We start from the raw sequence: 112,981 nt of genomic DNA, 5'->3' as shown, positions 1-112,981 counted from the left end.
TGACCCACCGCGCGGCAGCCGACGCCCCGACGCCGGCCGGGTGGACCCGGGCCGGCGGTCAGTAGGTCGCGAACGAGCGCAGCGGCATCTTCGGGCCGTGCCGGGGCGCGTGCACGCCCCCGGCGGCCAGCAGCAGGCAGACCCGCCCCCGGTGCCCCCGGAACGGCTCCAGCAGCGCCAGCATCCGGGCGTCGTCACCACGCGCCTCGCCGGCCAGCGCCCAGCTCACCGTGTTCGGGACGTGGTAGTCGCCGACGCTGACCGCGTCCGGGTCGCCGTACGCGATCCGGACCACCTCGGCGACGCTCCACGGACCGATGCCGGGGATCGCGGTCAACCGTCGGGTCGCCTCGCCGGCGTCCGCGCACGCCTCCAGCCGGTCGGCGAGCGCCGCGACCCGACGCAGCGTCTCGGCCCGCCGCTGTTCCACCCCGAACGGGTGGAACAGCCAGTACGGCGCGGCGGCCACCGCCGCCGGGTCGGGCGGCAGCAGCAGCGGGAACGGACCCGGCGCGGGTTCGGCGAAGTGCCGCACCGTCGCCGCGTAGGCCCGGTACGCCTCCTTGCCGGTGACCTTCTGCTCGAGGACCGTGCGCAGCACCTGCCGGAAGACCCGGCCGGTGGCCGGCATCCGCAGCCCACGGTGCCGGGCGGCCAGCCGGGACACCACCGGGTGCCGGGCGGCCAGGTCGGCGAAGCCGGTCAGGTCGTCGCGCAGGCCGGCGATCGCCCCGGCGTGCGCCAGCACCCAGTCGGCGCCCGGCCCGTACCCCTCGGCGAGCAGGTCGCCGTCGTGGCGGCGCAGGCACAGCGTGGCCGGCCCCTCCGGCGTGCGGGTCGCCCACCAGAACGCCCCGGCGGCGATCCGGGCGCACGGGTCGTACGGGCTGAAGGTCAGCGCCCGTACCGTCTCGGCGATCCGGTGCTCCGGCGGCGGGCGCAGGATCCGGGTGGCGGTCACCGGGACACTCTGCCACGGCCGGCGCCGGCCCCGGCTGCCAGCGGGCGGCCGGACGTCGGCACCGGCCCCGGGGAGCTGGCGCACGGCCCGCTGCGCGGCACCGCCCCGACGCCGGTCGAGGTCACCGGCGGACGGAGAAGAGTCCGGGCGGGGGTGGCGTGGACGGGGTCGCCCCGGCGTCCCGGACCACCGTCGCGCCGCCGACGAAGCGGTCCAGCTCCGCCCCGGCGACCACCCGTCCGGGGAACCAGTCCCCGGCGGCCCGCCGGGTCAGCGCCGCGACCGGCGGCTCGTCCCGACCGGCGACCAGCACCAGGTTGCCGTACCGCCGGCCGCGCAGTACCGCCGCGTCGGCGACCACGCAGGCCCGGGGCAGCACCGTCCGGACCGTCGCCACCTGGGCGCGGGCGTACCGCAGCGGCGGGCCGTCGGCCAGGTTGACCAGGTACCAGCCGCCCGGACGCAGCACCCGGGCCACCTCGGCGGCGTACTCCACCGAGGTCAGGTGGGCCGGGGTGCGGGCACCGGCGAAGACGTCGGCGACGACCACGTCGTACGCGGCGTCGGGGGTGGTGGCCACCACCTCGCGGGCGTCGGCGACCCGGACCCGGATCCGGGCCTGCGCCGGCCAGGGCAGGACCCGGCGGACCAGCTCCACCAGCGCGCCGTCCACCTCGACCACCCGCGAGGCCGAACCGGGCCGGGTGGCCGCCAGGTAGCGCGGCAGGGTCAGCGCGCCCCCGCCGAGGTGCAGCACCCGCAGCGGTACGCCGTCCGGGGCGAGAAGGTCCAGCGCGGCGGCGAGCCGGCGCACGTACTCGAACTCCAGGTGGGTCGGGTCGGTCAGGTCGACGTGCGACTGCGGTGCCCCGTCGAGCAGCAGGGTCCACGACCCGGGGCGGTCGGCGTCCGGCAGCAGCTCGGCCTCGCCGGTGTCGACCCGTTCGACCATCCGGTCCCCGCCCCGCCTGCGCCCCATGGGGCCCAGTATCCCGGTCGGCCGCGCACCGACGGTCAGCGGCGGCGGCGCGCGGCGGCGGAGAGCGCCCGGTGCAGCAGGCGGGCGTCACCGAGCAGGGCGCGCAACCGGCGTTCCAGGCCGGCGATCGGGACCAGGTTCTGCGGGGCGCGCGGATCCTTGTACGGGGTGGAGGCGAAGCGCGGCAGCGTGACCAGGGAGAGGTCGGCGAGCGCGATCGCGTCGGCCGGATCGAGGTCGGGGGAGCACTCCACCCGCACGATGCCGGCCCACGGCGCACCCCGCGCCACCGGCAGCCGCAGATACCACGACCAGCCGCCCCAGCCGGTGCCCACCCGGAGCCGGAACACCGGACACCGCTGCCCCGGCGCCAGCCCGGTCACCACCGCCGTCAGCCGGGCGTCGAGGTACTGGCTGTGCTGCGTCTTGACGTACCCGAGGGTGCGCGGCAGCTGCCGTCGGGCGCGCAGCGGACCGTCCACCACCAGCAGGTCACCGTCGGTCCGGGCGGCGTCGGAGACCGCCACCTCCAGCGCGGTCAGCGGACCCTGTACGGCGGCCGGCAGCTTGCTCAGCTCACCACTGCCACCGACCCGGTGCACCGGGTACCGCACCGAACCGGCGACCATCTCCTGCGCCGACGGGCTGGCCGTGAACAGCCCCCGGGCCACCCGGGCACCGGCCATCTCCGCCACGCCCCGCCCCAGGTCGCAGCGGACCACGCCGGCCGCGTACGACGCCGCCACACCCGGGTAGGAGACCCCGTCCGACTCGGCCGTCCAGACGCTGGCGTCGATCCGGCGCACCCCGTCGACCAGGAGCACCACCTCGGGGGCCCGCACCCCCGGCCGGAGACCGAGCGCCCGCCAGTCCGCCGCCGGCAGCTCCACGTCCGGGTCGACCTGGGCGCTGCTCGGTGCGGCCGGGCCGCCGGGGGACGCCTCGAACGACGCCCCGTACGCCGGATCCCACGCGTCCACGAAGAAGGTGCTCAAAGGCCGCTCCGCTCGACGCGGGCGCTGCGGGCGTCCTTGCGGACCTCGAAGCGCACCGGGATTCGCTCGGCGAGCGCCGGCACGTGGGTGACCACCCCGACCATCCGGTCGCCCCGGGCGGCCAGGCTCTCCAGCGTGGCGGCCACCGTGTCCAGGGTGGCCGCGTCGAGGGTGCCGAAGCCTTCGTCCAGCACGATCGACTCCAGGCTCGCCGCCGTGGTGGAGAGGCCGGCCAACTGCTCGGACAACGCCAGCGCCAGCGCCAGCGATGCCTGGAACGTCTCCCCACCCGAGAGCGTGCGCACCCCGCGTCGCAGGCCGGCGTCGTGGTGGTCGACCACGAAGAACTCACCCTTGTCGTGGACCAGGTCGTACTGCCCGCCGGAGAGTTCCCGCAGGATCCGGGAGGCTCCGTCGACCAGCACGTCCAGCGCCTCCGCGAGCAGCCACCGCTCGAAGTTGTTGGCCCGGAGGTGACCGGCGAGCGCGCGGGCCACCCGGGACTCCCGCTCGTGTCCGGCCCGCTGCTCCCGTAACCCGGCGGCCTGTTCGCGGCGTTCCAGCAGCCGCCGGTGGGCCGCCTCGGCGCGTTCGACCGCGACGGTGGCCGCCCGGACCGGGTCGTCGTCGGGGGGCAACCCGGCGGTCGCGAAGATGCCGGCGATCCGTTCCTCCACCGCGTCGACGACGGACTCCGCCGCCGTCACCGCCTCGACCAGGCCCGCCCGGTCCGCGCGCCGGCTGGCCGCCTCCCCGCCGGCCCAGCCGGCCAGACCGGCCCAGGCGGCGGCGACGTCGTCCCGGTCGGCGGCCGGCGGACCGAACCGGGCCAGCCCGTCCCGTACCCGGTCGAACTCCCGCCACGCGGCCCGCAGCCCCTCCTCCGCCGCCCCGACCGCCCCCCGGGCGTGCCGGGCGGCGTCCCGCCCCGCGCGCACCGCGCCCGCCGCCTCGTCGAGCGCCGTGCGCAGCCGGGCGTGCTCGGCCAGGTCGTGCCGCAGCGCCTCGGCGGTGGCGGCCCCGGCGAGCTGCTCGTCGACCTCGGCCAGCCGGCCCCGCAGCTGGTCGTGCTGGGCGCGGGCGCGCAGCAGCTCCCGCTCCCGGTCCCGGGCGGTGGTGTCGCACTCCTGCACCCGCTGCCTGGCCGTCTCGCTGGCGGCCCGCGCGGCCTTCCCGGCGGCGACCGCCCGCGCCACCGCCGAGCCGGCCGGGACCGCCGGCACCCGGGGCACCACCTGCTCGCACACCGGGCAGCACGCCCCGTCGGTGAGCTGCGTCCGCAGCGACACCGCCTGGTCGGTGGCCTTCGCGTCCTCGTGCGCCCGGAACGCCGCCTCCAGCTCGGTCCCGGCCCGTTCGGCCGCCGCCCGCGCCTCGGCGAGGGCGGCCACCGCCGCCTCGTGCTCCGCCTCGGCCCCGGCCACCGTGGCGGCCACCGCCGTCGCCTCACCGGTGAGCCGGTCCCGGTCGGCGTGCGCCTTCAGCAGCAGCCGCAGGGCGCTCTCGTCACCCGCCCCGGCCAGCTCGCCACGGAGCTTCTCCTCCCGCTCCTCGGCCAGCGCCACCGCCTTGGCCGCCTGGTCGACGCCGGCCCGCGCGCCCGCCACCGCCCGGGCCACCTCGGCCACCCCGCCCGGCGGGCGCACCGCGTCGAGCACCGCCAGTTCGGTGTCGAGGGCGGCCAGCGCCGCATGCGCCTCCCGCGCCGCCGTCCGGGCCCGGTCCCGCTCCGGTACGGCTTCCGCGACCGCGCCGGCCAGCTCGTGTGCCCGGGTCACGGCGGACTCCGCCTCGGCCAGCGCCGCGTCGTCGACGTCGGTCAGGCCGCCGAGCATCCGGGCGACCTCCTCCAGCCGCGCCTCGGCCTTCCCGGCCCGCTCGGTGGCGTGCTTCTGCACCTTCTCGTACACGCCGAGGCCGAGCAGGTTGACCAGGATCTGCTGCCGGGTGGCCGGCTTGGCGTGCAGGAAGTCCGCGAACTGCCCCTGGGGCAGCACCACGCAGCTGGTGAACTGCTCGTACGGCAGGCCGACCGCGTCCAGGACCGCCTGCTCCATCTCGGCCGGGGTGCCGGCCAGCACCTCGCCGAGATCCTCCGGGCTGAGCCCGGTGTCCAGCTTGGTGACGTCGAAGCCGGGTGGCATGAGCTGCAACCCGGCGTTGGTGGTCTTGACCGTGCCCCGGCCGTCCCGGCGGACCACCCGGGTGGCGACGTAGCGGTCCCCGGCGGACTCGAACACCAGCCGGACCCGGGCCTCGACGGCGGACGGGGCGAGGGCGTTGGCCAGTCCCCGCGTGCCGCCCCAGCGGGGGACCGTGCCGTAGAGGGCGAAGCAGATCGCGTCCAGCACCGTCGACTTGCCCGAGCCGGTCGGCCCGACCAACGCGAAGAAGTCGGCGTCGGTGAAGTCGACGCACGTCTCCTCGCGGAAGACCGTGAAGCCCGCCATGTCCAGCCGCATCGGGCGCATCAGCGGTCGACCTCCTCGAAGAGTTCGTCGAAGAGCTCCCGCACCCCGTCGTCGTCGTGCCCGCGCCCGGCCAGGTAGTCGGCGAAGAGCTGCTGCGGGGAGCGGCCGGCGCGCTGGGCCGCGCGGGCGCCACCGCCGGGAGCGGGCAGCAGCTCCGGGTCGATCCGGATCTCCAGCGCGCGGGGGAGCAGCTCCTGCACCTCCTCGCGCAGCCCGGCCCGGGGCTGCTCCCGGACGAAGACCCGCAGCCACCCCTCGGGCGGCTCCGACTCGGCGAGCTGGGCCAGCGTGCCCCGGACGGTGCGCAGCGGCACCGCGGCGGAGACCGGCACCTCGCGGACCTGTGCCGCCGTGCGCGCGGTCACCTCGACCAGCGTCACCGAGCAGACGTTCTCCTGCTCGCCGAAGTCGATCGCGATCGGGCTGCCGCTGTACCGCACCGGGCAGGGACCGTCGACCCGCTGGGCCCGGTGCAGGTGTCCGAGTGCGACGTAGTGGGCGGTGCCCGGGAAGACGGTGGCGGGGACGGCGTACCCCATGACGGTGTGTGCGTCCCGTTCGCCGCCGCCGGTGCTCGCGCCGACCACGGTCAGGTGCGCGGTGACCAGGTGCACCCGGTCGGGCTCGTCGAAGCCCTCGGTGAGCCGGGCGAGCACCCGCCCCAGGTGGTCGGCGTACGTCTGGGTGGCCTCGGCGGCGGTCAGCTCGTACATCTCCACCGCGCGGACGGCGTACCGGTGGGAGAGGAAGGGCAGCGCGGCGATCCGCCAGCGCTCGCCACCGGCGGTCGTGCCGTCGACGACCAGGTCGGCGGGGCTGGTGTCCCGGACGCTGCCGCGCAGCACGATGCCGGCGGCCTCGGCCCAGGGGCGCAGCGCGTCCAGGGCCGGGCCGTTGTCGTGGTTGCCCCCGATGACGACCACGTCCGCGCCGGTACGCCGCAGCGCGGTCAGCGCCCGGGTGACCAGCCGGGTGGCCTCCGGGGCGGGGGAGCCGGTGTCGTAGAGGTCACCGGCGACCACGACCAGGTCGGGCCGCTCCTGCCGGGCGATCTCGATGACCTGGGCGAGGACCTGCTTGTGCTCCTCGGCGCGGGACTGGCCCTTGAGGACCTTGCCGACGTGCCAGTCGGAGGTGTGCAGGATCTTCACGGGTGGTCCCCCTCAGAACGGGATGTCGTCGTCGGTGCCGCCCGAGCCGACCACGGCGAACGGGTCGGCGGCCTGGGTGATGGACCGGAGCGTCTCCGACGGGGCGTGACCGGCCTCGGAGACCCGGGTGGCCCAGGCCGGGAAGGGGAACTCCAGGCAGAGCGGCACCGGGATGTCCGGCTGGTTGACGAACATGGTGCCCGGCTTGGCCAGCAGCGCCCGCTGCCGCTGGGCCGGCGGGAGGAAGCCGTACTCCGGGCGGGACGCCTCGGCCGGGTCGAGCCGGCCGACCACCCGGATCGCCGAGTTGGTGACGATCCGCCGCTCCACCTCGCTGGCGGTCTGCTGCGCGCCGACCAGGATCACCCCGAGCGAGCGGCCCCGCTCGGCGATGTCGAGCAGCACCTCCTTGATCGGTGAGGAGCCCTCCCGGGGGGCGTACTTGTTCAGCTCGTCGAGGACGACGAAGAGCAGCGGCCGGGCGGTGCCGGCCTTCTCCTTGCGCTCGAACTCGCCGCGCAGCGTCACCCCGACCACGAACCGTTGCGCCCGGTCCGGCAGGTTGTGCAGGTCGACCACGGTGACCTGGGCGCTCTCCGCGGTGTTGATGGAGTGCGGTCGGCGGGTGGCGAGGTCGCCCCGGATCAGCCGGCCGAGGTCCTTCTTGCTGCCGATCAACCGCCGGGCGAAGGCGTTCACGGTGCCGATGCCGACCGCGCTGCCCGTCCAGTCGCTGCGCGTCTCGTCGTCGTTGAGCTGCTCGACGATGTGGTCGACCAAGTCGCCGTAGGAGCCCAGCCGGGTGCCGTCGATGCTCACCCCGCCGTCGGCGGGCTGGGCGTACCGGGCCAGGTGGGCGGTGACCGCGTGCACCACCATCGTGTACTGCTGGCGTTCGTCGTCGGCGTCGGCGAAGACGTACGGCAGGAGCCGGTCGGCGCAGAACTCGCTCAGCGTCCAGTAGAAGCTGTCCACGCCGGTGAGCCGGCTGCTGACGTCCGGCGTGCCGGCGGAGTCGCCGACCCGGGGCGGGGCGTGCACGCGCACGTCGGGGAAGGCTCCGGCGGCCAGCCCGAGCTTCGCGTACGCCGCCCGGGTGGGATCGTCGAGCCGGGTGTTCGGATGGTCGAGGAAGAGCAGGTCCTCGCCCTTGACGTTGAAGATCAGCGCCTTGGCGTTGACCGCGTCGCCGCCGAGCACGCCGGAGCGGAACACCGAGTAGAGCAGGAAGGTGGCGAAGCTGGTCTTGGTGGCCACCCCGGAGATGCCGGAGATCGAGACGTGGGCGCCCCGGCTGCCGTCGAGGAAGTCGGCGTTCAGGTAGACCGGCACCCCGTCGCGCCCCGTCCCCATCGGGATGCGCCGTTCCATCCGGTCGAAGTGCAGGGCCCGCGCCCGGGCGTCGCCCTCGGCGCGGCGGACCACCGCGCCCGGGGTGGGTGGGACGTACAGCTCCGGGTCGACCCGGGTGGTGGTGATCTCGGCGGCCTCCTGCACCTGGGCGGGGAGGGTGCCGTCGGCGATGGCGAAGACGTCCGAGTCGAACTGGGCGCCCTCGTGCCGGGCGCGGACCTGGGTGACCACCCCGGCGATCGTCACCGGCTCGCGGTCGGGCAGCTCGCGCCGGGTCACCACCACGTCGTCGAGCTGGAGGTAACTGCCGTCGGCGACCGCCGTCCAGAACTGGAGCGGGGTGGCGTCGGCGGTGCCGAGGACCCGGCCCACCGCCTCGCCGGAGACGTCGAACGCGTCGTCGGCCGTCACCGGGCTGTCGTCGGTCATCGCCGGGCTCCGCTGGTCAGTCGCATTCGCTCAGGGCACACGTGCTGCATCCTGCCCCAGCGGTACGACAGGTTGCCAGTTACGACCGGTCAGTCCCGGGCGTGGCGCAGCATCAGCACGCCGTCGTCGGTGGCGAGGACGTGCCGCAGCGGCAGGTCGCGGGCCGGGCCGCCGGGCCCGGCGGTGATCCGGCCGGCTCCCGGTCCGGCGAGCAGCGGCGCGACCGTCAGGCAGACCTCGTCGACCAGGTCGGCGGCGGTGAGCGCGCCGAACAGCTGCGGTCCGCCCTCGCAGAGCAGGTGGTCGAGACCGCGTCGGCGCAGTTCGGCCAGACCGGCACCGAGGTCGACCCGGTCGGTCCCGCAGCGCACCAGGTCGGCCACCTCGGTCAGTCCGGCGGGGGCGGTGGCGCCGTCGGTGGTCAGCACGACCGGCCGGACCGGGGCGTCGGCGAAGGCGGCCTGCGCCGGGTCGAGGCGGAGCGAGCCGGAGACCACCACCAGCGTCGGGTACGCGGCCAGTCCGTGCGCCCGCCGCCAGGCCCGTCGGGTCCCGTCGAGGCGTACCGCCCGGTAGCCCTCGTGCCGTAGCGTGCCGGCGGCCACCACGAGCGCGTCGCAGAGCATCCGGAGCAGTCCGAACACCCGCTTGTCCGGCTCGCCGGAGAGGCCGGCGGAGTAGTCGTCCAGGGCGACCGCGCCGTCGATGCTGGTCACGAAGTTGACCCGGAGCCGGGGGCGGTCGCCGCGACCGTAGAGGGCGGTCAGCGCCGCGTCGTCCAGCGGCCCGGTGACCGGTCCCGGCCAGGCCCGGTGGATCGGGATCCCGACGCTCATTCGCTCGCCGGACCGGTGACCGGAGGGGTCGGCGCGGGGGTACGGTGCTGACAGTCGCACCAGTTCCGGCCCGGGCAGTCACCGTGCCGCTTCGCCCGGCACGCTCGGCAGATCATGCTGGCAGCCTATGCCGAGGGAGGATGGACAGCATGCCGCGTCAGGTCTTCCAGTTGCGGGTCTCCCTGAACGGGGTCCGTCCGCCGGTCTGGCGGCGGGTGCTGGTGCCCGGCGGCTACACCCTGGACCGGCTGCACCGCGTGGTGCAGCACGCCATGGGGTGGCGCGACTGTCACCTGCACAGTTTCGAGATCGACGGGGTGCAGTACGGCGCTCCCGACCCGGACGACGGGCTGGCGGTGCGCGACGAGCTGGACACCCGGCTGGACACGGTGGTGGGCAAGGGGGGCCGGTTCCACTACACCTACGACTTCGGGGACTGGTGGGAGCACGAGCTGGTCGTGGAGGACATGCTGATCGCCGATCCGGACGGGTGGTACCCGGCCTGTCTGGACGGGGAGCGGGCCTGCCCGCCGGAGAACGTCGGCGGACCGGCGGGCTACCGGCTCCTGCTCGACGCGCTGGCCGACCCGGCGCATCCCGAGCACGACGCGATGCGCGACTGGCTGGGTGGGACCTTCGACCCGTCGGCCTTCGACGCCGGCCGGACCGGCACCCTGCTGCGCCGGTTCTGCTGACCGCCGCCGCCCGCGCCCGTTCCGCCGACCGGTGGGGCGGGCGCCGGTGCGTGCGAGGACCGTCGGCCGCCGGCCCGCCCCGATAACGGGTCGCATCTGACCATTCCTCCGCCCACGGGTCAATCGCCCCGTGGTGAAACGCTTTCGCGGTAACGATATGGGAACGCTCCCACGATCTATTGACACGCCCGTTACCCGCCGGCAATCTCATGGGAGCGCTCCCGTGGCGCCCCCACCACACTCGAATGCCTCACCACCGAAAGAGGGGTCAGGATGAGCCTCACCTTCCGCCGCCGGCGGTTCGCGGCCATCGCGCTCGCGTCCGTCGCGGCGATCGCCAGCGTCGCGGCCTGTGGCAGCGACGACTCGGACACCGGCAGCTCCGGCGAGAAGATCACCCTGGTGGTCGACGTCTTCGGCGACCAGGGGTTCGGCTACGACGAGCTCTACAAGCAGTACGAAGCCGCGAACCCGAACGTGAAGATCCAGGAGCGGGGCAAGGGGCTCGGCCTGGGTGACTACAACACCCGACTGACCCAGCAGGTCACCGCCGGGTCGGGTGCCGGCGACGTGGTCGCCCTCGAGGAGGGCACCATCGTCCAGTTCTACGCCCAGGCCGACAAGTTCGTGAACCTGGCCGACCACGGCGCCAACGACCTGAAGGGCAACTTCCTGCCCTGGAAGTGGGAGCAGGGCACCACCCCCGACGGCAAGGTGCTCGGCCTCGGCACCGACGTCGGCTCGATGGCGCTGTGCTACCGCAGCGACCTCTTCAAGGCCGCCAACCTGCCCACCGACCGGGAGCAGGTCGCGCAGCTCTGGCCGACCTGGGACGCCTTCATCGAGACCGGCAAGAAGTTCGCCGCCGCCGACCCCAAGCACAAGTTCGTCGACTCGGCGACCAACTTCTTCAACGTGGTGCTGATGCAGGTCGCCGGCGCCGGCACCGGCTACACCTACTACGACAAGAGCAACAAGCTGGTCATCGGCGAGAACCCGGACGTCCGGACGGCGTACGACCTCACCACCAAGATGATCGACGCCAAGCTGTCGAACAACCTCCAGTCGTTCTCGAACGAGTGGAACGCCGGGTTCAAGAACGGCACCTTCGCCACCATCGCCTGCCCGGCCTGGATGACCGGTGTGATCAAGGGGCAGGCCGGCGACGCGGCGGCCGGCAAGTGGGACATCGCCAAGGCCCCGGGCAGCGGCGGGAACTGGGGCGGTGCCTTCCTCGCCGTGCCGAAGTCCAGCAAGAACGCTGCCGAGGCGGCCAAGCTGGTCAAGTTCCTGACCGACGCGAAGGGGCACGTCGAGGCCTTCAAGAAGGTCGGCAACCTGCCGTCGTCCCCGCAGGGTCTGGCCGACCCGGCGGTCGCCGACTCCACCAACGCGTACTTCAGCAACGCCCCGGTCGGCAAGATCTTCGCCGCCGGCGCCGCCGAGCTGAAGCCGGTGTACCTCGGCCCGAAGAACAACGCGGTCCGGACCGCCGTGGAGAACACCCTGCGCGCGGTCGAGCAGGGCAAGCCCGCTGGTGAGCAGTGGCAGGCAGCGCTGAAGAACGGCGCGGCTGCCGGCAAGTGACCCTGGCCGAGCAGCACACGGGTGGCGTCGACGGCGGCAAACGCCCCGGCGCCACCCGCGGTGCGGCCCGACGCCGCCCGCCACCGGGCGGCGTCGCCTGACGTGAAGGACCGCTGATGAGTCTCGACCTGCACGCCGAAGCTCCCCCCGACGCCCGCCCGCCCCGCCCCGCCCCGCCCGAACGGGGCCGCTTCGCCGCCCTCACCCGGCTGGACCTGAAGTACTCGCCCTACCTCTACGTCCTGCCGTTCTTCGCCATCTTCGCCGTGTTCAGCGCGTACCCGATCGGCTACACCGTCTGGATCGCGCTGACCGACCGCTCCCCGCTGAACGCCACGATCAGCTTCGTCGGGCTGGACAACTTCGTCGAGCTGTTCACGAACGACCCGCAGTTCTGGAACGCGGTCTACAACACCTTCGGGATGTTCCTCCTCTCCACGGTGCCGCAGCTGCTGATCGCCCTGATGCTGGCGAACGCGCTCAACCGGCGGCTGCCGGCGCAGACGTTCTTCCGGATGGCCATCGCCATGCCGATCATCACCTCGACCGCCGTGGTCGCGCTCATCTTCTCGATGCTCTACGCGCGCGAGTTCGGCCTGGTCAACTGGGCGCTCGACCTGGTGGGCATCGAGCCGATCGACTGGCGGGCCAACCGGTACGCCTCCTGGTTCGCCATCTCCACGATGGTCGACTGGCGGTGGATCGGGTACAACGCCCTGATCTACCTCGCCGCGATGCAGTCGATCAGCAAGGACATGTACGAGGCGGCGTCGCTCGACGGCGCGTCCCGGCGGCGGCAGTTCTGGTCGATCACCGTCCCGCAGCTCCGCCCGACGATCATCTTCACGCTGATCATCTCGACCATCGGCGGGTTGCAGCTCTTCACCGAGCCGCTGCTGTTCACCAGCGGCTCCGGCGGCATCTCGGGTGGCTCGGAGGGCCAGTTCCAGACCATCACCATGTACCTGCTCGACGTGATGAACACCCGCTTCCGCTGGGGGTACGCCGGCGCGGTCGCGCTCGTGCTCTTCCTGCTGATCGCGCTCATGTCGGTCGTGAACTACCTGCTGGCCCGTCGGATCAGCTCGGACAAGTGAGGGTTGCGCAGATGACGACCACGACGCTCCGTCCCCCCGTACGTCAGCCCTCGCCCCGCCCGGCGCGCAGCGGGCACCGGGCCGCGCAGCTCTGGAAGGCCAGCCCGCTCACCTGGGTCGGCCTGGTCCTCGGGGTGATCCTCTCCCTCTTCCCCTTCTACTGGATGATCGTCATCGCGTCCCGCACCAACGACGCGGCGAACTCCTGGCCGCCGCCGTTCCTGCCCGGCGGGAAGCTCGGCGAGAACATCGAGCGGGTGCTCGCCAACGGTGACGCCAACGTGCTCAAGGGCCTGATGAACTCGTTCCTGGTCTCCGGGACGATCACCGTCGCCACGGTCTTCTTCGGCTCGCTCGCCGGCTTCGCCTTCGCCAAGCTGAAGTTCCGGGGCAAGAACGCGTTGCTGCTGGTCATCCTCGCCTCGATGATGGTGCCCATCCAGCTCGGTGTGCTGCCGCTCTACATCCTGATGGCGAAGCTGGAGTGGCTGAACACGATGCCGTCGGTGACGGTGCCGTTCCTGATCGGCGGCTTCGGCATCTTCATGATGCGGCAGTACGCCGAGCAGGCCGTGCCGAACGAACTGATCGAGGCGGCCCGGGTGGACGGCTGCTCCACCTGGCGGATCTACTGGCACGTGGTCGCCCCGGCGCTGCGCCCGGCCGCCGCGGTGCTCGGGCTGCTCACCTTCATGGAGCAGTGGAACCAGTTCTTCTGGCCGTTCGTGGTCCTCGCCGACCCGTCGAACCCGACCGTGCAGATCTCGCTGCGGAGCCTGAACACGGCATACTTCGCCGACAACTCGCAGATCTTCGCGGGAACGTTGATCGCCACCCTGCCGTTGTTCGTCATGTTCATCCTGTTCGGCCGCCAGATCATCGGCGGGATCATGGAAGGTGCGGTCAAGTCGTGAGCAACCCCGCCACCCCGCCCGGCGTCGACCTCCTGGACCAGGGGCCGGAGCTGGTCTTCCCGCCCGGCTTCCTCTGGGGCGCGGCCACCGCCGCGTACCAGATCGAGGGGGCCGCCACCGAGGGCGGTCGGACCGCCTCGATCTGGGACACGTTCAGCCACACCGAGGGGCGCACCGTCGCCGGGCACACCGGCGACGTGGCCTGCGACCACTACCACCGGATGCCCGCCGACGTGAAGCTGATGGCGGAGCTGGGGCTGCGGTCGTACCGGTTCTCGGTCTCCTGGCCCCGGGTGCAGCCGGGCGGTTCCGGTCCGGCCAACGCGGAGGGTCTCGACTTCTACCGCCGGCTGGTCGACGAACTGCGCGCCCACGACATCGAGCCCTGGGTGACCCTCTACCACTGGGACCTGCCGCAGGAACTGGAGGACGCCGGGGGCTGGCCGGCCCGGGACACCGCCGGCCGGTTCGCCGACTACGCCGCGCTCGTGCACGACGCGCTCGGCGACCGGGTGCGGTACTGGACGACGCTCAACGAGCCCTGGTGCTCGGCGTTCCTCGGGTACGGCTCCGGGGCGCACGCCCCGGGCCGCTCCGCCGGCCTCGAGGCGGTCCGGGCCGGGCACCACCTGATGCTCGGACACGGCCTGGCCACGCAGGCGCTGCGTGCCGGTCGGCACGCCGCCGAGGTGGGGGTGACCCTCAACCTCTACCCGGTCACCCCGGCCAGTGACGCACCCGGCGACGCGGACGCCGCCCGGCGGATCGACGGGATCGCCAACCGGTTCTTCCTCGACCCGATCCTGCGCGGGCGGTACCCGGCCGACCTGATCGCCGACCTGCGCCCGGTCAGCGACTTCGGGCACGTCCGCACCGAGGACCTGGAGATCATCTCCAGCCCGCTGGACCTGGTCGGCGTCAACTACTACAGCCGGCACGTGGTCGCCGCGCCGGTCGAGGGCGCGGCCCCGGAGAAGTACTGGCGGGCACCGTCCTGCTGGCCGGGCAGCGAGTCGGTGCGCTTCGTCACCCGGGGGGTCCCGGTCACCGACATGGACTGGGAGATCGACGCCCCCGGTCTGGTCGAGACGCTGCGTCGGGTGCACGAGGAGTACACCGACCTGCCGTTGTACGTCACCGAGAACGGGTCGGCCTTCGTCGACACCGTGCACGACGGGCGGGTCGACGACGCCGACCGGCTGGCGTACTTCGACGCCCACCTGCGGGCCGCGCACGAGGCGATCGACGCCGGGGTGCCGCTGCGCGGGTACTTCGCCTGGTCGCTGATGGATAATTTCGAGTGGGCGTGGGGCTACACCAAACGCTTCGGCATGGTGTATGTCGACTACGACAGCCAGCTCCGCATCCCGAAGTCCAGCGCCAGGTGGTACGCCGAGGTGATCCGACGCAACGGTCTGGCCGCACAATAGGCCGCAGGGCCAGCCAGTAACGGGCGGCTCCGGCGGGTTCCCGATCCCGGGTTCCCGCCGGTCCGCCCGACGTCGGAGGAGCAGAACCATGACAACCCAGCGCACCCGGTCCCTCGGGCGCCCGACCCTCGACGCGGTGGCGGCCCGCGCCGGCGTCGGCCGCGGTACGGTCTCCCGCGTGGTCAACGGCTCGCCGCAGGTGAGCCCGGAGGCACGGGCCGCGGTGCAGCAGGCCATCGCCGAGTTGGGCTACGTGCCGAACCGGGCCGCCCGCGCCCTGGTCACCCAGCGTACCGACTCGGTGGCCCTGGTGGTCTCCGAGTCCGGTGAGCGGGTCTTCACCGAGCCGTTCTTCGCCGGCATCGTCCGGGGGATCAGCTCCGGGTTGCTGGAGACCCCGATGCAGCTCTGGCTCGCCATGGCCCAGTCGCCGGTCGAGCGGGAGCGGGTCGAGCACCACCTGACCAACCAGCACGTCGACGGCGTCCTGCTGCTCTCCCTGCACGACGCGGACCCGTTGCCCACGCTGTTGGAGGAACGCGGCCTACCCACCGTCCTCGGCGGGCGTCCGGCGCGGATGCTGCGCCCCGGGGCCCAGCCCGCCTACTTCGTGGACGTGGACAACGTCGGCGGCGCCCGGCAGGCGGTGGAGTACCTCACGACCAAGGGCCGGCGGCGCATCGCCACCATCGCCGGCCCGCAGGACATGGGCGCCGGCCTGGCCCGGTTGACCGGTTACCGGGAGGCCGTCGCCGCGACCGGGAGCCAGGTCAACCCGGCGATGATCGCCTACGGCGACTTCAGCGAGGGCAGCGGGACGGCCTGCATGCGCCGGCTGCTGGAGTCCTGCCCGGACCTGGACGCCGTCTTCGCGGCCAGCGACCTGATGGCGTACGGCGCGCTGCGCGCGTTGCGCGAGGCGGGCCGCCGGGTGCCCGACGACGTGGCGGTCGTCGGCTACGAGGACTCGCCCCTGGCCCGGCAGGCGGACCCGCCGCTGACCACGGTCTTCCAGCCGGTGGAGGAGATGGGTCGGCAGATGGCCCACCTGCTGGTCTCCCGCATCCGTGGCGATGAGCTCCCGGCCCCCTACGTCCTGCTCGACACGCACATGGTGCCGCGCGCCTCCGCCTAGCGCGGAGGTCGGTAGGCGTCACGTCTCTGTTCACGCCGCGACTGCCGGCCGCGGCGTCGGGGGCGGGGAGGAGAACGGCTCAGGGGGTGGAGTAGCGGCGCAGTTCGCGGCGGGCGAGGGAGGCGCGGTGGACCTCGTCCGGACCGTCGGCGAGGCGGAGGGTGCGGGCCTGCGCCCAGAGCGCGGCCAGCGGGGTGTCCTGGCTGACCCCGGCTCCGCCGTGCGCCTGGACGGCCCGGTCGATCACCCACTCCGCCATCGCCGGTGCCGCGATCTTGATGGCCTGGATCTCGGTGTGCGCGCCCTTGTTGCCGACGGTGTCCATCAGCCAGGCGGTCTTGAGCACCAGCAGGCGGGCCTGCTCGATCCGGACCCGGGACTCGGCGATCCACTCCTGGACCACGCCCTGCTCGGCCAGCGGCCGGCCGAACGCCACCCGGTCGACCACCCGCCGGCACATCAGCTCCAGGGCCCGCTCGGCCATCCCCACCAGCCGCATGCAGTGGTGGATACGGCCCGGTCCGAGCCGGGCCTGGGCCATGCCGAAGCCGCCCCCCTCCACGCCGACCAGGTTCGCCGCCGGCACCCGGACGTCGGTGAAGTCGATCTCGGCGTGCCCGCCGTGCGCCGCGTCGGTGTACCCGAACACGGTCATGCCCCGGCGGACCGTCACGCCCGGGGTGTCCCGGGGCACCAGGATCATGCTCTGCTGCCGGTACCGTTCACCGTCCGGGTCGGTCTTGCCCATCACGATCAGCAGTTCGCAGCGCGGGTCCATCGCCCCGGACGACCACCACTTGCGTCCGTTGACGACGTACTCGTCGCCGTCGCGGACGATCCGGGTGGCGATGTTGGTGGCGTCCGACGAGGCGACCGCCGGTTCGGTCATGCAGAACGCGGACCGGATCTCCCCGGCCAGCAGCGGACGCAGCCAGCGGTCCTGCTGGTCCCCGGTGCCGAACGCGGCGAGCAGCTCCATGTTGCCGGTGTCCGGCGCGGCGCAGTTGAGCGCTTCGGGAGCCAGGTGCGGGCTGCGGCCGGTCAGCTCGGCCAGCGGGGCGTACTGGAGGTTGGTGAGGCCGGCCCCGTGCCGCGGGTCGGGGAGGAAGAGGTTCCACAGGCCACGGGCCCGCGCCTCGGCCTTCAGGTCGGCCAGCACCGGTGGGCGCGCCCACGGGTCACCGGCCGCCGCGACCTGCTCCGCGTGCACCGCCTCGGCCGGATAGACCTTCTCCTCCAGGAAGCGCAGCAGCGTCTCGCGCAGCTCGGTGGTGCGGGCGTCGAAGCCGAAGTCCATGTGTCCCTCCCCGGGCGACGGGTGGCCGCCCTCCGTGTCGATCCGCCGCCGCTGCGCCGGCTCGGACGGCACCGGCCGCCCGGAGGTCACCGGCGGTCATCGGACGGCACCGGCCGCCCCCGCGCCCCGGCCCGGCCGTGCCCCGGAGGCCATCCGCGGTCAGCCGCGACCGCCGGTGGCGGCCAGTCCGTGCGCGACCAGCGGCGCCACCAGGGCCCCGATCTGGTCGAATCCCTCGCCGAGGGTCTGCCCCAGGGTATGCCGGTAGTGGATCCCCTCGCAGATCACGGCGAGCTTGAAACAGCCCAGGGCCACGTGCCAGTGCAGTGGGCCGACGTCCACGTCGGCCCGGCCGGCGTACCGCTCGATCAGCTCGGTGCCGGTGGGGAAGCCGGCGCGGGGACCCAGCCCGTCGGCCACCGGGTTGCCGGCGGCGAGGTCGGAGTCACCGAGCACGTCCCAGTAGGTCAGCAGCAGGCCCAGGTCGGCCAGCGGGTCACCGACGGTGGCCATCTCCCAGTCGAGCACCGCGCGGACGCCGACCGGTTCGACGGTGGCGAGGAGGTTGTCCAGCCGGTAGTCGCCGTGCACGATCCGGCCGTCGTTCGCCCCCTCCGGCGCGGTCGCGGCGAGCCGGTCGCGCAGCTCGTCGATGCCGGGCAGCGGCCGGCTGCGGGACTTGTCGAGCTGACCGGACCAGCGGCGTACCTGGCGGGCCAGGTAGCCCTCCGGACGGCCGAAGTCGGCGAGCCCCACCTCGGCCGGCGGCACCGAGTGCAGGGTGGCGAGGGTGTCCATCATCGCGATGGCCAGTTCCCGCCGCTGCCCGGCGGTGAGCCGGTCGGTCTGGACCCGGCTGCGGTAGACCACCCCGTCGACCCGCTCCATCAGGTAGAACGGCGCGCCGATCACCGCCGGGTCGGTGCAGAGCAGCAGCGGGGTCGGCACCGGCACGCCGGTCGGGGCGAGCGCGCTGATCACCCGGTGCTCCCGGGCCATGTCGTGCGCGGTGGCCAGCACATGCCCCAGCGGGGGCCGGCGGAGCACCACCTGCCGGTCGCCGCTGGTCAGCAGGTAGGTCAGGTTGGACTTCCCGCCGGCGATCAGCCGGGCGTGCCACGGGCCGTCGGCCAGGTCGGGCCGGTGGGTGGCCAGGTGAGCGGCGAGCCGGTCCAGGTCGAGCCCGCGCGGGGTCGCCCCGGTGGGGGAGGCCGAGTCGGCCCCCGGCCGGCGGGCGTCGACGGCCGGATCGGTCATCCGAATAGTTGATGGCACCTCGGCTCTTCGTGTCAAGACGTGTTTTTCGCCGGAGACACCGCGCGGCAACAGGGGCGAAACGCCCGTCGCGCACGCTGGGGACCAGCCTGCCGGACGTGTACCGGCCCGCCCGCCGGGACCGCGTTCCGGCCGCCGCGCGATGGGGGACAGAGATGCTGTTGAGAGTTCGCGTGACCCTGCCGGACCGGCCCGGCACGCTCGGCCAGGTGGCCCGCACCCTGGGGGTCTCCGGCGCGGACATCGTTCAGGTGGTGGTCCTGGAACGGCTCGGCGGCCGGGCGGTCGACGACTTCACCGTCGTCTGGCCGGGCCTCGGTCGGTTGGAGCGGCTGATGGCCGGTCTGGCCGCCATCCCCGGCGTCCAGGTGGACGGGGTGTGGCGGGCGATCGGCGCGCCGACCGCCACCGGGCAGGACGCCGAACTGCTCGCCCAGGTGGCCGCGAACCCGGCCGACGGGTTGGCCACCCTGGTCGACGCGGTGCCCGGCCTGCTCGCGGCGGACTGGGCGGTGGCCGCGGTGGTCCCCGTCGACTGGGCCTCCTCCGGCGGCGGCGCGGCCACCGTCGGGTACGCGAGCTGGCGTACCCCGAGCGGGCCGCCCCTGCCGGAGGTGACCCCGCTGCGCTCCCGCGCGCTGACCACACCCGACGGTGACCACCACGCGGTCGCGCCGTTCGGCCGGGCCGGGCTGGTGCTCGTGGTGACCCGGGGCGCGGCGGACACGTTCTCGCCGGCCGCCTTCCACCGCACCGAGGTGGACCGGCTCGCCCAGCTCGTCCGGGCCAGCGCGGTGATCCTCGGCGACCGGCTCGACCTGGTGGGCGCCCCGGCCGCCCCGACATCCGGGGGGCGGCCGTGACCCTCTGGCGGATCCGGGCCACGGTGGACGACCGGCCCGGTTACCTGTCGGTGCTCACCGCCAGTCTCGCGCTGCGCGGGGTGAACATCCTCGCCGTGCAGGTGCACACCACCGAGGCCGGCGCGGTGGACGACTTCCTCGTCGACGCGCCGGAGACCCTCGGCGAGGCCGACCTGCTGGCCGCCGTCGAGAAGGGGCGGGGCCGCGACTGCTGGGTGGCCCGCAGCGAGGCGCGCGGCCTGGTCGACCCGCCCACCCGGGTGCTCGGGCTGGCCAACCGGCTGGTCCGGGACCCGGACGCGACCGGCGAGGCGCTGCGCGCCCTGCTCGGCGCGGAGACGGTGACCTGGCGACCGGTGCCCGTCGGGACCGGCCCGGCCGGTGCCGACGGTACGGCGGCAGTCGGCGTCGACGGCACCCGGATGCGCCTCGGCGACGGCGCCGGCGGCTCCTTCGACCTGGCCCGGGTCGCGCCGGACTTCACCCCGGCCGAGTACGCGCGGGCCCAGGCGCTGGTCGAGGTGGCCACCACCGTCGCCCACCGCGCCGCCGAGCAGGTCACCCTGGTGCTGCCCGACGGTTCCGAGGTGGGGGTCCGCCCCGCCGGTCCGGACGACCTCGCCGCCGTCCTGGCGTTGCACGAGCGGTGCTCGACGCGGAGCCTGCACCGCCGTTACCTGGGCGGGGGCCGGCCGTCGCCGGAGCGGTTGCGCCGGCTGCTCGACCCGGCGCGGGGGACGACCCTGGTCGCCACCGAGACCGACCCTTCGGGTGCCACCGGGCCGGTGGTGGCGATGGCGAACCTGCTCGGCGAGGGGGACCAGGCCGAGGCGGCGCTGCTGGTGGCCGACGACCGGCAGCGCCGTGGCCTCGGGGGAGCGCTGCTGCGCCGGCTGGTCGCCCGCGCCGACCGGGCCGGGTACGCGGCGCTGGAACTGCACGTGCACACCGGCAACACGCCGATGCTGCGGACCCTGTACCGGCTCGGCCGGCCGATGCGCCTGGACCGGGACGGCCCCGTGGTGACGGTCACCCTGCCGCTCGACCCCCGACCCAGCCCGGCCCGCACCTGAGCGCACCGGGCGCGGTACGGCCAGCGCCCCGACGGTCTCCACCGCCGGTGGGGCCCGGCCGACGCGCGGCCGGGCCCCACCGCTCGACGGTCAGGTCGCCGGGTAGCTGTTGTAGTCGGGGAAGTTGCCGTAGAGGCGGCCGTCGCCGCCGACCGTGACCGCCTGGACCAGCAGGTCGCCGCCGACGAACGCGCCCTTCCAGGAGGCGCCCCGGCCGCCGAACGCCTCGTCCCGGTCGCCCCGGGAGCGCGGCTTGTTGATGCCGACCTTGAACGCCTGGAGGTCCACCGCCAGCTTCGTCGCCTCCTCCTCGTCGTCGCAGGCGAGGCTGGCCACCAGCGCGCCGTTGGAGGCGTTCATCGCGGCGAGCAGTTCGTCGGTGGTGTCCACCACCACGATCGTGTCGACCGGGCCGAACGGCTCGGCGTGCATCAGCCGGGACCGGCCGGGCGGGGCGAGCAGCACCGACGGGGCCACGTACGCCGAGGTGTCCTGTCCGGCCAGGAACGGTGCGCCGTCGAGCCTGCCCCGGTAGAGCGGGACGGCGCCGCCGCGGACCGCCTCGTCGACCTTGCGGCGCAACTCGTCGGCCTTGGTGGCGCTGATCAGCGGGCCGAAGTCCAGCTCGGGCAGGGGATCACCGGCGGACCAGTCGTCGCCGACGGCGAGCGGGTGGCCGAACCGCACCGAGCGGACCACCGGCAGGTACATGTCCAGGAACTCGTCGACCAGGTCGCGCTGTACGACGAAGCGGGGGTACGCGGTGCAGCGCTGCTTGCCGTACTCGAAGCCCTTCTTCAGGTGCGCGGCGAGCATGTCCCACTGGGAGAAGTTCCAGATGCCCCAGGCGTTGAGCCCCTCCTGCTCGATGAAGTGGCGCTTGTCCGAGTCGAGCAGCGCGGCGGCGACCTTCCCGCCGTTGGAGCGCCCGCCGACGAAGGCCACCGCGCCGATCTCCGGCGCGCGGACGAGCACCTCCGAGAGTTCCTCGCCGCCCCCGGAGACGAGGGTGGTGGGCAGGCCGGCGCGGCGCATCAGCGCGTGGGCGACGGTCAGGCAGACCGCGCCGCCCTGCGAGGGCGTCTTGGCGATGACCGCGTTACCGGCGAGCAGCTGGACCAGCTCCGCGTGGACGAGCACGCTCATCGGGTAGTTCCAGCTGGCGATGTTGCTGACCGGGCCGGGCAGCGGCTCCCGCCCGTCGGCGAGCATCCGGTCGATCTCCTCGACGTACCACTGCACGCCGTCCAGCGCCCGGTCCACGTCGGCGCAGGCCAGCCGCCAGGGCTTGCCGATCTCCCAGACCAGCAGGAGGGCGAGCAGGTCCCGGTGGGCGCGCAGCGCGTCGAGCGCCTCGTTCACCCGGGCCTTCCGCTCGGCGAGCGGGGTCTGCGCCCAGTCGCGGTGCGCGGCGGCGGCGGAGACCACGGCGGCGTGGGCCGTGGCGGCGTCCAGTCGGGGCAGGTTGACCAGGACGGTGTTGTCGATCGGGGTGCGCACCGGGCTGGGCGTGCCGGCCGAGGCCCAGTCGCCCTCGATCAGGTTGCGCAGGGTGGTGGTGCCGTCGGGGCCGGTGGGGTCGAACGCCTCGGGGGCGGCCTGGACGGCACGGGCCAGCGTTTCGGTCCAGGCGGTGCCGTCGGCGAGTCGTAGAGCCATCGCGATCTCCTCAGGGTCTTCCAGTGGAGCGGCGGCATCGACGGCACCGCTTGGCGGTACTGTCCCGTGCCCGGATCGTCGGCGGCAACAGTACGTTCGTATGCCAGGACGCCAGTCCACTGTGGCGAGCCGGGAAAACCGGCTCCGTGTTCCGCACGTTCCCTTGCTGAGCTGCTGTGATGGAGACACTACATCGTGACGTGTCGATGGTGTGATTCACTCCGGCTTGACGGGAAAGGGCTTTCCTGGCAGCGCGGGCCGGAGTCCGCCCGCCGCGTCGCGGGTTCGGGCTGGTGGTCGGGGTGTCGGGCGCACGCCGCGCGGTCGCCGGTGCGGCGCTCTTCACAAACAGGTGAGACGACCGTTACATTGTCGCGTATCCATGGGAGCGCTTCCATGCATGTTCGGACGGGCCGCTCCCGCACCCCGCTCACCCACCACCACCGCCCGGCGACGTCGCGCCACCACCCCCGTTCCGCCGACGTCGCCGGGCGCCCTACCGGACAGGAGCACCGGTATGCGTCTCCGCACCACCCGCGGTCGGTCCCGACCGCCCTGGTACCGGCGTCTCGTCGCGGCCGGTGCCGCGCTGACCACCGGACTCGCCGTCGCCGTCACCGGCACCGCGCCGACCCCCGCCACGGCGGCACCCGCCTTCAACTACGCCGAGGCCCTCCAGAAGTCGCTCTTCTTCTACGAGGCCCAGCAGTCCGGCCAGCTGCCCGACTGGAACCGGGTTTCCTGGCGCGGCGACTCGGCGCTGCGCGACGGCGCGGACGTCGGCGTCGACCTGACCGGCGGCTGGTACGACGCCGGCGACCACGTGAAGTTCGGCTTCCCGATGGCGTTCAGCACGACCATGCTCGCCTGGGGCGCGGTCGAGTACCGCAACGGCTACGCCGCCTCCGGTCAGCTGCCGCACCTGCTCAACAACCTGCGCTTCGTCAACGACTACTTCATCAAGGCGCACCCCGCCCCGAACGTCCTCTACGGACAGGTCGGCAAGGGCGACGACGACCACAAGTGGTGGGGTCCGGCCGAGGTGATGCCGATGGCGCGGCCGGCGTACAAGATCGACGCGAGCTGTGGTGGCGCGGACCTCGCCGGGGAGACGGCGGCGGCGATGGCCGCCTCGTCGATGGTGTTCCGCCCCACCGACCCGGCCTACGCCAACACCCTGCTCACCCACGCCCGGCAGCTCTACACCTTCGCCGACACGGTGCGGAAGAACTATCACGAGTGCATCACCGACGCGACCAGCTTCTACCGCTCCTGGAGCGGGTACCAGGACGAACTGGTCTGGGGCGCGATCTGGCTGCACCGGGCCACCGGCGAGGCGAGCTACCTGGCCAAGGCGGAGGCCGAGTACGACAAGCTCGGCAACGAGAACCAGTCGACCACCAAGTCCTACAAGTGGACGATCGCCTGGGACAACAAGCAGTTCGGCGCGTACGTGCTGCTCGCCGCGCTGACCGGCAAGCAGAAGTACCTCGACGACGCCAACCGGTGGCTCGACTACTGGACCGTCGGCGTCAACGGCCAGCGGGTGCCCTACTCGCCCGGCGGGATGGCGGTGCTCGACTCCTGGGGCGCGCTGCGCTACGCCGCGAACACCGCGTTCGTCGCGCTGCTGCACAGTGACAAGATCACCGACACGGCCCGCAAGGCCCGCTACCACGACTTCGGGGTCCGGCAGATCAACTACGCGCTCGGCGACAACCCGCGCAACTCCAGCTACCAGATCGGCTTCGGGGCGAACTCGCCGCGCAACCCGCACCACCGCACCGCGCACGGTTCCTGGTGGGACAGCCAGACCGTACCCACCGAGACCCGGCACGTGCTGCACGGCGCGTTGGTCGGCGGCCCGTCCGCGGCCAACGACGCCTACACCGACAGCCGGTCGGACTACGTGATGAACGAGGTCGCCACCGACTACAACGCCGGGTTCAGCTCCGCGCTGGCCGCCCTGACCGCGAAGTACGGCGGCACGCCGCTGGCCGGCTTCCCCGGTGTCGAGCAGCCGGACCTGGCCGAGCTGAGCGTGGAGACCACGGTCATGCAGAACGAGCCCCGCTCGGTGGGGCTGAAGGTCATGGTCTACAACAAGTCCGCCTTCCCGGCCCGCGCGCTGACCGACGGCAAGTTCCGGTACTACTTCCGGACCGAGGGCAGCAGCCCGGCGCAGGTCACCCCCGGCTACACCCAGGGCTGCCCGGCGCCGTCCACCGCCCGTCAGGTCGCGGGCGACCTCTGGTACGTCGAGGTCGACTGCACCGGACACACCATCGCCCCGGCCGGGCAGTCCCAGCACCGGATGGAGGTGCAGTTCAAGATCGGCGTACCGGAGGGCGGCACCTGGGATCCGACCAACGACCCGTCCTGGCAGGCCACCGCCGGCCCGAACCCGAAGGTGCCGCTCTACTCCGGCGGCAAGCGGGTCTGGGGTGAGGAACCCTCCGGTACGGCCCCGGACACCACCCCGCCCACCGTGCCCGGCACCCCGGTCGCGTCCGGGCTCACCGCCACCGGGGTCACCCTGACCTGGCCCGCCTCCACCGACGCCGGCAGCGGCGTGGCCGGCTACGAGATCACCCAGGAGACGGTCGGCAGCGACGCGCTGGTCCTGCACCGGGCCAGCACCAACACGCTGACCCTCACCTCGCTCGCCCCGGCCCGCACCTACCGGTTCTGGGTGCGGGCCCGGGACAACGCGGGCAACACGTCGGCGTCCTCCCCGGTGGTGGCGGTGACCACCCCGGCCGGCGGCGGCCCGGACACCAGCGCGCCGACCCCGCCCGGCACCCCGACCGCCTCGGCGATCGGCCCGACCGGGCTCACCCTGGCCTGGGGGCCGTCCACCGACGACGTCGGGGTCACCGGCTACCGGGTCTACCGCAAGACCTGGCCGGTGGACACCCTGGTGGCGACCGTCCCCGGCACCACGTACCCGGTGACCGGGCTGACCCCGGCGACCGAGTACGCGTTCTACCTGGTCGCGGTGGACGCCGCCGGCAACCCGTCGGCCCCGTCGCCCACCCTGACGGTGACCACCGCGCCGGCCACGCCGACGGCGTCCTGCGCGGTCGGCTACACCACCAGTGACTGGAGCACCGGGTTCACCGCCACGGTGACCATCACCAACACCGGCACCGGCACGCTGACCGGGTGGAGCCTCGGCTTCAGCTTCCCGGCCGGCCAGCAGCTCGGCCAGGCGTGGTCGGCGAACGCCACCCAGTCCGGGGCGGCGGTGACCGCGACGAACCTCGCGTACAACGGCACCCTCGCGCCGGGGGCGTCGACCAGCTTCGGTTTCAACGGCACCCACCCGGGCAGCAACCCGAAGCCCACCGCGTTCACCCTCAACGGCTCACCCTGCACGGTGGCCTGACGCACGCACGGAGATCGTGGACAGGTGCCGTCGTATCCAAGCGGCACCTGTCCACGATCCGCCGCAGCGGTCAACCCCGAGGCGCCGCCGGCGCGACGGGGCGCCAGCCGGCGGCGGTCAGGGCCCGGCGGAGATCGGCGGCGACCTCCGCCGGGCGGGCCCGGACCAGCCAGGCGGGAAAGCGCAGGATCCGGTCACCCGCCGTCCAGACGTCGTTCTGCCGTCGCATGTCCGCCGCCCACTGGCGTACGTCCATGTGGTGCGCGCCGTCGATCTCCACGTGCAACTGGTACGCCTGCCAGTAGGCGTCCAGCCATCGGGCCCGGCCCGCCGCGTCGGTGCGCCGTCGCTGGAGATCCGGCCGGGGCAGCCCGTACCGCCGGCAGAGCCGGACGAAGTCGATCTCCGACAGGGCCTCCGCGCCGCCCGCGATGTCCTCGACGGTCTGCACGATCAGCCGTCGACGTGGCACCCGGGCCAGGGCGGCCAGCACGTCCCGCAGTTCCCCGGGCAGCACCCGGCGCTGCTGGCACCCGGCGGCCAGCACCGCCTGTGCCTGCGCCTCGTTCGGTGCCCAGCCGGCCGCGTCCACCAGGGCGCGGGCGGTGGTGGTGCGGGACGGCCGGCCGAGCTGGAGGTGCTCCGCCGGCAGCACCGACGAGCGGTGCACGTGTACCGGTGCCATGTCGATCGGCAACCGCCGCAGCACCGCCCGGGCGGCCCGGCGCTCGGCGGGGACCAGCACGTGCAGGGGCTCCCGGGGCAGGCCGCGGACGCCCGCCTCGCTGGCCGCCGTGGTCCCGGCCAGCACGGCTCCCGCCCCGGCCGCCAGCACCGCGACCCACAACTGCTGGTCCCGGGTCAGCCGGCCGTTGCCGGTGAGCAGGACGCCCCGACAGATCGACCGCCAACGTCCGGTCCGGATCCGGCTGCGGACCAGCCCCTCGGTCAGCAGACCGGTCGCCTGTGCGGTGGTGAGGATTCCGGACTGCTCGAACGCCAGCCAGTCCAGTGCCGTGGCACCGTCGCGGGGAACATCGAAGAACATCCTGACGAGTCTTGCCGGTTCCCGCCGACCACGCCGCCAGATCTTGGACACCTACCGTCCTGACACAACGGCAACTGTCCAAGATCCTCGGTGACCGACCGACGGTGGGGGTGGGTGGCGGTGCGGTGCGGGGTGGGGGTGCGGGGTGCGGGGTGCGGGGTGGGGTCGCGGTGCGGGGTGCGGGGTGGGGTCGCGGTGCGGGGTGCGGGGTGGGGTCGCGGTGCGGGGTGCGGGGTGGGGGTCGCGGTGCGGGGTGGGGGTGGGGGTGGCGGTGGTGGGGGTGCGGGGTGGGGGTGGTCAGGGCTGTCGTGCGTCAGGGCTGGAGCGCGCCGTGTTCGACGCAGGTCGCGCGCCAGCCGGTCGGCAACACCTGCACCTTCATCCGGCGCCGGCAGGACGGGCAGTACCGGGGTGGTTCGAGCGTCCGGGCGGCCCGGCACGTCTCGTGCGCCCCCGCCCCGACCGGCTCACCGCACCGGTCGCACCACACCCCGCCCGCTCCGCCGTCCGCCGGGCTGCCGTTCTCCGCGCCCCGCGCGCTGTTGGCTGTCACAGCGTGTCGGAGAGCGCCTTGACCGGCATCTTGAGGTCCTCGAGCAGCTTGAGGTCGTCGGTCGCCGGCCGTCCCAGGGTGGTCAGGTAGTTGCCGACGATGACCGCGTTGATGCCGCCGAGCAGACCGTCCCGGGTGCCGAGGTCGCCGAGGGTCAGCTCGCGTCCGCCCGCGTACCGGAGGATGGTGCGCGGCATGGCCAGCCGGAAGGCGGCGATGGCCCGCAGCGCGTCCTTCCCCTCGACCACCGCCCGGTCGCCCAGCGGCGTGCCGGGGCGGGGGTTGAGGAAGTTCAGCGGGACCTCGTGCGGGTCCAGTTCAGCGAGCTGCGCGGCGAACTCGGCCCGCTGCTCGACCGTCTCGCCGAGGCCGAGGATACCGCCGCAGCAGACCTCCATGCCGGACTCGCGGACCATCCGCAGGGTCTCCCAACGCTCCTCCCAGGAGTGCGTGGTGACCACGTTCGGGAAGTACGAGCGGCAGGTCTCCAGGTTGTGGTTGTACCGGTGCACGCCCATGTCGACCAGCTCGTCGACCTGGTCCTGGGTGAGCATGCCCAGCGAGGCGGCGACCTGGATGTCGACCGCGGCGCGGATCGCGGCCACACCCTCGCGCATCTGCTTCATCAGCTTCGCGTCCGGGCCCCGGACGGCGGCCACGATGCAGAACTCGGTCGCCCCGGTCGCCGCGGTCTGCTTCGCCGCCTCGACCAGCGACGGGATGTCCAGCCAGACCGAGCGGACCGGGGAGGCGAAGAGACCGGATTGGGAGCAGAAGTGGCAGTCCTCCGGGCAGCCCCCGGTCTTGAGCGAGACGATGCCCTCCACCTCGACCTCCGGGCCGCACCAGCGCATCCGCACCTCGTGGGCGAGCTGGAGTGCTGCGGTCAGGTGCTCGTCGGGCAGGTTCAGCACGGCGAGGACGCCGGCCTCGTCGAGGCCGACGCCGTTTTCCAGCACCTGGGTCCGGGCCTGGTCGAGGATCTCTGGCATGGCTCGTACCCTACAAGGCCACCGGAGCGGGGCGTATCCCTGCTTCTCCCCGGTCCAGCCGCCCCCCAGCCGCCCGCGACGGCAGGGCCGGGAGCGCTCCGGCGGGCCGGGCCGCGCCACGCCGGTGGCTCCGGTACGGATGGTAACTTCGCCCGGCGGAACGGTCGCCGGGCGCGGCGGCGAGGTCGGGCGGCGAGCAGGGGAGTGACGGTGGCGGATTGGCTGGCGGCGCTCGAACGCCGTGCCGAGCTGCGGGCGAGGGCGGGCCTGACCCGGCGGCTACGGCCCCGGGGCGCGGACGACGCGATGGTCGACCTGGCCGGCAACGACTACCTCGGGCTCGCCACCCACCCCGAGGTCACCGCCGCCGCGGCGACCGCCCTGCGGGCGTACGGGCTGGGTGCGACCGGCTCCCGGCTGGTGCGCGGCTCCACCGACGTGCATCACGAGCTGGAGGACGCCCTCGCGGACTGGCTCGGCGCGGAACGGGCTCTGGTCTTCTCCTCCGGCTACCTGGCCAACCTGGGCGCGCTGCGGGCCCTCGTGCAGCCACGTACCCTGCTCGTCTCGGACGCGCACAACCATGCCTCCCTGATCGACGGCTGCCGCATCTCCGGCGCGGAGACCGTGGTCACGCCGCACGCCGACGTGGCCGCCGTGCAGGCCGCCCTCGCCGCTGCTCCCGGGCGGCCGGCGGTGGTGGTCACCGAGTCGGTCTTCTCCGTCGACGGGGACCTCGCCCCGCTCGCCCGGCTGCACGAGGTGGCCCGCCGGTTCGGCGCGGTGCTGCTCGTCGACGACGCGCACGCGCTCGGCGTGACCGGCCCGGCCGGTGCCGGCGCGGTGGTCGCCGCCGGGCTCGCGGGAGCGCCGGACGTGGTGGTCACCGCGACCCTGTCGAAGTCGCTCGGCGGCGTGGGCGGGGTGGCGGCCGGTCCCGCCCCGTTCGTCCGGCACCTGGTGGAGACCGGGCGGACGTTCATCTTCGACACGGCCCTCCCGCCGGCGGTGGCCGCCGGGGTGCGGGTCGCCGTCGACCTCGCCCGTTCCCGGGACGACCTGCGCGCCGAACTGGTCGACCGGGGGGCCCTGACGGTTCGCCGGCTGCGCGCCGCCGGCCTGACCGTCTCGACGCCCGCCGCCGGGGTGGTGTCGGTGACCGCCCCCGGTGCGGAGGCCGCGACCAGGTGGGCGGAGGAGTGCCGGCAGCGGGGCGTGGCGGTCGGCTGCTTCCGTCCGCCCTCCACCCCCGATCCGCGGTCCCGGCTCCGGCTGACCCTGAACGCGGGGGTGGCCCGGGTCGACTTCGCGCGGGCCCTGGACGTCATCGTGGAGTGCGCCCTGGAGGGGGCGTGGGGGCAGCGGGGCGGGGTGGACGCGTGACCGCCCCGTGGCAGGGTGCGGTGCTGGTCACCGGCACCGACACCGGGGTCGGCAAGACGGTGGTGACCGCCGCCGTGACCGCCGCCGCGCAGGCTGCCGGGCTGCGGGTCGCGGTGGTCAAGCCCGGTCAGACCGGTACGGCCACCGGCGAGCCCTCCGACGTCGACAGCGTGACCCGGCTGGCCGCCCCCCTGACCGGCCGGACGCTGGCCAGCTTCCCCGATCCGCTCGCCCCGCTGACCGCCGCCCGGGTGGCGGAGCTGGAGCCGCTGGAGCTGTACACCGTCGTCGACGCGATCCGCGAGGAGACGGACAAGCACGACCTGGTGCTCGTCGAGGGCGCCGGCGGGCTGCTCGTGCCGATGGGGTTGCGTCCCTCCGGCGAGGCGTGGACGGTCGCCGACCTGGCGGTGGCGCTCGGGGCGCCGGCGGTGGTGGTGGCCCGGGCCGGGTTGGGCACCCTGAACCACACCGCGCTCACCCTGGAGGCGCTGGAGCGCCGGGCGGTGCCGGCCGGGGTGGTGATCGGTGCCTGGCCGACCGAGCCGGAGCTGGTCCACTGGGCGAACCTCGGCGAGCTGGTGCCGAAGCTGCTCGGCGCGCTGCCGACCGGGGCCGGGGCGATGGACCCGGGGGTGTTCCGTCGGTCCGCCCCGGGCTGGCTCACCCCGGCCCTGTACGGCGTGCTCGACGACTGGCGGGCGTGGGCCGAGGAGATCTGAGCTACCCACTTTCGGCAGTGCCGACCGGCCCCGCCGGTGGGTAGCCTCCGAGAGCGTGCGGGTACTCGGACGGCGGATCGACGGTGGCCGGCGGCGGCTGGGGGACGGGCTGCTCGGCGTGCTCCTCGCCGCGCCGATCACGTACCCCCGGTTGACCCCGCCGTACTCCGGTCGGAGCGCGTTGCTGCTGGTCGGCGGGGTGCTGCTGCTCGCAACGGCGGTGGTGCTGGCCTGGCGGCGACCCCTGGCGGCGCTGGTGCTGGTGGTGCTCGGGTCGGCCGTCGACGGGAACTTCGTCTTCGCCCTGCCGGTGTTCAGCTACCTGGTCGGCCGGCGCGAGGCTCGGGCCGCGCCCGCCGCGGTGGTCTTCGCGGTGCTCGCGGTCGGGGGCACCCTGCTCAACGTGGGGCTGCTCGGTACCCGACCGCGCACCTGGTTCCTGCTCGTCACCGTGCTGATCTTCGCCGGGGTGTTCCCGTGGCTGGTCGGCCGCTACCTCCGTCAGCAGCACGCGCTGCTGCTGGCCGGTTGGGAACACGCCGAGTCGGTACGCCGGGAGCAGCGCGGCGCGGCCGAGCGGGTCCGACTGCGGGAGCGGGCCCGGATCGCCCGGGACATGCACGACTCGCTCGGCCACGACCTGAGCCTGATCGCCCTGCGGGCCGGTGCCCTGGAACTGGCGGACGACCTCGACTCCCGGCACCGGGCGGCCGTGGGCGAGCTGCGGGCCAGCGTGGCCGCCGCCACCGCGCGGCTCGGCGAGATCGTCGGGGTGCTCCGCACGGACGCGGGGCCGGCCCCGCTGGACCCCGTCGACGACGTGGCCGCGCTGGTGGCCGGGGCGCGGGCCGCGGGGATGGTGGTCGCGTTACGCGGCGACCCGACCGACGGTGACCTGCCCGCGCTGACCGGGGTGGCGCTGCGCGGCCTGGTCCGGGAGGCGCTCACCAACGCCGCCCGGTACGCTCCCGGCTCCCCGGTCACCGTGGCGGTGCACCGCGACGGCGACGACGTCGAGGTGTCGGTGCGCAACGCCCCGCCGCCGGTGCCGCCGCCGGCCTCGGTGTCGGCCGGCACCGGGCTGCTGGCGCTGCGCGAACGGGTCCGGCTCGCCGGGGGGATCCTCGACGCCGGCCCCCGCGACGACGGCTTCGCGGTGACGGCCCGCCTTCCCGGCACCGCGTCGGCCGCCGTGGCGTCGTCAGCGGAGACGGCCACCGCCCTCCCAGACGGGGTCGTCGCGTCGTCGACGTCGTCCAGCGTGCCGTCGGAGGCGGGCACGCTGCCCGGTGTCCCGGCGTCCGGGTCGGTCGGCGCTGCGGGCGGGGGAGCCGTGCTGCCGGGGCGGCTCGGCGACGCCCGGCGGCGGGTGCGGCGCAGCCTGCTCGTCGCGGTCGGGGTGCCGGTCGCCCTGGCCGGGCTGCTCGCGCTGGTCTACCACCCGTTCGTCACCGCCGACGCGGTGCTCGAGCCGGGGGCGTACGAGCGGATGCGACCCGGTCAGCTCCGCACCGAGTTGACCGGACTGCCCCGCCGGCAGGTGGAGGCCCCGACGGACGCGCCGACCGGCTGCGAGTACTACACCGACGGGAACTTCCCGCTGGCCCAACCGGCCTACCGGCTCTGCTTCCGGCAGGGCCGGCTGGTCGAGAAGGAACGGATGCCGTGACCATCTCCGTGCTGCTCGCCGACGACGAGGGAATGATCCGGGCCGGGGTCCGGGCGATCCTCACCACCGACCCGGAGATCGAGGTGGTCGCCGAGGCCGCCGACGGCCGGACCGCGGTGGAACTGGCCCGCGCCCACCGCCCCCGGGTGGCGCTGCTGGACATCCGGATGCCCCGGCTGGACGGGCTGGCCGCCGCCGCCGAGATCCACCGGCTGCTGCCCGACACCGCGGTGGCCGTGCTGACCACGTTCGGCGACGACGACCACGTCGCCCGCGCGCTCGGTGACGGTGCCACCGGTTTCCTGCTCAAGGCGGGCGACCCCCGGGAACTGCTGGCCGGTGTCCGGGCGGTGGCCGACGGCGGGGCGTACCTGTCGCCCCGGGTGGCCCGCCGGGTGATCGAGCTGAGCGGGGCGCGGATGGCCCGCCGGCCGGCGGCCCGGGACCGTGCGGCGCTGCTCACCGACCGGGAACGCGACGTGCTCGCCCTGGTCGGGGCGGGGCTGTCCAACGCCGAGATCGCCCGCCGGCTGCACCTGGTGGAGGGGACGGTCAAGGGCTACCTGTCCAGCGTGTTCATCCGGCTCGGGGTGCGCAACCGGGTGCAGGCGGCGATCCTCGCGTACGAGGCGGGCCTGGTCGGGGCGGAGGACTGAGCCGGCTCCCGCCGGGCGGTGCGCCCGCCCGGCGGGAGCCGGTCTCACCGGAAGGTCACCTCGGGGTAGGCGGGGTCGGGGCCGTCGAGCAGCGGTGCGGGGCGGGCCCGCAGGTGCCGGTCGACGAAGGCCGCCACGTACTCCCGGGTGATCAGCATCTGCCGCTGCGCCGGGATCGCCCCCGGATCCTGACCGAGCTGCGCGCCGAGCACCGGCCGGTCGGTGAAGGACATGTGGCCGCTGCCGGTCACCGTCAGCCACCGCTTCCAGCCGCCCAGGTCGGGCCAGTCCCGCACCCAGCTGTGGTCCGCCGGCCGCTCGGCGCCGACCAGCATGACCGGCCGTACGGTGGGGCCGACCGGGGTGAACAACGTGCCGTCCAGGTCGACGGCGGCGTCCACCCGCACGTCGGTGACCAGGGTCCGGACCGCCGACGCACCCCCGATGGAGTGGCCGACCATGGCGACGCGCCGCCGGTCGACGAAACCGCGCCAGACCGGTCGCGGCGCGGTGAGCCGGTCCAGCAGGAACGACACGTCGGCGGTCCGTCCGGCGATCACCTTCTGCGCCGTACCGTCGCCCCACTCGTCGCAGGCCAGGCAGCCGACGACCCGGCCGTCGGGGAACTCGACGCCGTACGCCTCGTAGGGGTGGTCGATGCCGGCGACCACGTACCCCCGGCTGGCCAGGTCCTCGGCGAGCCCGGTGAGCGACTCCCGGCTGAGCGAGAAGCCGGGGGAGAGCAGCACCAGTGGCCAGCCGTGCCGGTTCGGCCGCACCGGGACCTCCCGTCGGGCGTGGGTGCGGACCGTGGTGAGCACGTCCGGCGGGAGCGGCAGTCCGGTGCCGGCGACGACGCGCGCGGAGACCGCCGCCGTGGTGTAGGGCGCGGGCCTGCCGACCGGTGCCACCGCCGGGTACCACATCGACACCATCAGCTCGCGGGGCTGCTCCGGCCGCCACGGGTCGGGCCGGGCGTGGTCGGTCAGGTGCAGCCAGGTGGTGCCGACCGGGTGCGGACCGGTCGGCGCGGGCAGGGTCAGCGCGGGCGGGGACGGCGCGGGCGGGGACGGTGTTCCGGCGGCGACCGCGCCGCCGGGCGCGGACACCGCCGCCAGGGCCAGGAGTACGGCGACCGCCCGGCCGCCGTGACGTAGGGTCATCATGCCCGGACGCTAACGGCGGCGGACCGGCCCCCTCCACTGTCGAGGGACCGGGTCGACCACTGATCTTCGTCAGGGTGCCGGTCGGTGTGCGTCAGGGGTGCCGGTCGGCTCGGCGCACCAGGAAGGCGTCCGGCATCCGGAAGGTGAGGTTGTCCGGGCACCACGGCGGGCGGACCACCGCCACCCCGGCGAGCAGTTCCGCCGCACCGGCCACCACCACGGCCGCCTCCATCCGGGCCAGCTGCGCCCCGACGCAGCGGTGTGCCCCCGCGCCGAACGCCAGGTGGCGGCGGGAGCCGCGTTGACCGGGGCGGAAGTCTCCCGGCTCGGCCACCACGGCCGGGTCCCGACCGGCCCGAGCCAGCCAGAGCACCACGCTCGTGCCCCGCCGTACCGACGTCCCGCCCAGCGTGGTGTCCGCCGCGGCGACCCGCCGCCAGGTGACGATCGGTGGCTCCAGCCGCAGTCCCTCCTCCACCACGTCGGCGACCGGCACCGTGCCGGCGCGCAGCCCGGCCAGCACCGCCGGTTCGCCGGTGAGCCGGTGCAGCAGCAGGGTGAGGAACTGGGAGGTGGTCTCCTGCCCCGCCACCAGCAGGAAGAACAGCGCGCCGACCACCACGTCCGGCGGGTGTCCGGCGGCCCGCAGCCGGGCGGCCAGCCCACCGCCGGTGGCGGCGAACTCCCGCAGCACCCGGTGGAAGCGGCCCACCTCGACGGCGAGGGCGTGCTGGCGGTCGGCGTCGAGCGGGGCCCAGAAGAGTTCCAGCGCGGTGCGGGCGAACTCCTTGACCGCGCCGACCGGGGCGTCCGGCAGCTCGACCAGGCGGGCCAGCACCAGCAGCGGCAGGTCGGCGGCGAGCCCGGCGTGCAGGTCCACGGTCGTCCCGGCGGCCAGCTCGGTGGCGAGCCGGGCGACCCGCCGGTCGACCAGCCCGGCCAGCCAGGACTGCTGGGCGGCGACCCGTCGCGGGTGCAGCGCCTCGGCGACCAGGGCCCGGATCCCGGGGTGGCTCGGGCCGGAGTTGTTGGCCAGGGTGGGCGGCAGCCGGAACCGGTGCCCGGCGAGGACCCGCAACGCGGCCACCGGGATCGGGGTGACCGCGTCCAACGCGTTGTCGGGTCGCCAGGTCACCGGGTCGGCGAGCACCTGCCGGACCAGCGCGTGCCGGGTGACCAGCAGGTGTGCGCCGCCGAGGTGGTCGGCGACGGTCACCGTGTCGGGCGCGTCGGCGTCCAGGGCCGGGCCCCAGCCACGGAACAGCACGTCGGGCCGGTCACCCGTCGGCACGGGGCCGACCGGGCTTCAGTTCCCACACTCTGGTGTGCCGGACCCGGACGCTCTCCAGGGCCGGGGGCACCGGCACGTCGTAGCCGGCGAGTTCGGTGAAGCGTTCCCGGGGGAGGAAGGCGCGCTCCGGGTCGCCGACCAGCACCCGTGCCCCGGCCCGGGTGGCGCGGAGCAGGAAGCGCAGCATCCGGTTGGCCATCGCCGCGCTGTAGAAGACGTCCCCGGCGAGGACGACCTCGGCCGGCCCGGCGTCGGGGGCGTCGAGCAGGTCGCCGAGTTCCGCGTCGACGCGTACCCCGTTGGCCTCGGCGTTGAGCGCGACGGCGGCGACGGCCCGCTCGTCGATCTCCACCGCGCGGACGGCGGCGGCCCCGGCGCGGGCGGCGGCGACCGCGACCAGGCCGGAGCCGGAGGCGAGGTCGAGCACCCGCCGCCCGGCGACGGTCTCCGGGTGGTCCAGCACGTACCGGGCCAGGGCCTGACCACCGGCCCAGGCGAAGGCCCAGAACGGCGGTGGCTGCGCGCTGCGGAACTCGCCCTCGGTCAGCTCCCAGAGCCCGATCGGCTCGTCGGCCTGGTGCAGCCGGACCTCGGGGACGAAGGCGACGGGGGCGAGCCGGGCGTGCAGTCGGACGAAGGCCGCGGAGATCTCGGACACCCGGTGATTCTGCCCCGGCGCTGCCGTCGGGCGTCGTCGCGGGTCGCCGATCGTTAGATCGATGGTTGACAAAATTTATCCTCTTGTAAAGCGACGTGTCCCCTGTCACAGTCGGGGTTAGTCGCTGATCGGAGGTTGGCATGGCCGACGACGTCGATCCGACCCCGTCGCCCGTCGCCTGGCGGGACTCGCGCCGCCCGTTCTGGCCGCTGGCCCTGCTCGTGCCGGGGCTGCCCTTCCTGAGCTGGCTGGTGTGGGACGCCACCGGCGGCTGGTGGGCCTGGTGGCTCGCCCCGCTGCTGGTCTTCGGCGCCATCCCGGTGGTCGACGTGCTCGTCGGGGACGACCGCGACAACCCGCCGGAGGAGGCGGTGCCCCGGCTGGCCGGCGAGCGCTACTACCGCTGGCTGACCTACCTCTACCTGCCCGCGCAGTACGCCGGCCTGGTGCTCGGCTGCGCGGTCTGGGTCCACGACGACCCCGGCCCGGCGGTCGGGGCAGGGCTCGCCGTCACCCTCGGCATCGTCAACGGCATCGCCATCAACACCGCACACGAGCTGGGCCACAAGCGGGAGCGGACGGAACGCTGGCTGGCCAAGATCGCTCTGGCCCCGACCGGGTACGGGCACTTCCAGGTGGAGCACAACCGGGGACACCACGTCCGGGTGGCCACCCCGGAGGACCCGGCCAGCGCCCGGCTGGGGGAGAGCTTCTGGGCGTTCTGGCCGCGTACCGTGGTCGGCGGCCTGCGCTCCGCCTGGCGGCTGGAGACCAGCCGGTTCCGGCTGCGCGGGCGCACCCCGTGGACGTGGCGCAACGAGGTGCTGCACGCCTGGGCCATGACGGTGCTCCTGGTGGCCGTCCTGGTGGCCCTCCTCGGCCCGGCCGTGCTCCTCCTGCTGCCGGCGCAGGCGGTGGTCGGCTTCTCGCTCCTGGAGGCGGTCAACTACCTGGAGCACTACGGACTGGCCCGGCAGCGCACCCCCGCCGGCCGCTACGAGAGGGTGGACCCGCGGCACAGCTGGAACAGCGACCGGACGGTCACCAACGTCTTCCTCTTCCAGCTCCAGCGGCACAGCGACCACCACGCCAACCCGCTGCGCCGCTACCAGACGCTGCGCAGCTTCGACTCCTCGCCGCAGCTGCCCGCCGGGTACGCCACCATGATCCTCGCCGCCCTGGTACCGCCGCTCTGGCGACGGGTGATGGACCACCGGGTGCTCGCCCACTACGGCGGCGAGCTGTCGCTGGCCAACGTGCATCCGCCGGCCCGCCGCCGACTCGCCGGACCCCCGCCGGGAAGCGGCACGCCGCAGCGGTCGCCCGGCTGAGACACGGGCGGTCACCCACCGTCGGCCCGGCGGGCGGCCCGCACCGGTCACCCACGTCGGGCGGCCAGCCCGCACCGGTCACCCACGTCGGGGCCGCCAGCCCGCACCGGTCGGCCCCGGTCGCTCGGCCCGCACCGCTCGGCCCCGGTCGCGGTGGGTCAGCCTTCCGGTGTCCAGGCCGGATCGCGCCCGAACAGGGCGAGCAACCGGTCCTGCTCGTCCGCGTCGGCGGGCACGTCCACGCCGGGGCGGACCAGGTTGCCCGCCTGGTAGTCGGCGACGCGGCCGGTGAACCACCGGGCGCAGGAACGGACGGCGTCCGGGTCCAGCCGGGGGTCCGCGCCGATCGAGGCGGCCAGGTCCCACCCGTGGACCAGGTTCTCGGCGACGAGCTGGTGGAGGTACTCGTCGGCCGGCGTCGGGCCGACCGAGAGCTGGACCGTCCGCTCCGTCGCCCCCGGTGCGGCGGCGGCCCGTTCGGCCCGACGGGCCGCGTCCCGGGCCGCCTCGACCGGGTCGTCGCCGAGCTGGTCGCCGCTGAACCGGTCACCGACCGACGCGACGGTGGCCCCGCCCAGCAGGGGTACCGCCCACCGGTTCTCGGTGACCACGTGCGCGACCAGGGCGCGGACGTCCCACTCCGGGCAGGGCGTCGACGCGGACCACTGCCCCGGGCCGACCCGGCCGACCCGGTCGGTGAACTCCGCCAGACTGCGCCGGTACGTCTCCAGCAGCTCCATGCCGCGATTGTCCCGTTCCACCGTCCCGGTGGGGCGGTTTCCGCCCCGGCCCGGTGCCGAGGCGGCGGCGGACGCCGGCGGATCAGTCCAGATCGGCCGGGTCCAGACCCAGCTCCCGCGCGGTGACCAGGCGGATCCAGTCGGCGAACTGACGTCGGGTGATCACCCGGTGGTGCACCGCGAGTTGCACCGCGAGTCCGTCCATCACCGCGTTGATCCGCCAGGCCGCGCCGGCCGGGTCGGCGCACTCGAAGGTGCCGTCCTCGACGCCGGCCGCGATGACCGCGGCGAGATCCTGACGCCAGCGCAGGTCGAGCCGGCGGCAGACCTTTTCCAGTTCGGGGGTGCGCAGCGACTCGGACCAACCGTCGATCCAGAGCGACCAGGAGGTGGAACGCCCGGACGGCGTGTAGAGCCGCAGGATCTTCTTGAGCTTGGCCAGCGGGGTGGCGGAGGAGCGGACCACCACGTCCAGGCGGGCCAGGTCCTGCTCGACCGCGTACGCGAACGCCTGCTCCAGGAGGCGGTCCTTGGTGGCGAAGTGGTAGAAGACCAGCGCCTGGCTGACCCCGGCCGCCTGCGCCACGTCGGCGGTGCGGGTGTTGGCCAGGCCACGTTCCACCATCACGTCACACGCCGTGCGCAGCAGGGCATCCAGGCGGATCTCAGCGGCACGTCTCGTCACGCGGCTACCGTAGCCCATCCGCCCGCTCACGAGGAGTTACCGCTCCGGTCCGCCGTCGATGAGCTGTGGGCGGGTGCGGAACCGTGGTGGTCGCCCCCGGTACGACCGCCGGTGGCGGAGGATCCGTGCGGCCCGGCGGGCCGCAGGCCGTCCGGGACCATCCGGGCCAGGCTCCTAGGAAGCCTACGGACGATGGCCCCCGACTCTTGCTGCTGCCACTCTCGGAACCCTGCCGACCTGCGCCGGAACGTCAGGAGAAGCGGACGGAACGCGCCGGATGTCCCCCCGATTTGGCAAGCGTTCCCGGCCTCGGCTAAAGTTCTCATCCGTCACCGGAAAACGCCGGGGGCGTGCGGACGTAGCGCAGCTGGTAGCGCATCACCTTGCCAAGGTGAGGGTCGCGGGTTCGAATCCCGTCGTCCGCTCGGAGAGATGCCACCACGACATGCGGGGGCAAACCTCGGTGGAGTGGCCGAGAGGCGAGGCAACGGCCTGCAAAGCCGTCTACACGGGTTCAAATCCCGTCTCCACCTCGGCATCAGACGAGGGCGATTGGCGCAGTGGGAGCGCGCTTCCTTGACACGGAAGAGGTCACTGGTTCAAACCCAGTATCGCCCACCATGTGAACGAGTACGTTCGACCCGCTACCGGATCACCGGCAGCGGGTCGACTGCTGTCCGGGCCCCGACGGCGTGCCCCGGGTCAGCGGGTCACCTGGCCGGAACCGCCGCACGTCTCGCACATCGTCGGCGGGTGTTCGACGTCCGCGAAACCCTCGCCGGTGAAGGTGAGCGTCCGCTCCCGCCGCTCGATCCAGCCCTTTCCCTGACAGGCGATGCAGGCGAGGACCACCTCCTCCGGCACCACCGCGCGGCGCGGCTCGCCGGGCCGGCGCAGCCAGGTGGCGTACCGGAGCCGCCACCGCTCCGGCACCGACGGGCTGTCCCGTCCCGGGCGCGGACCCCGTTTCGCGCTCGTGGACGGTTCCGGGTTCCGCCGTCGCCGCCAGCGGGAGAACAGGTTCGCGACCGTGATCGCCGCCAGCAGCAGCAGAACGGCCACGACGGCGTTGACCACGATGGCTCCTCGGGGCGGGTACGGAGACTGGCACCACTCTAGGGCCGACACGGACCGGTAGCGGACGGTGGTCTTCTCGATTCGGCAGCTCCCTGGTTAACTGCGAATTCGATCGTGGATCGTGCCACTGTGGAAGGCGGCTCCCTGCCCCATGACCGAGATCGCGCACCGAGACAACCCGCTGCCCCGGCTCGCCGTGCCCGGTGAGCGGTTCGGCTGGATCTACCAGGATCCGAGCCTCTACCGGCGACGGTTCCCGGAGCCGCCGCCGGTGCCCGGGGTCGTCCCGCCGGAGCTGGTCACCCGGGCCGCCACCGCCGGAGAGCGGGCGATGCGCCGGATGGGCGTGTCGCTGGGGGTCGGTTTCGGGCTGGCGCTGCTGCTCGGCTGCTGCGGGCGGTTCGCCAACGCCCTCAACGAGGGCCTCGGGGCGCTGGTGATGTTCCTGGTGATCCTCTCCGCGTTCGGCGGCGTCGGCGGGGCGGTGGTCGTCTGGCTGCTCAAGCGGCAGGCCCAGCGGGACCTGGCCACCGCGCAGGAGCAGGTCCGCAGCACGTACGAGCAGGCGCGGGCGGGGTGGGAGGCGCGCAGTGCGGCCTTCGAGCAGCAGCAGCGGCAGGCGCTGGAGCAGATGTACGAGTGGGGGGCGGCGACCCCGTCCCCGGGTACCCGCCGGATCGACGTGGTGGGCGGCACCAGCTACGGCTGGGAGGCCCTGCTGACCGTCTTCGGGGGCTCGTTGCTGAGCACCCGGGGGCCGATGACGCTGGTGGACTTCACCGGTGAGGCGCTCTGCGGCGAGCTGATGACCCTGGCCGAGCAGACCGGTCGGTCGGTGCGGGTCACCGGGTTCCCGTCCGGCCTGCGCGATCTGGACCTGCTCGCCGGCCTCTCCGCCCGGGAACTGGTCGACCTGTTGGTCGAGTCGATGTACGGCGAGGGCACCGGGGGGGACCGTGCCGACCGGCACCGGGACACCATGCTGCTCGGCGAGCTCTGCGAGGTGCTCGGCGAGGACGTGACCATCGCGCGGCTGGTCGCCGGCCTGCGGGTGCTGACCGACCGGCCGGGTCAGCCGGCGCTGAGCGAGATCGAGTGCGCGCTGGTGGCGGGGCTGATGCCGGAGGAGGCCCGACGCCAGGCCCACCAGCACGTACGTCGGCTGGAGAGCTTCCTGCGTCCGCTGACCGGGTTGGGGCAGGCGTCCGGCGGGCCGCTGACCGCCGAGCTGTCCTGCCTGGTCGCCGACCGGGACGGCCGCAGCGCCCCGCACGACCTGCTCAAGGACCTGCTGGTGCAGTGGCTGATCCGGCGGGTGAGCCGGGAGGCGATCAGCGGCGGGTCGATCGTGCTGGTCGGCGCGGACGACCTGCACCACCGGCAGATCGAGCGGTTGGGCACGCTCTGCGAGCGGCGCGGCATCCGCCTGGTGCTCTTCTTCGCGCACCTGCGGGAGCAGTCGTTGCACGCGCTCGGTGGCGGCGAGGTGGCGTTCATGCGGTTGGGCAACCACCGGGAGGCGCAGCAGGCCGCGGAGTTCATCGGCCGGCAGCACCGGTTCGTGCTCAGCGGCCTGACCCGCACGCTGGGCGGGGACCAGACGCACACCCTGGCCAACTCCGAGGGCGGGTCGGAGACCGAGGGGGGCAGCGAGGGGTCCCGGGGCGAGGGCAAGTCGCTGATCAAGCAGCGGAGCCGCAACTGGAGCCGGAGCCGCAACTGGAGTCAGACGCAGTCGGTGGCGAGCGGGACGAACTGGACGGACGCCGCCGCCGCGCAGCGGGTGTACGAGTACGCCGTCGAACCCCGGGTGTTGCAGGACCTGCCCGACTACGCCCTGCTCCTGGTGAAGGGGGAGGGGCGCGGCTCGGTGGTGCAGGCGGTGGAGTGCAACCCGGAGATCGTCACCCTGCCCCGGATGACGATGGATCCGCTGCCGGCGGTGCCGCTGCCCTCCGCGAAGGAGGCCGCGCACCCGGTGTCCGGAGTGCCGGGGCAGGTCACGCTCTCCCAGCCGGCGCCGATCGTCGCGCAGCCGACGTCGCCGGAGCAGGCTGCCGCGGGTGTCCTGCCGGGCTGGGGTGCGGGTAGCCCGGTCCCGCACCAGCAGCCGGTGCCGCAGCCCGGGTCGCAGCCGGGGCGTGTCGGGCCGCAGCCGCCGGTCCCGCCGCAGCCGCCCCGACAGCGGCAGCAGCCGGAGCCACCGTCGGGACCGGGGTGGGGCCAGGAGTGAGGCCGGGCGGGGGGATACCCGGTGTCGGACTGATCTTGTGTTCGGGTAGAGTTCAGCCCGTCACCGGGACACACCGGGACGTGCGGACGTAGCGCAGCTGGTAGCGCATCACCTTGCCAAGGTGAGGGTCGCGGGTTCGAATCCCGTCGTCCGCTCGCGGCCCGCCTGTAGGGCAGGGGCGATTGGCGCAGTGGGAGCGCGCTTCCTTGACACGGAAGAGGTCACTGGTTCAAACCCAGTATCGCCCACCAGTAATTCTGCGGAAGCAAATATCGGCTCGTCACCTAATTCACGGTGACGGGCCGTTTTTGTTTCCGGAATTGAAGTTCAGCGATCTACATCAATGGCGTACGCCACTTTGGTCCAGCCGTTCTCGAGGTCTTTCCGGTTGACTGCCGGAAGCGTCGACGCTGTCGCCCGGGATTCTTCCGTCCCGGCCGGCGAGGGCGCGAGGAGAACGACCCACGGGGAACCACGCGAATTCACCACCGGCGCAGCGTCGACGTCCTTTCCGGACGTCTTTCCGCCGGCGGGACGGCGCGACGTCGTGTCCCTCCGGGTCGACCCACCGGTGAAGGAGAGTGGAAGTGGACAGACGACGCATGCTCACCCTGGGCGGGCTCGCGGCCGGCGGCGTGGCGGTCCTGTCGTCCGCGGTGTCGGTCAACGCCGCCTTCGGCGGGAAGGACCGGACCGCCGCCCGCCACGCGCAGGGCGACGCGCACGGCGAGCCGCACGGCGACCGTGCGGATGCCCCGAAGGTCGCGGCGGCCCCGCCGGTCGCGCCGTTCAGCGTGGCCATGCCGGTTCCGCCGGTGCTGCGACCCACCCACGTGGGCGCCACCTCGGACCTCTACCAGCTGCCGGTCCGGGCGGCCACCGTCGAGATCCTGCCCGGACTCGCCACCCCGATCGTGGGCTACCACGGCCAGTTCGTCGGCCCGACGATCCGGGCCCGCAAGGGCCGGGCGGTGGCGCTCCAGGTGACCAACCAGCTCACCAACCCGACCAACGTGCACCTGCACGGCGGCTTCACCCCGGCCGTCCACGACGGGCACCCGATGGACTTCATCGCGCCGGGCGCCACCCGCAGCTACGCCTACCCGAACCTCCAGCACGCCGCGACCCTCTGGTACCACGACCACAGCCACCACGCCGAGGCCGAGCACATCTACCGGGGACTGCACGGCTTCTACCTCATCGAGGACGACGCGGAGAAGGCGCTGGGCCTGCCGTCGGGCCAGTACGACATCCCGATCCTGCTGCGGGACGCGCTCATCGGCGTGGACGGTTCGCTCGTCTTCGACCCGGCCGACGGCGGCAACCGGCCGCACATCCTGGCCAACGGCAAGCCCCAGCCCTACCTGCGGGTGACCGCCCGTCGGTATCGGTTCCGGCTGCTCAACGGCTCGCTGCACCGTATCTTCCGGCTGCGGCTCGACCGGGGACAGCTGATCCAGATCGGCAGCGACGGCGGGCTGCTGCCGGCCCCGGTGGCGGTCTCCGAGATCAAGCTGACCCCGGGGGAGCGGGTCGAGGTGGTCGTCGACTTCGCCGGCCAGCCGGCCGGCACGCGGGTGGTGCTGGAGGACACCTCCGGGCCGGTGGTCGGCTTCGACGTCACCGGCCCGGCCACGGACCCCAGCCGGGTGCCGGACCGGCTGATCCCGCTGCCGGCGCTGCCCGCCGCGACGGTCACCCGGGACATCGCGCTCAGCTTCGACCCGAGCAAGCTCGCCTTCACCGTCAACGGCAAGACGTACGACGCGACGCGGGTCGACGCGCAGGTGGTCAACGGCACCACGGAGATCTGGCGGGTCACCAACCGGGACACCGCCTTCGGCATCGACCACAACTTCCACCTGCACCTGGTGCAGTTCCGCCTGCTGGACCGCGACGGCGTGCCGCCGGCACCCGGCGAGGCGGGCTGGAAGGACACCGTGCACGTCCCGCCGGGCTCGACCGTACGGGTGCAGGCCACCTTCTCCGGATTCACCGGGAAGTACGCGTTCCACTGCCATTTCCCGGAGCATTCCTCACTCGGGATGATGGCGCAGTTCGAGGTTGTGAACAGAACCGCCTGATGGACCTCAGACACTGGCTCGTCCGCGCGGTCGACGCGGTCGACGGGTGGGCGGCGGAATTCGGTTCCGTCGCCCCGCACCCGTCCCAGACCATCGACGATTCCGCGTTCGGGACGGCCTTCGACGAGTTCACCCGCCGGCTGCGGGACAACTATCCGTTCTTCCACCCCCGGTACGCCGGCCAGATGGTCCGGCCGCCGCACCCGGCGGCGGTGGTCGGCTACCTGTCGGCGATGCTGCTCAACCCGAACAACCACGCCCGGGAGGGCGGGCCGGCCACCACCGACATGGAGCGGGAGGTGGTCACCCAGCTCGCCGGGATGTTCGGCCTGCCGGACGCGCTGGGACACCTCACCACCAGCGGCACGATCGCCAACCTGGAGGCGCTCTGGGTGGCCCGGCAGGCCCGACCCGGCCGGGGCGTCGCGTTCAGCGTCGACAGCCACTTCACCCACGCCCGGATGTGCCGGCTGCTCGGTGTCGAGGCGTACCCGGTGCGGGTCGACGGTCACGGCCGGATCGACCTGGACGCGCTGGAGGACCTGCTGCGCACCGGGCGGGTCGGCACCGTCGTGCTCACCGCCGGGACCACCGGCACCGGCACCGTCGACCCGATCGACCAGGTGGTACGCCTCAAGGAGCGGTACGACGTCCGACTGCACGTCGACGCGGCGTACGGGGGGTTCTTCACCCTGCTCGCCGGCGGCGGGGCGGTGCGGCCGGAGCCCTGGGCGGCGATCCGGCACTGCGACTCGGTGGTGGTCGACCCGCACAAGCACGGGTTGCAGCCGTACGGGTGCGGGGCGGTGCTCTTCGCCGACCCGGCGGTCGCCCGGTACTACCTGCACGACTCCCCGTACACCTACTTCACCCCGAGTGACCTGCACCTGGGGGAGATCAGCCTGGAGTGTTCCCGGGCCGGCGCGGCGGCAGCGGCGCTGTGGCTGACGTTCCGGCTGCTGCCGCCCACCCCGGAGGGGCTCGGGCGGGTCCTGGAGGTGCCCCGGCGGACCGCCCTGCGCTGGGCGCGGCTGCTGGCCGACTCGCCGCACCTGGACCTCTACCAGGAGCCGGACCTGGACATCGTCACCTACCACCCGCGCCGGCCGACGCTCTCCGGCGTGGACGAGGCGACCCGACGGGTGCTGCACGAGGGGATGCACGATCCGGTGGACCCGGTCTACCTGAGCACGCTGCGGGTCGACGCGGAGGCGTTCGGTCGGCGGCACCCGGACCTGGACCGGGACGCCGCGCACGCCCGGGTGCTGCGCAGCGTGGTGATGAAGCCGGAGGCGGAGGACCACCTGGACACGTTGCACCACCGGATCGAGGAACTCGCCGCGAAGGGGGACCACGGGTGGACACCGTGAACACCGCCACCGCCGGCCTCGCCACCGGAGCGGGGGTCGTCCGGCGGGGCACCGCAGCCGACACCGGGCCGTTGGTGTCGCTGCTCGCCACGGCGTTCCGGGACGACCCGATCGCGGTGTGGATCTTCCCGGACGCGCGGCGGCGCCGGGCCGCGCTGCCCGGCTTCTTCCGGGCCCTCTACGACCTGAGCCTCGGCGGCGACGGGGTCTGGACCACCGCGGACCTCGGGGCCGTGCTGCTCACCACCGGCCCCGACACCCCGGAGCCGGTCGGTTTCGCCGAGCGGCTGGACGCCGTGGCGGGCGAGGATGGCGCGGCCCTGCGTACCGTGCTGGGACTGCTCGACGCGCACCGGCCGGCGGACCCGCACCACCACGTCTCGTTCGCCGGGGTGGCTCCGGAGCGGCAACGGTCCGGGTGGGGCGCGCGGCTGCTGGAGGACTTCCTGTGGCACTGCGACGACCAGGGGCTGCCGGTGCACGCCGAGGCCAGCTCCGCCGGTGGTCGGGCGCTGGGCCGCCGGTACGGGTTCCACCCCCGGGGTCCGGAGATCCGGCTGCCGGACGGGCCGACCCTGCAACCGATGTGGCGGGTACCCCGTGGCCGACCCTGATCCGCTGCCACGGCTGTGGTCGGCCACCGAGCTGCGGAACGACCCGACCGCCGGCACGCTGCGCACGGTGCTCGACTGGTGTGTCCGCTACCTCGTCGCGCCCCACCCGGAGCTGGGGCGCAGCGGCGCGGTCTGCCCGTACACCGCCCCGGCGCTGCGCCGGGACCTGCTGTACCTGGCGGAGCTGCCCGGCGTGACCGACGTGCCGCGGATCAGCGCGGCGGTCGACGCGCTGCGGGACCGCTACCAGCGGGCCGTCGCGACGATGCCGGACGACGAGGCCGAGCTGCTGACCTACCTGCTCGTCCTGCCGGACGTCGACCGGACCGATCCCGGGCCGCTGGACGCCCTCCAGGCCCGGGTGAAGGACGAGTTCGTCACCGAGGGGCTGATGGTCGGGCAGTTCCATCCGTACTGCCCCAACCCGGGGTTGTGGAACGAGGACTTCCGGCCGCTGCGCTCGCCGGTGCCGCTGCTGGCCGTCCGCCGGATGCTCGTGTTCGACCTGCCCTTCCTGACCGGGTCGGCGCGGCACTTCGACGCCTGGGTGTCCCGGTTCGCCGGGCACCTGCCGGCCCGGGTGCGCAGTCAGTTGAGTCACCGGGTGGTCGCCGGCTGACCGGGGCACGGCCGACCGGGTCGCGGGTCAGAGCTGCGCCACCGGCAGGTCGAGCACGTCGTCGACGGCCCGCCGGGCGGTGGGCCGGCCCGGCTGCCCGTAGCCGACCCGCAGCACCATCTGCGGGGTACCGAACCGGCCCAGGGACAGGCGCAGCTGTTCGCGGGCGCCGGGCACCTCGATCGGCTGGGAGAGCAGCGACACGGCCAGGCCCGCGTCGGTGGCGGTCAGCAGCACCCGTTGCAGGGCCTGCCCGGCGACGATCTGGTCGGTGGCGGTGTTGCCGGCCGCGATGAGCACGGCCACCAGGGGCTCCGGCTCGAAGTCCCGACCGGGTGCCCGATGGCGGAGGCCGAAGCCGCGCTGCGGGAGCAGGTCCTGCGGTTCGCTCTGCGGGCCGCCGGCCGTGGCCGGCACGCCGTCGGGCGCCGGTTCGGCGCGGGTCCACTCGACCCGTTCGGCCCGGTAGGCCGGATCCCGGTCGAGCACCCGGTGCGCGCTGTGGGCCAGCTCGCCGAAGGCGTTCACCGCGCTGGTGCCGATCACCAGCTCCAGCCAGCACTGCTCGATCCGGGCCGCCTCGCCGAGCCGCCACCGGACGTCGGCCGGCACCGGGTCGGGCCGGAACGGCCGGCGGTTGCTGAACCGGTGCGGGACGGCGGCGTACAGACTCTGCTCGGTCGGCGTGGGACGACGGGGCAGGTCCGGCACCAACCGGGCCACCACATCCGGATCGCCCGGGTACGGCCGCAGCCGCACCGACGCCGGGGCGCCGGCCACGGCCAGGGCGAGGCGCAGGTTGTACAGGGCCGCCCCGCAGGCGATCCGGCTCCCCCAGCCGCTGGGGTCGGTGACGGGCAGCCGGCGGGCCGGGTCGACGACGACCTCGATGCCCCCGTCGTGCAGCCGGAACCGCCACGGCTGGGTGTTGTGCAGCGACGGTGCCCGGACGGCGTCCGCCGCCGCGGCGCGCAGCTGCTCGACGGTGTAGCCGACGTCCATGGTGTCGTTCCCTCCGGGCGGTGGTGCGGGGCTCCTCCAGGTGTCTCCACGGTGCGCCGTCGACGCGGCACCGGGCAGGGCCGGACGTCCCCACCCGCCGGGACCAGCTGCCCGCCACCGGGCTCGCGGGGTCGGGACCTTCGGCCCGTGTGCGTGTCCCGCCGGACGGGGTACAAACGAGGGATGATCCGGGTCTTTCTGCTCGACGACCATGAGGTCGTCCGTCGTGGCCTCGCCGACCTGCTCACCAACAGCGGTGACATCGAGGTGGTCGGCGAGTCCGGCTCCGCGCAGGAGGCGGCCCGCCGGATTCCCGCGCTCCGGCCGGACGTGGCGATCCTCGACGCCCGGCTGCCCGACGGCAACGGCATCGACGTCTGCCGGGACGTCAGGGCCGTCGACTCGTCGATCAAGGGCCTGATCCTCACCTCGTACGAGGACGACGAGGCGCTCTTCGCGGCGATCATGGCGGGGGCCTCCGGCTACGTGCTCAAGCAGATCCGGGGCACCGACCTGGTGGACGCGGTCCGTCGGGTTGCGGCCGGTCAGTCCCTGCTCGACCCGGCGATCACCACCCGGGTGCTGGACCGCATCCGCAGCGGGGTGGAACAGCCCCGCGAACTCCAGTCGCTCACCGAGCAGGAGCGTCGGATCCTGGAGTACGTCGCCGAGGGGCTGACCAACCGGGAGATCGCCGGGCGGATGTTCCTCGCCGAGAAGACCGTCAAGAACTACGTCTCCAGCGTGCTGGCCAAGCTCGGCCTGGAGCGGCGTACCCAGGCGGCGGTGCTGGCCACCCGCCTGCTCGGTCCACGGCACTGAACGACCCCGGGCAGCGCACGGCGCCGCCGCGTACCGCCCGGGGTTGACCGCGACGGCACCGATCGCCACGGCGGCGGCCCGGTGCCCGCCGGGCACGGCGGGCGGATGGAAGAAGCGGGTGGGGGCGGGGCGGGCGGGGAGAACCGGCAGGAGCGCGGCGGGGCGGGGTCAGTCGCCGAGCGGGACACTCCAGCACAGCTCGATGCCGTGCGGGTCGACCGGACGGAACGCGAACTCGCCGCCGAGCCGTTCGGCCCGCTCGCGGAGGTTGACCAGCCCGCTGCGGGCGGCGGCCGGGTCCGCGCCCACGCCGTCGTCGGTGACGGTCAGCGTCACGCGGCCCGCGTCGACGTGCACCCGTACGGTGACCCGACCGGCCCGCGCATGGCGTACCGCGTTGGAAAGGCCCTCGCGCAGGACGGCCAGCAGGTCCGGCCGGATCGAGTCGGGCACCGCGCTGTCGATCGGCCCGGCCAGGTCCAGCCCGGGGCGGAACCCGAGGGACTCGGCGGCCGCGTCGACCGCCTCGCGGATGTCGGTGCGCAGCGCCGCGCTCATCGGCGTCCGCAGCTCGAAGATGGTGCGCCGGATGTCCCGGATGGTGGCGTCGAGGTCGTCCACGGCGGCGTTGATCCGCTTGGTGACCTCGGGGCGGGAGGACATCGGGGCGGCGCTCTGCAACTGCAACCCGGTGGCGAACAACCGCTGGATCACCACGTCGTGCAGGTCGCGGGCGATCCGCTCGCGGTCCTCCAGGACCACCAGCAGCTCCCGTTCCTCCTGCCCCCGGGCACGTTCCATGGCCAGCGCGGCCTGACCCGCGAAGCTGCGCAGCAGGGCCACGTCGTCGTCGGTGGTGCCGTCCCGGTCCGGCAGGCGCGCCGTGACCAGCACACCGTGCAGGGTGTCCCCGGCGGCCAGCGGGGAGACCACCGCCGGTCCGGCGGTCACCGGCGCGGGCCAGGGCGCGGCCCTGGCGAGATCCTCCACCACCTCGTGCCGGTGCTCGGTGACCGAGCCGCGGAACGTGGTCTCCCGGGCCGGGAGGACCGCCCCGAGCAGCTCCCGCACCCGGTCCCCGGTGCCGTCCACCACCTCGACGGTGAACTGGTCGGCCTCGTCGTCGTAGAGGAGCACCAGCGCCAGCTCGGCCTCGGCGACCTCCCGGGCCCGGCGGGCCACCAGGGCCAGCGCGTCGGTCCGGCGTACCTCGCCGAGGAGCACCGACGTGATCTCGGCGGTCGCGGCGAGCCAGCGTTCCCGGCGGTGGGCCAGCGCGTAGAGGCGGGCGTTCTCGATCGCCACGCCGGCCGCCGCGGCGAGGGCCACCACGATCTCCTCGTCGTCCTCGGTGAACTCCACCCCGCCCTGCTTCTCGGCCAGGTAGAGGTTGCCGAAGACCTGGTCGCGGATGCGGACCGGGACGCCGAGGAAGGTGTGCATCGGCGGGTGGTCGGCCGGGAAGCCGTACGACCTCGGGTGCTCGGTGATGTCGGGCATCCGCAGCGGGCGCGGGTCGTCGATGAGCAGCCCCAGCACGCCCCGGCCGTGGGGCAGGTCGCCGATGCGCGCGTGCAGTTCCGGGGAGATGCCGTGCACGATGAAGTCGTGCAGCGTCCGGTCCGGTCCGATCACGCCGAGCGCGCCGTAACGGGCGCCGACCAGCTCACACGCCGACCGGACGATCCGTTCCAGGGTGCTGTGCAGGTCGAGGTCGGTGCTGATGCCGACGACCGCGTCGAGCAGCGCGCGGAGCCGTTCCCGGCTGGTGACCACGTCGCCGACCCGGTCGAGCATCTCCTGGAGCAGCTCGTCGAGGCGGACCCGGGAGAGCGGGCTCAGCCCCAGCGACGGGATGCCCTGGTGCGGCTCGGACAGGTTCGGGTCGGGTGCGGCCATCCGGGGGATGCTACCGCCCGGTGACCGGCGTGGACGATTCCGTGCGCGCCCCGTGACCGCTCCCACGACGCGGTGCCCGGCTCCGGGGCACGACCTGTGCGGTCAGGGCTGCCCCTGGACCGCGGAGGTGTCCACCACCTGCGCGGCGGGCAGGCGGGGGGTGTGCGGCGGGCCGGCGTGCGCCGGGTCGGCGATGCCCAGCCGCAGGACCAGGTACGGGAAGCCCATTCCGGCCAGCAGGTGCCGCAGGGTCTGCCGGGTGCCGGCCACCTCCACCACACCGCTCAACGGCACCACGGACACCCCGAGCCGGGTGGCGGTCAGCCACGCGGCGGAGAGTGCCTCGCCGGCGCGCAGCCAGCTGTCCGGCTCGTCCTCGTCCCCGTGCAGCAGGGCGTACACCGCGGTCCGGTCGTGCCCGGGGCCGATGGGCAGGGTGCCGGCCCGGCCGAAGTCCCGGCCCGGGACGGTGGTCTGCGGGGCCTGCTCGGGCAGCACCTCCGGCGGCAGGCCCAGACCACTGTCCGCGAGACCGGTCCAGTACGTCAGCTCCTCGCGTACCTGCGGGTCCTCCGCCTCGACCGCGTCGGCGTGCGACGCGGCGGCGGCCAGCTCCAGCACCTGGTCGCGGTCGAGGATCTGGAGCCGGCTGCCCGCCAGGCGGACCGCCTGGGTGATCTCGCCGATGGCGACGGTGGGCACCTGCTCCTCGCTGACCGGACGCCGGTCGGTGTGCCGGATCTGCATGCACTGCACCAGGCGCATCGCCTCCGGGTCCGGCTCCGCCCGGCGGTCGCCGGTGAGCCGGGCCAGCAGCTCCGGGTCGGCCGGGTCGGGCAGCCGCTCCACCGCCGGAGTCCAGCCCTCGGCGGTGAGCGCCACCCGGGCGTGGTGCAGGGCCGCGCCGCAGCTCAGGGCGAGCAGCCGCCCCTCCGGGTCGGTCGCGGTGAGCCGCCGCTCCGGGGCCACCCGCAGTTCCAGCGCGTCGGGCAGCACCCGCCAGCTCCAGGGTTGGGTGTTGTGCACCGAGGGGGCGTAGCCGGCGGTGGCGGCGGCCTCCGCGTACGCGGTGGTCAGCGAGCGTGCCGGCGTCTCGTGGCTCATGTAACGACCTTTCGTCTCCACCCCATCGTGCCGCACCCGGGCGGTGCTCCGGGCGGGCTTGCGGCTCCATCCTGCGCCACCGGGACCGGCACCGCACGGTGCCACCGGTCCCCGGGCCGGGGGCCCAACGGCCCGGAAACCGGTGCGGATCCCCGGCCGGCCGATCCGACCGGCGGTCGCCGGTCAGCGCTGGCGGATCACCGCCACCGGGCAGTGCGCGTGCTGGAGCACCTGCTGGCTGACCGACCCGAGCAGCGCCCCGCGCAGCCCGCCGCGACCCCGGGTGCCGACCACCACGAGCTGCGCGTCCCGGCTCGCCTCCACCAGCGCGGAGGCGGCGTTGCCGGGCAGCACCTCGGTGGTGACCGGGACGTCCGGGAAGCTCTCCCGCCACTGTCGCAGGGACTCCGTCAGGCTGGCCTGCTCGGTCGCGTCGGCCTCGTCCGGGTCGAAGCCCTGGGCCCGCCACTGCGCCGGGGCCCAGGCCCGTACCAGGTGCAGCGGGACGTCGCGCCCGGCGGCCCGTTCCAGCGCGAACCCGAGCGCGACCAGCGACATCTCCGAGCCGTCCACCCCGACCACGATCCGTCTCCCGGTGGCGGTCGGGGTGTCCCGGCGGACCACCACGACCGGGCAGTGCGCGTGGGCGGTCACCGACACGGCGGTCGAGCCGGTCAGCAGGCCGGTGAAGCCGCCGTGGCCCCGGCTGCCCAGCACCAGCAGGGCCGCCCCGGCGGAGCGTTCCTGGAGTACCAGCGCGGGCGGACCGTCGAACACCTCGCCGTGCACCGTCAGCCCCGGGTTCGCCCCGGTGGCGTCCGTGACGGCCTGCTGCACGAGCTGCTCCACCTGCTGCCGGGCGGCGGCGTCCGGCCAGGCGCCGGGGGCGATCCCGGGGGCGATCCAGCCCCCCACGGTCAGCCACTCGAACACGTACGCCAGCCGCACCGGCTGTCCGGTGCGCCCGGCCTCGTCCAGCGCCCAGGCCAGGGCGACGGCGGCGTCCGGGGAACCGTCGTAGCCGACCAGGATCTCCTCGTCGCTCATGATGTCTGCCTCTCGTTCCCGGTCGCTACCGGTTCGTCGGGTCGGTCTCGCGGATCCAGCGCCACTCCGCCACCAGGGGGGCGTCCTCGCCGGTGCGCCGGGTGTGGTCGCGGCACTCCTGCCGGGCGTCGACCATCTCCTGACGCAGGTGCGCGGCGCGGGCGGCCAGCCCCGGCACCCGGTCGATCACGTCGATGACCAGGTGGAAGCGGTCCAGGTCGTTGAGCATCACCATGTCGAAGGGCGTGGTGGTGGTGCCCTCCTCCTTGTAGCCGCGTACGTGCAGGTTGCCGTGGTTGGCCCGGCGGTAGGTGAGTCGGTGGATCAGCCACGGGTAGCCGTGGTAGGCGAAGATGATCGGCCGGTCCCGGGTGAAGATGGTGTCGAACTCGTTGTCCGGCAGCCCGTGCGGGTGTTCCGACGTCGGCTGGAGCCGCATCAGGTCCACCACGTTCACCACCCGTACCCGCAGGTCGGGAAGGTGGTGGCGGAGCAGGTCGGCGGCGGCGAGGGCCTCCAGGGTCGGCACGTCCCCGGCGCAGGCGAGCACCACGTCCGGCTCGCTGCCCTGGTCGGTGCTGGCCCAGTCCCAGATGCCCAGGCCGCGCCGGCAGTGCTGGACGGCCTCGTCCATGGTCAGCCAGTTCGGCGCGGGCTGCTTGCCGGCGACCACCACGTTGATGTAGTGCCGGCTGCGGAGGCAGTGGTCCATGGTGGAGAGCAGGGTGTTCGCGTCCGGCGGGAGGTAGACCCGGACCACCTCGGCCTTCTTGTTGGCGACGTGGTCGATGAAGCCCGGGTCCTGGTGCGAGAAGCCGTTGTGGTCCTGCCGCCACACGTGGCTGGAGAGCAGGTAGTTCAGCGACGCGACCGGCTGTCGCCAGGGGATGCCCCGGGTCACCTTCAGCCACTTGGCGTGCTGGTTGACCATCGAGTCGACGATGTGGATGAACGCCTCGTAGCTGGTGAAGATGCCGTGCCGTCCGGTGAGCAGGTAGCCCTCCAGCCAGCCCTGGCACAGGTGCTCGGAGAGGACCTCCATCACCCGGCCGTCGGCGGAGAGGTGGTCGTCGTCGGGCCCGGTCCGGGCGACGAACGCCCGGTCGGTCACCTCGAACACCGCGCCGAGCCGGTTCGACGCGACCTCGTCCGGACCGAACAGGCGGAACGTCTGCGGGTTGGCGGTGATGACGTCGCGCACCCAGGGCCCGAGGGCACCGGTCGCGCCGCCCCCCGGCGCGCCCGGTTCGGGCACGTCGACCGCGTACCTGCGGAAGTCCGGCAGGATCAGGTCGCGCAGCACCTGCCCACCGTTGGTCACCGGGTTGGCGCTCATCCGCCGGTCCCCGGTCGGTGGCAGCGCGGCCAGCTCGGCCACCGGCGCGCCGGTGGCGTCGAAGAGCTCCTCCGGCCGGTACGACCGCAGCCAGCGCTCCAGCGCGGCCAGGTGCTCCGGGTTGTCCCGGATGCCCGACAGCGGCACCTGGTGGGCCCGGTACGTCCCCTCGACCTGCTTGCCGTCGACCACGCCGGGGCCGGTCCAGCCCTTCGGCGTACGCAGGACGATCATCGGCCAGCGGGGTCGGCCGACCGCCTCCCCGGACCGGGCCCGGCGCTGGATCGCGGTGATCTCGTCGACCGCCCGGTCCAGGGTGGCGGCGAGCAGCTGGTGCACCCGCATCGGCTCGTCGCCCTCGACCACGTACGGCTCGTGACCGAAGCCGCGCAGCATGGCGAGCAGGTCGTCGGTGGGGATGCGGTCCAGCACCGCCGGGTTGGCGATCTTGTAGCCGTTGAGGTGCAGGATGGGCAGGACCGCGCCGTCCCGGGCCGGGTTGAGGAACACGGTGGACAGCCAGCTGCCCGCCAGCGGGCCGGTCTCCGCCTCGCCGTCGCCGATCACGCAGGCGACCAGCAGGTCGGGGTTGTCGAAGGCGGCACCGTAGGCGTGGCTGAGGGCGTACCCCAGCTCGCCGCCCTCGTGGATGGAGCCCGGCACCTCCGGGGCCACGTGACTGGGGATGCCGCCGGGGAAGGAGAACTGCCGGAACAGCGTCGCCATGCCGGCCCCGTCCCGCCCGACCGAGTGGTACCGGTCGCTGTAGGTGCCCTCCAGCCAGGTGTTCGCCACCAGGGCCGGGCCGCCGTGACCGGGGCCGGTGACGAAGACGGCGCTCAGGTCGCGGCCGACGATCAACCGGTTGAGGTGGGCGTAGAGCAGGTTCAGGCCGGGGCTGGTGCCCCAGTGGCCGAGCAGTCGGGGCTTGACGTGCTCGACGCGTAGCGGCTCCCGCAGCAGGGGATTGTCCAGCAGGTAGATCTGGCCGACCGTCAGGTAGTTGGCCGCCCGCCAGTAGGCGTCCAGCCGGCGAAGCTCGTCGTCGGTCAGCGGGGCGGGCAGATCCCGAGCGGTGTCCATCTGCGCAAGCCTCTCGCGGGTCGGGGAATCCTGCATCCGGAACGGCGGATTCGTCCGGCGGCTCCAGCCTCACCCACCCGCTGCGCGGGACGCAGGGCCGTTGGTCCCGGAACCGCCGGGCGGGACGACCCGTTCCTCAGGGGCGCTCCGGGGGAGCGTCGGTGACGCGACGGACGAACATCACCGGGGCGGGCGCGTGGTACAGCAGCGACTGGCTGACCGCGCCGAGCAGGCCACGCCACGGCTGGTCGCCCCGGGTGCCGACCACCACCAGCCGGGCCGTCCGGGACTCGTCGATCAGCACCTGGCCGGGGTCGCCGCGCACCACCTCCGCTTCGGCGGCGACCGTCGGGTGCTGTCCGCCCCGTTCGGCGAGCAGGTCGGCGACGTCCTGCCCGGGTCGTGTGCCGTCGTCGTCCGGGTCGATCACCCGGACCGCCCGGAGCCGGCCGCCGTGCCGGGCGGCGCAGTCGAGGGCGAAGTCCAGCGCGGACCGGGAGGTGGGCGAGCCGTCCAAGCCGACCAGGACCGGTCCCACCGGAGGCGGTCCGAGCCGGGCCACCAGGGTCGGGCAGCCGGCGCGCGACGCCACCTGCACGGCCGCCGCGTCGGGCGGGACGCAGTCCCGGGTGGCCATGCCGCCGTCGCCGACGACGACCAGGAGGGCCGACTCGGACCGGCGCAGCAGCGCCCCGACCGCCGTCCCCTCCACGACCCGGGCGTCCACCGGCAGGCCGGGGGCCACCTCGTTGGCCACCTCGACGGCCCGGTCGATCGCCCGTTCCGCCTCCGCTCGGGCACCGGCGACGCTCGGCGCGGCCAGCGCCGCCTCCCAGTTGAAGGCGTGCAGGACGTGCAGCGGGCGGCCGTGCTCGGCCGCCTCCCGGGCGGCCAGCCGGACCACCGGCAGGCTCTGCTCCGTGCCGCTCACCCCGACCACGACGGGCGCGTCGGCAGCTGCGCTCATCGTCGCGTCACCTCCCGGCCGTCACCGTGTCATGGCCGACAGTAGTGGCGTGGCCGGCGCCGCAGGGCGAGTCGGCGGAACCGGCGCCGCCGGGAGGACGAGTCGGCGGAACCGGTACCGCCGCCCGGGGGTGTGCCGGGGTCCCCTGCGCCGCGGGAAGCGGTACCGGGGACCCCTCCCACCACCCGGGCGGGTCAGCCGAGGGTGCAGGGCAGGCCGTCGAGGGAGAACGCGGACGGGCGGTCGTTCGCCGTGGACCAGCTGCCGAGGAAGCCGACCTCGACCGTCCCGCCGCCGGGCAGGGTCCCGTTCCACGAGGCGGGGGAGACCGTCACGTCGGCACCGGACTGCTGGTGGGTGCCGTTCCAGAGCTGCGTGATCCGCTGTCCGTCCGGGAAGCTCCAGCGCACCGTCCAGCCGGTGCGGGCCCGCGTCCCGGTGTTGGCCACCCGGACGGTCGCCTGGAAGCCACCCGACCACTGGTTGGTGACGGCGTAGGTGACCCGGCAGGAGTCCACCCCGCCGGTGGGGTCCGGGGTGGGCGTGCCGGTGGGGGTGGGGCTGACCGTGGGCGACGGGGTCGGCGTGATCCGGGTCGGGTCGACGATGCCCCAGTAGGCCGGCTTGGCCTGGAGCTCGGTGTCGAAGAGCAGCGGCGCGTCCTTGCGGGCCACCGGGAAGGTGTCCAGCCAGGTGTCGTCGTCGGCCAGCCCCCAGAGGGTCACCGAGGTCAGTTCGTCGGCGTACCGGCGGTAGAGGGCGAACAGGTCCCGGTACCGGTACGCCTGGGTGAGCAGCCGGTCGGCGGGCGGGGTGGGGAAGGACTCGTCGGTGTTGGTGTAGATGCTGACGTCCATCTCGGTGACCTGCTGCTCCACCCCGAGCGGGACGAACGCCTGGAGCATCGCCTCGGTCTCGGCGACCGACGGCCACTGGATGTTGACGTGCATCTGGTGCCCGACCCCGTCGACCGGCACCCCCTCGGCGCGCAGCTGGGCGACCAGGTTCCGCAGTTTGTCCCGCTTGGCCGGCACGTTGGTGTTGTAGTCGTTGACGTAGAGCTTCGCGGTCGGCGCGACCTGGCGGGCCACCCGGAACGCGGTGCGCAGGTAGTCCAGGCCGCTGATCTCGTACCAGCGGCTGCGGCGCAGGCCGTCGGCCTGGTTCTCGTCGATCACCTCGTTGGCGACGTCCCAGACCCCGATCGTGTCGCCGTACCGGCCGACGACCGCGCGGATGTGGTCCTCCAGCCGCTCCAGCAGCAGGGCCTTGTCGGCCGGGTCCTTGGTCAGCGGGGTGCCGTCGGTGTCGGTGAACACCCAGGCCGGCGTCTGCTGGTGCCAGACCAGGGTGTGTCCGCGTACGGCCAGCCCGTTGGCGGTGGCGAAGCCGACCTGCGCGTCGGCGTCGGCCCAGCGGAAGGTGCCCTCGGTGGGTTGGGTGGCGTCCCACTTGAGCGCGTTGCCCGGGGTCACCGTGTCGAAGTGGCGTCGCAGCAGGGTGGCCTGGTCGCCGATGATCTGCCGGTTGCTGATCGCCGCCCCGATCGGGAAGTCGTCGGCGAGCACCTCGCGCAGCGCGGGGATGTCGGTCTGCACCGGCTTGCTGGGCAGGTACGACAGGGTGAAGTCGTCGATGTGCAGGTCGGCGGTGCCGCTGGCGGTTTCCACGTACGCCGACAGGCCGTCGACGTCGTGGGCGAGCACGTAGCTGCCGCGCAGCCGTACCCAGCCGTCGGCGGTGACCGCCGTGTTGCCGACCACCTGGTCGTACGCGGAGGTGCCGCCGGAGTCGCGTTGGACGCTGAGCCGGACCTGGTCGGGGGGTGCTCCGGCGGCGAGCCGGACCTGGACCGACAGTTCGTAGCGGGTTCCCTTGACCATCTCGTCGAGCAGGTCCCGGGCGGGGCCCTGCCAGCTCGCGGTCCGGCCGGAGGCGAGCAGGCTGTGGGTGCCGCCGTGGGCGGTGGCGGTACTGACCGCGACGGTTTCGTCGCCCCGGGCCCGGAAGCCCTGGGTGGTGCCGTCCTCGAAGGTGGCGTCGAGCACCACGACGGGGTCGGCGGCGTGGGCGGGCGGGGTGGTCAGCGGCACGGCGGCGATGGCGGCGGTGGCGAGGGCGGCGAGGGCCAGCAGGCCCGGCAACGCCCGACGGTGGCGCGTCCTGGCAGCGCGCATGGGTCGTCCTTCCGGTGGTTCGGCTGGGTGCGCGCGGGAGCGTCGGTGCGAGGAGAACGCGGGGGACGCGGGGGACCGCACGCCGGTCGACCGGCATGAGCCCGCATGCCGGTGGGGGTGGTCCCGCTCCGCAGGCGGCATCCGTGCCGGGATGCCGCTGACGCGCCTCGATGGTACGGATCACCGCCCGGCCGCACCAGAGCTGTCAACCGAGGTTGACAATCGGGTGGTGTCAACGTAGATTGACGACATGAGTCACGCAACGGAACTCGCGGCCGCGGCCGGCAGCGCCGACCCCCGGGTCGGGCTGCGGGCCGTGCTCGCCCTGCGCCGGCTGCTGGAGCGGTTGGAGGTGGTCCAGGTGGACAACGCCCGACGGGCGGGCTGGTCCTGGCAGGAGATCGCCGACGCGCTCGAGGTGAGTCGGCAGGCGGTCCACAAGAAGCACGCCGGGCGTCCGGCGGTCGAGCACTCCTGGGAGGCGTGATGTTCGAACGGTTCACCAACCGGGCCCGCGAGGTGGTCCGGCGGGCCCGGGACGAGGCCGGCCCCGACCGGGTGGGCAGCCGGCACCTGCTCCTGGCCCTCCTCGCCGACCCCGACGCGCTGGCGACCCGGGTGCTCGCGACGGCCGGCGTCCCCGCCGACGACCTGCGCGCCCGGGTCGCCCGGCACGTCCACCAGGGCGCCGTCCTCGGTGAGGCCGACGCCGCCGCGTTACGTCAGATCGGCATCGACCTCGCCACCATCGAGGCCCGGATCGACGAGTCGTTCGGGCCGGGGGCGCTGCGCCGGCCGGTGTCGCCGCCCCGCCGGGGCTGGTGGCGGCGGCACGCCGCCGGCCCGTTCACCCCCCGCGCCAAGAAGGTGCTCGAACTCTCCCTGCGGGAGGCGCTGCACCTGCGCCACCGGCACGTCGGCACCGAGCACATCCTGCTCGGCCTGCTACGGGAGGGCGACGGGACGGCCGCGCAGGTCCTCCACGAGGCCGGCGTCGACCTGTCCGACCTGCGTCGCCGGGTCGAGGCGGCGGTCCGGGCGGTGGCCTGAGGCGGTCCGGCGGTCGCCTGAGGCGGCCTGAGGCGGCCCGGCGGTGGCAGCTCGGGGCTGCCACCGCCGGACCGGTTCCTGTTCGCTCAGGGAATGTCGATCACGGCGTTGCTGGTCGTGTTGTACTGGACGCCGTTCATTTCCGCGTAGTGGGTGCAGGTGACCGTGATCCGGCGGTAGCCCCCGACGCCGTAGACGGGGTTCGACTCGAATTTCACGTCGACGAGCGCACCGCCGTTCTCGGAGTCGTACTTGGTCGTGTTGCCGCCGAGTGGGTCGTAGGCGTAACACCGCACGTTGATGTAGTCGGCGTCGACCCGATCATTGCTCGGATCGGCGAATCGCGAGTATCCACGGATCTTCACCCGTTTGCCGGGCCCGTTGGACTCGTACTCGTACCCCTCGTTCTGGATGACGCCCTGCAGCGTGTACGTGATCGGGTCACCGCCGCCACCTCCGCCGCCGCCCTCGCCGCTGCAGCCCTCGATCGGGCAGATCACGTCGAAAGCGTGTGCCGGCGCGGCCGTCAGCCACATTCCCGTAATGGCCATGACAAATGCGGCAAATATTGCCGCGGCGCGTTTCAACACGTTTTCTCCCGCCGAGATTCGCCGATGCTCACGCTTCGGCATGCGAATAGGGCAACAGGTTATCCCCGTGGCCCATCCGGCGCAATGTCGATCACCGATCCCCGACATTTCCGTCCGATGTCCGACCAACCGGCGTTGCCGGAATTATCTGTGTTGGTCAACCGGTGGTCACCCCGCGCCCGGTGCTCCCGCCGTTTTGGCGATATCGGGCTCTTTCCTGTCACCGACACCCCGATTTCGCCGACACGGTGATGCGCGCCCCGGACGGCGGCGTGGTCCGGGTGCCGTCCACCCCGGTGACGCCCCGGTACCGCAGGCGTCGCGTCCCCGGACCACCCGAGGCCCGCCGAAACCTTTTTGTGGTGTGCTCGACGATGGACCCGGTCGGGTCGCTGCCGCCGTCACATTGCTGCACACTGGCGCCGTGGATGCTGGAGAGGGCGGACGACGCGGGTTGCGCTCCGCCGTGGTGGTCAACCCGGTCAAGGTCGACGATCTCGACGAACTGCGGCGCGTCGTCGACGAGACGCTGACCGCCGCGGGCTGGCCCGAGCCGCTCTGGTACGAGACCACCGTCGAGGACCCGGGTCGCGGCCAGACCGAGAAGGCCGTCGCCGCCGGCGTGGACGTCGTCTTCGCCTGCGGTGGCGACGGCACGGTGATGTCCTGCGTGAGCGGGCTGGTCGGCACCGACGTGGCGCTGGCCGTGCTGCCACAGGGCACGGGCAACCTGCTCGCGGCGAACCTCGGTCTCTCCAACGACCTCGCCGCCGGGCTGGAGGTCGCCGTCGAGCAGGGTCGCCGCCGTCTCGACGTGGGCGCCGTCGACGAACACCACTTCGTGGTGATGGCCGGCATGGGCTTCGACGCCCAGATGCTCGCCGACACCTCCGAGACCACCAAGGCGCGCATCGGCTGGCCGGCGTACGTGGTGGGCGCCGTCCGCCACCTGCGGGACCGGCCGATGAAGGTCCGCATCCGCATCGACGACCGCCCCCCGCTGCGCCGCCGCGCCCGGTCGGTGCTGGTCGCCAACGTGGGACGGCTCCAGGGCGGGGTGACCCTGCTGACCGAGGCGGAGCCGGACGACGGCTACTTCGACGTGGCCGTGCTCACCCCCAACACCCTGCGGCACTGGCTGGAACTCGGGTGGGCGGTGATCCGCCGACGCGGCCGGGTGCCCCGGATGGAGGTCCTCCGGGGCCGCCGCGTCGAGATCACCAGCAACCGGGCACAGCCCCGGGAACTCGACGGCGACCTCATCGAGCCCGGCCGGTCGCTGCTGGTGCAGATCCGCCCCGGGGCGCTGTGGCTCTGCGTACCGCGCCCGGCGCAGGCACCCGACCTCGCCGATGACGCCGACGCGGTGGCGGAGCGGGGTGAACGCCGAGTCGAGGAGGCACGCGGTGAGTAGTACCCGGATCGTCCCCGAGACCCGGTGCATGCCGGACGAGGAACTCTCCGCCGACGACGCCTGGCACACCCTGCGCCGCAAGGGCGGCTGGTCCCTGCTGCGGGACGCCTTCGTCCGGTTCCGCTACGGCGACGGCTTCAGCCACTCCCGCGCCTTCGCCCTGCAACTCTGCCTCGCCGTGGTGCCGTTCATGATCGCGCTGACCGGCCTGATCAGCGAACTCGGCGTGGAGGAGGGCGGTGAGGTCGTCGCGGACACCGTGCTGGCGCTCAGCCCCGGCGCGAGCGACGACATGGTCAAGGAACTGCTCAGCGACCGGGAACGCACCGAGCGGGTCGGCGAGCTGGCACTGACCCTGGGCCTGTTGACCGGCCTGGTCGCGCTGACCTCCACCATGGCCCAGATCGAACGGGGCGCGAACCGGATCTACGGCGTCGAGCGGGACCGCCCGGCCATCTGGAAGTACCTGCGGGCCGCCGTGCTCGCCGTCGCCGCCGGCCTGCCGGCGCTGATCGGCTTCCTCATCCTCGTCGGCGGCGGCGCGATCGGTGACTCGGTACGCCGGCACTACGCCTGGGGCGACGCCGTGCACGACGTGTGGAGCGTGCTGCGCTGGCCGCTCAGCCTCGGGCTGACCATCCTCGCCGTCTCCGTGCTGTTCCGGCACGCCCCGCGCCGTAAACAGCCCGGCCTGTCCTGGCTGTTCTTCGGGGCGGCCATCGCCACCGTGCTCTGGTGGCTGGCCAGCCTGCTGCTCGCCGCGTACGTCGCCTTCGGCGACAACTTCGGGCAGACGTACGGCCCGCTGACCGGGATGATGGCGCTGCTGCTCTGGGCCAACCTCACCGGCATGGCGCTCTTCGGTGGGCTGTCCTTCGCCGCCCAGTTGGAGGCGTTGCGCCTCGGCGTGCAGGAGCCCGCCCAGCCGGACCTCTGGGAGCCGGAGAACCACCGGGAGCAGATCCACGACACCGGGGAGATGACCGCGCTCTGACCCCTGCCCGCCCTGACCGCGTGTACCGAACAGGTCGTCCGGGTACTTCGGCTCGCCAGAGGCGAAAAGGGAGGCTGGGCGTGACTGCGGTCAGAGATGTTCTGCGTCGACCCCTGGGACACTTCACCGAACGGAGCCTCGCCGGACTGGCGCTGGTGCTCGGTGCCGGGGTCGCCTTCGGGGTGCTGCTCGTCGGAGTCCGCAGCCGGTGGACCCCCCTCTACGACGTCGACCACGGCATCGCCGCCTGGCTCAACGAGCAGGTCGCACCGCACGGCCCGCTGGTCACCGTGCTAAACGCGGTCACCGACCTCGGTGGGCTGGCGGTGATCCTCTGGCTGGTGTCGGTCGCCGTGGTCGGCCTGCTGATCCGCCGGCAGGGGCGGCTCGCCGTCTACCTCCTGGTCACCGGGGCCGGGGCGCTCATCCTCGACCCGACGCTCAAGGCCCTGGTCGGCCGGCTGCGGCCCGAGGTCGAGGTGCCCATCGGCACCTACTCCGGGGAGAGCTTCCCCAGTGGGCACGCCCTCGGCTCGATGGTCGCGTACGGGGCGCTGCTGCTGGTCTTCCTGCCCGCCATGTCGCGCCGGTGGCGCAAGCCCGCCATCGCGCTCACCGCCCTGGTGGTGGTGCTGATCGGCCTCACCCGGATCGCGCTCGGCGTCCACTTCGTCTCCGACGTGCTCGGGGCCTGGCTGCTCGGCGCGGTCTGGCTCGCGGTCACCGCGTACGCCTTCCGGCTGTGGCGGTTGGAGCGCGGCCGTCCCGCCGTACCGCTGGAGGAGGGCTTGGAACCGGAGGCCGCGCACGACGTCGCCCCCGCGCCCGACGAGAAGCGGCTGCTGCCGCACCCCCGGGCCGGCGTGGCCGAGCTGATCATCGGCTGGGTGCTGGTGCTCGGCGTGCTCTACGGGTTCGGCACCTTCGTCAGCTACCACGCCGGCGGCACCTTCTTCGCCACCCTGGACACCGCCGTGCCGGAGTGGTTCGACGCGCAGCGCAACCCGGGTCGGGACGACCTCAGCTACTGGTGGAGCAAGGTCGGCGACACGCACGCCATCCTGTTGATCTCGCTGGTCTTCTGCCCGCTGGTGCTGGCCGTCTGGCGGCGCTGGCGGCCGGTGCTCTTCGTGGCGCTGACCATGGTCGGTGAGCTGACCCTCTTCCTGGCCAGCGCGGCGGCGGTGGACCGGCCGCGCCCGCCGATCGAGAACCTGGACGGGCCGATGCCCACCTCGTCCTTCCCGTCCGGGCACATCGCCGCGACCCTCTGCGTCTGGGTGGCCATCGCGGTCGTCGTGTTCCCGCGCACCGACCGCTGGTGGCGCTGGGTGTTCGTCGGGCTCGCCGTGGTCATGCCGCTCGGGGTGGCGATCTCCCGGATGTACCGGGGCATGCACCACCCGACCGACTTCATGGGCGCGATGCTGCTCACCGCCTGCTGGGTGGGGCTCCTCTACTGGGTGATCCGCCCCAACGCCGACGTCTACGAGGGCAACCGGCCGGCGATCGAGTCGGAGGACGTGGACACCCTCGACGACGAGCTGGTCAAGGCCGGCCGGGTCGACTGAGCCGCCGTCGTGCTGCGGGTGATGACCTGGAACGTCCGGACCGGCGGCCGGGACCGTACCGGCCCGGACCGTCGCGACCGGTTGGTCCGGGTCGTCACCGACCAGTGGCCGGACGTGCTGGCCCTCCAGGAGTTACGCGGCTTCGACGCGCGGAATGTGGCGGAGCGCTTCGGCGAGGCGGTGGGGATGCGGGCGTACCTGGCCCGGAGCTGGTTCGGTCAGCCGGTGGCGGTGCTGGTCCGCCCGCCCTGGCGGGTGCTCTCCGCCGGCCCGGTGCGCCGACCGTTCCACCACGCCGCCGCACGGGTCACCCTGGCCACCGCCGTCGGGCCGCTCACCGTGCTCAGCGCCCACCTGGACCCGTACTGCGGGTGGCGACGACTGCTGGAGGCGGGCTGGCTGGCCACCGCGCTGCGCCGGGCACCGGGGGAGTCGGCGCTGCTCGCCGGGGACCTGAACACCCTCGAACCGGGCGTCGACCACACCGCGCGGATCGCCCGGCTGCCCGCCGCGTACCGCCGGCGCCACCTGCGCTCCGACGGCCGGACGGTGGAGACCCGGGCGGTCGCCCGACTGCACCGGGCCGGACTGGTCGACCTGTTCACCCGCGCCGGCACGGGGGAGCCGGAAACCGCCCCGACCCGGTACGGCGGAGGCGCGGAGTTCTCCGGGATGCGCCTGGACTACCTGTTCGGGACGCCCGCGCTGGCCGCGCTGGCCCGCGACTGCCGGGTGGTGCGGGGCGGCGAGACGGAGTACGCCTCCGACCACTACCCGGTGGTCGTGGACCTCGACCTCACGCCGCCCTGACCGGACGCACCCGCGAGGGCCCCTTCCTGACTGGAAGGAGCCCTCATTCCCGCGTCGCCGGCCCGTCAGGTGACCCGGTCAGGCCGATGGTGGTGGCGAGGCGGGTGACGTCGGCGGGGGTGGGGCCGGCGCGGAGTACGGCGGTGAGCGCGGTGTGGGCGGCGGGTCGGAGACGTACTTCGGCGGGGGCGATCCGGTGCGCGGTGAGCAGGGCGCGGCCGGCGGCGTGGTGGTCGCCGAGGTCGAGGTGGGCTCGGGTGATGTCGATGAGGTGGGCGGCGCGGTGTTCGGCGGGCAGCCGGTGCCAGGCGTCGCCGCTGGTGGCGTGGTGGTGGAGGGTGACGGCGAGGTGGTTGTCCCCCAGGTGGGCGGCGGCCAGGGCGCGGGCCAGCTCGACCACGATCGGCCCGAAGCTGTGATCGTGCTGCTGGTGTGCGGTGTGGGTGGCGGCGAGGTGGGCGGCGCGGTCGGTGAGGTCGTCCACGGCGGCAGGGTTGCCGCAGGTGGCGGCGGCGAGGGCGGCTTCGGTGAGCAGCGTCCCGGCCAGGGCGAGATCGTCGGGCGGGAGTTCGCGGTGCGGGGCCAGGTCGAGCGGGCGCACGGCGGCGGTGGCAGCGGTCAGCGCCAGTCGGCTGCGGTGGAGCGCGCGAAGTGCCTGGGCCAGCGGAACGGCGGCGAGGGCGGTACGGCGGGGGTCACCGGCGGCGGTGACCATCGCCCGGTCGGTGGCGAGCCAGGCGAGGTACGGCTCACCGAGCTTGACCAGCGTCTGGGCGGTGAGCCGGTAGACGCGTACGAGGTGGAGGGCGGTCGTCGGGTCGCTGGCCGGGTGGTGGGTGTGGCGGGCGGCGGCGAGCAGACCGGGCAGCATGCGCAGCACCTGGTGGTGGTGGCCGTGGCGATACGCGGTGTGGGCGTATCCGATCTGGTGGTCGACGTCCGCGACCGGCGGTCCGACGTGGCTGGTGGGGGTGTGGTGGCTGGCGAGGGCTTCGCGGACGTGTTCGATGGCGGTGGTGGCGTCGGTGGTCCGTGCCTGTTGGGTCCTGCGGCCGAGGAGGACGCCGGGGGTGACGCCGAGGGCGGCGGCGACGGTTTCGATCATGGGGAGCCGGTCGAGGGTACGGACGCCGCGTTCGACCTTGTCGACCCAGCTCTTCGAGCGGCCGATCCGGTCGGCGAAGACCTGCTGGCTCATGCCCCGGCGAGCGCGTAGCTGGGCGACGCGCCGGCCGATCGGCAGTTCCCGGCGGTCGGGCTGGCGAGGCGCCTTCATCGGCGGTCCGTCGGGTGGACGGGCTCGGTGTACTCGCCGCAGCGCGGACACCAGCGGGACTTGAGCCGGAAGGCGAGCAGGCCGAGCAGGAACCCCGGCATCAGCCCGCCGAACAGGACCGACAGGATCTGGGACGTCACGGACACTCTCACTTTCCGCCGTCGGCGGACAGCACCGCCTGTTCACACTCTGCGGTGGATCGGCTACGTTCCGAAGGGGGCGCGGTGTCCCAACGGCGGGCGTGCTCTCCGGTCGACCTCGTGTGTCGCGGCGGTGACGGCAGGTGGGGCAGTGGTGGTGGAGGTGTGATGACGAACGGTCGACTGTCGACCCTGGAGTTCCTCGGTGCAGAGCTGCGGCGGGCGCGCAAGGAGGCCGGGCTCAGCCGGGAGGACCTGGCCCAGCAGATCAACTACTCGCCCTCGTTGGTGGGGATGGTGGAGATCGGGCACCGTACGCCGTCGCAGGACTTCATCGCCCGGGTGGACGCGGAGCTGCGGGCCGGTGGCCTGTTCGAGCGGCTGCTCACCCTGGTCCGCGCCGACGCCGCGCCACCCTGGCTGCGCGAGTGGATCAGCGTGGAGAAGGAGGCCACTCTGATCCGCTGGTTCGAGCCGTCCCTCGTCCCCGGCCTACTCCAGACCGAGGCGTACGCCCGCGCGGTCCTGGCGTGGGGCGGGCTGCTCCGCCAGTCCGAGATCGAGCAACGGGTCACGTCTCGCCTGTCGCGGCAAACGATCCTTTCGGCCGACACGCCGCCGCAGTTCGTGGCCCTATTGGATGAGGCGGTGCTGCACCGCGCCGTCGGTGAGCCGGCGCTCATGGTCGAACAGTTCGACTACTTGGCGCAGGTTTCCGAGTGGCCGCATGTTCATCTGCACGTGATGCCGTTCGGAGCAGGTGCTCACGCTGGCCTCGCCGGGCCGTTCATCCTCGCCAAGACGCCGGATGGCAGTGAAGTCGTGCATCTCGACAACCAACTCCGAGCGCACATCACCGACGGATCGGAAGACGTTGATACTCTTCAGCGCAAGTGGGAGGCCATGCGTGGGGAGGCGCTGCCGCGCAGGGCTTCCCGGGAGCTGATCCAGAAGGCGGCGAAGTCATGGGTCTGACCGGGGCGGTGTGGCGGAAGTCCAGCCGGAGCGGTAACGGCGGTTCCACCTGTGTCGAGGTGGCGACCAACCTGCCCGACGTGGTGGGCGTACGCGACAGCAAGGACCGTCAGGGGCCGGTGCTGTCCTTTTCGCCGGAAGCGTGGGAGGCATTTGCGCGGGCGACTGTGGCTGGCGCGCTGATGCGGCGCGACTGACGGGCAGGCCGCGCTGTTGGGCGATAGCCTGGCCTTTGTTTACACCGAGAACTTCGACGGGCGCTGCCCGATCTGCGGACCGACAGGGCAGCCGGTTGTCAGCGCCGATGACCCCGACCTGCCCGCAGTCCGTCGTCCGGCGGTGACTCCGCCTCCCGCCGGGCGACGAAAGGATCAGAGGTAGACCACCCGGCTGCGGCGTTCTTCGGTGACCGCGTCCAGGCCGGGCGCGTCGAGGTCCACGTAGAGCTGGAGCAGTTGCACCACCGGGTCGAGGTTCACCCCCGCCGGGAGCGGAAGGTTGATGGTGTCGTTGTTCGGCCGACTCTGCGAGCCGGAGGCGTCCCACACCGCGCGGACCACGTTGCCGTCCGGGCCGGTCGCCTCGACCTGGGCCCGCAGCGTCTTCGGGGTGCCGGTGGCCTCGATGACCGCGGTGAACGACCCGGTCGCCGGGTCCTTGGTGACCGAGAGCTTGACGCCACCGACCACCTGCACCACCGCCCCGATGGTCAGACCGCGCACCGCGAAGCTCAGCGTGCGGGCGAGGCCCCCGGTCGACGCGGTGGAGGCCGGGTTGGGGGCCACGAAGACCTGGCCGTCGGTGAAGGCCTGGAGGTCGGTCTCGCACTTGTACGCGCCGCCTTTCGGCAGCGGCTGGTACACGCTGGTGTTCGTGGCCGGTTCCGACTGGGTCAACGTGTAGGAGAGTCCCACGTCGTCACCGGAGACGTTGTGCGCGTAGAGGGCCGGGTCGCCGTCGATGTCGATCACCTCGAACTGCACGCCACCGGTCTGGTACGGGTCGGACGTCTGCCCCCGCTGCGCCAGCACCAGCATCGGCAGGACGTTCGCCGCCACGCTCGCCACCTGCACCAGGGAGCCCAGCCAGTCGTCGAGCCCGGCCACCCCGGCCCGGGTCGGCTTCACCGGTGCGGGGTCGGGGGCCGCCGTCGCGGCACCCGGTGCGACCAGCCCGACTGTCGCGGCGGCGCCGCCGAGCACGGCCGCGCCCCGCATCACGTCCCGACGGCTCACCGACCGACGACGGTGCTGTTCATCCTGCATCTCCGACCTCCGCATCCGGCTGCGGTGTGCCGTGAGGTCGGTGTCGCACCCGTCGCCACACCCGTGGGTGCGGCTCACATTACTCGGCGTAAATATCGAAAACCATCCCTGCTTGAGGGGAGGGTTGGACGCTCAGAGCACCGTGTTCACCAGGACGGTCAGCACGATCGAGGCGAGGACCGAGAAGAGGATCATCAGCAGGCAGCCCAGGCCGCCGCCGAGCGGCTGGATCTCCGTGTTACCGATGCGCATGGGTGTCCACCTGTCCGTCGGGGAGGTCGGTTCGGGTGAGGAAGGCGCGGACCGCGTCGGCCACCCGCGCCGGTGCCGTGGTGGCGACGTTGTGCGCGGCCCCGGGCACGGTCACCAGGGTCGCCGTGGGGACCAGCCGGGCGACGACCTCCCGCCAGCGGGGCGGCGCGATCGGGTCCCGCGCGCCGGTGAGCACCAGGGTGGGCGCGGTGATCCGGGGCAGGTCCGTCTCCACCGGGTTGCGCACGGAATGCGTCAGGGTGGCGTACACCCGGTGTGGTCCGGCGTCGCGGACGTCGCGGAGCAGGACCGGAGCCTGGAGCTTCGCCTCCCGGGTGGTGTCCACCAGGAACCGCCGGACCTGGCCCCACCGGGACCGGGCGGCCGGGTCGCTGGTCGGTCCGGCCAGCACCAGCGCCCGCACCGTTCCCGGATGCCGGGCGGCGAGCGCGGCGGCCACCTCCGCGCCGAACGAGTGCCCGAGCACGCAGACCGGCCCCAGGCCGTACGCCGTCAGCCAGTCGGCCAGGTGGGCCGCGTGCCGGGCCGCGTCGTACGGCCGTGCGGGCGGGCCGCTCAACCCGAAGCCGGGCAGGTCCGGGACGTAGACCGGGTGGGTGGCGGCGAGGGCGACGGCGAGCGGGGTGAGGTACCGGTGCGAGACGGCGAGGCCGTGCACCAGCAGTACCGGCAGGTTGCCGTGGTCCGGGCCGGCGGAGCGCCGGCAGTGGGTGCGGATCCCGTCCACCAGCCGCCACTCGCTGACCAGTCCGGCGGCCGGGCGGGGCGCGGCCAGCGCGAGCCGCAGGTGTGCCCACCCGAACCGCTCCGGCGCCCGACCGGTGGGCCGGGTCCGCCCGACGCCCCTCGGCGCCGGGATCGCCGGGACGCTCACAGGGCGCGCAGGCGGGGCAGCAGCTCCTCGCGCGCCCAGTCCAGGAACATCGGCTGGCTCTCCCCGCCCACCTGCACGATGGCCACGTGGCTGAAACCGGCGTCGACGAACCTCTTGAACGCCTCGACGTGCCGGTCGACATCCGGGCCGCAGGAGATGCCCTCGGCGACGTCCTCCTCCCGGACGTACTGGCTGGCCGACTCGAACGATTCCGGGCCCGGCAGTTCGGCGTTGACCTTCCAGCCCAGACCGAACCAGCGGAACTGGTCGTGCACGATCTTGCGGCACTCGGCCTCGTCGGGGCCGTAGCAGATCGCCACCTGCCCGTAGCGGGGCTGGCCCGCGCCACCGGCGTCGTCGTACATCTGGATGATGTGCCGGTCCGGCTCGGTGGCGACGATGCCGTTGCCGTACTCGGCGGCCAGCGTCGCCGACTGCCGGCCGGAGGCGGCGATCGCCATCGGTACCGGCCGCTCGGGCCGGTCCCACACGTAGGCGTCCGGCACGTCGTAGTGGTTGCCGGAGAAGGTCAGCGTCTCGCCGTTGAGCAGCGGACGGATGATCTGCAACGCCTCCTCGAACATCTCGTGCCGCTGCTGCACGTGCGGCCAGCCGCCCACCACGTGCTCGTTGAGGTTCTCCCCGGCCCCGAGGCCGAGGGTGAACCGCCCGTCGGAGAGGACGCCGACGGTGCTGGCCTTCTGCGCCACCACCGCCGGGTGGTAGCGCCGGATCGGGCAGGTCACGAAGGACATCAGCTCGGCCCGGCTGGTGGCGTGCGCGACCGCGCCCAGCACCGACCAGGCGTACGGCGAGTGGCCCTGCGAGTCGAGCCACGGGTAGTAGTGGTCGGAGATGACGAGCTGGTCGAAGCCGGCCGCCTCCGCCCGCACCGCGTGGTCCACCAGTTGCTTGGGACCGGTCTGCTCGCACATCAGGGTGTAGCCGACATTGACCATCACACGCTCCTCTCGCCGCACCGCTGCCATCCGGGTTACCCCCGGCCCCGCTGCTCAACCCTCCGCTGTTCAGGACCGGATCGGCCCCGGATGGGCGGTTTTCTTAACCGGTTCAGGTTGCCTCCGGGGACGCATCGGCCTACGCTGATCCCGCGCCGTGGAGTCGGGCGCGGCTGTCGGGCTGCAGCCGCCCCTCGTCACACCCTCCACCCCCGTCGGGCCGGGGGTCATCCCTGAGGAAGGTCATGAAGACACGACTCTCCGTCGTCGCCGCCACCCTGCTCGCGTTCGTCGTGGGTCTGGTGGCGTTCGGTGGGCAGCCGGCGCACGCCGCCACCGGGTTCACCGTCGCCAACGGCAAGCTGTATGACGCCAACGGTGCCGAATTCGTCATGCGCGGCGTCAACCACGCCCACACCTGGTACGCCCAGCAGACCAGCTCGTTCGCCAACATCAAGGCACTCGGCGCGAACAGCGTCCGGGTGGTGCTCGCCAGCGGCCAGCGCTGGGCGAAGAACGACACCGCCGACGTCGCCAACGTCATCTCGCTCTGCAAGCAGAACCGCCTGATCTGTGTGCTGGAGGTGCACGACACCACCGGCTACGGCGAGCAGAGCGGCGCGGCCACCCTGGCCCAGGCGGTCGACTACTGGATCAGCGTCCAGTCGGCCCTGACCGGCCAGGAGAAGTACGTCATCGTCAACATCGGCAACGAGCCCTACGGCAACCAGAACTACAGCGGCTGGGCGACCGACACCGCCAACGCGATCAAGCGGCTGCGCACCGCCGGGTTCGCGCACACCATCATGGTGGACGGCCCGAACTGGGGCCAGGACTGGACGTACACCATGCGGGACAACGCCGCCTCGGTCTTCGCCGCCGACCCGGCGAAGAACACCGTCTTCTCCATCCACATGTACGGCGTGTTCAACACCGCGGCGAAGATCAGCGACTACCTGGGTCGGTTCCGGACCGCCGGGCTGCCCATCGTGGTCGGCGAGTTCGGCCACAACCACTCCGACGGCGACCCGGACGAGGACGCCATCCTCTCCTACAGCCAGGCCAACGGCATCGGCTACCTGGGCTGGTCGTGGAGCGGTAACGGTGGTGGCGTCGAGTACCTCGACATGGCCGTCAACTTCGACCCGGCCAACCTGAGCAGCTGGGGTCAGCGGATCTTCAACGGCGTCAACGGCATCAAGCAGACCTCCCGGGAGGCGACCGTCTTCGGCGGCACCCCGCCGCCGACCACGCCGCCGCCCACGACTCCGCCGCCGACCACCCCGCCGCCCACGACTCCTCCGCCCACCACCCCGCCGCCGCCGGGCGGCTGCACCGCGACGTACTCGGTGGTCGGCTCGTGGCAGGGCGGCTTCCAGGGTGAGGTCCGGGTGACCGCCGGCGCCACCGCCATCCGGGGCTGGACGGTGACCTGGACCTACGCCAGCGGCCAGAGCATCACCCAGTCCTGGAACGCCACGGTGACCAGCAGCGGCTCGTCCGTCACCGCCAGGAACGTCGCCTACAACGGCAACCTCGGGGCCGGGGCCAGCACCACCTTCGGCTTCATCGGCTCGACGTCGGGCGGCCACACCGCGCCGACGCCCACCTGCACCGTCGCCTGACCTGACCCTCTGCCCGAAGCGGGCGATCCCGGTCGGGAGAACATCCACGGCGCCGGTCGGCCTCCAGCCGGCCGGCGCCGTGTCGTCCACTGGCACGGACGCGCCATCATCCTTGTGGGGGAATCACTATCCACATGGGAGTGACATGTCGGATCTCTTCAGCGGCGTACGCCGGGCCCAGATCGACAATCGGGACCTCGCGCGGGTCGCGGTCGTCGCCCAGTGCCTGGACAACCAGTGGATCACGCAGGACCTGCTCACCGAGATCATCAGGCGACGGCGGTCGTACCGCGACGTGGAGCGGCAACGCGAACGCGACGCGCGTGCCGAGTACCTCCGGTCGATCCTGAACGCGGAGCAGGTGGTCGTCAATCGCGCGTACTTCTTCAACAACCCGGTCGTCCACCGGGACTTCGTCTCCGCCGGTCCGCAGCGGGAGGCGTTCCGGGCCCTGCTGGACGAGGGCGTGATCGTGCCCTTCCTGCTGCGGGAGCGCAATCCCAGCGACGAACCGCAGTTCGGCGTCGACTCGGCCGGCTGGCCGGCCTGGCTGCGGGTCCTCGACGAGGTGGACTCCGTCCGCTGTCTGCGGCTGTCGTGGGACGACGAGGAGAACGAGGAACTCACCCAGCGCTGCATGTACGCCGAGTTCCGTCGGTTCCTGGTCCACATGGTCACCTTCGATCTGCCCCAACTGGAGCGGGACCTGGGCCTGCGCGACGAGGACCGGCCGGTGCTCAAGCGCCGGTTGCGGGCGATCAACGACTGGGCGGCCGACGTCGAACAGGTCACCCGGAATGGCTTCTACCAGGAGTTCCTGGTGGAGCCGGGCACCAACCCGGCGGAGGGGATCTTCCGCGCCGATCCGCTGGTCGCCGAACTCAAGCAACTCGTCGACCTGCGGTACAACACCACTCTCCCGGACGCCGTCGACGGGTACGCGTTGACCCCGGCGGATTCGCTCCGCCGTACCGCGATGCAGGAGTACCGCCGGCCGGCGGTGTCGGAGCACGGGCTCGACGACCTGCTGGAGGTGGTCCGCGCGCTCCGGCCACAGGTCTTCGACCTGGCCCAGCTTCCGCTGCGGCTCGATCTGACCGGGCTGGAGTTGCACCACGTGCGGCAGGCCCGGCAGACCGACGAGTGGCGCGACTACGTCACCGCACTCCAGGCGCTGCTCGACGAGCCGCTCGACTTCGTCGACCGGTCCCAGCGGTTGTACGACCGGTACGTCGCACTCGCCGGGCGGCTGGCCGACCTGGTGGGCGAGCGCCGACAGGACCGGATGAACGTCTGGGATCCGGCGATCCGGGTCACCGTCGAGGTGTCCGGCGCGGTCCTCTCGGTCGTCTTCGACGGACATCCGAGGCTCGAACTGGTCGGGGAGGTGCCGACGGAGGTGGTCGCGCGGGCCGCCACCGCCGTGCTCCGCTTCGCCGTGGTCGGCCGGGACGAGCGACGCGCCGCCCGGGAACTGAGCACCGGCATCGACGTGATGCGGGTGCGTCTGCAACGGGCCGGGGAGGATTGGCGGGAACTCGTCCGCCGGCTCCAGGAGCTGGGCTTCCCGGTCACCGACGGGGACGCGGCACGCGACGACGAGCCGAACATCGACCGAGCACAGGGAGAAGACGGTGACCAGTAGCTGGGAGCAGTACGTCGAGCTGCGTGAGCGGCAGCCCCGTCACTTCGCGAACCCGCCGGACGCCGTGGTGCACATCCTCCACGAACCCGACGAGGTGGGAGCGGCGGAGCGGGCCAAGGCCGAGGCGCTCCGGAAGCGGGGCCTGCCGACGGAGTGGAGCCGGGTCGGCGTGGCGTACCGGGACGAGTACGTGACCCTGGTCCGTGACCCGGTCCGCTTCTCCGACGGGTCACTGGGGACGTACATCCGATCGATGCCGGGCAGCGACGCGGACGGGGTGGTGCTGCTGCCGGTGCTCGACGGCTCGGTGGTGCTGGTCGAGCACTTCCGGCACGCCATCCGGAGCTGGCAGCTGGAAGCCCCGCGCGGGTTCGGTGAGGCCGGCGTGCCGCCGTTGGAGCAGGCTGCCCGGGAACTGTGGGAGGAACTGGGGACGGTACCCACGCGGGTGGTCGACCTCGGGCTGCTGCACCCGGACACCGGCACCGCCACCGATCAGGTCCACCTCTACCTCGTGGAGATAGCGCAGGTCGGCCAGCTGGACACCCTGGAGGGCATCCGGGCCGTCCGGACGTACCCGCCGGAGAAGGTGGGCGAGCTGATCCGGGACGGGGTCGTCACCGACTCGTTCACCATCGCGGCCTGGACCCGGGCCTGGCTGCGGGGGCTGCTCACGACCCCACCGGCCGGGCCGGCGGGTCCGGTGTGACCGGAAGTGTCCTCCCAGGTAGTTCCCAGAGGGGGCGGTTAGGGTGCGGGAAGTGGCATCCGGCTCCATGTGGAGAGCCGGTGCGGTTTCCCGGGAGTTTGCGACATGGTCTTCAAGAAGATGTTGAGCGCGTTCGGCGTAGGCGGGCCGACTGTGGACACCGTCCTCGCCAACCCGAACACCCGCCCCGGCCTGTTCCTGGACGGCCAGGTCAACCTGGTCGGCGGGGACGCCCCGGCGAACATCGAGCAGATCGCCGTCGGGCTGGTCACCCGGGTCGAGGTCGAGACCGGTGACGGCGAGTACGCGGGCGTCATGGAGTTTCACCGGATGGGGGTCAGCGGCCCGCTCCAGCTCGCCCCGAAGCAGCAGTTGTCGATCCCCTTCCAGCTGCCCGTGCCGTGGGAGACCCCGATCACCGACGTGTACGGCCAGCGCCTGCACGGGATGACCATGGGGCTGCGCACCGAGGTGGCGATCGCCCGCGCGGTCGACAAGAGCGACCTGGACCAGGTCTCCGTGCACCCGCTGCCGGTGCACGAGCGGATCCTGGAGGCGTTCCAGCGGCTCGGGTTCCGGTTCAAGAACGCGGACCTGGAGCGGGGGCACATCTACGGCGTGCAGCAGACGCTCCCCTTCTACCAGGAGATCGAGTACTTCGCCGCGCCGCAGTACGCGCAGGCCATCAGCCAGGTCGAGCTGACCTTCGTGACCAACCAGCAGGGCGTCGACGTGATCCTGGAGTGCGACAAACGCGGCGGGCTCTTCACCCCCGGACAGGACACCTTCGGCCGCTACACGGTCTCCCACGCGGACGCCGACCGGGTCGACTGGACCCAGGTGGTCGACGGGTGGCTCCAGGAGACCGTCAACCGGTACGGCAGCATGCGTCCGCACGGCTTCGCCCCTCAGGGGCACGGTCACGGCTACGGCCCCGGGCACGGTCACGGCCGGGGGGTGGGCATGGGCGGCGTGGTGGCCGGCGCGGCCCTCGGCGTGGCCGGCGGCATGATCGCCGGCGAGATGCTCGACGACGCCTTCGAGGGCGACGACGGGGGCGACTTCGAGGAGTGACCCGCGGGTCGGACGACGTCCGTGGCGAACCGTACGACGACGGTGGCCCCCCGGGGAATCCCCGGGGGGCCACCGTCGCGGTGACGCCGGTCCGTGGACCGTGCGTACCGTCCGCGCCGGTCAGTGCCGGGCGGTGCGCTCCGCGCCGCTGCGGAAGGCGCTACCGGCCTTGGCCAGACCACGGCTACCCAGGTAACCGATGGTCAGCAGCGTGATCATGAACCAGGCGTTGTCGGCCCGGAAGATGTCCACGCCGGTCGAGTTCCGGCCGACCAGCTGTGAGGCGGCCAGGACGCCGATCACGGCGGCGACGTAGACCCAGAACTCGGTGGTGCGGAAGGCGTTCTTCGTCTCCGTGCCCGGTGCCTGCATCGCCTCGCGCCGACCGTCGTGCATGGCCGCCATCGGACGGGTCGGTGCCTCCGCGACCGCGCGGTTGGGCATGTCCTGTCCCGTCCGGTTCTGCATGTCCTGCGCCGGACGGTTCATCGGCCTGGTGCTTGCAGCCTGCGTGCTCATCTTGTCCTCCTCAGGATGCGATGAGTCCTTGCACCCACACCCCCACTCCGCGATCCGGTCACGGGGCGGTACTCGGCGGGGCACCGCCTGGCTACCCGGTGCCGACGGGGCAGTAACGCCGGTCATCCGATCCGATCCCGTCCCCGACCCCGGCGTTTAGCCGGGACGCCCCCGGGCAGGCAACGGATCACCGACAAGTCTGTGAGGTGATCCAGGTGTCCGACAGCATGCGCGACTCCGCCCGCCGGACCGAGGAGCGGCTCCTCGCCGGGACCTACGGCGAGGACGCCCTGAACGAGATCAACTCGCCCCCGAGCGACGTGCAGCAGCAGCTCCAGCGGGAAGATCCGGGGGACCCGGCGGACGTACCGATCGACCCGGAGGTGCTGCGCGACGGCGGCCCGACCCGGGGCCAGGGAGCGGTCACCACCACCGGCGGCACCGCCGGACCGGCGAGCGTGCGGCGCATCGCCCGGCAGCCCGAACGGCACCCCGGCACGGTCGCCCCGACCACCACCGGGGACGCCACCACCGGCGGCCTGAGCACCCCGGCCGGCAGTTCCACCAGTGACCAGTCCGCCGCCGCCAGTCAGGTCGGCGGCTTCACCGACGACTGATCCACCCGCTCCCGGTCAGGGGGTGAGGAGGGTGGTCAGGCGTTGGGTGGCGCGGGTGAGGGCGACGTACAGGTCGCTCTCCCCGCGCGGCGACTCGGCGACGATCGAGGCCGGGTCGACCAGCAGGACGGAGTCGAACTCCAGGCCCTTCGCCTGCGCGACGGTCAGCACCACGACCTGGCTCTCCAGCTCCGGGTGCTCGCCCACCGCCGCCTCCGGCAGCGCGCCGGTCACCGCCGCGCCCAGCTCGTCGACGCGTCCGGCCGGCACGATCACGCCGAGCCGGCCGTCAGCGAGGTCGGCCACCTCCCGCCGGGCCACGTCGACCACCTCGGTGGCGAGCCGGTCCGGTGCGACCGTACGCTCCACGGGCTCGACGCCGGTGCTGCGCACCGAGCGGGGCGGGCGGAGTTCCGGGTCGATCCGGGCGAGCACGTCGGCGGCGACCGCCATGATCTCGGCCGGGGTGCGGTAGCTGACGGTCAGCTCCGCCAACCGCCACCGGTCGGCCACGTACGGCGCCAACGCCTCCCGCCACGACGGGGTACCGGCGAGCGCGCCGGTCTGCGCGACGTCCCCGACGATGGTCATCGACCGGCTCGGGCACCGGCGCATCAGCAGCCGCCAGGCCATCGGCGACAGCTCCTGCGCCTCGTCCACGATGACGTGCCCGAACGCCCAGTTCCGGTCGGCGGCGGCCCGTTCGGCGGTGGTCAGCGCGTCGCCGGTCTCCTGCCGTTCCAGCAGCCGGTCGGCGTCGAGCAGGTCGGTGACACCGAGGATCTCACCCCCGTCCGCCTCGTCCTCGACGTCGATGGAGCGGGAGCCCCGCCAGATCTCCAGCACGCCCTCGGCGTACTCCCGCGCCAGCGCCCGGATCCGTTCCCGGCGGGCCGCCGCCGACCGGTCGTCCTCGCCGAGCAGTTCGGCGGCCTCGTCGAGCAGGGGCGCGTCGGAGGGGGCCCACCCGCCCGGTGCGCGGTGCAGCAGGGCGCGTTCGTCCGCGTCGAGCATGGGCGCGGCGGCGGCGATCCGGTCCGGGTCGGCGAACAGGTCGGCGAGCAGGCGCTGCGGGGTGAGCACCGGCCAGAGCTGGTCCAGCACCGCCCGCACCCCGCTCTCCTCGCGCAGTTCCCGGCGGATCTCGGCGATGTCGGCCTCGTCGAGCAGGTTCTCCCCGCCGAGCGGGTCCGCGCCGATGCGGTCGGCCTCCTGGTCGGCGAGGGCGTGGATGATCTCGATGTCGAACAGGGCGCGGGCCAGGTTGTGCGGCCGACCGGAGCGGCGGGCCCGTTCGCGCGCCTCCCGGCAGGTCTGCGGGGTCAGCGTCAGCACGTCCCGCTGCTCCAGTTCGATCTCCAGCGGCTGGTCCGGCACCTGTTGCCGGTCCCGGACGGCGCCCGCGAGCACCTCGGCCATCACCAGCCGGCCCTTCAGCGCCGCCGTCCGGGCGGACTCGGCGCGCCGCGCGGTCACCCCGGGGAAGAGGTCGCCCGGCGTGCGCAGCAGCACGCCGGTCTCGGCCAGCGTCGGCAGCACCTGCGAGATGTAGCGCAGGAAGGTCGCGTTCGGCCCGACCAGCAGGACACCACGGCTGGAGAGTTCCCGACGGTGGGTGTAGAGCAGGTACGCGGCACGGTGCAGCGCGACCGCGGTCTTGCCGGTGCCCGGCCCGCCCTGGACGACGAGCACCCCGCCCAGCTCGGCCCGGATCACCCGGTCCTGCTCGGCCTGGATGGTCTCGACGATGTCCCGCATCCGGCCGGTCCGGCCGGCGTTCAGCGCCGCCAGCAGGGACGCCTCCCCGGTCAGTTCCTCGTGCGCGGTGGGGGAGGCGCTGGCCAGGTCGAGGGTCTCGTCGTGCAACCCGACCACCTTGCGGTCCCGGGTCCGCAGGTGCCGACGGCGGCGTACGCCCTGCGGGTTGGCCGCCGTGGCCAGGTAGAACGACCGGGCGGCCGGGGCGCGCCAGTCGATCAGCAGTGGCTCGTAGTCGTCACCGGCGTCGAAGATGCCGATCCGGCCGATGTAGTGGCGCGAGCCGTCGTCGGAGTCCAGCCGGCCGAAGCAGAGCCCCTGCTCCACGGCGGAGAACTGCTCCACCTGTTCGGCGTACATCCGCACGGCGGTGTCCCGCTGGGAGCGGGCCTGTTGGGTGCCACCGTTGCTGCGCAACTCCTCGGCCAGTCGGCGGGCGGCCAGGTCGCGCAGCCCGTCCAGCCGGCGGTAGAGCAGCGAGACGTACTCCTGCTCGTGGCCGATCTCGTCGGTGTGCTGCTGCTCGTCGGACTGCGTTGACAAGCCCTCTCCCAATACGATAAAATAGCGTCGAGCGGCCATTTTTAATGGTCGTTCTTTTTTGTGTCTGAACTGAGAAAGATAGCCTGCCCCGGCGGTGCCGACCAAGTCCGGGGAAAGAATTCGCGTCACCGGAACGAGTTCCGGTGACGCGAATCGTGGGTGTTCCGAGAGGTCAGCCGCGGGCGACCTCGTAGAGCCGCTCCGGCGTGACCAGGCCGGCGAGCACCCGCCCGTCGTCGGTGAGCAGCACGCTGAAGATCGTGCCGGAGAAGAGCCGGCCGCTGCCCCAGGAACCGCTGACCTTGGGCAGCTGGTTGAGCAGGTCCAGCCCGGCGGCGTCCGACTTCTCCGGCTGGCTGGCCGGGGCGTCCTTCGGCCGCTCGGCGGGCGACCCGGTGCCGGTCCGGGCGACCAGTACGGCGGCCCAGCCCTCACCCACCACGGTGGTGTCCGGCTCGGCCACCTCACCCGGCTTGCCCGGGGCGGCGCTCCGCTCCGGCTTCTCTGGACGCGGCCCGCTCGACTTCTCCTCGTTCACCTTCACGCCGGGCGGCGGGTTGAAGGTGAACTGGTCGGCGTCCGGACGGCTGAAGTCGACCTGGGTGAAGGCCACCTCGATCGCCGGCGCGTCCCCCTCGTCGGCGAAGAGCTCGAAGCGCAGCGGCACGTGCTCCTTCGCGTCCAGCGCGATCCGTACCTGGTCGACCAGGGACGCGGTGTCCCGCGGCTTGAGCACCAGCTCGTACGCGTCCCGCCCGGCCACCGTCGCGGAGCGGCCGACGCTGACCTCGGTGCTCGGGTCGATCGCGGCCAGTGCCCGGTCGGCGGCCTCGGCCGGGGTCACCGGCAGCTCCCCGGCGTCCGGCCGCTGCCCGGCGTCGGCCGGCAGCGACCGGTGCGACGCCTCGTTCCGCTTGCTGTCCCAGATCCACAGGTCCTTGCCGTTGCGGATCACGTCCCGCTCGCCCATGGTGTCCTTGAAGGCGATCCGGGCCTTGTCCGGCCCGGAATACCAGACCCGCATGGTGTGCGTGCCGGCGACCAGGGCGGTCAGGTCCTCGCGGCGCTCCGCGACCTTGGCGACCAGCGGGGGCAGGCCGAGGTCGGCGCGCTGCACCACGGTCCCGGAAAGTCCTTCCAGCCGGGACGTCTGCAAATCGACCAGGAGCTGGGCCGCGCTCCTCGGCGGCAGGCTCGGCTCGGCCTCGGCGGCGAACTGGCCGACCGCGACGCCACCCCCGAGCAGGACGACCGTCGCGGCCGTCGGCACGATCCAGCGCAGCGCCGGACGGCTTGTCAACACAGACATGTGCACCTCCTGACGCCATCCTGCCCGACCGATGCTGTGAGAGGGCTGAGGAGAACGGATCGGCCGACCGCCCGACGGTGGCACCCTTGACCCGTGCGACTGCTGGTGGTGGAGGACGAGACCCGACTGGCCGGGACCCTGCAACGGGGCCTCCAGGCGGAGGGCTTCGCGGTGGACGTGGCGAGCACCGGTCCGGCCGGGCTGGACGCCGCGCGGCACGGTGGCTACGACGCCATGATCCTCGACGTGATGCTCCCCGGGCTCTCCGGCTACGAGCTGGTGCGCCGGCTCCGCGCCGAGGAGCACTGGCTGCCGGTGCTGATGCTCTCCGCCAAGGACGGCGAGTACGACCAGGCCGACGGGCTGGACTGCGGGGCCGACGACTACCTCACCAAACCCTTCTCGTACGTGGTGCTGCTGGCCCGACTGCGGGCCCTGCTGCGCCGGGGCGCACCGCAACGCCCCACCGTGCTGACCGTCGGTGACCTCACCCTCGACCCGGCGGGCCGCCGGGTGAGCCGGGGCGACGCCGAGATTCCGCTGACCGCCCGGGAGTTCGCCCTGCTGGACTACCTGATGCGCCGCCCCGGCCAGGTGGTCTCCAAGACCGAACTGCTCGACCACGTCTGGGACGCCAGCCTGGAGACCGCGCCGAACGCGGTGGAGGTGTACGTCGGCTACCTCCGCCGCAAGATCGGCCGGCACCACCTGGAGACCGTCCGGGGCGCCGGCTACCGCCTCACCCCGTGACCCGGTCGACCCCGCCCCGCGACCCGGCGGCCCGCCGCGAACCGCGCCGGCCGCCGCCCCTCGGGCTGCGCGGCCGGTTGACCCTGGTCAGCGTCCTGGGGCTGACCGTCGGCCTGGCGGTGGGCGGGCTGGCGCTGCTCAGCGCGCTCGGCCACGTCCTGCAACGCAGCGTCGACGCCGAGGCGTTCCAGACCGCCGACGCGGTGGCGCTGCTCGCCGCCGAGGACGCCCTGCCCGATCCGCTGCCGGTCGCCGCCGGGCAGGTACGCGTCCAGGTGGTCGACGGGCAGGGGCGGGTCCGCGCCGCCTCGATCGACGCCGACCGGCTGGTGCCGATGCTGCCGGTGGACCGGATCGACCACTCCGCCCGGCAGCGGGCCTTCGTCCGGGGCGAACGGCTGGGCCTGCCCGGTCCGGTCCGGGTGGTGAGCGTTCCCGCCGGTACGCCGGCCGACCCGCTGACCGTGCTGGTGGGCAAGTCGATGGCGGACGTGAACCAGAGCGCCAGGGTGGTCCGGTTCGTCCTGCTGGTGGGTGTGCCGTTGCTGGTCGTGATCCTCGCCGGGGTGACCTGGCGGGTGGTCGGCGCCACCCTGCGCCCGGTGGAGGCGCTGCGCAGCGGGGCCGAGGAGATCACCGGCCGGGCCGGCGGTGGGCGGCTGCCGGTGCCGGCCTCCCAGGACGAGATTCACCGGCTGGCGGTCACCCTCAACGACATGCTGGCCCGGCTGGAGGCGGCCCGCGCCCGGCAACGGGCGTTCCTCGCCGACGCCGCGCACGAGCTGCGCAGTCCGCTGACGAACATGCGTACCGAACTGGAGGTGGCCGGGCGGCTGGGGGAGCGGACCGACTGGCCGGCGGTGGCCCGGGACCTGCTCGCCGACACCGAGCGGCTCAGCCGTCTCGTCGACGACCTGCTGCTCCTGGCCCGCCTGGACGAGGCCGGCGGCACCGCCACCGGGAACACGGGCGCGGGCACCGCCGTCGGGAAGGCGGGCGCGGGCACCGTCGTCGGGGCCGGTGCCCCGGGACGCGCCGGGCGCGGCCGACGGGCCACCGGGCCGGTCGAGCTGACCGAGCTGGTCCGGGCCGTCGCCGCCCGGTTCCCGTCCCCTCCGGTCCGCGTGCTGTCCGTGTCCGGGCCGCGGTGGACGGTCGGGGACCCGGACGAGCTGCACCGCGTCCTGACGAACCTCATCGACAACGCGGTCCGCCACTGCCGGGGCACGGTGCTGCTCGAGGTGACCTCCGACCCGGATCGCGCGGACGGGCGTCCGCCGGAGCCGGGCCGCTCCGGTGCCGGTGCAGGTGCCCCGGGCCGTACGGTCACCGGCGACGCCGGGGCCGGCGCGCACCTGGTCACGGTGACCGACGACGGGCCGGGCATCCCGCCCGGCGACCGGGAACGGGTCTTCGACCGGTTCACCCGCCTCGACGACGCCCGGGACCGGGACGCTGGGGGCACCGGCCTGGGCCTGGCCATCGTCCGGGAACTCGTCCGGCTGCACGGCGGCACGGTGCGGCTCTCCGACGCCGGACCGGGGCTGCGGGTCTCGTTGAGCCTGCCGGCCCTGCCCGAACCGGAAGCCTGACCGCTGGTCAGCCCCGTTCGGTGCAGACCGGCTTCGTCCGGGCGACGGTGTCCGCCGAGTGGACGACCGCCACCGTGAAGCAGTAGTCGGTGCCCCGGTCCAGCCCGTAGACGATGTAGTTGGTCGCCCCGGCCGGTAGTTCCTGGAAGGCTCGCGTGGCCTGCCCCACCCGGCCGCCGGAGACCACCACCGGGCCCTCCGCCCCCGCCGGGTACGTCCAGCTCAGCGTGACGGTGTCCCGGTTGTCGCGCAGCGTCACCCCGGTGGGCGGGGCCCCGGGTGCCGCGCTGGCCGGCTTTCCGGTGCCGCCGGGCGTCGCGTCCGGGCTCGCCGAGGTGCCGGGGGCGGGTGGCGGCGGCCCGTCCGGATCGTCGACCCGGGCCACCCCGGCGATCACCGCTCCCGTGCCGAGCAGCATGACGACCACCCCGGCGACGACCAGCGGCGCGAGCCGCCGGGACGGATCGGCCGGCGGCCGGGGAACGTGCACCGGCAGTCGTGAGCCGACCCGTACCGGGAGGTTGGCCACCCGATGCACGCCCGGGGACTCCTCCGGCTGCTGCCCGCCGGTGAGGCCGACCACGGACGGCGGTACGGCGGGCGCCGGACCACGGGGGCCGGTCTGCTCGCCGGGGCGGTCCACCTCTCCCTCCGGGGGCCACCAGGCGTCGCCGTCCGGGGCGTCGGCGTACCGCCCGGTGCCGCCGTACCGCCGGTCGTGGGGGTACGGGTGGTCGTGGGCGGTGTAGCCGGGAGCGCCCGGCCACCCGCCGGCTCGTCCGGTGCCCCCGCCGACGTCGCGGGTGCGGGGATCGGCGTACCCGGCGTCGTCGGCGTACCCGGTGTCGTCGGTGTACCCGGCGTACCCGCTGTCGTCGGTGTACCCGGGGTACCCGGTGTCGTCGGTGTACCCGCCCCGGTTGTCGGGGTGTCCGCCGCCGTCTCGGGTGCGCGGGTCGGCGTACCCGGCCTCGTCGCCGTGGCCGGTGCCGTGCCGCTGCCCACCGTCGGCCGTCCGGTCCTGCGGGTGGTGGCCGGGGTACGTCCCGGACCGGTCGGGCCCCGCCGGGTACCCGTCGCCGGTCGCGCCGGAACGGTCGACCGGCTCCTCCGGCAGGCGCGGACGCGGGACGGTGCCCGGACCGGCCGCCCCCGTCCCGTGACCCGCCCCGGTCCGGTATCCCGGGTGCGGGCCGTAGCCGGCCTCCGTCCCGTAGGTGTCCTCGTGGTCGGCGTCCGCGTGGTGGCCCGGCGGCGTCCGGTAGCCGGTGCCGGGGCCCCGGTCCTGGCCGCCGTCCCAGGGCTCCGGCGCGGGGGCGTCGGGGCGGTCGGCCACCTCCGGGGGCCAGGGCGCGCCACCCCCGCCCTCGTCGGCCGTCGGGTTCCGCGCGGCGGGCACCGCCGGCGGCTCGGCGTCCCCGACGTGGTCACAGGCGTGGTCCGGGTTGGCGGCGGCGCGGGCCAGGCCGGCGACCTGGGCGGCGAGCGGGTCGTCCGGAGCCAGGTGCTGCCGGCACAGTTCCCGGGCCAGGGCCAGGTTGTCGTGCGCGTCGGCGAAGCGGCCGCAGTCGCGTTGCATCGCCCCGAGTCGGGCGAGCATCTTGATCCCGCTGACGTGTCCGTCGCCGTAGACCTCGCGGTGCAGCTCCCAGGCGTCCTGGAGGCGTTCCCGGGCGACCGTGCACTCGCCCTGGGCGTACTCGACGGTGGCCAGGTCGGCGTGCGCGGCGAGCACCCGCAGCGACTCGGGACCGTCGAGCGCGGTCAGCTCGATGATCACCTCCTGGTACAGCCGGGCGGCGCGGGCGTAGCTGCCGACCCGGTGCAGGACGGCGGCGAGGGTCGCGGCGGCGGCCACGGTCCGTTGGTCGGACGGGCCGTACAGCCGGGTCATCGCGGCGTACGCGAACGCCGCCCAGCCCCGGGCGGAGTGCGGCTCGCCGAGGGTGACCAGCACCCGGGCCTGGAGACCTGCGGCCTCGGCCAGCTCGGGTGCGGCGTTCGCCGGGCGCGGGTCCGCGTCGGCCAGGGCGTCGGCGAGCAGCTCCTGGGCACCGGAGAGGTCGCCGGCGGCCACGAGTTGGTGCGCCTGGCCGGTCAGTTCACCGAAGGGGGAGGACACGCCTCATCGTGCGCATTCCGCGACGGTATGTACAAGACCCGTCAGGTGGCAGTTTGGTCAGGATAGTGGTCGGTCGACGCCCAGATGGTCCACGAGGGACTCACTGATCCGGCGCAACTGGTCGACCTGGGCCGGGCTGAGCGCGTCGAACAGGTGTCGGCGTACCCCCTCGACGTGACCGGGCGCGGCGGCGGCGAGCGCGGCGAAACCGGCGTCGGTGAGGACCGCGAGCTGGCCCCGCCGGTCGGTCGGGCAGTCCCGGCGGCGTACCCAGCCGGCGGTCTCCAACCGGGCCACCGCGTGCGACAGCCGGCTGCGCGAGGACCCGGTGACCAGGGCCAGGTCGGTCATCCGCAGCTCGCGCCCGGGAGCCTCGGAGAGCCGGACCAGGATCTCGTAGTACGCGTGCGGCATGCCGGCGTCGCGTTGCAGTTCACGGTCGAGCGTCTCGGTCAGCGCCCGGGAGGCGGTCAGGAACGCCCGCCAGGTGCGCTGCTCGTCGGGGTCCAACCACCGGGTCATGAGGTCCATCATACGGCAGATAGTTGAATGCTCAACAAAATCGCGGTACCGTGGTGGACATGGGAATCCACCGCCTCAACCACGCCGTCCTCCACGTCCGCGAGGTCGAGCGCAGCGTCGCCTTCTACTGCGACGTGCTCGGCTTCCGGCGGGTGCCGATGACCCCCGACGGGTTCACCGGCGCCGCCTTCCTCCAGGCGCCCGGTTCGACCAACGACCACGACCTCGGTCTCTTCGAGGTCGGTGCGGCCGCCGGCCCGTCCGAGGCGGGCCGCCGCACGGTCGGCCTCTACCACCTGGCCTGGGAGGTCGACACCCTCGACGAACTGGCCGTCACCGCCGAGCGGCTCACCGCTGCCGGCGCGCTGGTCGGCAGCTCCGACCACGGCACCACCAAGAGCCTCTACGGCCGCGACCCGGACGGCCTGGAGTTCGAGATCGTCTGGCTGGTCCCCGCCGACCGGCTCGACGCCGCGGCGCTCGCCGCGCGTACCCGGATCGGCCGCCTCGACCTGGCCCGGGAGCGACAGCGCTACGGCGGGCAGACCCGGGGCGGGGTCGGCGTCTCCGTCCCGGCCTGACCGGCGGGGTCTCCTCCCCGGTCCGCCCCGGGGCGTCCGTCCCGACCGGCGGGTCTCCTCCCCGGTCCGACCCGAGGCGTCCGTCCCGACCGGCGGACCGCGTGCCGGTCGCCGTGCCGCCCGCGTCGGGCGCCCCGGTGGTCTGGTAGAACGGCAGGATGCCCGCCGACCCCGCCGATCCCCTCCTGGGCCGGCTGCTCGTCCGCCAGCTCGACACCTGGCTCACCGGGGCGCTGCCCCGCTCCCGCCGGATCACCCTCGCCCTGGCCTACGCCGGGGCGGCGGGCGACAGCGCCGAGACGGTCCTGCGGGCCGTGGCCGGTGCCGCCGACCGGATACGCGGTCACCGGCTCACCGTCGTGGTGCTCGCCGACGACCCCGCACTGCAGACCCGACTCGGTGGGTTGGTGGCCGGACTGCCCGCCGCGGTGACCGTGCACCCCGTACCCGGCGCACCCGGCCGGCTGCCGGTCGTGCTCAAGGCGGCCGGCGCGGCCGGCGCACCGCTGTTCACCGCTCTCGCCGACCCGGCCGGTGACCTGCTCACCGGTGCTGCCGGCCGGGAGCTGCTCGGCGCCGCCACCGGCGGTCGCCCCGCCGACCTGCTCCTCGCCACCGGCAGGTCGGCCGGTGTCCGGGCAGACCTGAGCGCCGCCGGATTCCCGCTGGTCACCGAGGTCGAGACGGTCCCGGCCGACGACGGGTCACCCCGGCTGTTCGCCCTCGGCACCGGCTCCGACCGCAACCTGGAGGCGTTCAAGGAGGCGCTCTGGCGGGCCGGCGCGACGGCCGGGTCGTGCCACCGGGACGCCGACGGGCGGTTGCATGCCCTGGACACCGAGCCCGATCCCACCGGCCTGGCCGATCTGCTCCGCGCCGAGCTGCTCCGCTCCGGCCCGCGCACCGTCACCGAGCTGCGTCGGTACGTGCTCACCGCCACCGGCTACCGGGCCACCGACGCGCTCCGGGCGCTGACCGTCCTGCTCGACACCGGCGCGGCGACCCGGTCCCCGGCCGAGGGCCGGCTCGCCGGTGACGTGGTCGTCCACCCGGCGGCGGCACCACCCCGCGGGCCCGGGTCCTGACCGGCGGGGGAGTCCCGGCACACGTCGAGAGGGGTGCCGGTGGACCACCGGCACCCCTCTCGACGTCGGGTGCTACGCCCGGGACCGGGACTTGTCCTGCTTCCAGGAGAGCGGGCCGGGCAGGTCGACCCGGTGCGCCCGCGCCTTGGAGTTCCAGGACCACCGACCGAGCCGGACGGTCCAGGAGGAGAAGCCGTTCTCGGTGAAGTTGAGGACCAGGGGACCGTACTTCTTCCGCTTGCGGAACATCAGGCCCATGTCGGGGCCTCCCTTCGTGACCAGCCGTCCGTGTTCGGTGTCGAACATGCCCGGATGCCGGATTCCCGAAACCCCGTGATCGTTCAACCGGGGCACGCCACCCCGGGTCGGGCGCGCGCCGCGGGTCGCCCCGTCCGGTCAGCGCGGCTCCCAGGCGCCCGGCCGCGCGGTCAGCCGGCGCACGTGGGTGGGCAGCTTGCCGGTGGCCAGGTCGGCGAGGCTCACCTCGTCGACGACCTGCCGGACCGCAGCCCGGACGGCCACCCAGAGACGGGGCAGGTTCTCCGCCGCACCCAGGTACTCCGTTTCCTCCGGGCGCATCCCCCGTACGCCGGCCAACGGCCCGTCCACCGCCCGCAGGATCGCCCCGACGGCGATCTCCCGGGGCGGTCGCGCCAGGGTGTATCCGCCCTCGGCCCCACGTTGGGCCCGGACGATGCCGGCTCGGCGCAGATCCGCCAGCACGGCCTCGAGGAACTTGCGCGGCATGTCCTGCTCCGCGGCGATGGACTGGGTGGAGAGCAGCGAGGGGTACGCGGCGGCCAGGCTCAGCGCCGCCCGGACCGCGTAGTCGCCACGTGCCGAGATTTGCACGATGCCATCATGCCCGGTCGGTCCAGTGCGGTGGCCGGGGGCGGACGATCCGGGCCGGTCCGGCGACCCGCCCGCCGGTCGCCCGGAACGCACCCGGACTCAGGCCGACCTCCCGGCTGAAGAAGCGACCGAAGTTCGTCGGCTCCGGGAAGCCGAGATACCGACCGATCCGGGCGATCGGCTCGTCGGTCGCCGCGAGCAGTCGGCGGGCCTGCAACGCCACCCGCTCGTCGATGACCTGCTTGGCGCTGCGCCCGGTGACCGCCAGGCAGGCCCGGGTGAGGGTACGCACCGAGCAGTCGAGCCGTTCGGCGTAGTCCTCGACCCGGCGGGTGTACCGGTAGTGGTGCTCGACGTCGCGACAGAGTCGCCGGAACGTGCGCGGTTCCGTTCCGGCGGCCGGGGCGACGGTCAGCGTCAGGCGCAGCAGCAGGACGGCGAGTTGGTGCCGCAGCAGGCTCTCGCCGGCCGCGCCCCCGTGCCGCCGGCAGTCCACCACGAGCTGACTGACCTCGTTGATCACCGCCTCCTCGTCCTCGCCGGCCAGTTGAGTGTGGGTCGGTACCGCATCCGGGTCGACGTCCAGCCCGTGCAGGGCCGCAGGGCTCCAGCGCACCAGGACCGCGTCGAGTGCGTCGGTGCGACGCAGTGCCTGACCGGGACGGATCCGGAACATGGTGCCCGGCCGGCAGGGGAACGGGCGGAAGTCGACCTCGAGGGTGCCGTGGCCGCCGGTGACCAGAACAAGGTGGTCCGACGGGACCAGCACCGGTCGCCGCCACGCCGGGTCAGCGCCGAGATCACTCAGGGTGAGGGCGTGGATCCCGGGCGCGGCCGGCACGGGGGCGGCGTCCGTGACCGGAGCGAGCTGACCGGAAGAGACCATCACCCGCGACGGTAGCCCGCAACATCGCCGACCGCATGTCGACGGCGTCGACGTAGGGGATCACCGGTGCTCCGCCAGGGGTCCGGCGGTTAGGCTACCGATCGGTAACGCCCGGTCGGCCGGCGCGGGCGGCCCCGCCGACTCGCGATGGGATGGACATGTCGGAACTGTTCTCGGTCGAAGGCAAGACGGTCCTGGTCACCGGAGGCTCCCGGGGCATCGGGTTGATGATCGCCCGGGGTTTCGTCGAGGCCGGGGCGGAGGTGATCATCTCGTCCCGCCGGGCGGAGGTCTGCGAACGCGTCGCCGCCGAGCTGTCCGCCCACGGTCGGTGCGTGGCGATCCCCGCCGACCTGGGCACCGACGCCGGGGCGGAGGCGCTCGCCGCCGCCGTGCGGGACCGCACGTCCCGGCTCGACGTGCTGGTGAACAACGCCGGGGCCACCTGGGGCGCGCCGCTGGAGGCGTACCCGGAGAGCGCCTTCGACAAGCTCTGGGCGGTCAACGTCAAGGCGGTGTTCCGGCTCACCACCGCGCTGCTGCCCGCACTGCGCGCGGCGGCCAGCGCCGACGACCCGGCCCGTGTGATCAACATCGGCTCGGTGGACGGCATCCGGGTGCCGATGATGGAGGTGTACGCGTACTCGGCCACCAAGGCGGCCGTGCACATGCTGACCCGTACCCTCGCCCACCAGCTCGCCGGCGAGCACGTCACGGTCAACGCGATCGCCCCCGGCCCGTTCGAGAGCAAGATGATGGCGTTCGCCCTGGACGACCCGGCCACCCGCGCCGGCATCGAGCAGCAGGTGCCGCTGGGCCGGATCGGCCGGCCCGAGGACATGGCGGGCACCGCGATCTACCTGGCCTCCCGCGCCGGGGCGTACCTGACCGGAGCGGTCATCCCGGTCGACGGCGGCCTCACGACGCACGGCTGACCGGGGCGGGGACGCCGTGGGCGTACCCGGTGGCCGGTGCCGGGGCGCCGCGCGGACTCGGCAGATCCGCGCGGACCCCTCGTGCGTCGGTCAGCGCCCGGCCAGCAGCCGGGTCACCGCCGTGTCGACGTCCAGGTGCTCGGCCTCCCGGCCGCGCGGGACGACGACGTAGGTGCGGCGCAGGAAGCGCACCAGCACACTGCGTGGTACCTCGAACAGGGCGTTGCCGTCCGGTGACGACAGCGCCAGCGCGACGAAGTCGCCGCGTGGGGTGGCCCAGGGCCACACCCGGACGTCGCCGATGCCGGCCGGCTCGTCCAGCCCGGTGACCAGCAGCTCGCGGGCGAAGGACCAGCTCACCGCCTCGCCACCAGCCGATTCGGCATGGAACAGGACATGGACCGCATACGGGTCAGCAGGGTCGTAGCGCAGACTGGCACGCACCGGCAAGGCGGTGGCGTCAGGTGCGACGAGCCTTAGCGACGTCTCGACCTCTACGGTCGTCGGTCGGATGACACTCATGGACGTTCTCCCCCCGGCACCGCTGCGGAACGCGCGTGTTCCGCTTTTCCATACTCAGGTGCTCCTCATGGCTACGCTCCGCCATACGCTGACTTCACCCAGTGGTGGGAAGGGGTTCGGAAGCACCGCCAGAATGTGAGAATTCTTGTACGATATCCGGTTCTGCCCAGAACTTGATCCCGCCCGGCATCGGGTGGTTCAGTCGTCGACTTACTCCGGTAACGTCCAGTCGTCGGTAGGAGTGACGGGCCGGGACGACACTGGGGGTGAGATGGTCGCGGAGCATTCCTCTATGGAGGCTGCGACCGGGCGTCGGTCGCCGGCTGTGGTGACCGGAAAGACCGGAAAGCGGGGGTACGGGGTGCCGGAAGAGGGGCGTGGCCGTGACGGGCTGCGCGGACGCGGTGCCGACGGCGCGGGAGGTGTGCGGGTCGCCGACCGCCGGGTCCGCTGGCGACGGCTGCGGACGACGCTGGAGCTGATCCGGGCCAACCCCACCGGCCGCATCGCGCTCAAGGTCTTCATCGCGGTGGCCGGGGCCCTGGTGGTCGCGATCGGTGCGGTCCTCATCCCGCTGCCCGGCCCCGGCTGGCTGCTGGTGATCGCCGGGCTCGGCATCTGGGCGGTCGAGTTCCACTGGGCCAGGCGGCTGCTGAACTTCACCCGCCGGCACGTGCAACGCTGGACCAGATGGGTCACCAGCCGGTCCCTGCCGGTGCGCCTGGCCCTCGGTACGGTCGGCCTGCTCTTCGTCTGCTCGGTCGTCTGGCTCTCCCTCAAGGTCGGCCTCGGCATCGACGTCGTCGCCCGGCTGCTGCACTACCTCGCGACCAACTGACCCCGGATTCGCGGAGTCCGGACCCGATCGGGTAAAGTCATCCGCGCTGAGGGCGATTAGCTCAGCGGGAGAGCGCTTCGTTCACACCGAAGAGGTCACTGGTTCGATCCCAGTATCGCCCACATCTATATAGCAAGGTCAGAGGCCGGTTGGAGAAGGATTCCAACCGGCCTCTGACTGTCTCGGCCGGAGATCATGAGTCGCCGGTGAGTCGAAGGCGCCGACGGCTCGGCTACTGGGATCGCGGAGCTCCGACGCGGCCCGCGCGGTAGCCGATCGCGAAACCCTCTTCCGCGCCGTCCTCCCGGGCCCGCTGGAGGGCGGTGGGCGCCTCGGCAGCGTCCACACCGGTCGGCGCGGCCCCCGCGCCGTGCTCTCGATGACGTCCTGGTGGTGCCGGGCGTCCTGCCGATACCGGTCGCGGACGGTCGCCAGCTCCTCGCGGTGCCGCCTGCGTTGCTCAATGAGGGTTCTGAGCTGGCCGACTTCCGCCACGGTTACGCTCCGGACCACCGGCCCCGCGATGCCCGCGATCGTCGATGTGCCGCCTGCCACGTGTTGTCGCTCCCGCACGGGGCAACCATCTTCTCGAGTGACCGCCACCCCTGCTCTGGAGTGGACGGGTGATGGACCAGCCGCTCACGACTTGATCATCTCTAGTGACTGTGCGTAGTGTCGTCGGGGAGTAAACCGATCGCGCCCGATGCGGCATCTCCCGGCCGCCGCCAGTCCTGTCCGGACAGACGAACCAGCGCCCCTACTGGTGTCAGCTCCATGCGCGGCTGGAGCAGGCCCGGCGGGTCCACGCCCGCCACTCCGACGCGTGGCATCCGGTGCGGCGGCAGATGCCCCCAGCTCTCCAGAACGACGAGCTGGTCGCCATCATGCAGACGACGGACGGCCACCGGGCCGCGTCAGCCGTCTCCGCCACCCGGCCGTAGATCTGGTAGCCGGCCCGCTCGCACCACCTCACGCAGTGCCGCTCCCACTGGCCGCCGCCCTCGGCGGGACCGTGGACACCACCGGCGTCGGGGGGTCCTCCGGGGTTGGGTACCGCTCACCCTCGATCACCGATCGGCACCCCTCAGCACATCTGGTTCACACCCTGACGGAGGATGACGTGAGCGATCGCCACCGAGACGCTCGGCCTCGGCGGGCCCGCCTGACTGTCAGGTATGGCGGCCGGTGCCGCGAGGCTCACCGGCCGCTGCACCTGATCAGGAGCGTGAGTCGTAGTTGGTGTTGCTGCTCTCGCGGTGGTTTCTAACTCGTATTGATCGAGTGGCAGCAATGCCTTGACCATGAGCCGACAGGCACTGTGCGCTCAGCGTCAGGGGCGAGGGTGGTACGCGCTGGCGTAGCAGTTGCCGCCGATCACGCAGCCGTAAACCGTCACCCCGGCGATTGGGAAGTTCCCATCCCAGCGGGTGTTCCAGTTCGCAGCGTTATCGCACCCGTTGTGGTTCTCGCGCCTCTGGGTGTCGAGGTGTCCGCCGTACGCCCAGTGGAGTCGCAGATGTATGCTCACGCCGCGTCCGTCGCAGGCGGTGTCACGGACGCCGAGCTCGATGTTGCTCAGGGAGTAAGGGCTGTCTGACCAGTTCCAGTCAGCTCTCGCCCGCACCCCGGGACCCTCGCCGATCACGTCGGCTGAGGCGGCACTGCTCAGCCCCATGACCGCTGCCAATGTCATGGCGACGACGATGGCTACACGGCGGGACCAGGTCATGCCGGGTCCTCTGCGTGTCTTCGGTTGCCGATGGGTCGCTGGTGCAGTCATCTGCATTGCCTCCTCGGTGATTGAGCACGTCGTGCCCTAACCGCTGCAAGCGGCTAGGGTTCGGCCGTCACTGGATGCATAGCTGTCATCACTCTACGCGACGATGGTCGATGCGTCGATCGACCCTGGATGGATCTCGGAGCCACGATGGGCGGATCAGGTCGAGCAGATCCGGGCTGATTGTGTTTGAACTGGTCCCGCTTTCAGCCGGTCCTCCTTCGCGGTGCGAACGAGGACCGGTATCCGCTGCGGTAGCCGCTGCGGCGAGCCGGGGCTTGGCCGCAGGACGCCGTAGCACCGCTCCCGCAGAAAGACCGTGACGGCAGCCCCTGAACGGCGAAGATGGCGGATGGGATCGGCGACGCCGGCTCCATCTCGCCGTGGAGCCGACGGCAGCGTCAGAGACGCGTGAGATCGTGGCAGGGCGTTGCGCACCGCCTGGATCTGAATCCGAGGAGGACCATGTCGGGGGACGTCACCGTCGATCTCATCCGGTCGTTGGTCGAGGCCATGGACGGACCGTCGCTGGTCAGGGAGATGCGCGGGCCCGTGGCGGGCTGGGACTCGCTGGCGATGATCCTGGAGTTCGGCGAAGGCTATCGCAGTGTGCACGGGTACGCGTACTCGCCCGACGGCGTCATCACGGCCGTGGCCTGTGACTGGTCGAGCATCGAATCGGCGGTCCAGGCGTACCTGGGGAGCCACTACCAGCCCGGTGATCTGCTGCCCGTGAAGATCCTCGTGCAGTTCGACCGGACGACCGGCAGGTACCAGGTGACGTTCGAGGACACGGACCGGGAACGCTGGACGGTGAAGCCGGCGAACTACCGGGAGATGCGCGAAGCGCTGCGCCCGAAGTTCGCCTGACACGGTCGTAGCCTGGGCGCCGACGTCGACCGCCGTCCTCGCCCTGTGACTCTCCTAGCTGAGCGTCCTCCCTGTCTCCATGGTGGGCGGTGCCGTCGGGGCAGGCACCTCGGCCGTGGGGGTGCACTCCTCCTGTTGCGGGCGGGAGCACCGCATCAGGTTCTGCGGAAGTACCGCCTGCATGCGTGGCAGTAGCTGCCGCCTGGTCGTGTATCGAGCGTGGCCAGCAGCGTACCGACCGGTACCTGGTCGTGGATCTGTCCGCTGCTCCGGGGTACGTCGTGGTAGACCTGACTTGGCAGCCCGTACACGCCTGCTGATCGGCAGCTCGACGCTGATCGATCCGACGCGGAGCGGCTTGGCGGATCATGTCGGACACGCCGATGGCCGTCCGGTGCCGGGAGGCCGCTGTTTGTGCGATCGCGGCGCGGGTATCCGCCGGGCCTTGGCGGTTGAAGGGGTCGCCAGCGTCGAAGGGGTTCGGTCGTGATCGGTGCCGTGCAATTGGTCGCCATCAACTACACGCAGGCGGAGCTGCCGAGAGAGCTGGCCAACGCGATCAACCTGCTCCGGTCGAACCCCGCCGTCAGGCTGCTGGACGTGTACGCCGCCTCCCGGGCCAGGGACCGCACCATCAGCGAACGTTCACTCGCCGGCGTCATCGACGGGAGTGGTGAAGTCCTCGGGGGCGAGATCATCAGGAATGTGTTGAGGTCCGCCAGGGCGCGGAGGGTTCGCTACTCCTACACGACAGATCTTTCCGGCTTCCTCGTGCGGGGAGGCCCCGTCATCGACCTCTACGACAGCCTCCCGCCGGGCACGAACGCCGTCCTCCTGCTCATCGAGCACAGGTGGTCGCAGCCGCTGGAAGATGCGATGCGCAACACCTCCGCCTCCCCCCTCGCCGACGGCTGGGTCGGCCGCGAGGAACTCCATGAAGCCGGGTACACCATGAACGACGTCCCCGCCTGACACGGAGTGTGGGTAGGGGGCCGGCTCGGTCGCGGCGCTACCCGGAAGGGAAGGGGCCACCGCGGGTTCCCCCGCACGCGGACGGGCTGCGATACGCGCCGGCGGAGTGGACGCAGTTCGTCGGCTGGCTGCACGCATCGGCCCGCAGCGCGACGACCAGGCGGTACGGGTGCTGTTCGGGGCCGGCGACCCGCCCGCAGTACTTCCACGGCCGGCTCCGCGTGGGAATTATCTTTGCGCTGATCGTCATCGGGTACTCCAGTGAACGGCACCAGCAGGAGGTCTGGCCGCCGTTCAGCGACGAGGAGACGTTCCGCCCTGGGCCGTCGTCGACGCGCACGCGCCGCCCGGCGGGGTCTGCCCGGTCTGCCGCCGTGCCCGGCGCTGCTGGCCCCAGGTCACGCGCCGTCGAGCGCCTGATCCCGTCCGACCGGTACCACCACCCCCGCCCCGCCGCAGACGACCGGCCCCCGCCAGACGGCCGGCGTACCTGACCAGAGGAGACAAGGATGAAGTGGATCCGACCGCAGCGCAGCGACAACAGCTCCCCGAACTGCGTGGAGGTCGCCACCGATGGTGCCGGCAACCGGCACGTCCGCGACAGTAAGAACCCGGCCAGCCCGGTCCTCACCTTCACCCCGGACGAGTGGTCCGCCTTCGAGGAGAGCGTGCGCGACGGCCAGCGTTTCTGATCCGGCATGCGACCGCCCTCCGACCGCCTCGGTCGGGGGGCGGTGCGGGCTTACCCGACTCGCCGGCGGGCGACCGGCTGACCGGGTCGGCGCGGCCACCTCCAGCCGCGGTGGTACCCGAGGGCGGTGGGAGGCGAGATCGGTGGGCCACCGCCGTCCGGGCCGGGCGCGCGGTCGCCCCGCCACCGGACAGGTGGCGGGGCGCTCTGCCGGTGCTGGCGGTGGAGGTGGAGGTGGAGGTGGTCAACACTGGAGCCGTTGGCTCACGGGAACATCCGCCGGCCGGCTCACACCGGTCGGTAGTCTCGTGAGCCCATTGACTACGGTGCATTGCAGCATCCTGTCGGTGAGTGCCTTGGCCCCGCGCAGGTCCGCGTCACTCAGGTCCGCGCCGTGGAGGTCTGCGCGAGTCAGGTCCGCGCCGCGCAGGTCCGCGCCGTTGAGGTTCGCGCGGCGCAGATCCGCCTCGAACAGGCTCGCACCGTACAGCTCCGCGTCGTCCAGGTTCGCGCCAGTCAGGTTCGCGCTACGCAGGTCCGCGGCGTGCAGATCGGCGCCGTGCAGGTCCGCGCTGGTCAGGTCCACGGCACCCAGGTCAGTGTCACTCAGGTTCGCGCCGATCAGGTCCGTGCCGCTCAGCTGCCCTCGTGCCAGGGACAGGTCGGGCAGGGACAGTTGGGTGCCGGTGAAGTCGAGCTTCCCGGCCGGATCAGGGTTCGGGCGACGACCGAGCACGGTGACCGCAGCGCGTATGTCCTCGGCCGATCTCGGGGCCTTCGAGGCGGAGATCGCTCCGGGCGGGCGGGGAACATTGGTGCGAACGAAGGCGCACAGAACCTCGATGATGGTGAGCGCGTCGTCGGGTGAGTCTTTCATGATGCGTTCGAGGGAGTAGATCCCGCCGAGTCTGATGCTGAGCTTGTCCGGGCCAGCCTGTCCGAGCTGGTCGATCGCCCGGTTGAAGCGGTCGGCGATCTGGCCCGCCCTGCTGAGCTTGATCTGGTTGTCGGTCTTCCTGGAGGTGTCGATCGAGAACCAGAGGGTGAACAACACGGCGGCGACGGCGGCCAGTGCGGTGACGATCTGGGCAGCATTCTGGGCGCCGCTCTGCTGCTGCGGTGGAAGCAGGACGACCGAAGCGGGGGCGCGGTGACGCCGTCGCGGTCCGGGTACGCGCTGGCCCGGGGGAGTCTGCGGAGTGGTGGAGCCGGAGTCCCATGCCGTACGGACGGCAGCGAGTCGATCGCGAAACGTCGGCATGGTGGCATTAGACAGGGACGAGGCAACCACGTCGGTGACGGTCCCTACCGTGTCAGCTGCGGAGGCGTTCGAGCCCGTCGAGGAGCAGGTCGAGGGTGAACTCGAACTCGACCTGGCTGTCGCACCAGCCAAGTGTGGGGTCCGTGACGGTGTGGGCCTCGGTGGTGATCATGACCGTCAGGTGGGGTAGGGCGTCGGCCATCGCGGCCAGGTCTGCCTCCGCCGTGTCGACCTGCGTGGTTCCACCGGCCGACGCCGGGCTGAATATCTCCTGGACGAACCCGAGCGGCATGCTGCCGAACGCGTGCAGCGCCCGGTGCGCGAGATGGTACGAGAACCCGGCGCCGACGAGGGTGCCGACGATCCCGTCGTAGTAGGCGTAGATGCCGGCCGGGATGGTTCGGCGTGAACCCAGCAGCCCGGGTGCCCACGGGTGACGCAGCATGACCTGACGTGCCGCGAGGAACTGTCGCCGCAGTCGGGTACGCCAGTCCTGGTCACCGTCGCGGTCGCCCAGGCGGCCGACCGCGGCCTCGACCTCCGCGATCACGGTCTCCACGACGCCGTCGAGCAGGGCCTCCTTGGCCGGCAGATGGTAGTAGAGCGACATGGCCTCGACACCGAGGTCGGCGGCGAGGCGACGCATCGTCAGCGCCTGGATCCCCTCCACATCCGCCAGCACGACCGCTGCCGCGAGCACACGCTCGCGGCTCAACGGCTCCCGATATGTCCTTGCTGCCACAGTCTTCCTCACCCCTGTTGTTACCTTACATCGTATGGTTGCCTTACGTGGTAAGGCTGTTGGTCGGGTCCGATCACCGGCACGAACCCGTACGGCCCCGAGGGAGCCACGATGCACGCGCTGATCCGTACCGCCCGGACGACCGGGCTGCTCTACCTGGGCCTCGCCGTCTCCGGCGGACTGGGGTTCCTGCTCGTCCGGTCGCGACTGTTCGCCCCCGGCGACCCCGGTACGACGCTCGCCAACCTGGTCGAGCACGCATCGCTGGCCCGCGCCGGCATCGCCGTCGAACTGCTCGTCGTGGTCACCCAGGCCCTCACCGCCGCCTGGTTCTACCGCCTGTTCCGTACCGCGGACCCGCTCGCCGCCAGCGGCATCGCCGCCTTCGGCCTGGTCAACGCGATCGCGATCCTGATCAGCGCGGCAACACTCGCCACCGCGGCCCAACTCGCGCTCGACCCGGTCGGCGACGCGGCGGTCACCGTTCACCTGCTCTACCTGGTCAGCGAGAACCTGTGGAACGTCGGAGGGCTGTTCTTCGGCCTGTGGCTCATCCCCATGGGCAGCTGCGTGCTCCGGTCCGGCTGGATGCCCCGTCCACTCGGCTGGATCCTCGTTGGCGGCGGCCTCGGCTACCTGCTCAGCGCGTTCCTCCGGTACCTCGCGCCGGACGCGCAGGTCCTGGCTGACGCGCTCGTCCTTCCCGCGACCATCGGCGAGTTCTGGATGATCGGCTACCTGCTGATCCGCGGTCAGCGCGGCCCCGTCCCTTCCGGCCGACGACCACCGTCAGCGACCCCGGGCCCGGTGCAGGAGGGCGAGCAGTCCGTGACCGTCGTCGACCACGGCATCCGGGACGACCTCGGGTAGCGGGGGTTCCCGATCGGTCCGGGGCGAGCGCATCAGGATCGCCGCGCGGGCGCCGGCCCGTCGGGCGCAGACGATGTCCCGGTGGACGCTGTCGCCGATGAACCAGCACTGCCCGACCGGTACGCCGATCGCCTGCGAGGCCCGGTGGGCCAGTTCCGGGTTCGGTTTCCGGGGTCCGGCCTCGTCGCTGTAGAGCTGGGCGGCGAACAGGCCGGACAGGCCGGCGGCGGTGAGGAAGTCCCGGTGCGCGGCGCCGCAGAGGGTGTTGCTGGCCACGGCCATCGGTAGACCGGCGTCCGCAGCGGCGCGCAGCGCTTCCGGAATCCCGGGCCGGACCGCCCATTGCTCCCGCCAGGTCAGGGCGTAGGCCAGCGGGGTGGCCTCCCGCTCGACGGCGGCCCGTGCCGCAGCCGGCCAGGTGCGGGTGACGAATTCGTTCCACATCTGCGCGTGCCCCAGCTCGACCGGGTCACCGTCTCGGCCGACCTCGTCACGCCACACCGCGTACGCCCGTACTCCGTCGCCCAGGTCCCGGGCGATCTGCCCGGCCGGTACCGCGTCGCCGACGAGCCGGGACAGCCGGCGCACCAGTTCCGGCGGGGCGTCGGGTCGGCGGGGTGCGTCGGCGAGGACGCCACCGAAATCGATGAGGAGCCCGGAGGGCGGACGAGGCATCCTCGCATCCTCCCGTATCGGAGGGGGAGGAGGAGGGGCGGAGCGGGACGGCGGGCGCCAGTGGTGAGGATTCTCCAGCTCTTCGGGCCGGGGTCCGGAGAACGGGTGATCCGCCCTCAGAATCATCCTGGGGTGTTTGAGGGTAATTGAGTCGGTATCATGTGATTCTCCAGTATGTTCTTTCCACAAGGGGGACCCATGGCGAGTCTCAGCCCGGCGGTCGCGCGCCGCGGACTCACCGCGATGGGCCGGTCGACTGCGGCGCTGGTCCTGGTCTGCGCGACCACCCTGCTGGTCGATGTGGTCGCACCCTCGACCGCGAGGGCGGAAACCGTGCCGGTGCCGTTGGGCTCCGCCGCCGACTTCGCGGTCCTCGCCGGCACGACGGTCACGAGTACCGGCCTCTCCATGATCACCGGTGACATCGGGGTCAGTCCGGGCACCGCCGTGACCGGATTCCCCCCGGGCCAGATCAACGGTGCGATCCACGCGAACGACGGTCCCGCCGTCCAGGCGCAGGCCGATCTGGCCGTGGCCTACAACAACGCCGTGGCGCGGACGACCACGGACACCATCTCGGGCAACCTCGGCGGCACCACCAGGAGCACCGGCGTGTACAGCTCCGTCAGCGGCACCTTCGGGATCGCCGGCACGCTCACCCTCGACGCCGAGGGCGACCCGAACGCGGTCTTCATCTTCAAGGCCGTCTCCACGCTCATCACCGCCGCCGACAGCACGGTGAACCTGGTCAACGGCGCGCAGTCGTGCAACGTCTTCTGGCAGGTCGGCAGCTCGGCCACCCTCGGGGCCAACTCCCTGCTGCGGGGCAACCTCCTCGCCTTCACCTCGATCACCGTCGGCGCGGGGCTGGTGGTCGACGGCCGGACCATGGCGATCAACGGCGCGGTCACCATGGACACCGACACGATCACCCGGTCGACCTGCGCAGAACCGGGAGAACTGTCGATCAGCGCGCCGGCGGCGGCCGACCTGGGTGGAGCCGCTCCCGGCGGTACGGTCTCCGACCACCTGGGACCGGTGACGGTGACCGACGAGCGTGGGTTCTCGGACGCCAGCTGGACCGCGTCGGTGGTCGCGACGGACTTCGTCACCACCGGCAGTCCGGTCCGGACCGTGCCCGGCGTCAACGTGTCGTACTGGTCAGGACCGGCCACTTCGACCAGCGGGAACGGCACCTTCACCTCGGGCCAGCCGACCCCGGGGGACGCCCAGACCCTCGACGTGCAACGCACCGCGTACACCCTCACCGACGGCAGCGGCGTCACGTCCGCCACGTGGGATCCCGTCGTCTCCGTCCGAATCCCTCTCACCGCCGTGGTCGGCGCGTACACCGGCACGGTGACCTTCTCCGTCGCCTGACGCGCCTCCCGGCAGGCCGGGGGCGTCCGGTGGGGACCCGGGCCAGCGTCCGATCGCCACGGACCGGCAGCGGCGGGAGGGCGGTCACCCGGGCGGCTCACGGCGTGGCGGTGGTCCGGATGACCGCCGGCACGCGTGCCAGCGGCGGTGGCGGCCGGACCTCGGCTAGGATTTCCCCTTTCTGAAGCGGCTGCTGAGACGAGGCGACATGCGGTGGCTCCGGCAAATGCTGGGCAGTAAGCAGGTTCAGCACGATCCGGGCCGGCAGGAGGCACTGCTCCAGGACGTCCGGCACCGGTTCGGCGCGCGCGTGCCGGCCCCGCCTGCCGAGCAGGTCGACGCGCTCACGCGGTTGCTCGACGGTGACGACGGCCTGTCCGTGGCGGCCAGGGTGCTGCACGAGTTCGCCGAGGACGCCCAGGCGGACCTCCTCGCCCAGGCCTACGAACTGCACCGGCGCACCGGTCGCCGGCTGATCGTCGACCGCCGGAACTACCGGCCGTTGTGGCGGGAGGCCGCACCGACGCTGCGGTGGTCCCTGTTCGAGCTGCCGTCCGGCTTCCACCCGTACGTGCAGGTGGCCGCCGCGGTCACGGTGGTCGGCACCGGAGCGCCCCGGTTCGTGGAGACGACCGACCCGAGGCCGGTGCTGACCCACCTGTTCGAGGTGCTCGACCTCACCATCGTCGGCTGGGAGTACAACCGGGTGCGGGTGGACACCGACGCCGCCACCCTGGCGTACCGGCTCGTCATGGCCGCCCGGGACATCCGCGCGGCGATGGGCGATCCACCCCCGTTGCCGCCCCCGGTCCGGGAGCTGATGCGACGCAACAACACCGTCGACGTTCTCGACCCGGCCGGCAACCGGGTGGTCGGCGGGTTCAACCCGGGCGCGGAGATGAGAGCGGCCCTCCTGGCCTGAGCGGGCCGAGCACCTCCGGCGAGAGGATGCCGAGTGCCACCGCCGGACCGGGCCTGGGTCGCGGGACGGCCGCGGAGGGCCGGTGCCGCGAGCCGACACCTTGTCGGTCTCTGCCATGCTCGGAACGGTGACCACTGGCCAGCCGCGCCCACCGCGTAGCCACCGCCGCCGCCGGAACCGGCTCGTCCTCGTTGTCCTGGCGCTCGGCGCGGTGGCGGCCCTGGTCGCCGTCGCTGTGGTCGTCGTGCCGCTCGTCCGCCCGCCGGGCCCGCGTCCGCTCTTCCAACTCCCGGTGGCCTGCGGTGAGACCTGGCAGCTCGGCACCTACCCCGGACACGACGACTACGACGTCGATCTGTTCCCCATCGAGGGGCAGGCGTGGGGGAGGCCGGTGCTGGCGTCCTACGGCGGCACGGTCACCGTGGCGGGGGTCAACGGGTCTCTGGGCGGCCGTACGCCGCAGGACCCGGACGGTCCGCGCGGGCGGGGCGGCGGCTACTGGGTGAAGATCGACCATGGCGGCCGGTGGGAGACGCAGTACCTCCACCTGCTCGAAGCGCCGATGGTCGAGGTCGGTCAGCGGGTCGAGCAGGGCCAGCAGATCGGCAAGGTCGGCAGCACCGGCAACTCCGGTGCCCCGCACCTGCACTACGAGCAGCGGCGGGGCTGGGAGAAGGTGGAAGCCCACTTCGACGGGGCGCCGTCCGGCATCACGCACGACGACACCGAATACACCGTCAGGCGTACCAGCAACAACTGCGTCGGGTAGCCCCGGCGGCCGGAGGCGGGCGGTCGCCCGGTGGCAGGGCGTCCGCTAGCCGGGCAGTCTCCGTACGGCCAGCAGGGCGATGTCGTCGGCCGGGTGCTCGGCGTCGAGGGTCGCCATCACGGTCGTGCAGACGGTCTCGGCGGGGCCCAGCGCAACGGCGGCCAACAACCGGTCGACCCCGGCGTCGTACAGTTCGCCGCGCCGCTCGACCAGCCCGTCGGTGTAGGAGACCAGGACCGCCCCGGGCGCGAAGTCGAATCGGGTGCAGTGCCGGTGCGGCGGCCGGCGTCCGGTGCCCAGCGGGGGGTCGATGGGCACGGGAAGCACGGTGTTCGGCTGGTCCGGTACGGCCAGGACCGGGCGGGGATGCCCGGCCAGGGAGACGTACAGGGTCGAGCCGTCGGGGGAGATCATCACGTACAGCGCCGTGGTCAGGTTGCCGGCCTCGAAGTGGATCACCTTCCGGTCGAGCAGGGTCAGCGCCTCCGCCGGGTCCGCGCAGACCAGGGCGTACGCCCGCAGGGCGCTACGCACCCGGCCCATCACCACCGCCGACTGAAGTCCGTGACCGGACACGTCACCCACGACCATGCCCAACCAGCCCGAGGGGAGGGTGAAGACGTCGTACCAGTCCCCGCCGACCCCGGAGGCGTGACCCGGCACGTACCGACCGGCCAGTTCGAGCCCCGGCACCTTGGGCAGCTCGGCGGGGATCAGGCTGCGTTGCAGCGCCAGCGCGGCGTTCTGTTCCAGGCTGTTCGCGCGGGCGGGGAGGGCCAGCCGGACCCGGTCGGCGGCCAGTTCCAGCAGGCGGATGTCGTCGGGGCTGAAGCGGCGCGGCGTGAGGGTGCCGACGTGCAGGACGCCGACGAGTTCGTCGTGGGCGGTGATCGGCACGCCGAGCAGGGACTGCACACCGGTGTTCAGCAGGACCGGATTGACGACCCGGCCGGCGGTGACGTGCTCGATCACCACCGGTTGCCGGGTGAGGGCGATGCTGCCGGCGAACCCCCGACCGACCGAGATCCGGAAACCCTGTCGCACCTCCTCCTCCAGGCCCCGAGCCGCGGTGGCGACCAACTGCCGGGCGCGTACGTCGAGCAGGAGGATGGCGGCGGTGTCGACCTGGAGCAGGTCACGGACGCGGTCGAGGAGCTCGTCGAACAGGTCGGCGGCGTCGAGGCGGGACAGCGTGGCGTCGGTCACCGCCTCGAGGCGGCGTAACCGCTGCTGATCTCCCAGATCGTCCTCGCGAACCACCCCCGGATCGTAGTTGCACCGCCGCACGCTTCGCCCGGACGGCCCCCTTCGGAAACCCGCCTGCGCCACGGGAAGCCGACGTCCCCTCGCCGAGGGGCTGCCCGAGGCCCCCGGACCGGGCGCGGTGCACACCGCCACCGACCTCACCACGCCACGCCGGTGGGCGGCGGTCGTCAGGGGACGGGGGCCAGGGCGGCGGCTGCGGCGGTCAGGCCGAGGAGGCAGGTGAGGGCGGCGACGGCGGCCAGCCGGCCGGGCCGGGGCCGGACCGACGTCAGGCTCGCGGTCGCGGTGCTCTGCCGCAGCGGTACCACGCGTCCCGCGAGGCCGACCGCGAACGCGCCCAGCGTCGGCACCAGCACGGCGGGGTAGGCCCAGCCGCCGAGCAGCGGTACGAGCAGGCGTGCGCTGACGGCGGCGGCCACCAGGAACGCCGCCGCGGTGCGCCGCCAGGCGAGCATGGTCCGTTCGAGCTGGAGACCACGGTCACCGCTCCCGCCCGGTGCGGGCGGTCGAGGTGTGCCGGGGTGGGTCACACCAGGAGCCCGATCAGGATCAGCGCGCCCGCGATCACCAGGCCCAGTCCGAGCGGCACGGCCAGCGTGGGCGGCGGCAGGCTCCGGCCGAGTCGCAGGGCCGCCTCGGTACGGAGCCAGCCGAGGAACGCCTGGACCGGTGCCGCCGCACCGAGCAGGATCAGGACGACGGCCGCCGCCCGGCGTAGTCCGGGCGCGATGGGCAGGGTCAGCGCCTCCAGGGCGACACCGGCGGCGAAGAGCGCCAGCGAGGTGCGGATCCAGGCCAGGAAGGTGCGCTCGTTGGCGAGGCTGAACCGGGGATCGGGGTCGACGCCCCGGTCGAAGACCCGGCCGGGCCAGCGGCGGGGCGGGCCGGACGGGGTGCGGTTGTCGTCGGTGCCGCCTACCACAGCGCGGTCACTCCCTTCCCGGCGGCGATGACGCTGCCGATCAGTGCCAGGGCGACGACCCACCGCCGGGCCCGGTCCTCGGGCAGCCAGCGGGACAGCACCTGGCCACCGGCGAGGCCGACGGCCATCGCCGCGACGCAGGCCAGCAGCAGCGGCCAGGACAGCTCCGGCGGGCCCTTGGCGGCCAGCGAGAGCACGTTGGTGACCAGGCCGACGAGCTGCACGGTCGGGACGAAGCTGCGCTGTTCCCAGTTGGTGCTCAGCGCGTAGACGGCCAGGGGCGGACCGCCGGTGCCCGCCGTGGTGTTGAAGAAACCGGAGGTGAAGCCGGACAACAGCGGCCCGCCCCGGCGACGCAGGAACGGCACCGGGTTGCCGTGTGCGACCCAGGCCACCGACGCCGCGGTGATCGAGCCGACGCCGATGAGCAGCAGCGGACCGGGCAGGACCGTCACCACCCAGGCGCCCAGCGGGACGGCGACCAGGACACCGGCGATCATCTCGACGGCCAGCCGGCCCCGCAGGGCGCGCAGGGTGGTGCACAGGACGGCGACGTTGATCACGGCGGAGAGCAGGTTCGCCAGCACGACGCCGGAGAACGGGCCGAGGATGATCACCAGGAAGGGCGCGGCGACCAGTGCGAAGCCGAGCCCGGTGGCGCGTTGCATGGCCGCCCCGAGAGCGACCGCCGCCACCGCGAGGACACCGCCGAGGCCGGTCACCGGGTCAGCGGGACACCGCGTCGTCGACCACGTCGCAGAGGCGGCGCAACCGGTCCACCGAGATGGTCCGCAGGTCCTCGGCCATCGTCGGGCTGCCCACGACGGAGGCCCAGATCGCCCGCCCGGCCAGGAAACCCGAGGCACCGGCCCGGCAGGCGAGGCGCACCGCGTCGGGGAAACGCTCGGCCGGTACGCCGGAGGAGAGCACCACCCAGGGCCCGGTGATCGTCTCGGTCAGCTTCGCGCAGCCGGTGCGGATCTCCTCGTCGGTGCCCTTTCCGGCGGTGGGGACCTCGGCCTTGTAGAGGTCGGCACCGAGCGAACCCAGTTCCCGGGCGGCGGCGAGGATGCCGGCGTCGTGGTCGAAGGAGCCGCCGTCGCGGGGGCCCCGGGACACCGGCTCGATGATGCTGACCAGCCCGTTGTCGCGGCACCGCCCGACGAAGTCGGTCACCAGGGAGATCCGGCCGGCGGGGTCCTCGTCGGGCCGCCAGAGGACGAGCAGCTTGAGGGCGCGGGCACCCTGGGCACGTACCGTGGCGGGCTCGACCTCGTCGTCGATGGCGACGTCGGCGACGAACTCGGTGGCGCTGGCAGTGAAGCGGTCGGCGGCGGCGATCAGGGCGCAGCCGGGGTCGACGGCGTTCGCGGCGAGGACGGCGTCCCAGGCGAACTGCCGGTCGACCAGGATCGCCGAGGCGTACGGGCTCAGCGCGCGGGCCGCCGCGACCTTGAAGTCGGTGATCTGCCCGTCGGTCACCGCCTGGTCCTGCGTCGCGGCGAACATCGCCCGCAGGGCTTCCCGTTGGTCGACGGCGAGCATGGCGTAGCCGCCGGAGGGGCGCGCCAACACGGTCGGCGACGCGGTGGAGATGGTCATGGATCCTCCCCAGAGTTACCAGAAGATGTTGGGAACCTACCATCGTGTGGTAACTGACGAACAGGCGTCGGGGTGCTCTAAACTGCCGACGGACCCCGTGGGGCGATCGGTGGGAGGCCCGGCGTGAGCGTGGAGACGGCTCGGTACGAGGGCGCCCCCCGGCGCCGGACGCAGATCATGGCCGCGCTGCGCCGGGCGGGTTTCCTGTCCGTGGCGGAGCTGAGCACCCAGCTCGGCGTGTCCCAGATGACCGTCCGCCGGGACCTGCGCCAGCTCGCGGAGGCCAACGAGGTCACGCTCGTCCACGGCGGGGTGAGCCTGCCGCCGGGCGGCGCCGCCGGTCCCGGGTTCGCCTCCCGGGCGCAGACCCACGCCCGAGCCAAGCAGGCCATCGGGGCCGCCGCCGCGCGCATGGTGCGGGCCGGCGACACCATCGGCATCGACAGCGGCACCACGGCCGCCGAGGTCGCGCACGCCCTGCCGGCGGAGTTCGACGGGTGCGTGGTCACCCACTCGGTGCCGGTGCTCGGGCACATGCTGTCCCGGCCCCGGGCCCGGGTGATCGGCATCGGTGGTGAACTGCTCCACGACAACCAGGCCCTGGTCGGCTTCGGGGTCCGGGACCTCACCCGCCGGCTGCGGATCCGGATGCTGTTCCTCGGCGCCGGTGCGGTCGACGAGCGCGGCGTCTACGTGCGCTCCGAGATCGAACTCAGCGCCAAGCACGCCCTGATGGAGATCGCCGACGAGATCGTCCTGCTGGTGGACGGGAGCAAGCTGACCTCCGCCGCCCCGGTGCAGGTCTGCGAACTCGACCGGATCGACACCCTGGTGGTCGACGTGTCGTTGCCCGAGCCGGTCGCCGGGGCGGTGCGGCGCAACGGCATCCGGGTCGTCCCCGCCTGACCGTGCCCCGCCCCGCGTAGCCCCGCCCCGCGCGGGCGCGCCCTGCTCCCGCCCTCGCCTTCGCCCCCGCCCCGCCCCGCCCCGCCCTCGCGCGCCCCGCTCCCGCCCTCGCGCGCCCCGCTCCCGCCCTCGCGCGCCCCGCTCCCGCCCTCGCGCGCCCCGCTCCCGCCCTCGCGCGGGCCGCGTCCCGCGTAGCCGCGCGCCGTTTCGGCGACGTGATGGTGTTGGGCGGCTGCGTAACACCCATGTCGCCGAACCGGAGTCGATCAACCGGCCGCGGGCAACCCGGAGTCGATCATCCGCAGCGGGTCAACCCCGGCGGGTCAACCCCGGCGGGTCATCCGTGCCGGGTCAAGCGGAGTGGGCCAACCGGGGGCGGGCCGGCTAGCGGTGGGCCAACCAGGGGCGGGGACCGCCGGCTGGGGGTTGTCCGGATCTGGTGCGTGGTGTCCGACCTCGTCGACCTCGTTGCCTGATCGTGGCGACCCGGTTTGTTTCCAGCTCTTGACCGCTCGGTGAACGACGGCTAGAACTGCATGCAGTTGTTCACAGGTGTGAGAGAGGACTCATGGGCTCCAGCGGAGAACTGCACCACCTCGCGGACCGGGTGCCGGCCCAGGGTGTGACCGCCGCGGCCGTCGTCGGGCCGGACAGCCGGGACCGGGCCGCCCGGACGACCGGGTGCCTGCCCGACGTCCCCGTCGCCGAGGTGCGCTGCCGGGTGTTCCGCGCCCGCCCCGACGAGCTGATCGCGATGTCCTTCGCCCCGCTCGGCCACCGGGTCATGGTCCTGGTGGAGGTGGTCCTCGCCGACGGCTCGGTCGGCGTGGGGGAGAGCTGGGCCAACTACCCGTCCTGGGCCTGGCGGGAACGGGTCGCCACGATCGACGAGGGCGTGGCGCCGCTGCTGGTCGGCACCCGGCCGGGCAGCCCCGAGGCGGCGCAGCGTGCCCTGTTGGGCAAGCTCGGTCCGTTGGGCCGCCAGTGGGGTGCCCCCGGCCCGATCCACCAGGCGGTGAGCGCGGTCGACATCGCGCTCTGGGACCTCGCCGCCCGGCACGCCGGTCGGAGCCTGGCGTCGCTGCTCACCGACGCGCCCCGTACCGAGCTGCCCGTCTACGGATCGAGCCTCGGTCCCGACGGCGTCGCGCAGACCGCTGCGCACTGCGCGGCGCTCGGCCTGACCGCGGTGAAGGTCAAGGTCGGCTTCGGCCACGACCGGGATCTGGCCAACGTCCGCACCGCCCGGCGGGTGCTCGGCGACCGGACGCAGATCTTCGCCGACGCCAACCAGGCGTGGGCCCTGCCGGAGGCGCTGCGCACGGTGCCGGCCCTGGCCGACCTCGGGGTCGCCTGGGTCGAGGAACCCCTCGCCGGGGACCGGCCGGCGGACCTGGACGAACTCGCCGCCCGCACCGGCATGCCCCTGGCCACCGGCGAGAACCTGTACGGCGCGGCGGCCTTCGCCCCGTACCTGGCTGTCGACGGGGTCGCGATCCTCCAACCGGACCTGACCAAGGTCGGCGGCCTCAGCGAGTACCTGACCGTGCTGCGGGCCGCCGAGGCGGCGGGGAAGACCGTCAACCCGCACCTCTACAACGGCGCGATCGCGACCGCCGCGACCGTGCAGGTGGCCGCGAGCAGCCCGGCGACCTCCCTCGTCGAGTGGGACGTGCGCTCCAATCCGCTGCGCCGCGCCGCCGACGCCCTCCTGACCGACCACGGCACGGTCGTCGTGCCGAACCGCCCCGGTCTCGGGATCGACCTCGATCCGGACCAGCTCGACCCGTACGAGGAGCAGCTGTGACCGACTTTTCCATCGTCGACGAGGTGTTGGCCGCCCGGAGCGGGGTGCGGATCGACACGGTGACCGGCGCGTCCGGACCGGTGCTGCCGGTGGTCGACCCCGCCACCGGGGAGGCCTTCACCGAGGTCGTCACCGGCGGCACCGCCGAGGCCGCCGGGGCGCTCGCCGCCGCCACCGCCGCGCTGCCGGCCTGGGCGGCGACCCCCGTGCCGCAGCGGGCCGCCACCCTGCGGGCGATCGCCGACGACGTCGAGGCGCTGGCGACCCGGACCGAGTGGGCGGAGCTGATCACCCGGGAGACCGGCAAGCGGCTGGCCGAGTCCACCGCCGAGCTGGGCCTGAGCGTGACGTACTTCCGCGTCATGGCGGACCTCGTCGAGCGGCAGGAGGAGCAGCGGCTGACCGTGGTGCCGCAGCACGAGCACCGGGTCGCCGCCCGGCCGGTCGGGATCGCGGCCGTGCTCACCCCGTGGAACTTCCCGGTTTCGATCCCGGCCCGGAAGATCGCCCCGGCGCTCGCCGCCGGCTGCCCGGTGCTGTTCAAGCCCTCCGAGCTGACCCCGGTCTCCTCGCTGGTGCTCGCCGCCGTCTGCGCGCGGCACCTGCCCGCCGGGGTGCTCGGCACGGTGCTCGGCACCCCCGCCGACGTGGTCGAACCGTGGCTGTCGGACCCGGCCGTCCGGGCGGTCTCCTTCACCGGCTCCACCCGGGTCGGCCGCCTGGTGGCGGCCCAGGCGGCACCGCGTTTCCTGCGGACCGTCCTGGAACTGGGGGGCTGTGCCCCGTTCGTCGTCCTGCCGGACGCCGACCCGCAGGCCGCCGCGGCGACCCTGGTCGTGGCGAAGTACCGCAACAACGGCCAGTCCTGCATCGCGGCCAACCAGATCCTGGTCGCCCGGGAGGTGGCCGCCGACTTCACCGAGGCGTTCGTGGCGGCCACCCGCGCGCTGACCGTCGGGGACCCCCGGGACCCCGGCACCGACCTCGGGCCACTGGCCCCGGCCGGCGACCCGGCGCGGATGGCGGAGCTGGTCGCCGAGGCTGTCGCCCGGGGCGCCCGCGCGGTCACCCCGGACGCCCCGACCCCGACCGTCGGGCACTACGCCACCCCGACCGTCCTGCTCGACGCGCCGGTGGACAGCCTCGCCATGACCAGCGAGATCTTCGGGCCGGTCGCTCCGGTGCACGTCTACGACGACCTGGACGCGGCGCTGGCGTTGCACCACGCGACCGGGTACGGGCTCGCCGGCTACGTCTGCGGCACCGACCTGGACGCGGCGCACGCGGTCGCCGGCCGACTGCACGCCGGCATCGTCGGCGTCAACACCGGCACCCCGAACACCCCGTGGATCCCGTTCGGCGGGCTCGGCGACTCGGGCCTCGGCTACGAGGGCGGCCGTCCCGGGCTGGAGGCGTTCCAGACCTTCCTGAGCGTCGCGTCCCGCCCGGCGGGGGCCTGACCGCCATGCGCCTGCTCATCGGCCAGACCGGGGCCCCGACCAGCGTCGTCAACGCCAGCCTGCGCGGCTTCCTCGACGCCGCGCAGGGCCACGACGTGCTCGCCCTGCGCGGCGGCCCGGACGGACTCGTCGACGGCCGGTTCACTCCGGTGACCCTCGCGGACGTGCCGGCGGAGTGGACCCGCCGGGGCGGCTCCTGGCTCGGTGCCGGCCGCCGCGCGGTCACCGACGACGACCTCGACGCGGCGGTGGCCACGCTCGCCGAACACCGCGTCGACGGGGTCGCGCTGATCGGCGGCAACGGCACCATGGCCCTGCTGCGGGCGCTCACCGAACGGGCCGAGCGGACCGGCCTGCCGTTGTGCACGGTCGGCATCCCGAAGACCGTCGACAACGACCTGGTCGGCGTCGACCACTGCCCGGGGTTCGGTTCCGCCGCGCGGTACCTGGGTGCGGTCGTACCGGATCTGGCCCGGGACCACGCGGCCATGCGGTCGATCGAACCGGTCCGGATCGTGGAGACCCTGGGCCGGTCGGTGGGCTGGCTGGCGCTCGCCGCGACCGGGCACCGGGAGGACCCGGCGCACGCGCCGCACCTGGTCCTGCTCCCCGAGGTGCCGTTCGACCGGACGGAGTTCCTCCACCGGGTCTCCGACACCCTCGACCGGCACGGCCGGGCCTTCGTGGTGACCAGTGAAGGGGCCGCCCGCGAGTTGACCGACGAACCCTTCGAGGCGGTCAACCACACCCGCATCCTGACCGGCGGCGTGTCCCGCCGGCTGGCCGCCCTGGTCACCACCGAACTGGGGGTCGTCGCCCGGGGCGAGGTCCTCGGCATGGTGCAGCGCGCCGCCGGCGCCCTGGCCAGCGGGGTGGACCGCCGGGAGGCGGCGGAGGCCGGCCGGTGCGCGGCGCGGCTGCTCGCCGACCGGGCCACCGGACTCATGGTCGGTCTGCACCGCGCCGGCACCGACCCCTACACCGTCGGGTACGACCCGGTGCCCCTGGCCGACGTCGCCGGCCGGACCCGACCCGTACCGCCGGAGTGGCGCACCACCGACCCGGCCGGACTCGACGACTTCCACCGATGGCTCGCCCCCCTCGTCACCGAGTGACATCCCTCGAATCGGAAAGGCACACCATGCGGCACAGGTACCTGAGCACGGCGCTCGCCCTGGCCCTGATCGGCGGGCTCACCGCCGGCTGCGGTTCGGACTCCGCCGGCTCCGCCAACGAGATCAACCTGATCATGTCCAACCACCCCTGGCAGCGGGCCATCGAGCCGTTGATCGACGACTTCGAGCAGGAGTCGGGCGTCACGGTGAAGGTCCAGACCTTCGCCGAGCAGCAGATGCGCGACAAGGTGCAGCTCAACCTCCAGTCCCGCAGCTCGAACATGGACGTGTTCATGACGCTGCCGTCCCGGGAGGGGCCGCAGTTCGCCAAGTCCAACTACTACGAGCCGCTCGACGAGCGGGCCGGCGGGGCGGCCGACTACAAGGTCGACGACTTCCCGGAGGCGGTCCGCGCCGGGATGACCGTCGACGACAAGATGATCGCCGCGCCGATCAACGTCGAGGGCGTGGTGCTCTACTACCGCACCGACCTGTTCCAGCAGTACGGCGTCACGCCGCCGAAGACGCTCGACGACCTGACCACCGCCGCCGCGGCGATCAAGCAGAAGTCCGGCGGCAAGGTGACCCCGATCGCGCTGCGCGGCCAGTCCGCGGCGCTGCCGTTCACCTTCGGCCCCTTCCTGCACTCCGAGGGCGTCGCGTGGACGAAGGCCGACGGAACGCCGAACTTCGACGACCCGAAGGCGATCGCCGCGATCGACCGCTACGCCACCCTGGCCCGCGAGTACGGCCCGCCCGGCGTGGTCAACAACACCTTCACCCAGTCCTCGGCCCTCTTCGCCGCCGGCAACGCGGCCATGGAGCTGGAGTCCAGCAACGAGCTGAGCAGCATCAACGACCCGAAGACCTCCAAGGTCGGCGAGAACATCGGGGTCATCGACTTCCCCGCCGGCTCCGCCGGTTCCAAGACCACCGTGCTCTCCTGGGGCCTGGCGGTCTCCTCGTTCTCCAAGAACAAGGACGCCGCGTGGAAGTTCGTCCAGTGGGCCACCAGCGCCAAGACCCAGATGGAGCTGACCAAGGCCGGCATCGCGCCGCCGCGTACCTCGGTCAGCCAGGACCCGGCCTACACCGCCACCCTGAACACCGAGACCCTCAAGCAGTGGAACGCCGCGCTGACCAAGGCACAGACCGACGGTGAGACCGAGGTCGGACCGGTCGGTGTCGCCGCCGCCGAGATGCGCAAGGTCATCGGCGACGCCGTGGGCAAGGTGATCCTCGGCCGGGCCAGCGCCGAGGACGCGGCCGAGGAGATCCAGACCGGCCTCACCCCGCTGCTGGCGAAGAACACCCAGTAGGGATCCCATGAGCACCGACACGATGACGACACCCTCGCCCGTCCCCCGCCCCGCTCCGGCCGGGCGGGGGGCGGGGGACCGCCGCCGCAGGCGGACCCCCGTGCATCCGACGGCCCGGGGGATCTGGCCCTTCGTGGTGCCGGCCGCCGTGGTCACCGCGCTGCTGGTCCTGCTGCCGATCGGGTACACGGTCTGGCTGTCGGTGACCGACCGGCAGTCCGACGGCACGAACGCCGGCTTCCTCGCCTTCGACAACTACGGCCGGATGTTCGCCGACCCGGCCTTCTACAACTCGCTGAAGGTCACCCTCTTCCTCTTCGTGGTCTGCCTGTTCGTGGAGACCCTGCTGGGACTCGCGCTCGGCTACGTGATGAGCCTCGACGTCCCCGGCCGGCGCATCTTCCAGGGGATGATGCTCATCCCGGCTATCACCGCGTCGGTGGCGGTCGGCCTGCTCTGGCTGCTGATCATGGATCCGAGTCTGGGCGCGGCGAACGAACTGCTCGCCGTGATCGGGATCGACCCGGTGGTCTGGCTCGGTGACCCGGCGATCGCCCCCTGGTCGATCGCCCTGGTGGACATCTGGCAGTGGACGCCGTTCATGGCCCTGATCATCGCCGCCGGAATCCGGTCGCTGCCCGAGGAGCCCTTCGAGGCGGCGTCGATCGACGGGGCCAGCGCCTGGCGTACCGCGTGGAACATCGGTCTGCCGCTGCTGCGTCCGGTGCTCACCGTCGCGATGCTGCTGCGCACCGTCGACCTCGTCCGCTTCTTCGACACCATCTACATCATGACCCAGGGCGGTCCGGTCGACGCCACGAACACCCTCAACGTGTACGGCTACAACGAGGCGTTCGTCGACCAGGAGCCGAGCTACGCCGCCACCCTCCAGATCGCCCTGCTGGTGCTGGTGGTCCTCATCGCCGCTGTCTTCACCCTGGTACGAAGGAGGGCCGCGAAGTGAGAAACGGCAGGCGACTGGTCGGCGTCTACGCCGCGTACGCCCTCTTCACCGTGATCTTCTTCGGTCCGGTGCTGTTCATGCTCTGGTCGTCCCTGCGGCG

103 protein-coding genes, 6 tRNA genes and 2 pseudogenes (2 of these 111 only partly in view) are annotated in these 112,981 nt (G+C 73.2%); 60 read left to right on the top strand and 51 right to left on the bottom strand.

Annotation, left to right across the window (positions count from 1 at the left end):
* Positions 1-3, top strand: partial view of a DUF1990 domain-containing protein gene (locus tag AB0F58_RS13490; protein WP_357142364.1) — the 3' end only. It extends 507 nt beyond the left edge of the window; the window shows 3 of its 510 coding nt (coding positions 508-510); the start codon falls outside the window, past its left edge; its stop codon occupies positions 1-3.
* A 55-nt stretch (positions 4-58) separates the two neighbouring features.
* On the opposite strand, the gene AB0F58_RS13485 is transcribed toward AB0F58_RS13490, so the two are convergent.
* The 7 genes from AB0F58_RS13485 to AB0F58_RS13455 all read right to left on the bottom strand — a co-directional run bounded on the left by AB0F58_RS13485 (position 59) and on the right by AB0F58_RS13455 (position 9,175).
* Positions 59-961, bottom strand: a complete 903-nt coding sequence (locus tag AB0F58_RS13485; protein WP_357142363.1) for a DNA-3-methyladenine glycosylase 2 family protein — start codon at positions 959-961, stop codon at positions 59-61.
* 121 nt (positions 962-1,082) lie between these two features.
* Entirely contained in the window at positions 1,083-1,940 is an 858-nt protein-coding gene (locus tag AB0F58_RS13480; RefSeq protein WP_357142362.1) for a fused MFS/spermidine synthase, read from the bottom strand.
* Between the two features lie 35 nt (positions 1,941-1,975).
* Positions 1,976-2,935: a hypothetical protein gene (locus AB0F58_RS13475; RefSeq protein ID WP_357142361.1), complete on the bottom strand. Its 960-nt coding sequence runs from the start codon at positions 2,933-2,935 to the stop codon at positions 1,976-1,978.
* The gene (locus AB0F58_RS13470) at positions 2,932-5,406 is read right to left on the bottom strand and encodes an SMC family ATPase (RefSeq protein WP_357142360.1); all 2,475 of its coding nucleotides are present in this window, start codon (positions 5,404-5,406) and stop codon (positions 2,932-2,934) included. The genes AB0F58_RS13475 and AB0F58_RS13470 overlap by 4 nt, the downstream gene beginning before the upstream one ends.
* On the bottom strand, positions 5,406-6,557 hold the full coding sequence (locus AB0F58_RS13465) for an exonuclease SbcCD subunit D (protein WP_357142359.1): 1,152 nt from the start codon (positions 6,555-6,557) through the stop codon (positions 5,406-5,408). Before AB0F58_RS13465 ends, AB0F58_RS13470 begins: the two co-directional genes overlap by 1 nt.
* Positions 6,558-6,569: 12 nt before the next feature.
* Positions 6,570-8,339, bottom strand: coding sequence for an ATP-binding protein (locus AB0F58_RS13460; protein WP_357142358.1), 1,770 nt, complete (start codon positions 8,337-8,339; stop codon positions 6,570-6,572).
* Positions 8,340-8,428: 89 nt separating this feature from the next.
* On the bottom strand, positions 8,429-9,175 hold the full coding sequence (locus AB0F58_RS13455; RefSeq protein WP_357142357.1) for a pyrimidine reductase family protein: 747 nt from the start codon (positions 9,173-9,175) through the stop codon (positions 8,429-8,431).
* 149 nt (positions 9,176-9,324) lie between these two features.
* Between AB0F58_RS13455 and AB0F58_RS13450 the strand changes: the two genes are divergently transcribed.
* From AB0F58_RS13450 to AB0F58_RS13425, 6 genes are all read left to right on the top strand, one after another.
* Positions 9,325-9,870, top strand: a complete 546-nt coding sequence (locus AB0F58_RS13450) for a plasmid pRiA4b ORF-3 family protein (protein WP_357142356.1) — start codon at positions 9,325-9,327, stop codon at positions 9,868-9,870.
* 273 nt (positions 9,871-10,143) lie between these two features.
* Positions 10,144-11,457: an extracellular solute-binding protein gene (locus AB0F58_RS13445; protein WP_357142355.1), complete on the top strand. Its 1,314-nt coding sequence runs from the start codon at positions 10,144-10,146 to the stop codon at positions 11,455-11,457.
* A 116-nt stretch (positions 11,458-11,573) separates the two neighbouring features.
* Positions 11,574-12,554 carry a sugar ABC transporter permease gene (locus AB0F58_RS13440; protein ID WP_357142354.1) on the top strand — a complete coding sequence of 327 codons (981 nt, stop codon included), beginning with the start codon at positions 11,574-11,576 and terminating at the stop codon, positions 12,552-12,554.
* Positions 12,555-12,565: 11 nt separating this feature from the next.
* Positions 12,566-13,468 carry a carbohydrate ABC transporter permease gene (locus tag AB0F58_RS13435; RefSeq protein ID WP_357142353.1) on the top strand — a complete coding sequence of 301 codons (903 nt, stop codon included), beginning with the start codon at positions 12,566-12,568 and terminating at the stop codon, positions 13,466-13,468.
* Complete coding sequence (locus AB0F58_RS13430) at positions 13,465-14,898, top strand: GH1 family beta-glucosidase (RefSeq protein ID WP_357142352.1); 1,434 nt, start codon at positions 13,465-13,467, stop codon at positions 14,896-14,898. The genes AB0F58_RS13435 and AB0F58_RS13430 overlap by 4 nt, the downstream gene beginning before the upstream one ends.
* An 88-nt stretch (positions 14,899-14,986) precedes the next feature.
* Positions 14,987-16,033 carry a LacI family DNA-binding transcriptional regulator gene (locus AB0F58_RS13425; RefSeq protein WP_357142351.1) on the top strand — a complete coding sequence of 349 codons (1,047 nt, stop codon included), beginning with the start codon at positions 14,987-14,989 and terminating at the stop codon, positions 16,031-16,033.
* A 79-nt stretch (positions 16,034-16,112) separates the two neighbouring features.
* On the opposite strand, the gene AB0F58_RS13420 is transcribed toward AB0F58_RS13425, so the two are convergent.
* Together AB0F58_RS13420 and AB0F58_RS13415 are read right to left on the bottom strand one after the other, a co-directional pair.
* A complete protein-coding gene (locus AB0F58_RS13420) occupies positions 16,113-17,330 on the bottom strand; it encodes an acyl-CoA dehydrogenase family protein (protein WP_357142350.1) in 1,218 nt (405 codons plus the stop codon).
* Positions 17,331-17,489: 159 nt separating this feature from the next.
* Positions 17,490-18,587, bottom strand: coding sequence for a phosphotransferase family protein (locus AB0F58_RS13415; RefSeq protein ID WP_357142349.1), 1,098 nt, complete (start codon positions 18,585-18,587; stop codon positions 17,490-17,492).
* A gap of 173 nt (positions 18,588-18,760) precedes the next feature.
* On the opposite strand from AB0F58_RS13415, the gene AB0F58_RS13410 reads away from it, so the two are divergent.
* Both AB0F58_RS13410 and AB0F58_RS13405 read left to right on the top strand, forming a co-directional pair.
* Positions 18,761-19,468, top strand: a complete 708-nt coding sequence (locus AB0F58_RS13410; protein ID WP_357142348.1) for an amino acid-binding protein — start codon at positions 18,761-18,763, stop codon at positions 19,466-19,468.
* Positions 19,465-20,541 (top strand): GNAT family N-acetyltransferase, encoded by a 1,077-nt coding sequence (locus AB0F58_RS13405; RefSeq protein ID WP_357142347.1) that lies wholly within the window; start codon positions 19,465-19,467, stop codon positions 20,539-20,541. The genes AB0F58_RS13410 and AB0F58_RS13405 overlap by 4 nt, the downstream gene beginning before the upstream one ends.
* 90 nt (positions 20,542-20,631) lie before the next feature.
* Here the strand turns inward: AB0F58_RS13405 and AB0F58_RS13400 are convergent, their stop codons facing one another.
* A complete protein-coding gene (locus tag AB0F58_RS13400) occupies positions 20,632-22,200 on the bottom strand; it encodes an aldehyde dehydrogenase family protein (RefSeq protein WP_357142346.1) in 1,569 nt (522 codons plus the stop codon).
* 517 nt (positions 22,201-22,717) lie between these two features.
* Here AB0F58_RS13400 and AB0F58_RS13395 point away from each other — a divergent pair.
* A complete protein-coding gene (locus AB0F58_RS13395) occupies positions 22,718-25,588 on the top strand; it encodes a glycoside hydrolase family 9 protein (protein ID WP_357142345.1) in 2,871 nt (956 codons plus the stop codon).
* Between the two features lie 70 nt (positions 25,589-25,658).
* Here AB0F58_RS13395 and AB0F58_RS13390 read toward each other — a convergent pair whose 3' ends face one another.
* The 3 genes from AB0F58_RS13390 to bioB all read right to left on the bottom strand — a co-directional run bounded on the left by AB0F58_RS13390 (position 25,659) and on the right by bioB (position 28,181).
* A complete protein-coding gene (locus tag AB0F58_RS13390) occupies positions 25,659-26,636 on the bottom strand; it encodes a hypothetical protein (protein ID WP_357142344.1) in 978 nt (325 codons plus the stop codon).
* A gap of 313 nt (positions 26,637-26,949) precedes the next feature.
* The gene (locus tag AB0F58_RS13385) at positions 26,950-27,189 is read right to left on the bottom strand and encodes a hypothetical protein (protein WP_357142446.1); all 240 of its coding nucleotides are present in this window, start codon (positions 27,187-27,189) and stop codon (positions 26,950-26,952) included.
* Positions 27,186-28,181: a biotin synthase BioB gene (gene bioB / locus AB0F58_RS13380; protein WP_357142343.1), complete on the bottom strand. Its 996-nt coding sequence runs from the start codon at positions 28,179-28,181 to the stop codon at positions 27,186-27,188. Before bioB ends, AB0F58_RS13385 begins: the two co-directional genes overlap by 4 nt.
* Before the next feature lie 210 nt (positions 28,182-28,391).
* Between bioB and AB0F58_RS13375 the strand changes: the two genes are divergently transcribed.
* Genes AB0F58_RS13375 through AB0F58_RS13360 form a run of 4 tightly spaced genes read left to right on the top strand, consistent with a single transcriptional unit; the run spans position 28,392 to position 32,611 of the window.
* Positions 28,392-29,564 carry an 8-amino-7-oxononanoate synthase gene (locus AB0F58_RS13375; protein ID WP_357142342.1) on the top strand — a complete coding sequence of 391 codons (1,173 nt, stop codon included), beginning with the start codon at positions 28,392-28,394 and terminating at the stop codon, positions 29,562-29,564.
* A gap of 20 nt (positions 29,565-29,584) precedes the next feature.
* Positions 29,585-30,286: a dethiobiotin synthase gene (gene bioD / locus AB0F58_RS13370; RefSeq protein WP_357142438.1), complete on the top strand. Its 702-nt coding sequence runs from the start codon at positions 29,585-29,587 to the stop codon at positions 30,284-30,286.
* 55 nt (positions 30,287-30,341) lie between these two features.
* Positions 30,342-31,955: a histidine kinase gene (locus AB0F58_RS13365; protein ID WP_357142341.1), complete on the top strand. Its 1,614-nt coding sequence runs from the start codon at positions 30,342-30,344 to the stop codon at positions 31,953-31,955.
* On the top strand, positions 31,952-32,611 hold the full coding sequence (locus tag AB0F58_RS13360; RefSeq protein ID WP_357142340.1) for a response regulator transcription factor: 660 nt from the start codon (positions 31,952-31,954) through the stop codon (positions 32,609-32,611). The genes AB0F58_RS13365 and AB0F58_RS13360 overlap by 4 nt, the downstream gene beginning before the upstream one ends.
* 44 nt (positions 32,612-32,655) lie before the next feature.
* Here AB0F58_RS13360 and AB0F58_RS13355 read toward each other — a convergent pair whose 3' ends face one another.
* From AB0F58_RS13355 to AB0F58_RS13345, 3 genes are all read right to left on the bottom strand, one after another.
* Positions 32,656-33,777 carry a hypothetical protein gene (locus AB0F58_RS13355; RefSeq protein WP_357142339.1) on the bottom strand — a complete coding sequence of 374 codons (1,122 nt, stop codon included), beginning with the start codon at positions 33,775-33,777 and terminating at the stop codon, positions 32,656-32,658.
* Positions 33,778-33,868: 91 nt separating this feature from the next.
* Positions 33,869-35,017, bottom strand: a complete 1,149-nt coding sequence (locus tag AB0F58_RS13350) for a cytochrome P450 (protein WP_357142437.1) — start codon at positions 35,015-35,017, stop codon at positions 33,869-33,871.
* 37 nt (positions 35,018-35,054) lie between these two features.
* Positions 35,055-35,726, bottom strand: a complete 672-nt coding sequence (locus tag AB0F58_RS13345; RefSeq protein WP_357142338.1) for a 50S ribosomal protein L11 methyltransferase — start codon at positions 35,724-35,726, stop codon at positions 35,055-35,057.
* A 140-nt stretch (positions 35,727-35,866) separates the two neighbouring features.
* Between AB0F58_RS13345 and AB0F58_RS13340 the strand changes: the two genes are divergently transcribed.
* Positions 35,867-37,057, top strand: a complete 1,191-nt coding sequence (locus tag AB0F58_RS13340; RefSeq protein ID WP_357142337.1) for an alkane 1-monooxygenase — start codon at positions 35,867-35,869, stop codon at positions 37,055-37,057.
* A 158-nt stretch (positions 37,058-37,215) separates the two neighbouring features.
* Here AB0F58_RS13340 and AB0F58_RS13335 read toward each other — a convergent pair whose 3' ends face one another.
* On the bottom strand, positions 37,216-37,797 hold the full coding sequence (locus AB0F58_RS13335; RefSeq protein ID WP_357142336.1) for a TIGR03086 family metal-binding protein: 582 nt from the start codon (positions 37,795-37,797) through the stop codon (positions 37,216-37,218).
* An 82-nt stretch (positions 37,798-37,879) separates the two neighbouring features.
* Entirely contained in the window at positions 37,880-38,482 is a 603-nt protein-coding gene (locus AB0F58_RS13330) for a TetR/AcrR family transcriptional regulator (RefSeq protein ID WP_357142335.1), read from the bottom strand.
* A gap of 352 nt (positions 38,483-38,834) precedes the next feature.
* On the opposite strand from AB0F58_RS13330, the gene AB0F58_RS13325 reads away from it, so the two are divergent.
* The 3 genes from AB0F58_RS13325 to AB0F58_RS13315 all read left to right on the top strand — a co-directional run bounded on the left by AB0F58_RS13325 (position 38,835) and on the right by AB0F58_RS13315 (position 39,103).
* Positions 38,835-38,907: transfer RNA gene (locus tag AB0F58_RS13325), tRNA-Gly, on the top strand.
* Positions 38,908-38,944: 37 nt separating this feature from the next.
* Positions 38,945-39,015, top strand: a tRNA-Cys gene (locus tag AB0F58_RS13320).
* A 13-nt stretch (positions 39,016-39,028) separates the two neighbouring features.
* Positions 39,029-39,103: transfer RNA gene (locus AB0F58_RS13315), tRNA-Val, on the top strand.
* A gap of 81 nt (positions 39,104-39,184) precedes the next feature.
* On the opposite strand, the gene AB0F58_RS13310 is transcribed toward AB0F58_RS13315, so the two are convergent.
* Positions 39,185-39,559: a hypothetical protein gene (locus AB0F58_RS13310; RefSeq protein ID WP_357142334.1), complete on the bottom strand. Its 375-nt coding sequence runs from the start codon at positions 39,557-39,559 to the stop codon at positions 39,185-39,187.
* Positions 39,560-39,710: 151 nt separating this feature from the next.
* Here AB0F58_RS13310 and AB0F58_RS13305 point away from each other — a divergent pair, with 151 nt between their 5' ends.
* The 7 genes from AB0F58_RS13305 (at position 39,711) to AB0F58_RS13275 (ending at position 46,479) form a co-directional block, all read left to right on the top strand.
* Positions 39,711-41,792 (top strand): hypothetical protein, encoded by a 2,082-nt coding sequence (locus AB0F58_RS13305; RefSeq protein ID WP_357142333.1) that lies wholly within the window; start codon positions 39,711-39,713, stop codon positions 41,790-41,792.
* Between the two features lie 82 nt (positions 41,793-41,874).
* Positions 41,875-41,947: transfer RNA gene (locus AB0F58_RS13300), tRNA-Gly, on the top strand.
* Positions 41,948-41,968: 21 nt separating this feature from the next.
* Positions 41,969-42,043: transfer RNA gene (locus AB0F58_RS13295), tRNA-Val, on the top strand.
* A 336-nt stretch (positions 42,044-42,379) separates the two neighbouring features.
* A complete protein-coding gene (locus AB0F58_RS13290) occupies positions 42,380-43,876 on the top strand; it encodes a multicopper oxidase domain-containing protein (RefSeq protein ID WP_357142332.1) in 1,497 nt (498 codons plus the stop codon).
* On the top strand, positions 43,876-45,246 hold the full coding sequence (locus tag AB0F58_RS13285) for an aminotransferase class I/II-fold pyridoxal phosphate-dependent enzyme (protein ID WP_357142331.1): 1,371 nt from the start codon (positions 43,876-43,878) through the stop codon (positions 45,244-45,246). The genes AB0F58_RS13290 and AB0F58_RS13285 overlap by 1 nt, the downstream gene beginning before the upstream one ends.
* Positions 45,234-45,860: a hypothetical protein gene (locus AB0F58_RS13280; protein WP_357142330.1), complete on the top strand. Its 627-nt coding sequence runs from the start codon at positions 45,234-45,236 to the stop codon at positions 45,858-45,860. Before AB0F58_RS13285 ends, AB0F58_RS13280 begins: the two co-directional genes overlap by 13 nt.
* A complete protein-coding gene (locus AB0F58_RS13275) occupies positions 45,847-46,479 on the top strand; it encodes a DUF6875 domain-containing protein (RefSeq protein ID WP_357142329.1) in 633 nt (210 codons plus the stop codon). The genes AB0F58_RS13280 and AB0F58_RS13275 overlap by 14 nt, the downstream gene beginning before the upstream one ends.
* A 27-nt stretch (positions 46,480-46,506) precedes the next feature.
* On the opposite strand, the gene AB0F58_RS13270 is transcribed toward AB0F58_RS13275, so the two are convergent.
* Positions 46,507-47,481, bottom strand: coding sequence for a nitroreductase (locus AB0F58_RS13270; RefSeq protein ID WP_357142328.1), 975 nt, complete (start codon positions 47,479-47,481; stop codon positions 46,507-46,509).
* A gap of 183 nt (positions 47,482-47,664) precedes the next feature.
* Between AB0F58_RS13270 and AB0F58_RS13265 the strand changes: the two genes are divergently transcribed.
* Positions 47,665-48,303 (top strand): response regulator transcription factor, encoded by a 639-nt coding sequence (locus tag AB0F58_RS13265; RefSeq protein WP_357142327.1) that lies wholly within the window; start codon positions 47,665-47,667, stop codon positions 48,301-48,303.
* 168 nt (positions 48,304-48,471) lie between these two features.
* On the opposite strand, the gene AB0F58_RS13260 is transcribed toward AB0F58_RS13265, so the two are convergent.
* The 6 genes from AB0F58_RS13260 to AB0F58_RS13235 all read right to left on the bottom strand — a co-directional run bounded on the left by AB0F58_RS13260 (position 48,472) and on the right by AB0F58_RS13235 (position 57,916).
* Positions 48,472-50,202: a GAF domain-containing sensor histidine kinase gene (locus AB0F58_RS13260; RefSeq protein WP_357142326.1), complete on the bottom strand. Its 1,731-nt coding sequence runs from the start codon at positions 50,200-50,202 to the stop codon at positions 48,472-48,474.
* A 102-nt stretch (positions 50,203-50,304) separates the two neighbouring features.
* On the bottom strand, positions 50,305-51,306 hold the full coding sequence (locus AB0F58_RS13255) for a nitroreductase (RefSeq protein ID WP_357142325.1): 1,002 nt from the start codon (positions 51,304-51,306) through the stop codon (positions 50,305-50,307).
* A 183-nt stretch (positions 51,307-51,489) separates the two neighbouring features.
* On the bottom strand, positions 51,490-52,353 hold the full coding sequence (locus AB0F58_RS13250; RefSeq protein ID WP_357142324.1) for a universal stress protein: 864 nt from the start codon (positions 52,351-52,353) through the stop codon (positions 51,490-51,492).
* Between the two features lie 25 nt (positions 52,354-52,378).
* Positions 52,379-54,772, bottom strand: coding sequence for a phosphoketolase family protein (locus tag AB0F58_RS13245; protein WP_357142323.1), 2,394 nt, complete (start codon positions 54,770-54,772; stop codon positions 52,379-52,381).
* Between the two features lie 136 nt (positions 54,773-54,908).
* Positions 54,909-55,739, bottom strand: coding sequence for a universal stress protein (locus tag AB0F58_RS13240; RefSeq protein ID WP_357142322.1), 831 nt, complete (start codon positions 55,737-55,739; stop codon positions 54,909-54,911).
* 194 nt (positions 55,740-55,933) lie between these two features.
* Positions 55,934-57,916 carry an endo-1,4-beta-xylanase gene (locus AB0F58_RS13235; protein WP_357142321.1) on the bottom strand — a complete coding sequence of 661 codons (1,983 nt, stop codon included), beginning with the start codon at positions 57,914-57,916 and terminating at the stop codon, positions 55,934-55,936.
* Between the two features lie 250 nt (positions 57,917-58,166).
* Here AB0F58_RS13235 and AB0F58_RS13230 point away from each other — a divergent pair, with 250 nt between their 5' ends.
* Positions 58,167-58,403 carry an HTH domain-containing protein gene (locus tag AB0F58_RS13230; protein ID WP_357142320.1) on the top strand — a complete coding sequence of 79 codons (237 nt, stop codon included), beginning with the start codon at positions 58,167-58,169 and terminating at the stop codon, positions 58,401-58,403.
* A complete protein-coding gene (locus AB0F58_RS13225) occupies positions 58,403-58,966 on the top strand; it encodes a Clp protease N-terminal domain-containing protein (RefSeq protein ID WP_357142319.1) in 564 nt (187 codons plus the stop codon). The genes AB0F58_RS13230 and AB0F58_RS13225 overlap by 1 nt, the downstream gene beginning before the upstream one ends.
* A gap of 86 nt (positions 58,967-59,052) precedes the next feature.
* Here the strand turns inward: AB0F58_RS13225 and AB0F58_RS13220 are convergent, their stop codons facing one another.
* Positions 59,053-59,598, bottom strand: a complete 546-nt coding sequence (locus tag AB0F58_RS13220; protein ID WP_357142318.1) for a hypothetical protein — start codon at positions 59,596-59,598, stop codon at positions 59,053-59,055.
* A 382-nt stretch (positions 59,599-59,980) separates the two neighbouring features.
* Between AB0F58_RS13220 and AB0F58_RS13215 the strand changes: the two genes are divergently transcribed.
* The 4 genes from AB0F58_RS13215 to AB0F58_RS13200 all read left to right on the top strand — a co-directional run bounded on the left by AB0F58_RS13215 (position 59,981) and on the right by AB0F58_RS13200 (position 64,345).
* A complete protein-coding gene (locus tag AB0F58_RS13215) occupies positions 59,981-60,970 on the top strand; it encodes a diacylglycerol kinase family protein (RefSeq protein WP_357142317.1) in 990 nt (329 codons plus the stop codon).
* The gene (locus tag AB0F58_RS13210; protein ID WP_357142316.1) at positions 60,963-61,964 is read left to right on the top strand and encodes a YihY/virulence factor BrkB family protein; all 1,002 of its coding nucleotides are present in this window, start codon (positions 60,963-60,965) and stop codon (positions 61,962-61,964) included. The genes AB0F58_RS13215 and AB0F58_RS13210 overlap by 8 nt, the downstream gene beginning before the upstream one ends.
* A gap of 80 nt (positions 61,965-62,044) precedes the next feature.
* Positions 62,045-63,535: a phosphatase PAP2 family protein gene (locus tag AB0F58_RS13205; RefSeq protein WP_357142315.1), complete on the top strand. Its 1,491-nt coding sequence runs from the start codon at positions 62,045-62,047 to the stop codon at positions 63,533-63,535.
* Between the two features lie 9 nt (positions 63,536-63,544).
* Positions 63,545-64,345: an endonuclease/exonuclease/phosphatase family protein gene (locus tag AB0F58_RS13200; RefSeq protein ID WP_357142313.1), complete on the top strand. Its 801-nt coding sequence runs from the start codon at positions 63,545-63,547 to the stop codon at positions 64,343-64,345.
* Between the two features lie 43 nt (positions 64,346-64,388).
* Here AB0F58_RS13200 and AB0F58_RS13195 read toward each other — a convergent pair whose 3' ends face one another.
* Entirely contained in the window at positions 64,389-65,621 is a 1,233-nt protein-coding gene (locus tag AB0F58_RS13195; protein ID WP_357142310.1) for a helix-turn-helix domain-containing protein, read from the bottom strand.
* Positions 65,618-65,761 (bottom strand): hypothetical protein, encoded by a 144-nt coding sequence (locus AB0F58_RS13190; RefSeq protein WP_357142308.1) that lies wholly within the window; start codon positions 65,759-65,761, stop codon positions 65,618-65,620. Before AB0F58_RS13190 ends, AB0F58_RS13195 begins: the two co-directional genes overlap by 4 nt.
* A 168-nt stretch (positions 65,762-65,929) precedes the next feature.
* Between AB0F58_RS13190 and AB0F58_RS13185 the strand changes: the two genes are divergently transcribed.
* Together AB0F58_RS13185 and AB0F58_RS13180 are read left to right on the top strand one after the other, a co-directional pair.
* Positions 65,930-66,736: a helix-turn-helix transcriptional regulator gene (locus AB0F58_RS13185; RefSeq protein ID WP_357142306.1), complete on the top strand. Its 807-nt coding sequence runs from the start codon at positions 65,930-65,932 to the stop codon at positions 66,734-66,736.
* The gene (locus AB0F58_RS13180; protein ID WP_357142304.1) at positions 66,727-66,933 is read left to right on the top strand and encodes a DUF397 domain-containing protein; all 207 of its coding nucleotides are present in this window, start codon (positions 66,727-66,729) and stop codon (positions 66,931-66,933) included. Before AB0F58_RS13185 ends, AB0F58_RS13180 begins: the two co-directional genes overlap by 10 nt.
* Before the next feature lie 174 nt (positions 66,934-67,107).
* Here AB0F58_RS13180 and AB0F58_RS13175 read toward each other — a convergent pair whose 3' ends face one another.
* The 3 genes from AB0F58_RS13175 to AB0F58_RS13165 form a co-directional block, all read right to left on the bottom strand.
* A complete protein-coding gene (locus AB0F58_RS13175; RefSeq protein ID WP_357142303.1) occupies positions 67,108-68,001 on the bottom strand; it encodes a hypothetical protein in 894 nt (297 codons plus the stop codon).
* A gap of 238 nt (positions 68,002-68,239) precedes the next feature.
* Positions 68,240-69,148 carry an alpha/beta hydrolase gene (locus AB0F58_RS13170; RefSeq protein ID WP_357142301.1) on the bottom strand — a complete coding sequence of 303 codons (909 nt, stop codon included), beginning with the start codon at positions 69,146-69,148 and terminating at the stop codon, positions 68,240-68,242.
* Positions 69,145-70,107, bottom strand: a complete 963-nt coding sequence (locus AB0F58_RS13165; protein ID WP_357142299.1) for a TIGR03557 family F420-dependent LLM class oxidoreductase — start codon at positions 70,105-70,107, stop codon at positions 69,145-69,147. Before AB0F58_RS13165 ends, AB0F58_RS13170 begins: the two co-directional genes overlap by 4 nt.
* A 245-nt stretch (positions 70,108-70,352) precedes the next feature.
* Between AB0F58_RS13165 and AB0F58_RS13160 the strand changes: the two genes are divergently transcribed.
* From AB0F58_RS13160 to AB0F58_RS13145, 4 genes are all read left to right on the top strand, one after another.
* Positions 70,353-71,732: a cellulase family glycosylhydrolase gene (locus AB0F58_RS13160; protein WP_357142297.1), complete on the top strand. Its 1,380-nt coding sequence runs from the start codon at positions 70,353-70,355 to the stop codon at positions 71,730-71,732.
* Between the two features lie 145 nt (positions 71,733-71,877).
* A complete protein-coding gene (locus AB0F58_RS13155; RefSeq protein ID WP_357142295.1) occupies positions 71,878-73,377 on the top strand; it encodes a hypothetical protein in 1,500 nt (499 codons plus the stop codon).
* Positions 73,367-74,086 (top strand): NUDIX hydrolase, encoded by a 720-nt coding sequence (locus tag AB0F58_RS13150; RefSeq protein WP_357142293.1) that lies wholly within the window; start codon positions 73,367-73,369, stop codon positions 74,084-74,086. Before AB0F58_RS13155 ends, AB0F58_RS13150 begins: the two co-directional genes overlap by 11 nt.
* Before the next feature lie 105 nt (positions 74,087-74,191).
* A complete protein-coding gene (locus tag AB0F58_RS13145; protein WP_357142291.1) occupies positions 74,192-75,160 on the top strand; it encodes a sporulation protein in 969 nt (322 codons plus the stop codon).
* 120 nt (positions 75,161-75,280) lie between these two features.
* On the opposite strand, the gene AB0F58_RS13140 is transcribed toward AB0F58_RS13145, so the two are convergent.
* Complete coding sequence (locus AB0F58_RS13140; protein ID WP_357142289.1) at positions 75,281-75,679, bottom strand: hypothetical protein; 399 nt, start codon at positions 75,677-75,679, stop codon at positions 75,281-75,283.
* 209 nt (positions 75,680-75,888) lie between these two features.
* Between AB0F58_RS13140 and AB0F58_RS13135 the strand changes: the two genes are divergently transcribed.
* Positions 75,889-76,296, top strand: coding sequence for a hypothetical protein (locus AB0F58_RS13135; protein ID WP_357142436.1), 408 nt, complete (start codon positions 75,889-75,891; stop codon positions 76,294-76,296).
* Positions 76,297-76,311: 15 nt separating this feature from the next.
* Here the strand turns inward: AB0F58_RS13135 and AB0F58_RS13130 are convergent, their stop codons facing one another.
* The gene (locus AB0F58_RS13130) at positions 76,312-78,597 is read right to left on the bottom strand and encodes an AAA family ATPase (RefSeq protein WP_357142287.1); all 2,286 of its coding nucleotides are present in this window, start codon (positions 78,595-78,597) and stop codon (positions 76,312-76,314) included.
* Between the two features lie 172 nt (positions 78,598-78,769).
* A complete protein-coding gene (locus tag AB0F58_RS13125) occupies positions 78,770-79,906 on the bottom strand; it encodes a hypothetical protein (protein WP_357142285.1) in 1,137 nt (378 codons plus the stop codon).
* A 93-nt stretch (positions 79,907-79,999) separates the two neighbouring features.
* Between AB0F58_RS13125 and AB0F58_RS13120 the strand changes: the two genes are divergently transcribed.
* Both AB0F58_RS13120 and AB0F58_RS13115 read left to right on the top strand, forming a co-directional pair.
* Positions 80,000-80,656, top strand: a complete 657-nt coding sequence (locus AB0F58_RS13120) for a response regulator transcription factor (protein ID WP_357142283.1) — start codon at positions 80,000-80,002, stop codon at positions 80,654-80,656.
* A 65-nt stretch (positions 80,657-80,721) separates the two neighbouring features.
* A complete protein-coding gene (locus tag AB0F58_RS13115; RefSeq protein ID WP_357142435.1) occupies positions 80,722-82,248 on the top strand; it encodes a HAMP domain-containing sensor histidine kinase in 1,527 nt (508 codons plus the stop codon).
* 1,429 nt (positions 82,249-83,677) lie between these two features.
* Here the strand turns inward: AB0F58_RS13115 and AB0F58_RS13110 are convergent.
* Together AB0F58_RS13110 and AB0F58_RS13105 are read right to left on the bottom strand one after the other, a co-directional pair.
* A pseudogene (locus AB0F58_RS13110) lies at positions 83,678-84,370 on the bottom strand (tetratricopeptide repeat protein); the annotation flags it as partial.
* A gap of 57 nt (positions 84,371-84,427) precedes the next feature.
* A complete protein-coding gene (locus AB0F58_RS13105) occupies positions 84,428-84,901 on the bottom strand; it encodes a MarR family transcriptional regulator (RefSeq protein WP_357142434.1) in 474 nt (157 codons plus the stop codon).
* A 50-nt stretch (positions 84,902-84,951) separates the two neighbouring features.
* Here AB0F58_RS13105 and AB0F58_RS13100 point away from each other — a divergent pair, with 50 nt between their 5' ends.
* Positions 84,952-85,473, top strand: a complete 522-nt coding sequence (locus AB0F58_RS13100; RefSeq protein WP_357142281.1) for a VOC family protein — start codon at positions 84,952-84,954, stop codon at positions 85,471-85,473.
* Positions 85,474-85,631: 158 nt separating this feature from the next.
* Positions 85,632-86,558 (top strand): hypothetical protein, encoded by a 927-nt coding sequence (locus AB0F58_RS13095; RefSeq protein WP_357142279.1) that lies wholly within the window; start codon positions 85,632-85,634, stop codon positions 86,556-86,558.
* Positions 86,559-86,630: 72 nt separating this feature from the next.
* Here the strand turns inward: AB0F58_RS13095 and AB0F58_RS13090 are convergent, their stop codons facing one another.
* The 3 genes from AB0F58_RS13090 to AB0F58_RS13080 form a co-directional block, all read right to left on the bottom strand.
* On the bottom strand, positions 86,631-86,816 hold the full coding sequence (locus AB0F58_RS13090; RefSeq protein ID WP_088985195.1) for a DUF4236 domain-containing protein: 186 nt from the start codon (positions 86,814-86,816) through the stop codon (positions 86,631-86,633).
* 138 nt (positions 86,817-86,954) lie between these two features.
* Entirely contained in the window at positions 86,955-87,410 is a 456-nt protein-coding gene (locus AB0F58_RS13085) for an Rrf2 family transcriptional regulator (RefSeq protein ID WP_357142276.1), read from the bottom strand.
* Positions 87,411-87,417: 7 nt separating this feature from the next.
* The gene (locus tag AB0F58_RS13080; protein WP_357142274.1) at positions 87,418-88,296 is read right to left on the bottom strand and encodes an AraC family transcriptional regulator; all 879 of its coding nucleotides are present in this window, start codon (positions 88,294-88,296) and stop codon (positions 87,418-87,420) included.
* Positions 88,297-88,454: 158 nt separating this feature from the next.
* Here AB0F58_RS13080 and AB0F58_RS13075 point away from each other — a divergent pair, with 158 nt between their 5' ends.
* Positions 88,455-89,231: an SDR family oxidoreductase gene (locus AB0F58_RS13075; protein WP_357142272.1), complete on the top strand. Its 777-nt coding sequence runs from the start codon at positions 88,455-88,457 to the stop codon at positions 89,229-89,231.
* 90 nt (positions 89,232-89,321) lie between these two features.
* On the opposite strand, the gene AB0F58_RS13070 is transcribed toward AB0F58_RS13075, so the two are convergent.
* The gene (locus tag AB0F58_RS13070; RefSeq protein WP_053653619.1) at positions 89,322-89,753 is read right to left on the bottom strand and encodes an SsgA family sporulation/cell division regulator; all 432 of its coding nucleotides are present in this window, start codon (positions 89,751-89,753) and stop codon (positions 89,322-89,324) included.
* Between the two features lie 292 nt (positions 89,754-90,045).
* Here AB0F58_RS13070 and AB0F58_RS13065 point away from each other — a divergent pair, with 292 nt between their 5' ends.
* Positions 90,046-90,591, top strand: a complete 546-nt coding sequence (locus tag AB0F58_RS13065; protein ID WP_357142270.1) for a TIGR02611 family protein — start codon at positions 90,046-90,048, stop codon at positions 90,589-90,591.
* A gap of 50 nt (positions 90,592-90,641) precedes the next feature.
* A tRNA-Val gene (locus AB0F58_RS13060) sits at positions 90,642-90,713 on the top strand.
* Between the two features lie 654 nt (positions 90,714-91,367).
* Here AB0F58_RS13060 and AB0F58_RS13055 read toward each other — a convergent pair.
* Both AB0F58_RS13055 and AB0F58_RS13050 read right to left on the bottom strand, forming a co-directional pair.
* A pseudogene (locus AB0F58_RS13055) lies at positions 91,368-91,564 on the bottom strand (hypothetical protein); the annotation flags it as partial.
* Positions 91,565-91,921: 357 nt separating this feature from the next.
* Positions 91,922-92,320, bottom strand: a complete 399-nt coding sequence (locus AB0F58_RS13050; RefSeq protein WP_357142268.1) for a hypothetical protein — start codon at positions 92,318-92,320, stop codon at positions 91,922-91,924.
* Positions 92,321-92,833: 513 nt separating this feature from the next.
* Between AB0F58_RS13050 and AB0F58_RS13045 the strand changes: the two genes are divergently transcribed.
* From AB0F58_RS13045 to AB0F58_RS13035, 3 genes are all read left to right on the top strand, one after another.
* Entirely contained in the window at positions 92,834-93,238 is a 405-nt protein-coding gene (locus tag AB0F58_RS13045) for a hypothetical protein (protein ID WP_357142266.1), read from the top strand.
* Positions 93,239-93,724: 486 nt separating this feature from the next.
* Positions 93,725-94,210, top strand: a complete 486-nt coding sequence (locus AB0F58_RS13040) for a hypothetical protein (protein WP_357142264.1) — start codon at positions 93,725-93,727, stop codon at positions 94,208-94,210.
* Between the two features lie 509 nt (positions 94,211-94,719).
* Positions 94,720-94,902: a DUF397 domain-containing protein gene (locus AB0F58_RS13035; RefSeq protein ID WP_357142262.1), complete on the top strand. Its 183-nt coding sequence runs from the start codon at positions 94,720-94,722 to the stop codon at positions 94,900-94,902.
* A gap of 243 nt (positions 94,903-95,145) precedes the next feature.
* On the opposite strand, the gene AB0F58_RS13030 is transcribed toward AB0F58_RS13035, so the two are convergent.
* Together AB0F58_RS13030 and AB0F58_RS13025 are read right to left on the bottom strand one after the other, a co-directional pair.
* Positions 95,146-96,162 carry a pentapeptide repeat-containing protein gene (locus tag AB0F58_RS13030; protein ID WP_357142260.1) on the bottom strand — a complete coding sequence of 339 codons (1,017 nt, stop codon included), beginning with the start codon at positions 96,160-96,162 and terminating at the stop codon, positions 95,146-95,148.
* Positions 96,163-96,214: 52 nt separating this feature from the next.
* Positions 96,215-96,877: a TetR/AcrR family transcriptional regulator C-terminal domain-containing protein gene (locus AB0F58_RS13025; protein WP_357142258.1), complete on the bottom strand. Its 663-nt coding sequence runs from the start codon at positions 96,875-96,877 to the stop codon at positions 96,215-96,217.
* Between the two features lie 138 nt (positions 96,878-97,015).
* Here AB0F58_RS13025 and AB0F58_RS13020 point away from each other — a divergent pair, with 138 nt between their 5' ends.
* Positions 97,016-97,774 (top strand): DUF4386 domain-containing protein, encoded by a 759-nt coding sequence (locus tag AB0F58_RS13020; RefSeq protein WP_357142256.1) that lies wholly within the window; start codon positions 97,016-97,018, stop codon positions 97,772-97,774.
* Here AB0F58_RS13020 and AB0F58_RS13015 read toward each other — a convergent pair.
* Positions 97,694-98,449 (bottom strand): HAD family hydrolase, encoded by a 756-nt coding sequence (locus AB0F58_RS13015; RefSeq protein WP_357142254.1) that lies wholly within the window; start codon positions 98,447-98,449, stop codon positions 97,694-97,696. The genes AB0F58_RS13020 and AB0F58_RS13015 overlap by 81 nt on opposite strands.
* A gap of 198 nt (positions 98,450-98,647) precedes the next feature.
* Here AB0F58_RS13015 and AB0F58_RS13010 point away from each other — a divergent pair, with 198 nt between their 5' ends.
* The 3 genes from AB0F58_RS13010 to AB0F58_RS13000 all read left to right on the top strand — a co-directional run bounded on the left by AB0F58_RS13010 (position 98,648) and on the right by AB0F58_RS13000 (position 101,520).
* Positions 98,648-99,829, top strand: a complete 1,182-nt coding sequence (locus AB0F58_RS13010) for an ice-binding family protein (RefSeq protein ID WP_357142252.1) — start codon at positions 98,648-98,650, stop codon at positions 99,827-99,829.
* 226 nt (positions 99,830-100,055) lie between these two features.
* Complete coding sequence (locus AB0F58_RS13005; protein ID WP_357142250.1) at positions 100,056-100,751, top strand: hypothetical protein; 696 nt, start codon at positions 100,056-100,058, stop codon at positions 100,749-100,751.
* A gap of 127 nt (positions 100,752-100,878) precedes the next feature.
* Entirely contained in the window at positions 100,879-101,520 is a 642-nt protein-coding gene (locus AB0F58_RS13000) for a M23 family metallopeptidase (protein ID WP_357142248.1), read from the top strand.
* Positions 101,521-101,565: 45 nt separating this feature from the next.
* Here AB0F58_RS13000 and AB0F58_RS12995 read toward each other — a convergent pair whose 3' ends face one another.
* From AB0F58_RS12995 to AB0F58_RS12975, 5 genes are all read right to left on the bottom strand, one after another.
* A complete protein-coding gene (locus tag AB0F58_RS12995; RefSeq protein WP_357142245.1) occupies positions 101,566-102,780 on the bottom strand; it encodes a GAF domain-containing SpoIIE family protein phosphatase in 1,215 nt (404 codons plus the stop codon).
* Positions 102,781-102,953: 173 nt separating this feature from the next.
* Positions 102,954-103,316, bottom strand: a complete 363-nt coding sequence (locus tag AB0F58_RS12990; protein ID WP_357142243.1) for a hypothetical protein — start codon at positions 103,314-103,316, stop codon at positions 102,954-102,956.
* Positions 103,313-103,708, bottom strand: coding sequence for a DUF202 domain-containing protein (locus tag AB0F58_RS12985; RefSeq protein WP_357142241.1), 396 nt, complete (start codon positions 103,706-103,708; stop codon positions 103,313-103,315). Before AB0F58_RS12985 ends, AB0F58_RS12990 begins: the two co-directional genes overlap by 4 nt.
* A complete protein-coding gene (locus tag AB0F58_RS12980) occupies positions 103,702-104,430 on the bottom strand; it encodes a sulfite exporter TauE/SafE family protein (protein ID WP_357142239.1) in 729 nt (242 codons plus the stop codon). Before AB0F58_RS12980 ends, AB0F58_RS12985 begins: the two co-directional genes overlap by 7 nt.
* A gap of 4 nt (positions 104,431-104,434) precedes the next feature.
* Positions 104,435-105,310 (bottom strand): hypothetical protein, encoded by an 876-nt coding sequence (locus AB0F58_RS12975; RefSeq protein ID WP_357142237.1) that lies wholly within the window; start codon positions 105,308-105,310, stop codon positions 104,435-104,437.
* A 123-nt stretch (positions 105,311-105,433) separates the two neighbouring features.
* On the opposite strand from AB0F58_RS12975, the gene AB0F58_RS12970 reads away from it, so the two are divergent.
* The 7 genes from AB0F58_RS12970 to AB0F58_RS12940 form a co-directional block, all read left to right on the top strand.
* Entirely contained in the window at positions 105,434-106,216 is a 783-nt protein-coding gene (locus tag AB0F58_RS12970; protein WP_357142235.1) for a DeoR/GlpR family DNA-binding transcription regulator, read from the top strand.
* A 568-nt stretch (positions 106,217-106,784) separates the two neighbouring features.
* Entirely contained in the window at positions 106,785-108,023 is a 1,239-nt protein-coding gene (locus AB0F58_RS12965; RefSeq protein ID WP_357142233.1) for a mandelate racemase/muconate lactonizing enzyme family protein, read from the top strand.
* A complete protein-coding gene (locus tag AB0F58_RS12960; protein WP_357142231.1) occupies positions 108,020-109,483 on the top strand; it encodes an aldehyde dehydrogenase family protein in 1,464 nt (487 codons plus the stop codon). The genes AB0F58_RS12965 and AB0F58_RS12960 overlap by 4 nt, the downstream gene beginning before the upstream one ends.
* 5 nt (positions 109,484-109,488) lie before the next feature.
* Complete coding sequence (locus tag AB0F58_RS12955) at positions 109,489-110,598, top strand: diphosphate--fructose-6-phosphate 1-phosphotransferase (protein ID WP_357142229.1); 1,110 nt, start codon at positions 109,489-109,491, stop codon at positions 110,596-110,598.
* Between the two features lie 26 nt (positions 110,599-110,624).
* On the top strand, positions 110,625-111,917 hold the full coding sequence (locus AB0F58_RS12950; RefSeq protein WP_357142227.1) for a sugar ABC transporter substrate-binding protein: 1,293 nt from the start codon (positions 110,625-110,627) through the stop codon (positions 111,915-111,917).
* A gap of 100 nt (positions 111,918-112,017) precedes the next feature.
* Positions 112,018-112,881, top strand: coding sequence for a sugar ABC transporter permease (locus tag AB0F58_RS12945; RefSeq protein ID WP_357142225.1), 864 nt, complete (start codon positions 112,018-112,020; stop codon positions 112,879-112,881).
* On the top strand, positions 112,878-112,981 hold the 5' end (the start) of the coding sequence (locus AB0F58_RS12940; RefSeq protein WP_357142223.1) for a carbohydrate ABC transporter permease. Its footprint extends 718 nt past the window's final position; only the first 104 of its 822 coding nucleotides appear in the window; it begins with the start codon at positions 112,878-112,880; the stop codon falls past the right edge of the window. The genes AB0F58_RS12945 and AB0F58_RS12940 overlap by 4 nt, the downstream gene beginning before the upstream one ends.

Source organism: Micromonospora sp. NPDC023956, assembly GCF_040639195.1.
In the GTDB taxonomy this organism is placed as follows: domain Bacteria; phylum Actinomycetota; class Actinomycetes; order Mycobacteriales; family Micromonosporaceae; genus Micromonospora.
The sequence above is the reverse complement of the archived record's forward strand: the minus strand, read 5'-3'. Positions and strand labels throughout refer to the sequence as shown.

Excerpts from the sequence above, each read along its gene's own strand:
- AB0F58_RS13480 (WP_357142362.1), bottom strand. The coding sequence starts at position 1,940 with ATGGGGCGCAGGCGGGGCGGGGACCGGATGGTCGAACGGGTCGACACC.
- AB0F58_RS13470 (WP_357142360.1), bottom strand. The coding sequence starts at position 5,406 with ATGCGCCCGATGCGGCTGGACATGGCGGGCTTCACGGTCTTCCGCGAG.
- AB0F58_RS13460 (WP_357142358.1), bottom strand. The coding sequence starts at position 8,339 with ATGACCGACGACAGCCCGGTGACGGCCGACGACGCGTTCGACGTCTCC.
- AB0F58_RS13455 (WP_357142357.1), bottom strand. The coding sequence starts at position 9,175 with ATGAGCGTCGGGATCCCGATCCACCGGGCCTGGCCGGGACCGGTCACC.
- AB0F58_RS13450 (WP_357142356.1), top strand. The coding sequence starts at position 9,325 with ATGCCGCGTCAGGTCTTCCAGTTGCGGGTCTCCCTGAACGGGGTCCGT.
- AB0F58_RS13445 (WP_357142355.1), top strand. The coding sequence starts at position 10,144 with ATGAGCCTCACCTTCCGCCGCCGGCGGTTCGCGGCCATCGCGCTCGCG.
- AB0F58_RS13440 (WP_357142354.1), top strand. The coding sequence starts at position 11,574 with ATGAGTCTCGACCTGCACGCCGAAGCTCCCCCCGACGCCCGCCCGCCC.
- AB0F58_RS13435 (WP_357142353.1), top strand. The coding sequence starts at position 12,566 with ATGACGACCACGACGCTCCGTCCCCCCGTACGTCAGCCCTCGCCCCGC.
- AB0F58_RS13425 (WP_357142351.1), top strand. The coding sequence starts at position 14,987 with ATGACAACCCAGCGCACCCGGTCCCTCGGGCGCCCGACCCTCGACGCG.
- AB0F58_RS13420 (WP_357142350.1), bottom strand. The coding sequence starts at position 17,330 with ATGGACTTCGGCTTCGACGCCCGCACCACCGAGCTGCGCGAGACGCTG.
- AB0F58_RS13415 (WP_357142349.1), bottom strand. The coding sequence starts at position 18,587 with ATGACCGATCCGGCCGTCGACGCCCGCCGGCCGGGGGCCGACTCGGCC.
- AB0F58_RS13410 (WP_357142348.1), top strand. The coding sequence starts at position 18,761 with ATGCTGTTGAGAGTTCGCGTGACCCTGCCGGACCGGCCCGGCACGCTC.
- AB0F58_RS13400 (WP_357142346.1), bottom strand. The coding sequence starts at position 22,200 with ATGGCTCTACGACTCGCCGACGGCACCGCCTGGACCGAAACGCTGGCC.
- AB0F58_RS13395 (WP_357142345.1), top strand. The coding sequence starts at position 22,718 with ATGCGTCTCCGCACCACCCGCGGTCGGTCCCGACCGCCCTGGTACCGG.
- AB0F58_RS13390 (WP_357142344.1), bottom strand. The coding sequence starts at position 26,636 with ATGTTCTTCGATGTTCCCCGCGACGGTGCCACGGCACTGGACTGGCTG.
- bioB (WP_357142343.1), bottom strand. The coding sequence starts at position 28,181 with ATGCCAGAGATCCTCGACCAGGCCCGGACCCAGGTGCTGGAAAACGGC.
- AB0F58_RS13355 (WP_357142339.1), bottom strand. The coding sequence starts at position 33,777 with ATGATGACCCTACGTCACGGCGGCCGGGCGGTCGCCGTACTCCTGGCC.
- AB0F58_RS13340 (WP_357142337.1), top strand. The coding sequence starts at position 35,867 with ATGGCCGACGACGTCGATCCGACCCCGTCGCCCGTCGCCTGGCGGGAC.
- AB0F58_RS13335 (WP_357142336.1), bottom strand. The coding sequence starts at position 37,797 with ATGGAGCTGCTGGAGACGTACCGGCGCAGTCTGGCGGAGTTCACCGAC.
- AB0F58_RS13305 (WP_357142333.1), top strand. The coding sequence starts at position 39,711 with ATGACCGAGATCGCGCACCGAGACAACCCGCTGCCCCGGCTCGCCGTG.
- AB0F58_RS13285 (WP_357142331.1), top strand. The coding sequence starts at position 43,876 with ATGGACCTCAGACACTGGCTCGTCCGCGCGGTCGACGCGGTCGACGGG.
- AB0F58_RS13270 (WP_357142328.1), bottom strand. The coding sequence starts at position 47,481 with ATGGACGTCGGCTACACCGTCGAGCAGCTGCGCGCCGCGGCGGCGGAC.
- AB0F58_RS13265 (WP_357142327.1), top strand. The coding sequence starts at position 47,665 with ATGATCCGGGTCTTTCTGCTCGACGACCATGAGGTCGTCCGTCGTGGC.
- AB0F58_RS13260 (WP_357142326.1), bottom strand. The coding sequence starts at position 50,202 with ATGGCCGCACCCGACCCGAACCTGTCCGAGCCGCACCAGGGCATCCCG.
- AB0F58_RS13255 (WP_357142325.1), bottom strand. The coding sequence starts at position 51,306 with ATGAGCCACGAGACGCCGGCACGCTCGCTGACCACCGCGTACGCGGAG.
- AB0F58_RS13250 (WP_357142324.1), bottom strand. The coding sequence starts at position 52,353 with ATGAGCGACGAGGAGATCCTGGTCGGCTACGACGGTTCCCCGGACGCC.
- AB0F58_RS13245 (WP_357142323.1), bottom strand. The coding sequence starts at position 54,772 with ATGGACACCGCTCGGGATCTGCCCGCCCCGCTGACCGACGACGAGCTT.
- AB0F58_RS13240 (WP_357142322.1), bottom strand. The coding sequence starts at position 55,739 with ATGAGCGCAGCTGCCGACGCGCCCGTCGTGGTCGGGGTGAGCGGCACG.
- AB0F58_RS13235 (WP_357142321.1), bottom strand. The coding sequence starts at position 57,916 with ATGCGCGCTGCCAGGACGCGCCACCGTCGGGCGTTGCCGGGCCTGCTG.
- AB0F58_RS13230 (WP_357142320.1), top strand. The coding sequence starts at position 58,167 with ATGAGTCACGCAACGGAACTCGCGGCCGCGGCCGGCAGCGCCGACCCC.
- AB0F58_RS13225 (WP_357142319.1), top strand. The coding sequence starts at position 58,403 with ATGTTCGAACGGTTCACCAACCGGGCCCGCGAGGTGGTCCGGCGGGCC.
- AB0F58_RS13220 (WP_357142318.1), bottom strand. The coding sequence starts at position 59,598 with ATGCCGAAGCGTGAGCATCGGCGAATCTCGGCGGGAGAAAACGTGTTG.
- AB0F58_RS13195 (WP_357142310.1), bottom strand. The coding sequence starts at position 65,621 with ATGAAGGCGCCTCGCCAGCCCGACCGCCGGGAACTGCCGATCGGCCGG.
- AB0F58_RS13185 (WP_357142306.1), top strand. The coding sequence starts at position 65,930 with ATGACGAACGGTCGACTGTCGACCCTGGAGTTCCTCGGTGCAGAGCTG.
- AB0F58_RS13180 (WP_357142304.1), top strand. The coding sequence starts at position 66,727 with ATGGGTCTGACCGGGGCGGTGTGGCGGAAGTCCAGCCGGAGCGGTAAC.
- AB0F58_RS13175 (WP_357142303.1), bottom strand. The coding sequence starts at position 68,001 with ATGCAGGATGAACAGCACCGTCGTCGGTCGGTGAGCCGTCGGGACGTG.
- AB0F58_RS13165 (WP_357142299.1), bottom strand. The coding sequence starts at position 70,107 with ATGGTCAATGTCGGCTACACCCTGATGTGCGAGCAGACCGGTCCCAAG.
- AB0F58_RS13160 (WP_357142297.1), top strand. The coding sequence starts at position 70,353 with ATGAAGACACGACTCTCCGTCGTCGCCGCCACCCTGCTCGCGTTCGTC.
- AB0F58_RS13155 (WP_357142295.1), top strand. The coding sequence starts at position 71,878 with ATGTCGGATCTCTTCAGCGGCGTACGCCGGGCCCAGATCGACAATCGG.
- AB0F58_RS13145 (WP_357142291.1), top strand. The coding sequence starts at position 74,192 with ATGGTCTTCAAGAAGATGTTGAGCGCGTTCGGCGTAGGCGGGCCGACT.
- AB0F58_RS13140 (WP_357142289.1), bottom strand. The coding sequence starts at position 75,679 with ATGAGCACGCAGGCTGCAAGCACCAGGCCGATGAACCGTCCGGCGCAG.
- AB0F58_RS13125 (WP_357142285.1), bottom strand. The coding sequence starts at position 79,906 with ATGTCTGTGTTGACAAGCCGTCCGGCGCTGCGCTGGATCGTGCCGACG.
- AB0F58_RS13105 (WP_357142434.1), bottom strand. The coding sequence starts at position 84,901 with ATGGACCTCATGACCCGGTGGTTGGACCCCGACGAGCAGCGCACCTGG.
- AB0F58_RS13100 (WP_357142281.1), top strand. The coding sequence starts at position 84,952 with ATGGGAATCCACCGCCTCAACCACGCCGTCCTCCACGTCCGCGAGGTC.
- AB0F58_RS13095 (WP_357142279.1), top strand. The coding sequence starts at position 85,632 with ATGCCCGCCGACCCCGCCGATCCCCTCCTGGGCCGGCTGCTCGTCCGC.
- AB0F58_RS13090 (WP_088985195.1), bottom strand. The coding sequence starts at position 86,816 with ATGGGCCTGATGTTCCGCAAGCGGAAGAAGTACGGTCCCCTGGTCCTC.
- AB0F58_RS13080 (WP_357142274.1), bottom strand. The coding sequence starts at position 88,296 with ATGGTCTCTTCCGGTCAGCTCGCTCCGGTCACGGACGCCGCCCCCGTG.
- AB0F58_RS13075 (WP_357142272.1), top strand. The coding sequence starts at position 88,455 with ATGTCGGAACTGTTCTCGGTCGAAGGCAAGACGGTCCTGGTCACCGGA.
- AB0F58_RS13070 (WP_053653619.1), bottom strand. The coding sequence starts at position 89,753 with ATGAGTGTCATCCGACCGACGACCGTAGAGGTCGAGACGTCGCTAAGG.
- AB0F58_RS13065 (WP_357142270.1), top strand. The coding sequence starts at position 90,046 with ATGGAGGCTGCGACCGGGCGTCGGTCGCCGGCTGTGGTGACCGGAAAG.
- AB0F58_RS13050 (WP_357142268.1), bottom strand. The coding sequence starts at position 92,320 with ATGACCTGGTCCCGCCGTGTAGCCATCGTCGTCGCCATGACATTGGCA.
- AB0F58_RS13045 (WP_357142266.1), top strand. The coding sequence starts at position 92,834 with ATGTCGGGGGACGTCACCGTCGATCTCATCCGGTCGTTGGTCGAGGCC.
- AB0F58_RS13035 (WP_357142262.1), top strand. The coding sequence starts at position 94,720 with ATGAAGTGGATCCGACCGCAGCGCAGCGACAACAGCTCCCCGAACTGC.
- AB0F58_RS13030 (WP_357142260.1), bottom strand. The coding sequence starts at position 96,162 with ATGCCGACGTTTCGCGATCGACTCGCTGCCGTCCGTACGGCATGGGAC.
- AB0F58_RS13020 (WP_357142256.1), top strand. The coding sequence starts at position 97,016 with ATGCACGCGCTGATCCGTACCGCCCGGACGACCGGGCTGCTCTACCTG.
- AB0F58_RS13015 (WP_357142254.1), bottom strand. The coding sequence starts at position 98,449 with ATGCCTCGTCCGCCCTCCGGGCTCCTCATCGATTTCGGTGGCGTCCTC.
- AB0F58_RS13010 (WP_357142252.1), top strand. The coding sequence starts at position 98,648 with ATGGCGAGTCTCAGCCCGGCGGTCGCGCGCCGCGGACTCACCGCGATG.
- AB0F58_RS13005 (WP_357142250.1), top strand. The coding sequence starts at position 100,056 with ATGCTGGGCAGTAAGCAGGTTCAGCACGATCCGGGCCGGCAGGAGGCA.
- AB0F58_RS12975 (WP_357142237.1), bottom strand. The coding sequence starts at position 105,310 with ATGACCATCTCCACCGCGTCGCCGACCGTGTTGGCGCGCCCCTCCGGC.
- AB0F58_RS12965 (WP_357142233.1), top strand. The coding sequence starts at position 106,785 with ATGGGCTCCAGCGGAGAACTGCACCACCTCGCGGACCGGGTGCCGGCC.
- AB0F58_RS12955 (WP_357142229.1), top strand. The coding sequence starts at position 109,489 with ATGCGCCTGCTCATCGGCCAGACCGGGGCCCCGACCAGCGTCGTCAAC.
- AB0F58_RS12950 (WP_357142227.1), top strand. The coding sequence starts at position 110,625 with ATGCGGCACAGGTACCTGAGCACGGCGCTCGCCCTGGCCCTGATCGGC.